Annotated in this window: 112 protein-coding genes (1 of these 112 cut by a window edge); 56 read left to right on the plus strand and 56 right to left on the minus strand. The window is 64.2% G+C overall.

What is annotated here, in order from left to right; all coding sequences use genetic code 11:
- Window positions 1-37 precede the first annotated feature (37 nt).
- A complete protein-coding gene (locus AB7532_RS15740; RefSeq protein ID WP_441235688.1) occupies window positions 38-250 on the minus strand; it encodes a hypothetical protein in 213 nt (70 codons plus the stop codon).
- A gap of 466 nt (window positions 251-716) precedes the next feature.
- On the opposite strand from AB7532_RS15740, the gene AB7532_RS15745 reads away from it, so the two are divergent.
- Window positions 717-881, plus strand: a complete 165-nt coding sequence (locus AB7532_RS15745) for a hypothetical protein (RefSeq protein ID WP_441235689.1) — start codon at window positions 717-719, stop codon at window positions 879-881.
- A gap of 340 nt (window positions 882-1221) precedes the next feature.
- Here the strand turns inward: AB7532_RS15745 and AB7532_RS15750 are convergent, their stop codons facing one another.
- The 9 genes from AB7532_RS15750 to lptF form a co-directional block, all read right to left on the minus strand.
- Window positions 1222-1458, minus strand: coding sequence for a hypothetical protein (locus AB7532_RS15750; RefSeq protein WP_441235690.1), 237 nt, complete (start codon window positions 1456-1458; stop codon window positions 1222-1224).
- A 67-nt stretch (window positions 1459-1525) separates the two neighbouring features.
- Entirely contained in the window at window positions 1526-1687 is a 162-nt protein-coding gene (locus AB7532_RS15755) for a Flp family type IVb pilin (protein ID WP_441235691.1), read from the minus strand.
- 166 nt (window positions 1688-1853) lie between these two features.
- Window positions 1854-2912: an alcohol dehydrogenase gene (locus AB7532_RS15760; protein ID WP_441235692.1), complete on the minus strand. Its 1059-nt coding sequence runs from the start codon at window positions 2910-2912 to the stop codon at window positions 1854-1856.
- Window positions 2913-2934: 22 nt separating this feature from the next.
- A complete protein-coding gene (gene rsmA / locus AB7532_RS15765) occupies window positions 2935-3792 on the minus strand; it encodes a 16S rRNA (adenine(1518)-N(6)/adenine(1519)-N(6))-dimethyltransferase RsmA (RefSeq protein WP_441235693.1) in 858 nt (285 codons plus the stop codon).
- Window positions 3789-4805: a 4-hydroxythreonine-4-phosphate dehydrogenase PdxA gene (gene pdxA, locus AB7532_RS15770; RefSeq protein ID WP_441235694.1), complete on the minus strand. Its 1017-nt coding sequence runs from the start codon at window positions 4803-4805 to the stop codon at window positions 3789-3791. The genes rsmA and pdxA overlap by 4 nt, the downstream gene beginning before the upstream one ends.
- Window positions 4805-5728 carry a peptidylprolyl isomerase gene (locus AB7532_RS15775; RefSeq protein ID WP_441235695.1) on the minus strand — a complete coding sequence of 308 codons (924 nt, stop codon included), beginning with the start codon at window positions 5726-5728 and terminating at the stop codon, window positions 4805-4807. Before AB7532_RS15775 ends, pdxA begins: the two co-directional genes overlap by 1 nt.
- A 66-nt stretch (window positions 5729-5794) precedes the next feature.
- Window positions 5795-8278 (minus strand): LPS-assembly protein LptD, encoded by a 2484-nt coding sequence (locus tag AB7532_RS15780; RefSeq protein WP_441235696.1) that lies wholly within the window; start codon window positions 8276-8278, stop codon window positions 5795-5797.
- Window positions 8278-9375, minus strand: a complete 1098-nt coding sequence (gene lptG / locus AB7532_RS15785; RefSeq protein WP_441235697.1) for an LPS export ABC transporter permease LptG — start codon at window positions 9373-9375, stop codon at window positions 8278-8280. The genes AB7532_RS15780 and lptG overlap by 1 nt, the downstream gene beginning before the upstream one ends.
- Window positions 9372-10541, minus strand: a complete 1170-nt coding sequence (lptF, locus tag AB7532_RS15790; protein ID WP_441235698.1) for an LPS export ABC transporter permease LptF — start codon at window positions 10539-10541, stop codon at window positions 9372-9374. Before lptF ends, lptG begins: the two co-directional genes overlap by 4 nt.
- Before the next feature lie 340 nt (window positions 10542-10881).
- Between lptF and AB7532_RS15795 the strand changes: the two genes are divergently transcribed.
- The 3 genes from AB7532_RS15795 to AB7532_RS15805 all read left to right on the plus strand — a co-directional run bounded on the left by AB7532_RS15795 (window position 10882) and on the right by AB7532_RS15805 (window position 13504).
- Window positions 10882-12381, plus strand: a complete 1500-nt coding sequence (locus AB7532_RS15795) for a leucyl aminopeptidase (protein ID WP_441235699.1) — start codon at window positions 10882-10884, stop codon at window positions 12379-12381.
- 6 nt (window positions 12382-12387) lie between these two features.
- Window positions 12388-12840, plus strand: a complete 453-nt coding sequence (locus tag AB7532_RS15800; protein ID WP_441235700.1) for a DNA polymerase III subunit chi — start codon at window positions 12388-12390, stop codon at window positions 12838-12840.
- A gap of 166 nt (window positions 12841-13006) precedes the next feature.
- Window positions 13007-13504 (plus strand): hypothetical protein, encoded by a 498-nt coding sequence (locus tag AB7532_RS15805; protein ID WP_441235701.1) that lies wholly within the window; start codon window positions 13007-13009, stop codon window positions 13502-13504.
- 82 nt (window positions 13505-13586) lie between these two features.
- Here AB7532_RS15805 and AB7532_RS15810 read toward each other — a convergent pair whose 3' ends face one another.
- Both AB7532_RS15810 and AB7532_RS15815 read right to left on the minus strand, forming a co-directional pair.
- The gene (locus AB7532_RS15810; protein WP_441235702.1) at window positions 13587-14060 is read right to left on the minus strand and encodes a hypothetical protein; all 474 of its coding nucleotides are present in this window, start codon (window positions 14058-14060) and stop codon (window positions 13587-13589) included.
- Window positions 14061-14084: 24 nt separating this feature from the next.
- Window positions 14085-14453, minus strand: a complete 369-nt coding sequence (locus AB7532_RS15815) for an antibiotic biosynthesis monooxygenase family protein (RefSeq protein WP_441235703.1) — start codon at window positions 14451-14453, stop codon at window positions 14085-14087.
- Window positions 14454-14549: 96 nt separating this feature from the next.
- Here AB7532_RS15815 and AB7532_RS15820 point away from each other — a divergent pair, with 96 nt between their 5' ends.
- On the plus strand, window positions 14550-15020 hold the full coding sequence (locus AB7532_RS15820; protein WP_441235704.1) for a MarR family winged helix-turn-helix transcriptional regulator: 471 nt from the start codon (window positions 14550-14552) through the stop codon (window positions 15018-15020).
- 29 nt (window positions 15021-15049) lie between these two features.
- Here the strand turns inward: AB7532_RS15820 and AB7532_RS15825 are convergent, their stop codons facing one another.
- Together AB7532_RS15825 and AB7532_RS15830 are read right to left on the minus strand one after the other, a co-directional pair.
- Window positions 15050-16021 carry a Bug family tripartite tricarboxylate transporter substrate binding protein gene (locus AB7532_RS15825; RefSeq protein ID WP_441235705.1) on the minus strand — a complete coding sequence of 324 codons (972 nt, stop codon included), beginning with the start codon at window positions 16019-16021 and terminating at the stop codon, window positions 15050-15052.
- A gap of 96 nt (window positions 16022-16117) precedes the next feature.
- Entirely contained in the window at window positions 16118-17245 is a 1128-nt protein-coding gene (locus tag AB7532_RS15830; protein WP_441235706.1) for a helix-turn-helix transcriptional regulator, read from the minus strand.
- 175 nt (window positions 17246-17420) lie between these two features.
- Between AB7532_RS15830 and AB7532_RS15835 the strand changes: the two genes are divergently transcribed.
- Entirely contained in the window at window positions 17421-18386 is a 966-nt protein-coding gene (locus AB7532_RS15835; protein ID WP_441235707.1) for a tripartite tricarboxylate transporter substrate-binding protein, read from the plus strand.
- Between the two features lie 96 nt (window positions 18387-18482).
- On the opposite strand, the gene AB7532_RS15840 is transcribed toward AB7532_RS15835, so the two are convergent.
- The 3 genes from AB7532_RS15840 to AB7532_RS15850 all read right to left on the minus strand — a co-directional run bounded on the left by AB7532_RS15840 (window position 18483) and on the right by AB7532_RS15850 (window position 21044).
- Window positions 18483-20345 (minus strand): ABC-F family ATP-binding cassette domain-containing protein, encoded by a 1863-nt coding sequence (locus AB7532_RS15840; RefSeq protein ID WP_441235708.1) that lies wholly within the window; start codon window positions 20343-20345, stop codon window positions 18483-18485.
- 55 nt (window positions 20346-20400) lie between these two features.
- A complete protein-coding gene (locus AB7532_RS15845; RefSeq protein ID WP_441235709.1) occupies window positions 20401-20574 on the minus strand; it encodes a hypothetical protein in 174 nt (57 codons plus the stop codon).
- A 212-nt stretch (window positions 20575-20786) separates the two neighbouring features.
- Entirely contained in the window at window positions 20787-21044 is a 258-nt protein-coding gene (locus AB7532_RS15850; RefSeq protein ID WP_441235710.1) for a sulfur globule protein precursor, read from the minus strand.
- A gap of 310 nt (window positions 21045-21354) precedes the next feature.
- Between AB7532_RS15850 and ndk the strand changes: the two genes are divergently transcribed.
- From ndk to AB7532_RS15870, 4 genes are all read left to right on the plus strand, one after another.
- Window positions 21355-21777, plus strand: a complete 423-nt coding sequence (ndk, locus tag AB7532_RS15855) for a nucleoside-diphosphate kinase (RefSeq protein ID WP_441235711.1) — start codon at window positions 21355-21357, stop codon at window positions 21775-21777.
- A gap of 41 nt (window positions 21778-21818) precedes the next feature.
- A complete protein-coding gene (locus AB7532_RS15860) occupies window positions 21819-22679 on the plus strand; it encodes a TerC family protein (protein WP_441235712.1) in 861 nt (286 codons plus the stop codon).
- Window positions 22680-23255: 576 nt separating this feature from the next.
- Window positions 23256-25301 (plus strand): TonB-dependent receptor, encoded by a 2046-nt coding sequence (locus AB7532_RS15865; protein WP_441235713.1) that lies wholly within the window; start codon window positions 23256-23258, stop codon window positions 25299-25301.
- Window positions 25302-25386: 85 nt separating this feature from the next.
- Window positions 25387-26568: a PepSY-associated TM helix domain-containing protein gene (locus tag AB7532_RS15870; RefSeq protein WP_441235714.1), complete on the plus strand. Its 1182-nt coding sequence runs from the start codon at window positions 25387-25389 to the stop codon at window positions 26566-26568.
- Between the two features lie 5 nt (window positions 26569-26573).
- On the opposite strand, the gene ppx is transcribed toward AB7532_RS15870, so the two are convergent.
- From ppx to AB7532_RS15890, 4 genes are all read right to left on the minus strand, one after another.
- Window positions 26574-28076, minus strand: a complete 1503-nt coding sequence (gene ppx / locus AB7532_RS15875; protein ID WP_441235715.1) for an exopolyphosphatase — start codon at window positions 28074-28076, stop codon at window positions 26574-26576.
- 15 nt (window positions 28077-28091) lie between these two features.
- Window positions 28092-30284, minus strand: a complete 2193-nt coding sequence (locus tag AB7532_RS15880; RefSeq protein WP_441239287.1) for an RNA degradosome polyphosphate kinase — start codon at window positions 30282-30284, stop codon at window positions 28092-28094.
- Between the two features lie 142 nt (window positions 30285-30426).
- A complete protein-coding gene (locus tag AB7532_RS15885; protein ID WP_441235716.1) occupies window positions 30427-31104 on the minus strand; it encodes a chromosomal replication initiator DnaA in 678 nt (225 codons plus the stop codon).
- A gap of 111 nt (window positions 31105-31215) precedes the next feature.
- Complete coding sequence (locus tag AB7532_RS15890) at window positions 31216-31758, minus strand: CDP-alcohol phosphatidyltransferase family protein (protein ID WP_441235717.1); 543 nt, start codon at window positions 31756-31758, stop codon at window positions 31216-31218.
- A 154-nt stretch (window positions 31759-31912) separates the two neighbouring features.
- On the opposite strand from AB7532_RS15890, the gene purM reads away from it, so the two are divergent.
- Complete coding sequence (gene purM / locus AB7532_RS15895; RefSeq protein ID WP_441235718.1) at window positions 31913-32986, plus strand: phosphoribosylformylglycinamidine cyclo-ligase; 1074 nt, start codon at window positions 31913-31915, stop codon at window positions 32984-32986.
- Window positions 32986-33654 (plus strand): phosphoribosylglycinamide formyltransferase, encoded by a 669-nt coding sequence (gene purN / locus AB7532_RS15900; RefSeq protein ID WP_441235719.1) that lies wholly within the window; start codon window positions 32986-32988, stop codon window positions 33652-33654. The genes purM and purN overlap by 1 nt, the downstream gene beginning before the upstream one ends.
- Window positions 33655-33743: 89 nt before the next feature.
- On the opposite strand, the gene AB7532_RS15905 is transcribed toward purN, so the two are convergent.
- Window positions 33744-33950 carry a cold-shock protein gene (locus tag AB7532_RS15905; RefSeq protein WP_007591938.1) on the minus strand — a complete coding sequence of 69 codons (207 nt, stop codon included), beginning with the start codon at window positions 33948-33950 and terminating at the stop codon, window positions 33744-33746.
- A gap of 371 nt (window positions 33951-34321) precedes the next feature.
- Between AB7532_RS15905 and AB7532_RS15910 the strand changes: the two genes are divergently transcribed.
- Window positions 34322-35488, plus strand: a complete 1167-nt coding sequence (locus AB7532_RS15910; protein WP_441235720.1) for an autotransporter outer membrane beta-barrel domain-containing protein — start codon at window positions 34322-34324, stop codon at window positions 35486-35488.
- A gap of 88 nt (window positions 35489-35576) precedes the next feature.
- Here AB7532_RS15910 and AB7532_RS15915 read toward each other — a convergent pair whose 3' ends face one another.
- Entirely contained in the window at window positions 35577-36617 is a 1041-nt protein-coding gene (locus AB7532_RS15915; RefSeq protein WP_441235721.1) for a LysR family transcriptional regulator, read from the minus strand.
- Window positions 36618-36688: 71 nt separating this feature from the next.
- On the opposite strand from AB7532_RS15915, the gene AB7532_RS15920 reads away from it, so the two are divergent.
- The 5 genes from AB7532_RS15920 to AB7532_RS15940 all read left to right on the plus strand — a co-directional run bounded on the left by AB7532_RS15920 (window position 36689) and on the right by AB7532_RS15940 (window position 40262).
- On the plus strand, window positions 36689-37306 hold the full coding sequence (locus tag AB7532_RS15920) for a hypothetical protein (protein ID WP_441235722.1): 618 nt from the start codon (window positions 36689-36691) through the stop codon (window positions 37304-37306).
- Window positions 37293-37913 carry a GNAT family N-acetyltransferase gene (locus AB7532_RS15925; RefSeq protein WP_441235723.1) on the plus strand — a complete coding sequence of 207 codons (621 nt, stop codon included), beginning with the start codon at window positions 37293-37295 and terminating at the stop codon, window positions 37911-37913. The genes AB7532_RS15920 and AB7532_RS15925 overlap by 14 nt, the downstream gene beginning before the upstream one ends.
- Window positions 37914-37938: 25 nt before the next feature.
- Window positions 37939-38502, plus strand: coding sequence for an isochorismatase family protein (locus tag AB7532_RS15930; protein WP_441235724.1), 564 nt, complete (start codon window positions 37939-37941; stop codon window positions 38500-38502).
- A gap of 33 nt (window positions 38503-38535) precedes the next feature.
- A complete protein-coding gene (locus AB7532_RS15935; RefSeq protein ID WP_441235725.1) occupies window positions 38536-38706 on the plus strand; it encodes a hypothetical protein in 171 nt (56 codons plus the stop codon).
- A gap of 173 nt (window positions 38707-38879) precedes the next feature.
- Window positions 38880-40262, plus strand: a complete 1383-nt coding sequence (locus tag AB7532_RS15940) for an aspartate aminotransferase family protein (protein ID WP_441235726.1) — start codon at window positions 38880-38882, stop codon at window positions 40260-40262.
- 139 nt (window positions 40263-40401) lie between these two features.
- On the opposite strand, the gene rnd is transcribed toward AB7532_RS15940, so the two are convergent.
- The 3 genes from rnd to AB7532_RS15955 form a co-directional block, all read right to left on the minus strand.
- The gene (gene rnd, locus AB7532_RS15945; RefSeq protein WP_441235727.1) at window positions 40402-41571 is read right to left on the minus strand and encodes a ribonuclease D; all 1170 of its coding nucleotides are present in this window, start codon (window positions 41569-41571) and stop codon (window positions 40402-40404) included.
- A gap of 356 nt (window positions 41572-41927) precedes the next feature.
- Window positions 41928-42170, minus strand: coding sequence for a hypothetical protein (locus AB7532_RS15950; protein WP_441235728.1), 243 nt, complete (start codon window positions 42168-42170; stop codon window positions 41928-41930).
- 214 nt (window positions 42171-42384) lie between these two features.
- The gene (locus AB7532_RS15955; RefSeq protein WP_441235729.1) at window positions 42385-43284 is read right to left on the minus strand and encodes a LysR family transcriptional regulator; all 900 of its coding nucleotides are present in this window, start codon (window positions 43282-43284) and stop codon (window positions 42385-42387) included.
- A gap of 104 nt (window positions 43285-43388) precedes the next feature.
- Between AB7532_RS15955 and AB7532_RS15960 the strand changes: the two genes are divergently transcribed.
- Entirely contained in the window at window positions 43389-44378 is a 990-nt protein-coding gene (locus AB7532_RS15960; RefSeq protein ID WP_441235730.1) for a zinc-dependent alcohol dehydrogenase family protein, read from the plus strand.
- 126 nt (window positions 44379-44504) lie between these two features.
- Here the strand turns inward: AB7532_RS15960 and AB7532_RS15965 are convergent, their stop codons facing one another.
- From AB7532_RS15965 to AB7532_RS15980, 4 genes are read right to left on the minus strand one after another with little or no spacing between them, the layout of a single operon-like run.
- Window positions 44505-45836 (minus strand): ABC transporter substrate-binding protein, encoded by a 1332-nt coding sequence (locus tag AB7532_RS15965; RefSeq protein ID WP_441235731.1) that lies wholly within the window; start codon window positions 45834-45836, stop codon window positions 44505-44507.
- 11 nt (window positions 45837-45847) lie between these two features.
- Window positions 45848-46717: a carbohydrate ABC transporter permease gene (locus AB7532_RS15970; RefSeq protein WP_441235732.1), complete on the minus strand. Its 870-nt coding sequence runs from the start codon at window positions 46715-46717 to the stop codon at window positions 45848-45850.
- A complete protein-coding gene (locus tag AB7532_RS15975; protein WP_441235733.1) occupies window positions 46714-47664 on the minus strand; it encodes a carbohydrate ABC transporter permease in 951 nt (316 codons plus the stop codon). The genes AB7532_RS15970 and AB7532_RS15975 overlap by 4 nt, the downstream gene beginning before the upstream one ends.
- A gap of 1 nt (window position 47665) precedes the next feature.
- Window positions 47666-48517: a phosphodiesterase gene (locus AB7532_RS15980; RefSeq protein ID WP_441235734.1), complete on the minus strand. Its 852-nt coding sequence runs from the start codon at window positions 48515-48517 to the stop codon at window positions 47666-47668.
- A gap of 261 nt (window positions 48518-48778) precedes the next feature.
- On the opposite strand from AB7532_RS15980, the gene AB7532_RS15985 reads away from it, so the two are divergent.
- Window positions 48779-49789 (plus strand): M23 family metallopeptidase, encoded by a 1011-nt coding sequence (locus AB7532_RS15985; protein ID WP_441235735.1) that lies wholly within the window; start codon window positions 48779-48781, stop codon window positions 49787-49789.
- A 112-nt stretch (window positions 49790-49901) separates the two neighbouring features.
- Here the strand turns inward: AB7532_RS15985 and AB7532_RS15990 are convergent, their stop codons facing one another.
- Window positions 49902-51374, minus strand: a complete 1473-nt coding sequence (locus AB7532_RS15990) for a protein adenylyltransferase SelO (RefSeq protein ID WP_441235736.1) — start codon at window positions 51372-51374, stop codon at window positions 49902-49904.
- 188 nt (window positions 51375-51562) lie between these two features.
- Here AB7532_RS15990 and aspS point away from each other — a divergent pair, with 188 nt between their 5' ends.
- Complete coding sequence (gene aspS / locus AB7532_RS15995; protein WP_441235737.1) at window positions 51563-53335, plus strand: aspartate--tRNA ligase; 1773 nt, start codon at window positions 51563-51565, stop codon at window positions 53333-53335.
- 163 nt (window positions 53336-53498) lie between these two features.
- On the opposite strand, the gene AB7532_RS16000 is transcribed toward aspS, so the two are convergent.
- Window positions 53499-55469 carry a hypothetical protein gene (locus AB7532_RS16000; RefSeq protein WP_441235738.1) on the minus strand — a complete coding sequence of 657 codons (1971 nt, stop codon included), beginning with the start codon at window positions 55467-55469 and terminating at the stop codon, window positions 53499-53501.
- Between the two features lie 247 nt (window positions 55470-55716).
- Between AB7532_RS16000 and AB7532_RS16005 the strand changes: the two genes are divergently transcribed.
- From AB7532_RS16005 to AB7532_RS16015, 3 genes are all read left to right on the plus strand, one after another.
- Window positions 55717-58026: an NADP-dependent malic enzyme gene (locus AB7532_RS16005; protein WP_441235739.1), complete on the plus strand. Its 2310-nt coding sequence runs from the start codon at window positions 55717-55719 to the stop codon at window positions 58024-58026.
- A gap of 289 nt (window positions 58027-58315) precedes the next feature.
- On the plus strand, window positions 58316-58768 hold the full coding sequence (locus AB7532_RS16010) for a DoxX family protein (protein WP_441235740.1): 453 nt from the start codon (window positions 58316-58318) through the stop codon (window positions 58766-58768).
- A 139-nt stretch (window positions 58769-58907) separates the two neighbouring features.
- Window positions 58908-60401, plus strand: a complete 1494-nt coding sequence (locus AB7532_RS16015) for an outer membrane protein (protein ID WP_441235741.1) — start codon at window positions 58908-58910, stop codon at window positions 60399-60401.
- Window positions 60402-60507: 106 nt separating this feature from the next.
- On the opposite strand, the gene AB7532_RS16020 is transcribed toward AB7532_RS16015, so the two are convergent.
- The 4 genes from AB7532_RS16020 to AB7532_RS16035 form a co-directional block, all read right to left on the minus strand.
- Window positions 60508-61071, minus strand: a complete 564-nt coding sequence (locus tag AB7532_RS16020) for a dihydrofolate reductase (RefSeq protein ID WP_441235742.1) — start codon at window positions 61069-61071, stop codon at window positions 60508-60510.
- Window positions 61072-61077: 6 nt separating this feature from the next.
- A complete protein-coding gene (locus AB7532_RS16025; RefSeq protein WP_441235743.1) occupies window positions 61078-62097 on the minus strand; it encodes a polysaccharide deacetylase family protein in 1020 nt (339 codons plus the stop codon).
- 174 nt (window positions 62098-62271) lie between these two features.
- Window positions 62272-62841 (minus strand): glutathione peroxidase, encoded by a 570-nt coding sequence (locus tag AB7532_RS16030; protein WP_441235744.1) that lies wholly within the window; start codon window positions 62839-62841, stop codon window positions 62272-62274.
- A 92-nt stretch (window positions 62842-62933) separates the two neighbouring features.
- Window positions 62934-64595, minus strand: coding sequence for a L,D-transpeptidase family protein (locus AB7532_RS16035; protein WP_441235745.1), 1662 nt, complete (start codon window positions 64593-64595; stop codon window positions 62934-62936).
- 208 nt (window positions 64596-64803) lie between these two features.
- Here AB7532_RS16035 and AB7532_RS16040 point away from each other — a divergent pair, with 208 nt between their 5' ends.
- Window positions 64804-65352: a CreA family protein gene (locus AB7532_RS16040; protein ID WP_441235746.1), complete on the plus strand. Its 549-nt coding sequence runs from the start codon at window positions 64804-64806 to the stop codon at window positions 65350-65352.
- Between the two features lie 10 nt (window positions 65353-65362).
- Here the strand turns inward: AB7532_RS16040 and AB7532_RS16045 are convergent, their stop codons facing one another.
- Window positions 65363-65557, minus strand: coding sequence for a hypothetical protein (locus AB7532_RS16045; protein WP_441235747.1), 195 nt, complete (start codon window positions 65555-65557; stop codon window positions 65363-65365).
- A 417-nt stretch (window positions 65558-65974) separates the two neighbouring features.
- Between AB7532_RS16045 and AB7532_RS16050 the strand changes: the two genes are divergently transcribed.
- Together AB7532_RS16050 and AB7532_RS16055 are read left to right on the plus strand one after the other, a co-directional pair.
- Window positions 65975-66142 carry a hypothetical protein gene (locus tag AB7532_RS16050; protein WP_441235748.1) on the plus strand — a complete coding sequence of 56 codons (168 nt, stop codon included), beginning with the start codon at window positions 65975-65977 and terminating at the stop codon, window positions 66140-66142.
- Window positions 66143-66177: 35 nt separating this feature from the next.
- A complete protein-coding gene (locus tag AB7532_RS16055) occupies window positions 66178-66543 on the plus strand; it encodes a hypothetical protein (protein WP_441235749.1) in 366 nt (121 codons plus the stop codon).
- A 4-nt stretch (window positions 66544-66547) separates the two neighbouring features.
- On the opposite strand, the gene AB7532_RS16060 is transcribed toward AB7532_RS16055, so the two are convergent.
- Together AB7532_RS16060 and pdxR are read right to left on the minus strand one after the other, a co-directional pair.
- Window positions 66548-66793 (minus strand): DUF6719 family protein, encoded by a 246-nt coding sequence (locus AB7532_RS16060; RefSeq protein ID WP_441235750.1) that lies wholly within the window; start codon window positions 66791-66793, stop codon window positions 66548-66550.
- Window positions 66794-66860: 67 nt separating this feature from the next.
- Entirely contained in the window at window positions 66861-68330 is a 1470-nt protein-coding gene (gene pdxR, locus AB7532_RS16065) for a MocR-like pyridoxine biosynthesis transcription factor PdxR (protein WP_441235751.1), read from the minus strand.
- A gap of 76 nt (window positions 68331-68406) precedes the next feature.
- Here pdxR and AB7532_RS16070 point away from each other — a divergent pair, with 76 nt between their 5' ends.
- From AB7532_RS16070 to kynU, 5 genes are all read left to right on the plus strand, one after another.
- Window positions 68407-69132, plus strand: a complete 726-nt coding sequence (locus AB7532_RS16070; protein ID WP_441235752.1) for a pyridoxamine 5'-phosphate oxidase family protein — start codon at window positions 68407-68409, stop codon at window positions 69130-69132.
- Window positions 69133-69186: 54 nt separating this feature from the next.
- Window positions 69187-70464 carry an ArgE/DapE family deacylase gene (locus AB7532_RS16075; RefSeq protein WP_441235753.1) on the plus strand — a complete coding sequence of 426 codons (1278 nt, stop codon included), beginning with the start codon at window positions 69187-69189 and terminating at the stop codon, window positions 70462-70464.
- 283 nt (window positions 70465-70747) lie between these two features.
- Window positions 70748-71557, plus strand: coding sequence for an alpha/beta hydrolase (locus AB7532_RS16080; RefSeq protein ID WP_441235754.1), 810 nt, complete (start codon window positions 70748-70750; stop codon window positions 71555-71557).
- A gap of 35 nt (window positions 71558-71592) precedes the next feature.
- Entirely contained in the window at window positions 71593-72432 is an 840-nt protein-coding gene (kynA, locus tag AB7532_RS16085) for a tryptophan 2,3-dioxygenase (RefSeq protein WP_441235755.1), read from the plus strand.
- Window positions 72433-72440: 8 nt separating this feature from the next.
- Entirely contained in the window at window positions 72441-73643 is a 1203-nt protein-coding gene (gene kynU / locus AB7532_RS16090; protein ID WP_441235756.1) for a kynureninase, read from the plus strand.
- A 153-nt stretch (window positions 73644-73796) separates the two neighbouring features.
- Here kynU and AB7532_RS16095 read toward each other — a convergent pair whose 3' ends face one another.
- The gene (locus AB7532_RS16095) at window positions 73797-74621 is read right to left on the minus strand and encodes an IS5 family transposase (RefSeq protein WP_441233133.1); all 825 of its coding nucleotides are present in this window, start codon (window positions 74619-74621) and stop codon (window positions 73797-73799) included.
- A gap of 128 nt (window positions 74622-74749) precedes the next feature.
- Entirely contained in the window at window positions 74750-75529 is a 780-nt protein-coding gene (locus AB7532_RS16100; RefSeq protein ID WP_441235757.1) for a cobalamin-binding protein, read from the minus strand.
- A gap of 119 nt (window positions 75530-75648) precedes the next feature.
- On the opposite strand from AB7532_RS16100, the gene AB7532_RS16105 reads away from it, so the two are divergent.
- Both AB7532_RS16105 and AB7532_RS16110 read left to right on the plus strand, forming a co-directional pair.
- Window positions 75649-76047, plus strand: a complete 399-nt coding sequence (locus AB7532_RS16105; protein ID WP_441235758.1) for a PaaI family thioesterase — start codon at window positions 75649-75651, stop codon at window positions 76045-76047.
- Window positions 76048-76199: 152 nt separating this feature from the next.
- Window positions 76200-76826 carry an N-acetyltransferase family protein gene (locus AB7532_RS16110; RefSeq protein WP_441235759.1) on the plus strand — a complete coding sequence of 209 codons (627 nt, stop codon included), beginning with the start codon at window positions 76200-76202 and terminating at the stop codon, window positions 76824-76826.
- 79 nt (window positions 76827-76905) lie between these two features.
- Here the strand turns inward: AB7532_RS16110 and AB7532_RS16115 are convergent, their stop codons facing one another.
- The 3 genes from AB7532_RS16115 to AB7532_RS16125 all read right to left on the minus strand — a co-directional run bounded on the left by AB7532_RS16115 (window position 76906) and on the right by AB7532_RS16125 (window position 78309).
- Window positions 76906-77211 carry a hypothetical protein gene (locus tag AB7532_RS16115; RefSeq protein ID WP_008129897.1) on the minus strand — a complete coding sequence of 102 codons (306 nt, stop codon included), beginning with the start codon at window positions 77209-77211 and terminating at the stop codon, window positions 76906-76908.
- 85 nt (window positions 77212-77296) lie between these two features.
- On the minus strand, window positions 77297-77596 hold the full coding sequence (locus AB7532_RS16120; RefSeq protein ID WP_441235760.1) for a putative quinol monooxygenase: 300 nt from the start codon (window positions 77594-77596) through the stop codon (window positions 77297-77299).
- A gap of 26 nt (window positions 77597-77622) precedes the next feature.
- Window positions 77623-78309, minus strand: coding sequence for a DUF2161 domain-containing phosphodiesterase (locus tag AB7532_RS16125; RefSeq protein WP_441235761.1), 687 nt, complete (start codon window positions 78307-78309; stop codon window positions 77623-77625).
- Between the two features lie 125 nt (window positions 78310-78434).
- On the opposite strand from AB7532_RS16125, the gene AB7532_RS16130 reads away from it, so the two are divergent.
- Window positions 78435-78782, plus strand: a complete 348-nt coding sequence (locus tag AB7532_RS16130) for a hypothetical protein (RefSeq protein ID WP_441235762.1) — start codon at window positions 78435-78437, stop codon at window positions 78780-78782.
- Here the strand turns inward: AB7532_RS16130 and AB7532_RS16135 are convergent.
- On the minus strand, window positions 78779-79459 hold the full coding sequence (locus tag AB7532_RS16135; protein WP_441235763.1) for an SDR family oxidoreductase: 681 nt from the start codon (window positions 79457-79459) through the stop codon (window positions 78779-78781). The two genes, AB7532_RS16130 and AB7532_RS16135, sit on opposite strands and share 4 nt — an antisense overlap.
- A 117-nt stretch (window positions 79460-79576) precedes the next feature.
- Here AB7532_RS16135 and AB7532_RS16140 point away from each other — a divergent pair, with 117 nt between their 5' ends.
- Window positions 79577-80287, plus strand: coding sequence for an SGNH/GDSL hydrolase family protein (locus tag AB7532_RS16140; protein ID WP_441235764.1), 711 nt, complete (start codon window positions 79577-79579; stop codon window positions 80285-80287).
- Between the two features lie 31 nt (window positions 80288-80318).
- Here AB7532_RS16140 and AB7532_RS16145 read toward each other — a convergent pair whose 3' ends face one another.
- Window positions 80319-81077: a tyrosine-protein phosphatase gene (locus AB7532_RS16145; protein WP_441235765.1), complete on the minus strand. Its 759-nt coding sequence runs from the start codon at window positions 81075-81077 to the stop codon at window positions 80319-80321.
- Between the two features lie 71 nt (window positions 81078-81148).
- On the opposite strand from AB7532_RS16145, the gene AB7532_RS16150 reads away from it, so the two are divergent.
- A complete protein-coding gene (locus AB7532_RS16150; RefSeq protein ID WP_441235766.1) occupies window positions 81149-81475 on the plus strand; it encodes an MliC family protein in 327 nt (108 codons plus the stop codon).
- 84 nt (window positions 81476-81559) lie between these two features.
- On the plus strand, window positions 81560-82513 hold the full coding sequence (locus AB7532_RS16155; protein WP_441235767.1) for an IS481 family transposase: 954 nt from the start codon (window positions 81560-81562) through the stop codon (window positions 82511-82513).
- A 111-nt stretch (window positions 82514-82624) separates the two neighbouring features.
- Here the strand turns inward: AB7532_RS16155 and AB7532_RS16160 are convergent, their stop codons facing one another.
- Complete coding sequence (locus AB7532_RS16160) at window positions 82625-82828, minus strand: DUF2735 domain-containing protein (protein ID WP_441235768.1); 204 nt, start codon at window positions 82826-82828, stop codon at window positions 82625-82627.
- A gap of 541 nt (window positions 82829-83369) precedes the next feature.
- Here AB7532_RS16160 and AB7532_RS16165 point away from each other — a divergent pair.
- From AB7532_RS16165 to AB7532_RS16180, 4 genes are all read left to right on the plus strand, one after another.
- Window positions 83370-84404: a glutamine synthetase beta-grasp domain-containing protein gene (locus tag AB7532_RS16165; protein WP_441235769.1), complete on the plus strand. Its 1035-nt coding sequence runs from the start codon at window positions 83370-83372 to the stop codon at window positions 84402-84404.
- Between the two features lie 200 nt (window positions 84405-84604).
- Complete coding sequence (locus AB7532_RS16170) at window positions 84605-85306, plus strand: GrlR family regulatory protein (RefSeq protein WP_441239288.1); 702 nt, start codon at window positions 84605-84607, stop codon at window positions 85304-85306.
- 18 nt (window positions 85307-85324) lie between these two features.
- The gene (locus tag AB7532_RS16175; RefSeq protein ID WP_441235770.1) at window positions 85325-86008 is read left to right on the plus strand and encodes a substrate-binding domain-containing protein; all 684 of its coding nucleotides are present in this window, start codon (window positions 85325-85327) and stop codon (window positions 86006-86008) included.
- A 32-nt stretch (window positions 86009-86040) separates the two neighbouring features.
- Window positions 86041-86862 carry a tetratricopeptide repeat protein gene (locus AB7532_RS16180; protein ID WP_441239289.1) on the plus strand — a complete coding sequence of 274 codons (822 nt, stop codon included), beginning with the start codon at window positions 86041-86043 and terminating at the stop codon, window positions 86860-86862.
- A 1-nt stretch (window position 86863) separates the two neighbouring features.
- Here the strand turns inward: AB7532_RS16180 and AB7532_RS16185 are convergent, their stop codons facing one another.
- Window positions 86864-87322 carry a hypothetical protein gene (locus tag AB7532_RS16185; RefSeq protein ID WP_441235771.1) on the minus strand — a complete coding sequence of 153 codons (459 nt, stop codon included), beginning with the start codon at window positions 87320-87322 and terminating at the stop codon, window positions 86864-86866.
- A gap of 316 nt (window positions 87323-87638) precedes the next feature.
- Here AB7532_RS16185 and AB7532_RS16190 point away from each other — a divergent pair, with 316 nt between their 5' ends.
- The 9 genes from AB7532_RS16190 to AB7532_RS16230 all read left to right on the plus strand — a co-directional run bounded on the left by AB7532_RS16190 (window position 87639) and on the right by AB7532_RS16230 (window position 95311).
- The gene (locus tag AB7532_RS16190) at window positions 87639-88346 is read left to right on the plus strand and encodes a GrlR family regulatory protein (protein WP_441235772.1); all 708 of its coding nucleotides are present in this window, start codon (window positions 87639-87641) and stop codon (window positions 88344-88346) included.
- A gap of 277 nt (window positions 88347-88623) precedes the next feature.
- Entirely contained in the window at window positions 88624-89529 is a 906-nt protein-coding gene (locus AB7532_RS16195) for an STAS domain-containing protein (RefSeq protein ID WP_441235773.1), read from the plus strand.
- 2 nt (window positions 89530-89531) lie between these two features.
- Entirely contained in the window at window positions 89532-89921 is a 390-nt protein-coding gene (locus AB7532_RS16200; RefSeq protein ID WP_441235774.1) for an STAS domain-containing protein, read from the plus strand.
- Window positions 89902-90306 carry an anti-sigma regulatory factor gene (locus tag AB7532_RS16205; RefSeq protein WP_441235775.1) on the plus strand — a complete coding sequence of 135 codons (405 nt, stop codon included), beginning with the start codon at window positions 89902-89904 and terminating at the stop codon, window positions 90304-90306. Before AB7532_RS16200 ends, AB7532_RS16205 begins: the two co-directional genes overlap by 20 nt.
- A 2-nt stretch (window positions 90307-90308) precedes the next feature.
- A complete protein-coding gene (locus AB7532_RS16210) occupies window positions 90309-91298 on the plus strand; it encodes a SpoIIE family protein phosphatase (protein ID WP_441235776.1) in 990 nt (329 codons plus the stop codon).
- Window positions 91299-91303: 5 nt separating this feature from the next.
- Entirely contained in the window at window positions 91304-93073 is a 1770-nt protein-coding gene (locus AB7532_RS16215) for an ATP-binding protein (RefSeq protein WP_441235777.1), read from the plus strand.
- On the plus strand, window positions 93070-94701 hold the full coding sequence (locus AB7532_RS16220) for a response regulator (protein WP_441235778.1): 1632 nt from the start codon (window positions 93070-93072) through the stop codon (window positions 94699-94701). Before AB7532_RS16215 ends, AB7532_RS16220 begins: the two co-directional genes overlap by 4 nt.
- Entirely contained in the window at window positions 94698-95057 is a 360-nt protein-coding gene (locus AB7532_RS16225) for a response regulator (RefSeq protein WP_441235779.1), read from the plus strand. Before AB7532_RS16220 ends, AB7532_RS16225 begins: the two co-directional genes overlap by 4 nt.
- Before the next feature lie 32 nt (window positions 95058-95089).
- Window positions 95090-95311, plus strand: a complete 222-nt coding sequence (locus tag AB7532_RS16230) for a hypothetical protein (protein WP_441235780.1) — start codon at window positions 95090-95092, stop codon at window positions 95309-95311.
- 86 nt (window positions 95312-95397) lie between these two features.
- Here AB7532_RS16230 and AB7532_RS16235 read toward each other — a convergent pair whose 3' ends face one another.
- The 5 genes from AB7532_RS16235 to AB7532_RS16255 all read right to left on the minus strand — a co-directional run bounded on the left by AB7532_RS16235 (window position 95398) and on the right by AB7532_RS16255 (window position 103151).
- The gene (locus tag AB7532_RS16235) at window positions 95398-96528 is read right to left on the minus strand and encodes a PepSY-associated TM helix domain-containing protein (protein ID WP_441239290.1); all 1131 of its coding nucleotides are present in this window, start codon (window positions 96526-96528) and stop codon (window positions 95398-95400) included.
- A 91-nt stretch (window positions 96529-96619) separates the two neighbouring features.
- A complete protein-coding gene (locus AB7532_RS16240; protein ID WP_441235781.1) occupies window positions 96620-99025 on the minus strand; it encodes a TonB-dependent siderophore receptor in 2406 nt (801 codons plus the stop codon).
- A 193-nt stretch (window positions 99026-99218) separates the two neighbouring features.
- Window positions 99219-99836: an Isoquinoline 1-oxidoreductase subunit gene (locus AB7532_RS16245; protein ID WP_441235782.1), complete on the minus strand. Its 618-nt coding sequence runs from the start codon at window positions 99834-99836 to the stop codon at window positions 99219-99221.
- 19 nt (window positions 99837-99855) lie between these two features.
- The gene (locus tag AB7532_RS16250) at window positions 99856-100380 is read right to left on the minus strand and encodes a (2Fe-2S)-binding protein (RefSeq protein WP_441235783.1); all 525 of its coding nucleotides are present in this window, start codon (window positions 100378-100380) and stop codon (window positions 99856-99858) included.
- Entirely contained in the window at window positions 100377-103151 is a 2775-nt protein-coding gene (locus AB7532_RS16255; RefSeq protein WP_441235784.1) for a xanthine dehydrogenase family protein molybdopterin-binding subunit, read from the minus strand. Before AB7532_RS16255 ends, AB7532_RS16250 begins: the two co-directional genes overlap by 4 nt.
- A 274-nt stretch (window positions 103152-103425) precedes the next feature.
- Between AB7532_RS16255 and AB7532_RS16260 the strand changes: the two genes are divergently transcribed.
- The 3 genes from AB7532_RS16260 to AB7532_RS16270 all read left to right on the plus strand — a co-directional run bounded on the left by AB7532_RS16260 (window position 103426) and on the right by AB7532_RS16270 (window position 107675).
- Window positions 103426-104985, plus strand: a complete 1560-nt coding sequence (locus AB7532_RS16260; protein ID WP_441235785.1) for a multicopper oxidase family protein — start codon at window positions 103426-103428, stop codon at window positions 104983-104985.
- Between the two features lie 122 nt (window positions 104986-105107).
- The gene (locus tag AB7532_RS16265) at window positions 105108-106730 is read left to right on the plus strand and encodes an ABC-F family ATP-binding cassette domain-containing protein (RefSeq protein WP_441235786.1); all 1623 of its coding nucleotides are present in this window, start codon (window positions 105108-105110) and stop codon (window positions 106728-106730) included.
- Between the two features lie 69 nt (window positions 106731-106799).
- Window positions 106800-107675, plus strand: coding sequence for an MBL fold metallo-hydrolase (locus tag AB7532_RS16270; RefSeq protein ID WP_441235787.1), 876 nt, complete (start codon window positions 106800-106802; stop codon window positions 107673-107675).
- A gap of 184 nt (window positions 107676-107859) precedes the next feature.
- Here AB7532_RS16270 and AB7532_RS16275 read toward each other — a convergent pair whose 3' ends face one another.
- On the minus strand, window positions 107860-108108 hold the full coding sequence (locus AB7532_RS16275; RefSeq protein ID WP_441235788.1) for a hypothetical protein: 249 nt from the start codon (window positions 108106-108108) through the stop codon (window positions 107860-107862).
- 246 nt (window positions 108109-108354) lie between these two features.
- On the opposite strand from AB7532_RS16275, the gene AB7532_RS16280 reads away from it, so the two are divergent.
- Window positions 108355-108813 carry a cupin domain-containing protein gene (locus tag AB7532_RS16280; RefSeq protein ID WP_441235789.1) on the plus strand — a complete coding sequence of 153 codons (459 nt, stop codon included), beginning with the start codon at window positions 108355-108357 and terminating at the stop codon, window positions 108811-108813.
- Between the two features lie 3 nt (window positions 108814-108816).
- On the opposite strand, the gene AB7532_RS16285 is transcribed toward AB7532_RS16280, so the two are convergent.
- On the minus strand, window positions 108817-109779 hold the full coding sequence (locus AB7532_RS16285; RefSeq protein WP_441235790.1) for an alpha/beta hydrolase: 963 nt from the start codon (window positions 109777-109779) through the stop codon (window positions 108817-108819).
- Between the two features lie 123 nt (window positions 109780-109902).
- Between AB7532_RS16285 and AB7532_RS16290 the strand changes: the two genes are divergently transcribed.
- A complete protein-coding gene (locus AB7532_RS16290) occupies window positions 109903-110580 on the plus strand; it encodes a nitroreductase (RefSeq protein ID WP_441235791.1) in 678 nt (225 codons plus the stop codon).
- A gap of 377 nt (window positions 110581-110957) precedes the next feature.
- On the opposite strand, the gene AB7532_RS16295 is transcribed toward AB7532_RS16290, so the two are convergent.
- Window positions 110958-111715 carry the 3' portion of an HD-GYP domain-containing protein gene (locus AB7532_RS16295; RefSeq protein WP_441235792.1) on the minus strand. 364 nt of this gene lie beyond the right edge of the window, so only the last 758 of its 1122 coding nucleotides appear in the window; the start codon falls outside the window, past its right edge; its stop codon occupies window positions 110958-110960.

Below are 111715 nucleotides of genomic sequence, written 5' to 3' on the forward strand. Positions count from 1 at the left end.
GTTCATTGGATGGGTCATCACTTGCCCCTGCACAGCGTCACTGACTGACGGATTTCTTGAGGTCGTCGAGCCGACCGAGTTCGCGCTGGATGTTCGACGCGAGCTGGCGCTTCTGCTCCAGGTCATCGGACTTCGCGTAGTTCTCCGTCATCTCCAGCAGGTTGTGGCAGGCGCGGCCGATGGCGGTCTCCGCGCCGTGCGCCATCGCCAGCTTCTTCAGCATGGATCGGGGTTCGGTGAAGTCGGTCATGGGGTGATCTCCTTATTGAGCCGCTCGTGGCATTTGGTCGGGCAGCATTTGCTACAGACGTCACTCTCGCAAGGGTGATCGCCCTGGGTTGCTTCGCAGCCGCCGTAGAAGCGCTGGATGGCCAGTCCCTCCTTGTCCTTGCCATGTAGCCGCATCCAACGCCCGCATTCGCCGCATTGAAGGCGTGGGTTCTGCGACCCGATGTCGAGCGCGCGGGATGCCATGGCCTCACCTCCCTTTCGGGAGGGGAGGGAGGTTGAGTTCTTTCAGGGTCTCCTCGGAGGGCCGGCACTTGGTGAGGCTGACTGAGATCCCGGAGTAGTTGCCGTCGATGTGGAGGTGGGCCTGGGTCCTTGCGATCTTCCATTCTTTGGTCATTTCGCTCTCCCCGTGTTGACGATGTAAGTGATATCGCTTATTCTGCGGCTCGTCAATAAGCGATATCGCTTTTGTGGGGATTATTTTCATGGGCCGACCTCCGATGCAGGTGCGACCGACGCTGGTCCGGCTGACAGAAGATGCGCTGGATAGGATCGACGCCATCGCGGGGCCGAACAAGCGAGCGGAGTTCATCCGTGAGGCAGTCGAGCGCGAGCTGAAGCGGCGCGAGAAGGGCGCGAACGCCAAGTGAACATGGCTGTGTCAGCGTTGTGTCAGTCGAGGCGCCGGTTCCTGCATCGTTCCGGCGCTGTACTGCCGCTTCTTGCCGTTCCATTTCCGCAGCTCCTTGTTTCATTGAGCTTTTTGTTCTCGTAGCCGTGAACTTTGTTCTGGGCCGGAGAACTACGGAATTTCGAAACGGCTTCGAAATATGCCGCGGGCCTCTGTTCACGAGAGTGAACATAAGACGCGGTTGGATTGGACTAGCGTTGCGGCTGCCGAGCGACGGCCCCGTCCACTCGGCCCGAAGGACCGCCGGCCTTCACCCACACCACGCCGCCAAGGCCGGCGGGTCCGAGGGGCGCAGGTGGTTATCCGAGACGGATCTGGCGGTCGGCCGACAGGCGTCTTTGCGCCGCCAGCTTGCGCCAAGTGTCGATCGCCTTGTTGGCGAGCATCAGCTGCCGGCGCTCACCGGTCCTGAGCTGGGCTTCGATGGCATCGAGCAGGACGTTCGCGGTCTCGTCGGGAGGACCGAGCTCGCCGCTCTTCTCCAGACAGCTCCAGGCGATGAAGAATGCGCTTTCGACGGTGCAGCGAATGGACATGCGCTGGCAACGCGGCGCGACCGACGCCGTTCCGCGCCAGCGATGTGCTTCACGCGGGAGTTCTGCGTTATTTCAGCGAGGAGCTGATCGAGCCGAACTTGCCTTTCAGCGACGAGCCGAGATTGTTGATCACGGCGATGATCGCAAGCGCGATGCCGGCGGCGATCAGGCCGTACTCGATCGCGGTGGCGCCGGATTCGTCGGCCAGAAAGCGGCGGATGGTCTGCATGGTCTCACCAGAATTCCAGAAGAGAATGTTGGTGAGGACTATAGTTCGCGCCTAACCTGTTCCCCTATTTGGAACCGGGGCTTACGTCAACTCCGGGTTAATTGCGCCGGCGAAAGCGAAACGGCGAGACGCATGTCTCGCCGCCAGGCCTTCAGATTTTCTTGCGTCAGTTCTTCAGCACGATGCGGCCGACGACCTTGCCGGCGCGCAGCTCCTCGATCCATTTCTGCACATCGCCCATCGGTTCCTCGCGCATCGGCGTCGGCTTGATCTTGCCGGCGCGGGCCAGCGCCATCAGCTCCTGCGCTTCGGCGAGCGTGCCGACCATGAAGCCTTCGACGGTGAGGCGCTTGTAGACCCACTGCACCATCGGCAGCGTGAACTGGCCGCCCATCAGGCCGGAGACCACGACCTTGCCGCCGCGCGCGGCAACCGCCACCGCGAACGCCATCGATTTCTCGTTGCCGGCGAAATCGACGACCTCGTCGAAGCCGCCTTCGGTCTCCTTCAGGATGCGCTTGATCACATCCGGCTCGGACGGATCGTAGGCGTTGGCTGCACCGTTCTTCAGCGCGGTCTCGCGCGCGGCGCTGCTGAGATCGGCAACCGTGATCGGCTGCTTGAACATGGCTTGTGCGAACGACAGGCCCATCATGCCGACGCCGCCGAGACCGATCAGCAGGATGTTGCGCTGGCGCGGACGGTCGACCAGGCGCTTGAGCGCGCCGTAGGCGGTGACGCCGGAGCACATCAGCGTCGCGGCCTGGTTGACGGGCAGGGGATCGTAGTCGAGCAGATATTTCGCGTCGGGCACCAGCACGTGGGTGGCGAAGCCGCCGTCGATGGAGACGCCGAGGAAGCGCTGCTTGGCGCAGAGGTTCTCGTCGCCATTGGCGCAGTCGCGGCACTGGCCGCAGCCGATCCACGGGAATACCGCCTTCTTCGTGCCGACGAGGCTCGCCGCGACGTCCGCGCCGACTTCGTCGACGACGCCCGCGATCTCATGGCCGAGCGTGAAGGGCAGCGTCATGCCGCGCGTGGTGTCGAGCTTCTTGCCGCCGCCGAGATCGGCATAGCCGTCCTGGATGTGCAGGTCGGAATGGCAGAGGCCGCAACGCTCGATGCGCACCAGCACCTCGCGTCCTTGCGGCTTGGGCGTGTCGACGATGGTCTCGCACAAGGGCGCATCGAACTTGACCAGCGACTGCCGACGCATCAACGCCATATTCCTTCCTCCGAAATTCTCGTTATCCAGCCTTGCTGCGTATATCCGCCAATTCACGCGCCATGGCAACAAAGCCGGAAATCGGGATCGTCTCCGCGCGCCGCGTCGGATCGACGCCGGCGGCTGCCGCAAGCCGCGCGGGATCGACGCCCAGCGATTTCAGGCTCTGCCGCAGCATTTTGCGGCGCTGGCCGAAGGCGGCGGCTGCGACCTGCTCGAGCAGTTTTCGGTCGCAGGCGAGCGGCTCTGCGCGCGGCACGAGGCGCACGACGGAGGAGGTGACTTTCGGGGGCGGCACGAAGGCCGACGGCGCAATGTCGAACAGGATTTTCGTCTCACAGCGCCAGTTGGCGAGCACGCCGAGACGGCCATAGGCCTCCTCGTCCTCGCGTGCGACGATGCGCTCGCCGACCTCGCGCTGAAACATCAGCACCATCATGTCGTACCAGGGCGGCCACGGCTCGGTGGTGAGCCAGCCGACCAGCAAATGGGTCGCGATGTTGTAGGGCAGGTTCGCGACGATCTTCGCGCGCTCGCCCGAGAGCAGCGGCCGCGGGTCGAAGGTCATGGCATCGCCATGCACGATATCGAGACGGCCGGGATAGCGCGCGGAAATATCCTGAAGCGCCGGGATCGCGCGCTCGTCATGCTCGATGGCGATGACGCGCCTGGCGCCGAGCGCGAGCAGCGCGCGCGTCAGCCCGCCCGGGCCGGGGCCGATCTCGACGATGGTGGAGTCCTCGAGCGGCGCGGCGGCCCGCGCGATGCGCGCGGTGAGATTGAGGTCGAGGAGAAAGTTCTGACCGAGCGATTTGCGGGCCGACAGCGCGTGCTGGCGAATGACCTCGCGCAGCGGCGGGAGGTCGTCGATCGCGCTCATTCGCTTTTTGCAGCCGCCATGCGGCTGGCAAGCTTGAGCGCCGCGATCAGGCTCGCCGGATTGGCCTTAGCCGTGCCTGCGATGTCGAAGGCGGTGCCGTGATCCGGCGAGGTGCGGATGAAGGGCAGGCCGAGCGTGACGTTGACGGCGTCGTCGAAGGCGACGGTCTTGATCGGGATCAGCGCCTGGTCGTGATACATGCAGACCGCGCAATCATAGGTGCTGCGCGCGGCCTCGTGGAACATGGTGTCGGCGGGCAACGGGCCTCTGACGTCGATGCCGTCGCTGCGCAATGCCTTGAGAGCCGGCGCGATTACCGTCTGCTCCTCGTGGCCGAGCGAGCCGTCCTCGCCCGCATGCGGGTTGAGGCCGGAGATCGCGATGCGCGGCCTGGCGATGCCGAAGCGGGATTTGAGCTCGCCTGCGACGATGCGCGCGGTCGAGACGATCAGCTCGCTGCTGAGCTGGGCCAGCGCATCGCGCAACGAGACGTGGATCGTCACCGGCACCACGGCGAGCCGCGGCGACCACAGCATCATGACCGGCTGCGGTACGCGGCCGCCGTCTGCGGCGAGCTCGGCGAGAAACTCGGTATGGCCGGGATGGCGGAAGCCTGCACGGTAGAGCACGCTCTTGGCGATCGGATTGGTGACGACGGCGCTGGCTCGGCCCGCGCGGACATCGGCGACCGCCTGCCGGATCGAGGCGAGCGCCGCCGGCGCGCTGGATGTATCAGGCGTGCCGGGCCCGGCCGTCGCGCGCTCGCCGGTCGCAACGACGGGCAGGGCGTCGGTGAAGGCGGCCTCGGCCTCGCCGGCAGTTACGGAAGCGATGCGAATGTCGGCGCCGAGTGCTTTGGCACGGCTCGCGATCGAGGCCTCGTCGCCGAGCAAATAGAAGGCCGGGAGGTTCAGCTCGCGGCGCCGGAGCCAGGCTGCGATCGTGATGTCCGGGCCGATGCCGGCCGGCTCTCCCAGCGTCAGGGCGAGGGGCTTTGTCGCGTCGTTGGCCATCAGCGGTTGCGGTATTCGATCATCGCCGCCTTGCGGAGGTCGTCGAGATAGGCCTTCTGGGTCTTCTCGTACTTCTCCTGATACATCTTCTCGCGGACTTCGCGCTTCTTCGGCGTGTCGATCATGGTCGGCTTGCGCGAGCACAGCACCACCATCTCGATGCCCGACTTGGTCACCTCGGGCGCGGTCAAATGACCGATCGCGGTGTCGTCGAGCACCTTGCGAAGCGCCTCCGGCAGCTCCGCGGTGGTCTTGGTGACGCTCTCGCGGATGGTGGCATTCGGCGTCGAGCGGAACAGCGAATTGGCTTCCTCGCAGCTGCCGACGCGGGCGCGATATTGCTCGGCCTCCTTCATGCGCGTCTCCTGGAAGGCCGGCGACGAGCCACGCGGCACGATCAGCACGATCGGCTGCATCTTGTACTCGGTGCCCTCGATCTGGAGCTTGTCGCCGACGGCCTGGGCGACGTCGCGCTCGCCGACCATCAGCTTCTCCTTGAAGCGGCCGCGCACGAGGCTGGTCCAGACCATCTCGGCCTTCATGCGGCCCTTCAGGGTCTCGGGGCGCACGCCCTTGACCTCGAGCGACTTGGTCAACTGGTCCGGCGTGATGCGCATGCGCTGCGCCATGCCCTCGTAGGACTGGTTGATGTCGGAGACGCCGGGATCGACGCCGTACTTCTTGCCTTCCTTGAGCTTCACCTTGTCTTCGATCAGCTCGTTGATGACCTGTTCCCGGGTCGGGGTCTTCTGCGTCGTCAGCGTGTCCAGCTTGGAGCGCTGCTCGATGTCGAAATCGGTGATCGGATCGCCGTTGACCATGACGACGATGTTCTGCGCGCGCGACGGCGCGGGCAGGCCGGTCAGGATCAGCCCGGCACCGATGGCGAGGAGGAGGCGGAACACAGGCAATTGGGTCGTCATGATTATCGCTCGCATGTCAGCCGAAATGAGCCAGCGATCGGGAACGCGGCCGTCACTTCAGATGGTTCATTGCAGGCCGGAAGTGCTGGACCCCGACGAGGTCGCCAGCGTGCGCAGGCCGATCTGGAACATGAACGCGTGGCTCAGCACGGGCGGTGTCGAGCCCGCAGAATAGCTATACGAAGTTACATAGTTCGCCGCCAGCACGAAGCAATCGTCGACATAGCCGGCGCCCAGCACATACTGGTTGATCTTGTTGGCCTCGAGATCCCAGCGCGCCGAGCCAGTCACCACCCAGTTGGTCGCGACCTTGATCGAGCCCGAGGTCAGGATGCCCGAGCGGCGCGTCAGATAGCCGAGTTCCGGCTGCGGTGCGTAATTGCCGTACATCATGCTGACCGACCAGCGATTGAAGTTGGCGCGGCCTTCCGCCTCGAAGCGCTGCACGTTCCAGGTCTGCTCGTCCATGCGGGAGCGAACGCTGAACGTGTAGGTGCTGTTGGGCGAATAGGCGGCGCTCGCCACGTAATCCGAGCGCGGCTTGTCGAGGCCGGAATCGAGGCCCGTATTGATCGAGTCCTGGACCGCGTAGGAGTTCATGCCGAACAGCTGGTAGGACTGACCGAACAGCACCTTGACGGCGCCGCCCCGGTCGAACTGCGTGGTGGACTGCACGCCGACATTGGCGCGGCCGCCGCCCTCGACGCGGTCGTAGCCGGAGAACTTGTCGACGCTGAACAGGTTCGAGGCGTCGAACACCATGCTCTGGGCATCCTCGTTGGGAAGCTTGCCGGCATAGGTCTCGTTCGGCCGGATGATGATCTGCGCGATCGGCTCGATGGTGGTCGAGCCCCAGGGCTGAATGTTGATGAAGGGATAGCGGTATTCGAGGCCCACGGTCGGCATCAGGCGGAAGGCCTGGGTGTCACCGACGGGCAGGTAGTTCGACACGCCGGGCTGGTTGGAGATCGAGGAATTGATCGCGTCGGCGCGGAGGCTGGCGAACGGCGTCCAGATCTGGCCGAACGGGTCGGTGAAGGATTTGCGCCATTGCGCTTCCGCCGTGAGGCGGGTGTAGGTTCCGGGCATGCCGCGCAGCAGGCACTGCGACGGCGTGCGCGCGAGCGGATCGGCCGATGCCGTCGTGCACAGGCTGTTGGTGTTGGCGAGCGTGGTGATCGGATCGAACACCGCCGCGTCACGCGACAGGTTCAGGAAGTTGGTCTTGTAGCTGAACTCGCCGCCGAACACCGGATAGTTCAGCACGTTCGCGTAGTCGATCACGGGGTAGACGACCGGCACCTGGCTCTGGTTGCCCGAGAAGCTCAGCCAGTACATCGTGCGCGCGTCGAAGAAGCTGCGATTGCCGACGCCGGTCAGATAGAGCTGCGACAGCGCGTCGGTCGGCAGGTTCAGGAACGAGCCGAGCGGGTCGCGGTACTGCGCGAGGCGATAGTCCGACATGAAATAATAGTCGGAGAGCAGGACGCCGTCCCAGCCCCAGACCCATTTGTCGTTCAGCGCGAATTGGCCCTTGGTCTCGACGCCGCCGCGGAACTGGCGGTCGCCGGGGAGCCCAACGAACTGGCTGGGGTCGAGCTGGTCGATGCCGTAGACGCGGATCTGGTAGGCGCCGTCCATCAGGCGCTGGCGGAACTCGGCCTGGAACAGCACGCCCTGCTTGGAGGTGATGCGCGGGCTGAAGGTCGCGTCCATGTCGGGCGCGATCGCCCAGTAGAACGGAACTTCGACGCCGTAGCCGAACGCGGTGTAGGAGGTAAAGCCCGGCATCAGGAAGCCGGTCTTGCGCTTCACGGTCGGATCGGGCGTCGAGAAATAGGGCATGTAGGCGATCGGCACGCCGAAAAACTCGAGCGAGGCCGTCTCGAAATACAGCATCTTCTCCTGCTGGTCGTGGATGATGCGGGCACCCTTGACCTGCCAGAGCGGCGGCTTCTTCGGATCGTCCTTACACGGCGCGCAGGCCGTGTAGACGCCGTTCTCGAACACCGTGTAGTTGCCATTGGAGCGGTCGGCGCGGCTCGCGGCCATGCGGGTCTGGTCGGCGGTGTCGACGCGCAGCGAATCGACGAAACCGTCGCGGTAGTCGTCGGAGAGATCCATGATCTCGGCATAGGTGATCTTGCCGTCGGCATCCGTCATGCGGATGTTGCCTTCGGCATGCAGCCGCTTGGTCTTCTGGTCGTAGATGACCTTGTCGGCCTCGACGCTGGTGCCGTTGTAGAACAGCTGGACGTTACCGACCGCGGAGACGCGGGAGTTGTTGTAGTCGTAATCGACCTCGGTCGCCTGAACCAGCATCTGGTTGTCGTTGGCGACCTTCGGCGGCTTCGGACGCGGCGGCAGCGGATTGTAGGTGAAGCTCTGGGCGGAGGCGGGGGCCACGAGGGCAACGTCCATCAGCCCGCCGAGCGATGCCACCGCGGCAGCAGCCAGCAGGAACCTGCGAACGGACAAGCCGACCCCGTTCGCGCGCATCACCATGCGGCGCGTCAAACGAGACACACGTCCTCGATGGACGGCAGTCACTAACCGTCCTCCTGGTACAACAAGGCCAAAAAGCCGGTGAGGCCGCCCACCACCACGGGCAACCACGCCGCAGCGATCGGATGCATCAACTCAGCCTTGCTCAAGTCTTCAGTCACTTTCGACAAAACGTAGAGCAGAAAGCCTGCGCCCACGCCACTCAAAACCATTCTCTGCACGCCGCCCATCCGGAAGAAACGCAACGACACGGAAGCCGCGAGCATCACCATGGCGGCCAGCAAAAACGGCTGTGCCAGGAGCTTGTGATACTGGAGTCGATAGCCGGCTGTCGCGAAGCCCGAGCTTTCGGAGGAGCGGATGTAGCTCGGTAGTTGCCAAAAGGACACAGTCTCGGGTGTGGAAAAGCTGTTGCGGACCTGGGCCTCGGTCAGCGTCGTCGGAATCTCCAACGTCACCTGGTCGATCGGCGGCGAATCCAGCGAGTAGCGCCGGACGGTCTTGAACAGCCAGTGACCGGCCTCGAGCGTGGCCTCGCGCGCCTCGATCCGCTCCTTGAAATGCCAGTCCGTATCGAATCGGAACAGGGTCAGCCCGGTCAGCCGCACACCCTGCTGCTCGCTGCGCGCCGCGTTGATGATGACCTGGCCGTCATTGGTGACCTGATTGAGCCAGAAGCCGGAGGCGTCCTGGATGCCGCCACCGGGCGCCGAGCCGAACAGCTCCGCTTCCATGCGCTTCGAGAGCTCACGCAAATTCGCCGACATCGGATTGTAGGCGACGGTGGCGATCACCCCGATCAGCAGCGCGCTGCCGAGCGCCGGCGAGATGAACTGCCAGGCCGAGATGCCGGCGGCGCGCGCGACCACGAGCTCGAGCCGGCGGGAGAGGGCGAGATAGCAGGTCATGGCGCCGATCAGCATGCAGAACGGCGTCAGCTTCTCCAGCAGCTGCGGCACCCGGAACAGCGAGGTCTCGGCCACCATGATCGCGGAGGCGGATGCGAGGCCGGAGGTTTTGCGCACCATCTCGATGTAGTCGACCAGCACCAGCAGCAGGAAGATGCTGGCGAACACGCCGAGTGCTGCGACCACGAAGCGGCCGGCGAAATAGCGCCCGAGTGTGTTGGTGAGCATGCTCATGCGGTGGCCGGCCGTCCGAACAGCCGCGCGATGCGCGCGTTCGATTTGTTGATGGCCTCCATGACACGGGCCGGCGGCTCGACCACGATCCCGCCGATGATCATCCACAGCCCGACGCCGATGGCGCCGAACACCATCGCATATTGAAACAGCACCGGGCCGGGCGACTTCACCGACATCACCGAGCAGGCAAAGCCGGCCATGCGCAGGCCGAACACGGCGATCACCGAGCCGCCGATCGAGAAGTTGCGGCTCTGGCGGGTGGTGCGCGGGGCGCCGAGGAAGGCGAAGGTCAGCACGGCGAAGGCGAACGGATAGATCGGCGCCAGCAGGCTGTCATGCAGGGCCGAGCGGAACTGCCCGGGAATCTGCTTGTAGACCGGGTCCTCCTCGGACGGCGCGAACAGCTCCCAGAGATAGCGCTCGCGGATGCCGAGGGTGACGTCACGGCCCTGGTTGCCGAACTTCGACATGTCGAAGCCGTAGCGGCCGAACGCCACCAGCGCGGGATCGCGCTTGCCGGCTTCGAAGCGCTGCAGATTGCCGTCCTTCAGCACCAGGAAAGAGCCGTTCTCGTTCTTCACGACCTCGCCATGCTCGGCCACGATCGAGACGCGCTCGTTCTGGTCGCGGCGGTCGTCGATGAAGATGCCGGCGAGGATGCCGCCGGGCTGGCGCTCGCGAATGCGGATCGTGAGATTTTTGTCGAGCTGGGCAAAGCGGCCCGGCTGGAGGATGTTGGTGAGCACGTCGGCGGTGATCTCCGCGTCCCACTGCTTGATCCGGCGCATGCCGTCGGGGGCGAGATAGGCCGCGACGAAGGCGACCAGCAGCGCCACCACGCAGGTGGCGTAGAAGAACGGATAGAACAGCCGGAACGGCGAGAAGCCGGCGGCATTCATCACGATGATCTCGGAATCGGTCGCGAGCTTGTTCAGCGTGTGCGAGATCGCGATCATCAGCGCGATCGGCGAGATGATCAGGACGAGGGCAGGCACGACGAGGCTGGTGATGCCGAGGAAGGTCAGGATGGTCTGACCCTGGCTCGTCATCAGGTCGATGCCGCGCAACGCCTGCGTAATCCAGATCACGCCGGTGAGGCTGACCAAGACGAGCGCAAACGACGCCAGCGTCGTGCGGAAGATATACCTATCGATTGACCCCATGCGCTACCGCACGAATCCCCACCAACACCCCAAATCCGGCTGGAATTTCGGCTGTCCAACCAATCCCCGCGAGGGGATCCCCAAGGTCGGCCAGCCATCACTTCCGGCGGTTTACTCTCTCACTACCATCCCTTTGATCCGTCAACAAAATGGCCGCCCCGTGGCACCCTCAATATATGGTTGATATTTCCCTCGTTGTGGCCTCCCGGCCACGGGGGTGCTTGGCATCCGCGGGGCGGGTGGCCCATAGTGGGGAAAGTCCAATGAATCGTCGTTCAGCGCCGGCTTGTGGCTGTGATCGCAGGGCGTCGAAAAGACCGCTGTTTTGAAGGAGTTACCCATGTCCGATGCCATCAAGGTCGGCTTTGTCCCGCTGTCTACCGCCGCCCGTGGCATCCTGGTCGTGTTCTGCGACGACGGTTTGAAGCTGGGTCCGGCGACCACGAAGGCGCTCGGCGGTGCCACGGATCTGGTCAAGCGGGCGGCCTCTGCCGCCGGCTTCAAGGGTAAAAGCGGCGCCGCGCTGGACATCCTGGCGCCGGAGGGGGTCAAGGCCACCCGTCTGGTCGTGATCGGGGCCGGCAAGGCGGCCAGCCTGAAAGCCAACGATTTCCTCAAATTCGGCGGCGTGGCCGCGAGCAAGCTTTCCAGCAACGCCGCCGCCATGACCATCGTGGCGGAACTGCCAAGCGGTGCCATGACCAGCGAGCAGGCGGTCGGGGTCGCCTCGGGCCTGCGCCTGCGCGCCTACAAATTCGATCGCTACAAGACCAGGAAGAAGGATGGGGAGGAGGGCGGTTTGCGCGCCGACATCTCGCTTGCGGTCGGCGATGCCGCTGCCGCGAAGAAGGCGTTTGCATCGGCCGGCCATGTCGTCGACGGCGTGATCATCGCGCGCGACCTCGTCAACGAGCCGCCGAACGTGCTCTTCCCCGAGGAATTCGCGCGCCGCGCCAGCCAGCTCCGCAAGCTCGGCGTCAAGGTCGAGGTGCTCGACGTCAAGGCGATGGACAAGCTCGGCATGGGGGCGCTGCTCGGCGTCGGCCAGGGCTCCGTCCGGCCGAGCCGCACCGTGATCATGCGCTGGGACGGCGGCAAGAAGGGCGAGGCCCCGGTCGCCTTCGTCGGCAAGGGCGTCTGCTTCGACACCGGCGGCATCTCGATCAAGCCGGCCGGCAGCATGGAGGACATGAAGGGCGACATGGGCGGCGCTGCCTGCGTCGTCGGCCTGATGCACGCGCTCGCTGCGCGCAAAGCCAAGGCCAATGTCGTCGGCGCCATCGGCCTCGTCGAGAACATGCCCGACGGCAATGCGCAGCGGCCGGGCGACATCGTCACCTCGATGTCGGGCCAGACCATCGAGATCATCAACACCGACGCCGAAGGCCGCCTCGTGCTGGCCGACGTGCTCTGGTACGTCGCCAAGAGGACGAAGCCGAAATTCATGGTGGATCTGGCGACGCTGACCGGCGCGATCATGGTCGCGCTCGGCACCGACCATGCCGGCATGTTCTCCAACAACGACGAGCTTGCCGACCGCCTGCTCGCGGCCGGCATCGAGAGCGGCGAGAAGGTCTGGCGCATGCCGCTCGGCCCCGAATACGACAAGCTGATCGATTCCCAGTTCGCCGACATGAAGAACACCGGCGGCCGCCACGGCGGCTCGATCACCGCGGCGCAGTTTCTCCAGCGCTTCGTCGACGGCACACCCTGGGCGCATCTCGACATCGCCGGCACCGCGATGGGCGCGCCGAAGACCGACATCAACCAGAGCTGGGGAAGCGGTTACGGCGTCCGTCTGCTCGACCGTCTGGTCGCGGATCATTACGAGCGCAAATGACCTGAGATGACCGAAGTCCTTTTCTACCATCTGCAAAACATGACGGTGGAGAGCGTGTTGCCGCCGCTTCTCGAGAAATCCCTCGAGCGCGGCTGGCGTGTCGTCGTGCAGTCGACGTCGGAGGAGCGCGCCGACGCGCTCGACGCGCATCTGTGGACCTATCGCGACGATTCCTTCCTGCCGCACGCGACATGGCGGGTGAACGATGCCGCCGATCAGCCGATCGTGCTGGCGATCGAGGAGGGCAATCCGAACGGCGCCAATGTCCGCTTCCTGGTCGACAGCGCCGCGCTGCCGCCGGATGCGCAGGGCTATGAGCGCATGGTGCTGCTGTTCAACGGCGACGATCCGGACGCGCTGGCGCTGGCCCGCAGCAGCTGGACGGATTGCAAGGCGCGGGGATTTGATGTCACCTATTGGCAGGCCGACGAACGGGGCCGGTGGCAGAAGCGGAATTAGCGCTCGCTTGCAATTAATGATAATTTGCACTTTTCGGGCGGTGTTGGCTTTTGTCACCTTCGTGCCGCAAAGTGATGGTGGGACAATCGCTTAGGGCCGATCCTTCATGCGGGGAATTTAGTTTATCGTGCGACATCAAAAGCTTCCCAGCTCGCTCATAGTTGCGTTGGCTGCCGTAGCACCGCTGCTCGCGGGCTGTTCGGGCGGGACCGATCTCCTGGCGTCCGCCAAGGACGCCCAGTGGTTCAACACGCCGAGCCGCCTGTTCATCAAGAGCATCTCGATCGAATCGCCGCCGTTGACGCCGGACAAGCCGGTGGGCGCCCAGGATCTGGTCAGCGCCGACGGCGGCTGTGCCGGCATGGCGCAGCCCCCCGGGCCGGCTGACGCCAACGCATCGACGACTGCACCGGCGCCCGTCGGCGGCACGGTCGCGCTCGGCCACACCGAATGCGACGTGGTGCGCGGCATCGGTGCGCCCTCGAGCGTGAATCTTTCCGGCGATGCGGCAGGTCGCCGTGTTGCCGTCGTCACCTGGACCACCGGTCCGCGCGCCGGCATCTACACCTTCACCTCCGGCCGCCTGTCCTCGATCGAGGGCAACCCGGAAGCGCCGGTCATGCCGAAGGCGACCAAGCCGAAGCCGAAGAAGAAATCGGCGTAAGCGGGGATCGCCTGCGCCGGGTGGATCGGCTTCTTTCGTCGGAAGGCAATGGTGGCCCCGATCGAAAGCCGGCTTCGCCGTCTCAGAGCATTGGCTCGGTGTTGAGGCGATCGGGTTGGCGAGTGCGGAAACGGCCCTTCATCTTGAAGCCGTCACGCATATTGAGGCCCAAGAGAACGATGTTCGTCGCGCCTGCAAACAATTCGAGGGTCTGCACCGCGTAGAATGCGGTGTCGAACTCCGTAGCCTCCGCCTTGAAGGCAAGAAACAACGCGGCGGGAACGAGAACCAGAATGCCGTTGCCGGCAATGATCGGCATGCGCTTGATCTTCGCGCCGATCAGGCCAGCGCGCCGCTCCTTTGCCAGGAAGAACCCTGAGCCTCCCGTCAACGCCAGCGCAGGCACCAGCAACAGGAAGCCCCAGGGGATGGCCGATTTGACCATCGTCACGCTCCCGTATGACGCAAATAGCTCGGTGAGAGCCGTGGAAAGCCAGAAGCTCACAATCGTTGTCAGTGCGACCGCGCCCGCTACGGGGTGGATGATCTTGGCCATCAGGTCCTGCCGTTTCGAAGCGAGCTACGCGACGCAAATGCCTGACACGGCGACCTTCTCGAACAGGTGCGGAGAGGCGACGGCAGACGAGGGATAGGTCGATATCTTCGATCTGAACTCCGGATGCGTGAACGCAGCCCGGAACTGTGCGGTCGATTCCCAGACGGCATAGTTCAGATACGTCGGGCTATCGCCGATTGCGCGGTGCAGCTGGGTGGAGACAAAGCCTGGCTGCCGCTTCAGGAAACCGGCATCGTCTTGCCAGACCTGGAGGAAACTTTGCTCGTCGGCCTTGTCGAGCGTGAATACGTTCACCAACACCACTGGGCTGGTGTCAATGCCGAGCTGACGTTCGATCGGAAAGTCAGGGTCCATCTGGCGTAGGTGCGCCATGAAAAACTCCGTTCAATTTGGTGTCATGATGCCAATATGGTATTATGTAAGCTAGTGATTTGACATCATGATGTCAATAATAGGTTATGGTGACGGATGCGGAAATCCCAACGAACGCCGGCCGGCGATGCTTTGACGAACCTCATGCTCGACTTGTTCCGGCTGAATAGCCTGCTCTTAACCGCAGGGGACCGCTTGGTGGCCCAGCTTGGACTCACGAGCGCCCGCTGGCAGATTCTCGGAGCCATCGTGCACGCAGAGCGCCCCCAGCCGGTGGCCTGGCTTGCGCGCGATCTGGGTGCCAATCGCCAAAACGTGCAGCGGATCGTCAATGACCTGCACGCGGAGGGCCTTGTTGTTTTCGAGGCCAATCCCCATCACCGCCGCGCGCAGCTTGTGGTTCTGACCCACAAGGGGCGGCAGGCTTTCGATGCTGCCATGGCTTTGCAGGCGCCGTGGATCAATCACCTTTCGGAGGGGCTTCCAGTCAAGGACCTGCAAACCGTTCATCGTGTCGTCGCGGACCTGCGGACGAAGCTTGAGAGCGAGACGGAGGGGCAGGCTTAGCGCGTGGCGAGTGGCACGGTCGTGCTCGGTCACTGGATTGGTGCGATGCCGACCCGCTTGATCAGCTCCGCCCATTTCGGCGTTTCGGCCCGGATCTGGGCGGCAAATTCGTCCGGCGTGAGCGTGATTGCTTCCATGCCGAGCGCCGCGAACTTCTCTCGCGCGGCCGGTGCCGTCACCGCCTTCTGCGCTTCCTCGTGCAGACGTGCGATAACCGAAGCCGGCGTTCCCGTCGGCGCCATCAGGCCGAACCAGGCAACGGCGTCGAAGCCGCGGAAGCCGAGTTCATCCAGCGTCGGCAGATCAGGCACCGCGGGCGAGCGCCGCAGCGATGTGATCGCCAGAGCGCGAACCCTGCCGTCGCGGATCTGGGGCAGCACCGATGCGATGCTGCCGAAGAACATCGTGATGCGGCCGGCCACGAGATCGCTCAACAGCGCCGCGCTGTCCCGGTACGGCACGTGCTGAATCTTGATGCCCGCCATGGTTTGGAATAACTCGCCCGCCAGATGCGTGGAGGTGCCTACGCCCGCCGAGGCAAAGGTGAGGGTGCCCGGGTTGCGCCGCGCCAGATCGACCAGATCCTGAACGCTTGCGGCCGACACCTCCTTGTTCACGACCAGGATGTTCGGCGCGATGGTGATTTGGGTCACCGGGACCAGATCCCGCGCCGGATCATACGGCAGCTTTGCGTAGAGCGAGGGGTTGATGACGATCGCCGCGTTGCCCGCCATCAGCAGCGTGGCGCCATCCGGCGCCGATTTGGCCACGTGGTCCGCTGCGATGTTGCCGCCCGCGCCCAGCATGTTCTCGACCACCACGGGCTTGCTCCACGTCGCCTTGAAGTGTTCGGCCAGGATACGGGCTGCCACATCTGGTGCGCTTCCCGGGCTGAAGCCCAGCACGAGGCGAATGGTTGATTGCGGGTAGGTTGGCTCCGCTTGCAGCGGCTGTGCTAGCCACAGAAGCAAGATCGAAACAAGCGCCGGGCGAAACATCATGGCTCTCCCTTTTGGGACGGCGATTGTCCGCACGGACCGATCGTTCGTCGTCACCCCCTGGGGTGAGGGCCAACGATCGCGGAGTGAGCGCGGATGTTACATGGGCGTATCGAGCGTCTGGGCGAGCTGGGCAATCGACTGCAGCAACTCGGCGTGACCGCGAACTCCGATCTTGGCGTAAATTCGCTTGGTATGCGATTTCAGCGTGTTGGAGCTGATGCCAAGCCTCGCCGCTGCGGTCCTCATGCCGTCGCTGCGGGTCAGCATGGTGACGACCCGCAATTCGGCGGCCGTCAGGCCATGGCGGGCCGCCAGCAGCGCGTTCGCGGCCTCGCCGTGACTTGATATGTCGACGAGCAGCGCGATTGCGGCAGGGCTCGCCGTCCTGTGGTGCGACGGGTGATCGAAGGCGCGACCTCGCACCGATGTCACCGTGATGCCGGTTTTCCCGCCGTTCGGCTGCGGCAGTCGACACGTGCCTCCGGCGCCACCGCGGAGAGCGTTCGCCAGAAGTGCGCGGATGCCGTTCACGACGCCTAGTGGTCCCGACAGCGCGCTGCCGGCATTGACTCGCAGCGATAGTTCTTCGCCCCGGGTCCGGGCCGCGGCGTTTGCAAACAACACCCGCTGCCCGGAATCGAAAGTGATGATTCCGGTTGACAAGGCATCGAGCGCATCACGCTCGACACGGGCCGCCTCGCTGTAATCGAGCATATGCAAGCGCAACTCGCTGGCGCGCCGCAAGTGCGGCAGCAGCGAGCCCAGGATCGCGGTATCCCGTTCGCCGAACGGTCCACGCTTCTCGCTGCGTTCAATATTGAGCGAGACCCGGAATTCCGGACGGCTCACCACATTGACGATCAGGCCATGCGCCAGATTCTGCGGCCGGAGCACGTCGTCGTAGAACGCTGTTCGTTTGAGCTGTGAAAGCTCGATGAGGTCGTCGGAATGCACCATTTGACCCGCGGGATAACGGCTCGACCGCATCCAGGGATTCATCACGTGATAGAGTTCGTGGCGACGCTTGCACTCCGGATCGATCCGGCCGAGGTCGTGAAATGTATAAAGCTCTCGATCGACGCGATAGCCGTGGATCAGCGCGGCAGAGCTATGGGTGATATCGGCTATGCCTTCCAGGGCCGCGCTCCAGAGCGAGCCGTCGAGCACGGCGTCATAGATCAAGCCGACCAGCGCATCTCGCCTCGGCTCAAGGTCGGTCGGCATCCGTGATCCCTCCGCGAGGTCCTAGCCTCGCCGATGCCGTCACCATCCGCAAGCCGCTTGGCTTTGCAGGGAACCGTTGGACCGTGACGACCCGACGCTGCTGATGAGGAGCTTTCATGGTGGCGCGCAGCCAGGAATGCGCTCATATGGCACGCATAAGAATTTGGAGGAAAGCATGCGTTTCATTACGGCCGTATCGGCTCTGCTCTTGTCGCTCGGCGCGGCGGTTGCCCAGGACTATCCGACGAGGCCTATCACCGTGCTGGTGCCATACGCCGCCGGCGGACCGACCGACACCATCGCGCGCCTGACCGCGGCGGGTATGGGAAAATCCCTCGGCCAGCAGATCGTCGTCGAGAACGCGACCGGCGCCGGCGGCACGATCGGCACGACCCGCGCCGCGCGCGCCCAGCCGGACGGCTACACGCTGCTGGTCCACCATGTCGGCATTTCGACCGCGGCCACGCTGTATCGCAACCTCAGCTATGACACGAAGACGGCCTTTGCGCCGATCGGGCTCGTGACCAACGCGCCGATGACGATCATCGCGCGACCGGATTTTCCTGCCGACACGCTCAAGGAACTCGTCGCCTACGCCCAGCAGCAGGGCGACAAGCTGACTTACGCCAATGCCGGGATCGGCGCGGCATCGCATCTGTGTGGCATGCTGTTCATGACTGCGATCGAGAAGCAGCTCACCACGGTGCCCTACAAGGGCAACGGCCCGATCATGAACGATCTGCTCGGCAAGCAGATCGATCTCACCTGCGATCAGGCGACGAACACCACCGGTCCGATCACGGCCAAACAGGTCAAGGCCTATGCCGTCACCACCAAGGAGCGGCTGAAGAGCCTGCCTGATCTGCCGACCGCCGACGAGGCCGGCCTCAAGGGCTTCGAGCTCGGCGTCTGGCACGGCATCTATGCCCCCAAGGGCACGCCGCCCGCGGTCGTTCAGAAGCTGACGGCGGCGCTTCAGGCGGCCCTTAGGGATCCCACGCTGATTGCGCGCTTCAATGACATCAACACCGAGCCGGTCCCTCAGGACAAGGCGACGCCCGAGGCGCTCGGCGCGATGCTGACGAGTGAGGTCGATCGTTGGGCGCCGATCATCAAGGCGGCGGGGCAGTTCGCGGACTGAGTCGGCTGGCTCGTAAAGAGCATGCTGTTCAGCGGCTTGTGGTCGGGTAATTTATTACCCGTACTGTGCATGGGGTTGTTTTCGAGCTTTTTGAATCTACCCCGTCACCTCGTCGAACTGCGTGCTCGCCTCGAGCCATTGCTCCTCCGCACGCGCCAGTGCATCGGCTGCATTGGCGCGCGCCTTTGACAGCTGCGCGGCCTGCTTGGGATCGCGTGAGAAGATGTCGGGCAGGGCGAGGGCGGTGTCGATCTTGGCGATGATGTCGGTGACGCGGGCGATCTCGCTCTCGGCTTCCGCGATGCGCTTCTTCAGCGAGCCGCGATTGTCCGATTTCGGACGCTGTGGCTTTTCACTTGCCGTGCTGCGCTCGCGCGGGGCGGGTTCGCCGTTGCGCGACGACAGCACCAGGCGGCGGTACTCGTCGAGATCGCCCTCGTAATTGGTCACGGTGCGGTCGGCGACGATCCAGAGCTGGTCGGCGCAGGCCTCGATCAGATAGCGATCGTGCGAGACCATAATGACGGCGCCGGGGAATTCGTTGATCGCCTCGGCGAGCGCTGCGCGGCTGTCGATGTCGAGATGGTTGGTCGGCTCGTCCAGGATGATCATGTTGGGGCCGAAGAAGGTCGCAAGCCCCAGCAGCAGCCGCGCCTTTTCGCCGCCCGACAGTTTTCCGACCTTGGTATCGCCCGCCTTGCCGGAGAAGCCGATCGCGCCGGTGCGTCCGCGCACTTTGGTTTCGGGCGCATCGCCCATCAGCTTGCGGACGTGGTCGTAGGCGGAGGCATCCTCGTTCAGCTCGTCGAGCTGATGCTGCGCGAAATAGGCGATCGAGAGCTTGTCCGCGCGCGTCACTTTGCCGGAGAAGGGCGCGAGCCTTCCGGCGAGCAGCTTGACCAGCGTCGACTTGCCGTTGCCGTTGGAGCCGAGCAGCGCGATGCGGTCGTCATTGTCGATGCGGAGTGTCACGCGGCCGAGCACGGGTGTGGCCGGATCGTAGCCGACCGAAACATTGTCCACCGCGATGATCGGCGGCGACAGGATTTTCTCCGGCGCGGGAAAGCTGATCTCGCGGACGTCCTCGGTCACCAGCGCCGTGATCGGCTTCAACCGCTCCAGCATTTTGACGCGGGACTGTGCCTGGCGCGCTTTCGAGGCCTTGGCCTTGAAGCGATCGACGAAGGCTTGCAGGCGGGCGCGCTCGGCTTCCTGGCGCTTGACCGCCTTGGCGTCGAGCAGCTCGCGCGCGGCGCGCTGTTCCTCGAACGAGGAATAGGTGCCCTTGTAGAGCGTGAGCTTGCCGCGCTCCAGATGCAGGATCTGGTCGACGGAGCTTTCGAGCAGGTCGCGGTCGTGGCTGATCACGATCACCGTGCGCGGATAATGCGCGAGGTGATCCTCCAGCCACAGCGTGCCCTCGAGGTCGAGATAGTTGGTGGGCTCGTCGAGCAGCAGCAGGTCAGGGGCGGCGAACAGCGTGGCGGCAAGGGCGACGCGCATCCGCCAGCCGCCGGAGAATTCGGCGCAGGGACGCAGCTGGTCGGTCGCGGAAAAGCCGAGGCCGGAGAGGATCGCGGCGGCGCGGCTCGGCGCCGAATGCGCGTCGATGTCGACGAGCCGGGTCTGGATCTCGGCGATCCGGTGCGGATCGGTCGCGCTCTCGGCCTCATGCAGCAACGCGTCGCGTTCGAGGTCGGCCTTGAGCACGACCGAGATCAGGCTTTCGGGGCCGTTCGGCGCTTCCTGCGCGAGGCTGCCCACGCGCCAGCGCGGCGGCAGGGTGACGGTGCCGTGCTCGGCCGACAGCTCACCGCGGATCACCTTGAACAGGGTCGATTTGCCGGTGCCGTTGCGTCCGACCATGCCGACGCGCGATCCCGGTGTGATCTGCACGGAACTCTGGTCAATCAGAAGGCGTCCGGCGAGTCGGATGGAAATGTCGGTGATGGACAGCATGCGGCCTTGTCACCGCAAGGCGTCGCGAACGCAACCCGTTTTTCAGCGTCTCGCTTCAGTACGAATCGCGGTCTCGCTTCTTCAACTCGTCGAGAAGCTGCTCGAGATGCGTCGGGAGCCGGGGTTCGGGGCGCAGGCTCTGCTGGAGCCGCTCGCCCACGGCATCGCAGATCGAGCGGCTGGTGCGCCGGTCGATCTGCTCGCTGTCATCGGCAAAAAGGCCAGCCATGGCGGGGTTCCGTGTTTCAAATTAACGACACCCTATCAAGTCGTTGACCCCCAGAATTGTTTCGCCACTCGCGCGGAATGCCCGGCATTCTAGTAAAAATTGCATGAATCCGCCGTATCCGCCCCAAGACAAAGCCCCGGCGCAGGGGAACGCCGGGGCCTCGCTTGAAAGGTACCCAGGGGGGAGGTACCTGAGGAAAGGTGCTGTCGGGCTCAGTAGCAGCGGTTGACCATCCGCCAGCGGGGTCCCCAGGGGGTCGGGACCAGCCGGCGCGCGTAGCAGCCGCCATAACCGTAGGAGACGACGGGGCCGCGGGCATAAAAGCGCGGTCCGCCCCAGCCGTGATGGCCCCAGCCGCCACCACCGCCATGCCAGCCGCCGCCATGCCAGTGCGCGGAGGCGGAGGTCGGCGCCAGCGCGGCACCCAGCGCAACCGCGGCGACAGCGGCCAGCGAAAGTTTCCTCAACATGGTGATCTCCTCAAAACTGCCGGCGCGGGGCTATCGCGTCGATGGAAAGGCCGCCGAAACGGTTCGCCTCATGATCAGGCTTCGGTTTCGATGGGCCTGACCTTAGGCCTGCGAAGCTGAACCGAACCCTGACGGGGCTTTCAGATTGGGTTCATCTGGGTGAAATTGTTGTAATCCATGCTCGAATCCCGCATCCGGGCCCTGCGGCGAAGCGCCTGTGAGGCGGTTCGGGCGGTCGCTTGCCGTCCGGCAAAGGCGCCGATATAAGCCCCGCAACTCCGAACCACCGTTTTTGCTCAAGGACATGACCATGGCCATCGAACGCACCTTCTCGATCATCAAGCCCGACGCGACCGCGCGTAACCTCACCGGTGCGGTCAACGCCGTGATCGAGAAAGCCGGCCTGCGCATCGTCGCGCAGAAGCGTATCCGCATGACCAAGGAACAGGCCGAGACCTTCTATGCCGTTCACAAGGCCCGCCCGTTCTTCGGCGAGCTGGTCGAGTTCATGACCTCGGGCCCGGTCGTGGTCCAGGTGCTGGAAGCCGAGGGCGCCATCGCCAAGTACCGCGACGCCATGGGCGCGACCGACCCGTCCAAGGCGGCCGACGGCACCATCCGCAAGCTCTACGCAAAGTCGATCGGCGAGAATTCCGCTCACGGCTCGGATGCGCCGGAGACCGCCGCGATCGAGATCGCGCAGTTCTTCGCGGGCAACGAGATCGTCGGCTGATCAAGCCACCAGGTTAATACGACGGCGCGAAAGGACTCACTGTGAACTGGCTTTGGCAGATCTTCGATCCCGCTACGATCGGGGCATTTTTCACCCAGTTCCGCGCCGAGATGGCTGAGCCGACCTTCTGGATCGCGGTCGGCAAGATCATCTGGATCAACATCCTTCTCTCCGGCGACAACGCGCTGGTGATCGCGCTGGCCTGCCGCGGCCTGAAGCCGCGGCACCGGCTGTGGGGCATGATCTTCGGCGCCGGCGCGGCCGTGCTGCTGCGGATCATCTTCACCGGCATCGTCGCGAGCCTGATGGAGCTGCCGTACCTCAAACTCGTCGGCGGTCTTGCGCTGATCGTGATCGCGGCCAAGCTCCTGGTGCCGGAGAAGGAGGACGAGGAGGGCGTCGAGTCCGCCTCCCATCTGTGGCAGGCGATCCAGATCGTCGTGGTCGCCGACATCGTCATGAGCCTCGACAACGTCATCGCGGTCGCTGCCGCCGCCAATGGCAGCGTGCCGCTGCTGATCCTCGGCCTCGCCATCAGCGTGCCGCTGATCGTCGCGGGTGCGGCGCTGATCATGGCGCTGCTGACGAAGCTGCCGGTCCTGGTGTGGGCCGGTGCGGCGCTGCTCGGTTGGATCTCAGGTGAGGTGATCGCGACCGATCCCGCCGTCGCGCCGAAGCTGCACACGCTGTTCGAGGGTCCGTTCGGTGCTTCGCTGGACAGCATGCTCGGTGCACTCCGCATCCCGCCGCAATTCGCCCATGGCGGCGCCGGTGGCGAATATTTCTGCGCAGCGCTCGGCGTGGTCGTCGTGCTGGTCGTCGGTACCATCTGGCGCCGGCGCAGCCTCAGCGCGGCCGCGCTGGAATCCTCCGAGCGCCACGCCAAGGCCTCGGCGGAGTAACTTCCCCGGTACGATCAGTTTTGCGCCGCTCGCCCGACGATCAGAGGCGAGCGCCTCACTGATATCTTCGACATCGTATCTTGCCAGAGCTGTCCTGCTGAGCGATGGCGCGCAGAGGAGTCAGGCGCCGCGTGCGGTGACGTTGCCGTCGCAACCCTCGCGCGATTTAGACTTTGTCTCATTATAAACTACTGAAAACAATGGGTGTTTTCGTTGACTCGGTAACGCCTCCCGCGGCACGTCGCTCCGATGTTCATTTTGATCAAATCGGAAGCGGGTACGATGCCGTCGAGAGTCCTTCGCCGTCCTTTTGCTGTTTTTGCCGCAAGCGTCAGAGCCCATCTGACGTGCTCCAGCCCGACGGCCTTCGCGGCTTCTGTGGTCTCCATCGCCTTGTTCAGCGACGGCTTCCTGCACGGCACGCGTGCTCAAAGCGCTGCGCCGGAGACGGGTCGTGCGACGGCCTTGCCGGCGGTGACCGTCATTGCCGACGTGCCGAAGCAGCGTGCGCGCCCACGCATCAATCCAGGTCGCCGGACGAGCCGCCAAACTGCGCCCGCGAGTGAGCGGGCCAGGATGCAGGCGGAAACGACCCCTGCTGCTGCGAGGCCGGGCGCACTTCCGCCCTCCTACTCGGGCGGGCAGTTGGCCCGCGGAGGCCAGGTCGGCTTGCTGGGCAACAAGGATTTCATGGACACGCCGTTCAACGTCACGAGCTACACGGCGAAAAAGATTGAAGACCAGCAAGCCACCACGGTCGCCGACGTCGTCAGCAACGATCCTTCGGTCCGGTTCACAGGTCAGCCCGGTGGTATTCTCGACTCATTCTTTATCCGAGGATTTCCGATCGGCGAGGGGAATGTCGGAGAGATCGCCTTCAACGGCGTCTTTGGCGTTGCGCCGAACTATCGTGTGTTCACCGACTACGTCGAACGAATTGAAATCATCAAGGGGCCGACTGCGCTGCTTTACGGCATGGCGCCGAACAGCAGCGTCGGCGGCACCATCAACATCGTTCCGAAGCGTGCTGGGGATGTCGATCTGACACGGGTTACGACCGACTACGCGACGAGCTCCCAGTTCGGCACTCATCTCGACGTCAGCCGCCGGTTCGGCGAGAATCGCGAATTCGGAATTCGCGTCAATGGCAGCTATCACAATGGCGATACGCCGCTGGACAACCAGAGCCGGGAAGCGCATGTCGGCGCGGCGGCGTTTGACTATCGCGGCGAGAGGTTCAGAGCTTCGCTCGACTTCATCGATCAGGAAGAAAAATTCGACGCGCCCACGAGGCCGTTCCTGGTCGCAACGGGCGTCGCAGTCCCCACCGCGCCAGTCGGGCGCCGCAATGTCACGCAGTCCTGGGAATGGGCCAAGGTTCACGACAACTCGCTGCTGGCGCGCGGCGAGTTCGATGTGACGGACTCCGTGACGGTGTTCGCCAGTGGCGGTGGCGGCAGGACCCAGGTCGATCGTCTGTTTGGTACGCCGACCATCCTGAACGCAGCCGGCAACACCACGACGACACCCGGACATTTCAAGTTCGACATCGACCGCAACGTCGCCGACGCCGGCGTGCGCGCCCGGTTTGAAACCGCGGCGATCAGCCACGCCGTGACCTTCCAGGGCAGCTACTACACGGATCAGGTCGGGCGCGGGTCTGTGAACGGAACGCCGGTTCTGTCCAACATCTATGTGCCGATCGCCCGTCCGGAGCAGCTGGTTGCGGCTCCTGCGACCGTTCCGAGACTATCGGACAGCGAGCTGACCGGCCTTGCGCTGGCCGACACCATGTCGGTCTTTCAGGAACGTCTGCAACTGACCGTCGGCGTGCGACAGCAGGGCGTCAAGTCGAACAACTACAACACAACGACGGGCGCCGTGACGTCCGCCTACGACCAGACGGCGTACACGCCGATGGTCGGCCTCGTCGTCAAGCCGTGGACCAACGTTTCGCTGTACGCCAACTACATCGAAGGGCTCAGCAAGGGCGACGTCGCACCGACGACGGCGATCAATCAGGGAGAAGTCCTGGCGCCGTATTTCAGCAAGCAGAAGGAAGCAGGCGCCAAGGTCGATTTCGGCATGCTGGCAACCACGATCAGCCTGTTCGAGATCACCAAGCCGTCGGGACAGACGGGAGCCGACAACGTCTTCCGGGCCGACCAGGAGCAGCGAAATCGCGGCGTGGAATTCACCGTGTTCGGAGAGGTGCAGCCGGGCATTCGCGTGCTTGGCGGCGTGACGCTGATCGATGCGGAGCTGACGAAGACGAACACGGTAGCCAATCTCGGCAAGACGCCGATCGGCGTACCTCAGGTGCAAGCCAATCTATCTGCCGAATGGGACACCTCGTTCGCGCCTGGACTGACACTGGTCGCAAACACCATCTATACCGGGCACCAATATCTGAATGGGGCAAACACACAGGTTGTTCCGGCCTGGACGAGGCTCGATCTGGGAGCCCGCTACAACACGCGGATCAACAACCGCCCGGTCACGATCCGGGCCCTGGTCCAGAACGTGTTCGATACCAATTACTGGGCAGGCGTGGCGAGCTTCTCAGCCTTGTCGCAGGGGGCTCCGCGAACCCTGCTTTTGTCGATGTCCACGGACTTCTGAGCCCGGGTTGGGTTTGACGCAGGCGATGACATCGTTGCGCGAGCCGAACGTCAGCGGGACCAAACGCAGACTACGGGTGCTCTGAATGGACGAAACGATCGGGGCGCGGCGACGGGCAGGCTCCGTGCCTGCCCGTTCCGGAGCGCGGCCGGGACGGACGCGGCGCGCGATCCTCTGGGCTCATCGATGGCTCGGATTGATCGGCGGGGCCGTCGTGGTGCTGATCGGTCTCACCGGAAGCTTCATCGTCTTCTACCGGGAAATCGATGTCGCGTTGAACCCAGCACTTTATGCGCCCGCCAGCCCGGACCAGAGAGTGACCGTGACCGAGGTGATGCGCGCGGCGGCGGCTGCGGATACGGCGCCGATCTCCACCATCCTGGCGCCGGATCGGACCTGGCCGGTCTGGATCGTGATTCACGCGCATGAAACCGAAAAAGGTCGCTACCCCAACCGCTGGACGACCATGGTCGATCCGTCGAACGGGACGGTGCTGGGGCGGCGTGACTACGTCAACGCGTTCGCCCTCAAGGTCTATCGTTTGCACTTCACGCTGTTGCTCTACGAGTGGTGGGGCAAGGAGCTGGTAGGTGTGGTCGGGGTCATGCTGCTCGGCTTGTCGCTGTCTGGCCTGTTCCTGTGGTGGCCGAGGCCTGGGCGATTCTGGCGGTCGGTTACAGTCCGCAAGGACGTTTCGCTTCTTCGCCTTGTTTTCGACCTCCATGGCGCAACTGGCTTTTGGGCGCTTTTTGCACTCACGGTGATCTCGATCACGGGCGTCGGGATCATCTTTCCCGACGTGGTGCGCCCCATCGTTGGTCTGGTGTCGCAACCCACACCTGAACCCTCGTCTCGGATCGAAATGCCGCCTCCCGCAGGAACGCCGCGGCTCTCACCTGATGCGATCATAAGGAGCGCGGAAGCGGCCAAGCCGGGCAGGGTGGTCGCGATGCTGAGCCCACCAACCGAAACGCGCAATATTTGGCGAGTGCAGTTTCGCGCCGACGGCGCAGATCCCGCCGTGCGCTCGCGCGGGGCAATCTGGCTCGATCCATGGAGCGGCGCAACAGTGCACGATCGCACGTCAGATGCCATGTCGATGGGCGACCGCTATCTGGCCGAACAGCTCTGGCTGCACAACGGCGCGACGCTCGGATTCGCGGGACGGCTGTTCGTGTTCGCGGCCGGTTTCGCGCCCCTTGCCCTCTTCATCAGCGGCGCGATCATCTGGCTCAAGAAACGCCCGGGGAGAATGAGGGCCAGCTAGCTCGTCTATCGCCGCACGATCGAGCCGGCGCGGCCGATCAGGCGGGCGAGCTGCTTGAAGCGGCTGCCGACGCGGTCGGCGACGAGGTCGCCGAGCCGATGCTCGAACACCAGCATCAGATTGCGGGCCTGGCTACGGAAATGCGTGGCCGGGAGCACGCCCGGGCGTGCCGCAGAGATCAGATGGGCGACGCGGAACGCCGCGCCCAGCATGCGGGCGCGTTCGAGCTGGGCCGGCGTCAGCAACTCCTGCATCGTGACCGGCGGCTGGTTCTCTTCGCTCAGGCCCGCATAGCGATAGAACACCGACAGTCCGACGAAGGCGCGTTCGGTGTGGGTGATCGCGCCGAAATTGCCGTTGACGACGAGGCTCAGCGTCTGCTCGCCGCGGTGATCAGGATGCACGCGCCAGCCGATGTCGGAGAGCAGGCATGCGGCGTGACGCAGCCGACGGTCCTCTTCGGTCTCGCGCAGCTTCACCACGCGCACCAGGCGATCGGTCCAGGCGATCAGCTCGCGGGCGTGCTTGGCCGAGCGCGACAGGAGCTGGTTCAGCTCCTCGGCGGCGCAGATCAAACCGTCCTTGTTACGTTCGGACTCCGGCAGCTTCTCGTGCAGAAGGCCTTCGCGAACGCCGAAGGTCGAGAACACGATGGTCTTCGGCTTCGCGACCCGGATAATGTGCTCCAGCACCAGTGCCGCATAGGTGAGAAGCGGACGGCGTGCGTCGGCGACGCTCTCGATGTCGGCGAGCATGCCGGTGGCCGCAAGACGACGCAGACGCCGCGAGAAGTCGAGCGCTTCGGCGGCCGAAATCGAATAGCCGTGCATCACCTGGAGCGGATAACCACTCTGGATGATGTGGATGCGCGCCAGCGCGCGCCAGGTGCCACCAACAGCGTAGAAGGTGCGGCCACGGCCCGCGGTGAGCAACTGGACCTCGTCGATCTCCTCGCGCACGATCCGGTCGGCGCGCTTGAGCGATTTGTGCGCAAGGTCCTGGAGCGCGAGGCCGCCGAGCGGCAGCGTCACGCCGCTGCGAACGGCGTTCTTGCGCACGTCGATCAGCTCGAGCGAGCCGCCGCCGAGATCACCGACGATGCCGTCGGGATGATGGATGCCGGAGATGACGCCGAGCGCCGACAGCCGCGCCTCGCGCGGGCCCGACAGGATCTCGATCTTCACGGCGCAGATGCGCTCGGCCTTTGCAATGAAGTCCGGGCCGTTGGAGGCATCGCGGCAGGCTGCGGTCGCAATTGCGAACACGCGTCCGACCTGCATCACCCGGCACAGTGCGCGGAAGCGCTTGAGCGACGTCAGCGCCTTGTCGACGGCGTCAGGCGCGAGCAATCCCGTGCTCTGCACCTCGCGCCCGAGGCCGCACAGTGTCTTCTCGTTGAAGATCGGAATCAGGCCCCGCGTCAGTCCCTCGTAGACGACGAGGCGGACCGAGTTGGAGCCGATATCGATGACCGCGACGCTCGAGCCGCGCTTGCGCGGCCGCGTCACGTCAGCGATCCCGGATCAGGATTGATGACGTTCATTACGGCGCGTGAGACGACGCGGAGAGGATTCCTTGAGCGACTTTCCACGGCCAGACAGACTCGGATTTGTCATGAAGTAGTTGTGGACGTTGAAAGGCTCCTCGCCCTTCGCGGTCTTCATACGCGTTGAGGACCCGTCCGGCAACAATTGCCAGCTCTGCTCATTGTCCTTCAGGTTCGCGACCATGATCTGCTCGAGAACCTGCTGATGCACCGTGGGATTTTGCAGCGGACACAGCACTTCGACGCGGCGGTCGAGGTTGCGCGGCATCATATCGGCCGACGAGATATACACAGCCGCTTTGGCACTCGGCAGGCCCTGGCCCATGCCGAAGCAGTAGATTCGGCCGTGTTCCAGGAAGCGTCCGATGATCGATTTGACGCGGATGTTCTCCGACAGGCCAGGGATGCCGGGCCTGAGGCAGCAGATTCCTCGCACCACGAGTTCGACCTGCACGCCGGCCTGCGAGGCCTCGTAGAGCGCGTCGATGATGTCGGGGTCGACCAGCGCATTCATCTTCATCCAGACCGCGCCGGAACGGCCGTGGCGCGCATGCGCGGTCTCGCCCTGGATGTGCTCGATGATGCGCTTGCGCAAGGTCAGCGGCGACACCGCCATCTTTTCGAGATCGCTCGGCGCGGCATAGCCGGTGATGAAGTTGAACACGCGCGCGGCGTCGCGCCCGATGGTCGGTTCCGAGGTGAAGTAGGAGAGGTCGGTGTAGATGCGCGCGGTGACCGGGTGATAATTGCCGGTGCCGGTGTGGACGTAAGTCGTGAGGCTGCCGCCCTCGCGGCGCACCACCATCGACAGCTTTGCGTGCGTCTTCAGTTCGAGGAAGCCGTAGACGACCTGCACGCCGGCGCGTTCGAGGTCGCGCGCCCAGCGGATGTTGGCCTCCTCGTCGAAGCGCGCCTTCAACTCGATCAGCGCGGTGACGGATTTGCCGGCCTCGGCGGCTTCCGCGAGCGCACGCACGATCGGCGAATTGTTGGAGGTGCGGTAGAGCGTCTGCTTGATCGCGACGACGTCGGGGTCGCGCGTGGCCTGCTGGAGGAACTGCACCACCACGTCGAAGGATTCATAGGGGTGATGGACGACGAGATCCTTCTGGCGGATCGCGGCAAAGATGTCGCCGCCATGCTCGCGCACCCGCTCGGGGTGGCGCGGCACGTAGGGGGTGAATTCGAGGTCGGGCCGGTCGAGGCGGGTGAGCTGCGAGAGCTCGTTCATCGCCAGCACACCGTCGACCAGGAACACCTCGTCGTCGGCGGCCGAGAGCGCATGCTGCACGAAGCTGCGCAGCTGCTCCGGCATCTTGGCATCGATCTCGAGCCGGATCACCGAGCCGCGGCGGCGACGCTTCAGCGCGGTTTCGAACAGGCGAACGAGGTCTTCGGCCTCTTCCTCGATTTCGAGCTCGGAGTCGCGGAGGACACGGAAAGAGCCGTGTCCGTGCAGATTGTAGCCGGGGAACAGGCGGTTGATGAACAGCGCGGTCGCCTGTTCCAGCGAGATCAGGCGCACCACCTTGCCCTCGGTCGGCAGCCGGATGAAGCGGTCGATCTTGCCGGGCATGCGGATCAGCGCGTTCATCTGCTTGCCGTCGACGGCGCGCGTGAGCTGGAGCGCGATGGTAAAGCCGAGGCTCGGGATGAACGGGAAGGGGTGGGCGGGGTCGATCGCCAGCGGCGTCAGCAGCGGAAACACGTTGTGGAGGAAGTAGTCCTCGATCCAGCTCCGTTCCGCCTTGGTGACGTCCTTGCCCTCGACCAGTGCGATGCCGACGTCGGCGAGCGTGCCGCGCAAATCGGCCCAGATCGCCTGCTGGTCGCTGGCCAGCTCCGAGACGGTGCGGTTGATCAGCGCGAGCTGCTCGGACGGCGTCAGGCCGTCGGGGCTGCGCTCGGCGATCCCCTCGCGCACCTGGGCCTTGATGCCGGCGACGCGGACCATGAAGAACTCGTCGAGGTTATTCGCCGAAATCGACAGGAATCGCACCCGCTCCAGCACGGGATGGCTGAGATTGACCGATTCCTCCAGGACGCGGCGGTTGAAATGCAGCCAGGACAGCTCGCGATTGATGAATCGCTCGGGGCTCGAGGCGATTGCGGGCAGACCCTCGGTCTCCGTGGCTTTTTCTTTCGTTTCAACAGCTTGCGCGGAGTCCATGAGAAGTCGGTCCATCCAGTTCGTCCCAATTTGCGACCTACGCGCAAAATCGGCGGGAGCATGTGTTAGTCCGATGACGTTTCGATGACATTGATGTTCCGCTGCTTCGCCACGTCAAGCGGCCTTGAGGCCGACGGACGGGTCACACGTCCCGGAGCAGCTCTGCGGCCAATGCCCTGGTGACGGGGCGGCCGAGGCGCAGGGCCTCGCTGTCGAGCAGTTCCACGGCCTGCCGGGCGGCGGCCGAAGACCGCTCCAGGCGGGTGGCGAGGTAGCTGACGACGCTCTCATCCACGGCAAGCTGGCGGTCGGCGCAGAATTTGACGATCAGGCCGCGGAAGAGCTGGTCGTCGGGCGGCAGCAGCGAGATGACAGGCACGGTGCGCAGGCGCGAGCGCAGGTCCCGCAGCTCGATCTCCAGTGCCGCCGGCACTTCGCGGCCGGCGAAGAGGACGTAGGCGCCATCCTCGCGGGCGAGGTTCATCAAGTGGAACAGGGCGCGCTCGTCGAATTCCCCGGCCCTGAGGTCTTCGACCACCAGCGCGCCGGTGGCGAGCGCGCCCGGGACGGCTTCGGTGGTCAGGCCATTGGCCGCGGCCGAGCGTGCGCCGGCATCTTCGGCCCAGATCGCGGCGAGATGGCTCTTGCCGCTGCCTTCCGGGCCGGCCAGCCACATGATCCTGTTCGGCCATTCCGGCCAGGCGTCGATGAGGGCAAGACCGGCCTCGTTGGCGGGGCCTTCGAGGAAATTGTCCCGGCTGAGGCTCTCCGCATGCGGAAGCGAGAACGCCAATTGTCGGGGATGAACGCGGCCTGCCACGCTTGCTTTGCTCCGTGCCGGCGCACCGGCCTGGTTTGAAGAAATTCGACTTGATCGAGCCGGAGTTGGCCTTTTACGGGGCCGCTTCCGGGCTCATTTGGCTCGATCGCGCTACTTGGCCTCGATCGTACTCATGTGCCGCAGCCACTCGACGAGGTACAGCGACACCGAGGAGAGCGTGAAGACCGTGACGAGGCCCATCAGGATCATATCATAAGGGCTCGGCCTGAAACCGAAGGCGAGAGAAGCCAGCACCAGTGCGGCATAGGACACCTGGGCCGCGGTGTTGAGCTTGGACACTTTCGACGGCTTCATCTCGACCGGCTTGTCGAACAGCCAGGACACGATCACAGCCGTGACGATCATGATGTCGCGCGACACCACCAGGATCACGATCCAGCGCGGGATGTCGCCCCAGATGCCGAGGGCGAGGTAGATCGACACCAGCAGCGCCTTGTCGGCGAGCGGGTCGAGCAGGGCGCCGAGCTCGCTCGTCATGTTGAAGCGCTTGGCCAGAAAGCCGTCGACGGCATCGCTGATGCCGGCAATCAGGAAGACGGCGAACGCCACCTCCATTTGGCTCGACACGATGGCCCAGACGATGATCGGGACCAGCAGGATGCGGCCCAGGGTAATGATATTCGGAATACTCACGCGGCGCTTCCCGGCACCCAACTTGACCTCAAATCCGGCCCCGTTGGAGGCTGAACCGGTTGATATCTACATACTATAGGGTGCGGCGCGACGCTTGCCATTGCGTGTCCCCGGAATTCGACGTAACCAGCCGCAAACCCACTGGAAATCGGGCATGACCGACCGCAAAAACGGCCTTACCTACGCCGATTCAGGCGTCGATATCGACGCGGGCAACCGCCTGGTCGATATGATCAAGCCGATGGTGCGCGCCACTGCACGGCCCGGCGCCGACGCCGAGATCGGCGGATTCGGTGGCCTGTTCGACCTCAAGGCAGCCGGATTCAGGGACCCCATCCTGGTCGCGGCCACCGACGGCGTCGGTACCAAGGTCAAGATCGCGATCGAAACCGGCCTGCATGGCGGGATCGGCATCGACCTCGTCGCCATGAGCGTCAACGACCTCGTGGTGCAAGGCGCCGAGCCGCTGTTCTTTCTGGACTATTTCGCCTGCGGCAAGCTCGACCCGGAGGCGACTGCCTCGATCGTCGCGGGCGTTGCCGAGGGCTGCCGCGAATCCGGCTGCGCCCTGATCGGCGGCGAGACCGCCGAGATGCCCGGCCTTTACAAGGACGGCGACTACGACCTCGGCGGTTTTGCCGTCGGGGCGGCGGAGCGGGGCACGCTGCTGCCGCGCAAGGACATCGCCGCGGGCGATGCCGTGATCGGCCTGGCCTCGTCGGGCGTGCACTCCAACGGCTTCTCGCTGGTGCGCAAGATCGTGGAACAATCCGGTCTCGGCTTCGAGGCGCCTGCGCCTTTTTCTCCCGTGATGACCCTTGGCGGCGCGCTGCTGACGCCGACGCGCCTCTACGTCAAATCTTGCCTGCGTGCGATCCGCGAGACCGGCGCGGTAAAGGGGCTCGCCCACATCACAGGCGGCGGTTTCACCGACAACATTCCGCGCGTGCTGCCGAGCCATCTCGGTGTCGGCATTGACCTTGCGCGCCTGCCGGTGCTGCCGGTGTTCAAATGGCTGGCCGCACAAGCCGGCATTGCCGAGCTGGAAATGCTGCGCACCTTCAACTGCGGCATCGGCATGATCGCGATCGTCGAGCCCGACAAGGTCGATCAGGTCGTGCAGGTCTTCACCGAAGCCGGCGAGACCGTGGCGCAGCTCGGCACCGTGATTCCGGCCGAGGGCGAGCACCGCGTCGTCTATAACGGCCATCTCGACATGGCTCTGTGATGACTGGCGCTGCGTTGAAGCGCCGCGTCGCCATCCTGATTTCCGGCCGCGGCTCCAACATGTCCGCGCTGATCAGGGCCGCTGCGGTTGCGGATTTCCCGGCGGAGATCTCGCTCGTCATCTCGAACAAGGCCGATGCGGTGGGGCTCGAACGGGCCGTGGCGAGCGGCGTGAAGACGCTGGTGATCGAGAGCAAGCCGTTCGGCAAGGATCGCGCCGGTTTCGAGAAGGTGCTGCAGGCTGCGCTGGATGAGCACGGCATCGAGCTGATCTGCCTCGGCGGCTTCATGCGCCTGTTCACGGCCGAGTTCACCAAGACGTGGTACGGGCGGATGCTCAACATCCATCCGTCGCTGCTCCCGTCGTTCCCCGGCCTCGACCCGCACGGCCAGGCCCTGCGCGCCGGCGTCAAACTGTCTGGCGCGACAGTGCACTTCGTGATCCCCGAGACCGACGCCGGCCCGATCGTGATGCAGGGGGCGGTGCCCGTCAGCGACCACGACACCGGCGCGACGCTGTCGGAGCGCATTCTCGAAGTCGAGCACCGCATCTATCCCGAAGCGCTTCGGCTGCTCGCGACCGGCAAGGTCCGGATCGAGGGGGACGTATGCAGGACGGCAGGCAGCGCGGCGTCGGAGAATTTCCTGATCGCGCCCGTGGTGAGTTGAAGCGCCGCCGCGTTTCGACGTCCCAAACAAAATCCCCCGGCAGAGCCGGGGGCATCGTCACGATCTCTCGCGCGAAGCTTTGAGAGAAATCAGGAGACCTTGAGGTTTTCCGCGGAGGCTTTGCCGCGGTTCTCCACGAGGTCGTATTCAACCACCTGGTTTTCATTGAGGGTCGAGAGTCCGGCGCGCTCGACGGCGGAGATGTGGACGAACACGTCCTTATCGCTGCCGTTCGGCTTGATGAACCCATAGCCCTTGGTCGGGTTGAACCATTTGACGGTGCCCTTTTGCGGCATCGGTCATCTCCTCCACTAGATACGAAAAAGACGCGGCCGCCTTTTCGCGTGCCACGCCACAAACGGGCTTCCGGAAGTCTGTTCGAGTCTCAATGTCGCGAAACGCACAGCCGAGCGGCCAATTCCGATTGTGTCCAATATTGCAACATGAAAATGGCGCGTTAGCAAGTCGCGCGCGAATTTCAAGACCGGGCCAGATGTCGCCCTCGGCAATTTGCGACCTGTGGCAAGGGAACCACAATCGAGGCAATAGCCGCCTTGTCGCGTGCCAACAGGTTGACCCTTCGTGGCAGTTCGGCACAAATCGCCGCAGCGCTTGCTGTTCGTGTTGCATTTTTGCGCGCCGCCACTTTGCTTCGGGATTCATCGTCATGTGCTGCACCCCGCAGCTCTCCGGGACACGGCAGACGAGCGGGCTGGACCGGGTCCGCCGGACCGCGGCGGCGCGTGTCGTGACGCTTGTCCTGGCGTTTGTGCTCGTCGTGACGATGTCGATGACATCAGCCTTCGCCCAAAGCCCGACGCCGACCCCCACGCCGACCCCGACCCCTACGGCATCTCCGACCCCGGTGCCGAGCGCGACCAATTACGACCAGTCGGCCGGCAACAGCGCGCTCAATCTCGGCTCCAATTTCCTGGAGCGGTTGGGCAACCAGGCCTCGGGCGGGGTCAACCGGGCGTTCCGCACCAACCCCGGCGGCGGCGGGGCGTCGGCGAGCACGGAAGATCCACGCTATCGGACCTGGTTCGAAGGCTACGGCATTTCGGTTCGGACCGATGCGCAAGGCGATTTCGTCGGCGACAAGCGCAAGACGTTCGGCGGCGTCGCCGGGATCGGCGCGCGGGTCGCGCCGGGCGTCAATCTCGGCTTCTCGGTCGATCAGAGCCACACCGACATCGATGTGCCGCTGGCGCTCCAGTCGGCGACGCTCGACCTGACGCAAATCGGCATCAACGGTTCGGTCGACAAGGGCCCATGGACCTGGGCCTTCGCGGTGGTGCACGGTTTCGGAAAAGTTCGTTCCAGCCGGGACACCGGCTTTGGTCTTGCGACCGCGGGCTATCGCGCCGCGGTCGACGGCGCGCTGACCGAGATCAGCTATTACTGGACCAAGGACCAGATGCGCATCGTGCCCAAGGGCGCGATCGAATATGTGCGCGCCACCAGCGCCGCATTCCAGGAGGCCGGCGGACTTGATCCGCTCAACGTCGGCTCGACGGCGCTGTCGCGCGCGCGCGTCATGATCGGCGCGGAGGTCGGGCGCTACTTCATCCTCGACCAGAAGATTCTGGACCTGTCGGCCTACGGCAAGTTCGTCGACAATTTCTACCAGAACCTCGGATCGGTGCAGGTCAGCCTCGGAACCCAGAACATCGTCGTGCCCGGGATCGGCGAGAGCCGTTACGGCATGGATGCCGGCGCCTCGGCCTCGCTCAGCCTGACGAACACTGCGCGTCTCTACATCAATTACGACGGCAAGTTTCGCAACGAGTTGACGTCGCACCAGGGCACGGTCGGCTTCGAATATCGCTGGTGAGCTTGATCCGGAAAAGTGCGTAGCGGTTTTCCCTCGCGACAAACGCGGAATGGGTTTGCGCGGAGATCATGCTCACGACAAAAAGCACTTACCCCGGCGTCACCGCGACATAACCCGTGAGCCCGAACCCCTCGCGCGCGGCCGTCATCATCGGCACCAGCGCGTTCGGATGGATGAACTCGTCGCGGAAGCAGGGATGGGTCTTCGGATCGAAGATCTTCTTCAGCCAGTCGACCACGACCTTGTGGCGCTCGGACTCGCGGAATTCCTTGTGATAGGTGAGCCAGAGATCGGCGTGATGGCTGACGCCGAGGTCGACGGCAATGAGCGGTGCGCCGAGCGCGATCGACACGGTCGGCAGGAAGCCGATGCCGGCGCCGCGCTCGACCGCGTAGAGCACGCCGACCGAGGAGTTGGTCTTGATCCCGACGATGCCCTCGAGCGATTTCAATCCGAGCACGCGGGCATAGGCGCCGTCGTCGACCTGCGGCGCGCTCTGCTTGATGATGCGGTGGTTCTTCAGTTCTGCGAGCGTTGCCGGCAGGCCGTAGAGATTCTCGTATTCCTTCGAAACGAAGGGATAGATGTGCAGTCGTCCGAGCTTGGCGACGATCAGGTCGGGATTGGTCGGCGGTTCGAGCTGGATCGCGATATCGGATTCGAGCCGCGCGACGTCGGCCTGCTCCATCGCGCAGCGCAGATCGACGGTGATCTTGCGATAGGTCTTCTGGAAATCGATCAGCCGCGGAAGGATCCAGAAATTGCCGGGGCCTTCCGTCACCGCGACACGGACGGTGCCCGCAGTGTCGTTCGACGAACGCGAGGCGCGGCGGAAGACGTTGAAGGCATGGCGCTCCATATGCGCGACGTCGGCGATCATCGCGGCGCCTTCGTCGCTGAGCGTCAGCCCGCTCTGGTCGCGCAGGAACAGCTTGCAGCCGATGCTCTCTTCGAGCCGGTCGATCCGGCGCATCAGCGTGGTGGAGGTGAGTCCGAGTTCTTCGGCCGCGTTGCGGAAACTTTTATATTTTGCGCAAGCTAAAAAGAGTTTCAAATCATCCCAGGACGCGTCCAGGGCTTCTTCACGGTGCTGCATCATCGCAGCACCCCGGTGCAATAACTGCTGCATACTCCTGATCCCCAGCCGCTAAGCTCATCGTCATAGCGGGGCACTAAAGCCTCGAACGATAGAGGCGCGACATGGGTATGGAAAGGGGCTCGTTTGCCGCAAGGCATGATTTCGATGCCTTGCCGCTGAGTCCGGACGTCGAAGTCCGTTGCGCGCAATTTTCCGAAATTGCCGCGCTTTCCGAAATGGCTCACCGGCTGGTGCCGGGCGTGCAGATCGGGACCGACGAGCTCGCGCGATACTTCACGTTCGATCCCCAGAGCATCCTGACCTTCAGCCGCAAGGGCGATCTGCTCGGCGGCATGGCCTTCCTGTTCCTCAACGATCGCGGGCACGACGCGCTGCTGCTCGACGAGATCTGTCTCGCCGCGCCCGAGACGCGCCATCTCGCGTCGGCCGACGAGGAGGTCTCCGCAATCTACATCTGGGCGATCGCGGCGACAGGGCGCGGGATCGCCGGTCTCGGCAAAGCCTCGGCGCATCTGCGTCAAATAAGGTTTCGGAACGCGGATTGCTATGCGCAGCCGTCAACGGTGGCCGGCCGCGACATCATGAAGGCGACGGGCTTCGAGCCCGTCGCGAGCTTCCAGCCCGATCTCTGGTGTTACGAGCGGCCCTGGAATCGGCGGCCGATGCGCATGCCGGGCGCGATCATCCAAGCAAGGAGTTTTGCAGATGCACGGTACTAGGATTCCTCTCGCAGAGCCCGACTCCCGCGCCATCACCATCCGCCTCGCGCGCGATCCCGGCGATCTCATGCTGGTCACCGCCATTCGCTCCGCGGTCTACCTCGCCGAGCAGGATTGTCCATTCGAGGAGGAGTTCGACGGCAACGATATGGTCGCGGCGCATTTCATCGGCTACGTCGGCAACGAGCCCGCGGGCTGTCTGCGGGTGCGCTTCTTCGGCGATTTCGCCAAGGTGGAGCGGCTCGCAGTGCGTCACCAATACCGGCGCTCGCGCGTCTCGTTCAAGCTGGTGCAGGCGAGCGTCGATTACGTGAAGCGCAAGGGCTTTCGCAAGATCTACGGCCAGGCCCAGGACCGACTGGTCGATTTCTGGGCGCATTTCGGCGCCAAGCCGCTCGGCCACAATCGCAAGGTCACTTTCTCGGATTTCTCCTACACGGAAATGTTGCTGGAGATCGAGCCGGGGCCGGACGCCATCACGCTGGACAGCGACCCCTATGTGATCATCCGCCCCGAGGGCGATTGGGACCGGCCCGGCGTGCTCGACGCATCGGCGGGGCGGGCGGTGACCTCACCGCTGCGGGACCTCGCAATCGCCGACCGCTGAAACTGGTGCAGCTCCGCGCAAGACAATGCTGGCTTCCATTGAAGATGATCCGCCGATCCTGGTCTGTGCGGATCTCCAGGTCGAATATCTGACGCCCGGGCGTCGCCACGTCATTCTTGACGGCGAGGGCGCCACTGTGCACTGCCTGGAGTTGCTGACGCTGTGGCGCGGCAATCTCTGGCCGGTGATGCATCTGAAGCGCATCGCCCAGGCGGCCTGGTTCAATCCGGCATCGAAGCTGACCGATTGGATCGCGGAGGCGAAGCCGCGGCCCGGCGAAATGACGTTCGAGCACCCGCTGCCGTCGGCCTACAGTTCCGCGCGGTTCGTGGATTTCATGTCCAATATCCGCAATGTGCGCTGCATCCTGATCGGCTTTTCCCTCGACGAGACCATCCTGGCCACTGCCGTCGACGGGTTTCACCGCAGTCATCGCTATCAGGTGGTCGGTGACGCCGTGGCCTGCCGGGCACCGGGCGCGGGCGACGCTGCCGCCTACAAGCATGCGATGATGAATGTCGTCGGGAATTTTGCTACGGTCCAGTCCAGCACCGAACTGATCAGAACCAGCGGTGCCGTCGCGGTCTAGACGCTGCGACCGGCGGATGGACGGGGTGGGACATTGTCACGGGGAGAGCAGCTCAGGGAGCTGGCGCGCGATCTGTCGCGTGCCGTGGAGACGGCACGCCGCGTCGGTTTGCCTACGACGGTCTATCTGCTGTCGATGGCGCTGGTGGAGGTGAGGGACGCCGCGGCCACCGCCGACGATGGTGACGACGACGGCGCGGCTTGAGAGCCTGCGTGTTTACAAGCCAGCCGTGTGCGGCTTTCTGCATCGCAGCTGAGCGCTTGCTGCCGACGAATTGGCGTTGCAAGTTCTGTCCCGTCGCAATAGCCAGATAACTCGATGATCAAGTGATCACGCTAGCCGCGCCGGCGACGTGACGACTTAAGGGATCCCTGCAAATGTCCATGCTGCCCAATTCGCAAGAAGCCCGCGATGTGGCCTACCAGCTCCACGCCTACACCAACGCGCGTGCCCATCAGCAGGCAGGCCCGCTGGTGATCGAGCGCGGCGAGGGTCCTTACGTGTTCGACGCATCGGGCAAACGCTATTTCGAGGCGATGGCGGGTCTGTGGAGCGTCGGGCTCGGCTTCAACGAAAAGCGGCTGGTCGAGGCCGCGCACAAGCAGATGCAGGCGCTGCCGTTCTATCACACCTTCTCCGCCAAATCGCACGGGCCTTCGATCGACCTCGCCGAGAAGCTGGTCGCGCTCGCGCCTGTCAAGATGAGCAAGGTGTTCTTCACCAATTCCGGCTCGGAGGCGAACGACACCGTCCTCAAGCTGATCGCCTATCGCTCCAATGCGCTCGGCCAGCCCCAGCGCAAGAAGATCATCAGCCGCATGCGCGCCTATCACGGCGTCACGATCGCCTCGGCCAGCCTCACGGGCCTGCCGAACAACCACCGCTCGTTCGATTTGCCGCTGCCCAACATCCTGCACACGGGCTCGCCGCATTTCTACAAGGACGGCGCGCCTGGCGAGACCGAGGAAGCGTTCGCGACGCGGCGCGCGGAGGAGCTCGATGCGCTGATCCAGAAGGAAGGGCCTGACACGATCGCGGCCTTCTTCGGCGAGCCGGTGATGGGTGCGGGCGGCGTCGTCGTGCCGCCGGCGACCTATTGGGACAAGATCCAGGCGGTGCTGACGAAGTACGACATCCTGCTGGTCGCCGACGAGGTGATCTGTGGCTTCGGCCGCACCGGCAAGATGTTCGGCTGCGAGACCTACGGCATCAAGCCGGATGCGATGGTGGTCTCCAAGCAGATCACCTCGAGCTATTTCCCGCTGTCGGCGATCATCATGAACCACAAGATGTTCGAGCCGATCGCGGACGAGAGCAACAAGATCGGCGTGCTCGGCCACGGCTTTACCGCGGGCGGCCATCCGGTCGGCTCGGCGATCGCGCTGGAAAACCTCAAGATCATCGAGGAGCGTGGCCTGGTCGCGCATGCCGCCGAACTCGGCGGCTACATGCAGGGCAAGCTGCGCGAGCTCACCAGCCATCCGCTGGTCGGTGAAGTTCGCGGCGTCGGCATGATCGCGGCCATCGAGCTCGTCCTCGACAAGGGCCGCAAGACGGCAGCGGCGACACCCGGTGCGGTCGGCGGCATGGCCAGCCGTATGCTGCAGGAGCGCGGCATCATCTCGCGCAACATGCTGGACGCCATCGCCATCTGCCCTCCGCTGATCGTCACCAAGGCCCAGATCGACGAGCTGATTGCGGCGATCTCGGGCGTCTTGAATGACATGAAGGGCGAAGTGGCGAAGCTGCCGGCGGCGTAAGCGCACTTCGTCTGGCGATCCGTCCAACACCGTCACCCTGAGGTGGCCGCGAAGCGGCCCTCGAAGGGCGACGGCCCGATTGGCTCGCAGCGGGGCCGCTCATCCTTCGAGGCTCGCCACGCTACGCGTAGCTCGCACCTCAGGATGACGGGTTACCCGCTTCCGCCCGCTGAACCCCGATCACGCGGCCCTTCTCGACCGCAAGCGCGAGTTCGCCGCGTTTCAGCTTCAGCGCGGCATCGCCGAACAGCTCGCGGCGCCAGCCGCGCAGCGCCGGCACGTCGGCTTCGTCACTGGCTGCGATCTCTTCGAGATCGTCGACGGTGGCGATGACTTTGCTGGCAACCGCATGGCGCTCGGCGGTCATGCGCAGCAGCACCTTCAATAGCTCGACGATGGCCGCGCCGTTATTGTTGTTGCGCGGCTTCTCCAGCTTCGGCAGCGTCGACAAATCCCGCGCCAGCCCGCGCTGGACCGCGGCGACGATGTCCGCGCCCCATTTGGATTTCTCGAACCCTTTCGGGACCGAGCGCAGGTTGGCGAGCTTTTCCAGCGTGTTTGGCGCATGTGTTGCGATGTCGCTGATGGCTTCATCGCGCAGCACGCGGCCGCGCGGCACGTCGCGGCTTTGCGCTTCCTGCTCGCGCCAGGCGGCGACCTCCATCAGGACGGCGAGATCCTTCGGCTTGCGGACCCGGGTCTTGAGCCGTTCCCAGGCGCGCTCGGGGTGGAAATCGTAAGTGCGGGGCGAGGTCAGGACCTCCATCTCGATGGAGACCCATTCGCTGCGGCGGCGCTTCTTCAGGTCGGCGTCGAGCGCGGCGAAGACATCGCGCAAATGCGTGACGTCGGACACCGCGTAGTGCATCTGCTCCTTGGTCAGCGGCCGGCGCGACCAGTCGGTGAAGCGGTGAGTTTTGTCCGGGCGGTGGCCGGCGACCTTCTCGACCAGCGCGTCATAGGCGATGCTGTCGCCATAGCCGAGCACCATGGCCGCGACCTGGGTGTCGAACACCGGGTGCGGGATGATGTTGGCCTGATGCCAGATGATCTCGATGTCCTGGCGGGCGGCGTGAAACACCTTCAGCACGCCCTCGTTGCCCATCAGCTCGAAGAACGGCTTGAGGTCGATCCCCTCGGCCAGGGTGTCGATGACGATCGCTTCCTCGGGGCTGGCCATCTGCACCACGCACAACAGCGGGTAATAGGTGGTTTCGCGCAGGAACTCGGTATCGACGGTAATGACGGGGTGCTTGGCCATCCGGCTGCAGGCAGCCGCGAGGTCAGCGGTGGTGGTAATCAAATCCATGAATGGCCCATGACAAGACCATCAGCCGTTCTGCCGAAAGCGCTGTGATGTCAAGGGGGTTGGAGCGAATTCGACCCTTGCATTTGGGCCGGAATCGGCTGGAGCGGCCAAATTCCTATTCGTAACGGACCCGCTGCGAGGATTTCCGGGCGCAGGGCAGCGCCACCACGAGCACGCACATGGCGACCAGAGCCAGTCCCAAAAACTCGAAAACCAACAGATCCACGGCAAAATCCCTCAGAACATTGCTAAACTTGTCTGGGGTGCATTGAGGGTCTGTTAATTCCAATGGTTACCGTGGGCCGGGCGGGCCGGATGGTGGACGCGGGGTTAACGGTCGCGGCAGCCAGGACGGACTAGTCGGCAGGAAGGGCATTGGGCTCCGTCGGGGCATCGACCCATTGAACCTTCTCGGCTTTGAACCGGGCCCATTTGCTGAAGCCGTGTTGGGGATCAACCTTGAGGCGGTCGCCGATCAGGGTCGCGAGCTCGTCGTGGCGTTGGCGTTCCTCAGGCAGGGCGGGGTGGGTTTTGTCGAGGGTCTTTCTTTTTTTGTGTGCCGTTTCCCACCGCAGCCAGATATCCCAATCCTCCAGCACCAGCGAAAGCAGGCCGGATCGATGGAGCTCAGCAGGAAGCGCGACGAGTAGTCGTCTCTCCCGCCATCGAACTGTCTTTCGTAGACGTGCGGCTTTCCCAGATAGTCGGCAACGCCGAGTTCTGGCCCGTCGTAGTATTTGTTGACGGTGTAAATCCGGTCCCAGATGCCTGTGTCCATCACGCCAGCATCGCAGGATCAATCGCACATTTCCATTATTTCATCAGCTTGGGCAATGCGGCAGCGAGCGTGTCCACCGCGGCGCGGAGCTTTGGCGGCATGCGGGGTGAACGCGGCCACAACGCGTGGCAGTCGTAGAGGAATTCGCCCTGGCCCGCGAGAAGACCGACCAGCGCGCCGGAGTTGAGGCGTTCGCGGACCAGCCAGTAGGGTAGCCAGGCGAGCCCCATGCCCTGCGCGGCGGCATCGGCGATCGCCTCCATATCGTCGAGTCGCAGCCTGCCTGATGGAACGATCTCGCGCGGAGGCTGGCTGTCCTGCGGAAACAGCCACGGCCGGACACGGCCCGAGCGACGATAGATGATGGCCTGGTGCGCGGTGAGCTCGTCGAGCGATTTCGGCTTGCCGTTGGCGCGCAGATACGAGCGCGCGCCGCACACCACCATGCGCTGGCCAGCGATGCGCCGCGTGATCAGGCCGGACTGGTCGTCGAGATCGCCGGTCCGGATCGCAAGATCGTAGCCGGCCTCGATGATGTCGGCGATGGGATCGCCGAAGGAGAGGTCCAGCTCGAGATGCGGATATTTGCGCGCGAGCTTCATCAGGAGGGGCGCGATGCAGTGCCGCCCAAGCAGGGCGGGCATGGTCACGCGCAGCCTGCCACGCGGTTCGGACAGCTCGTCCGCGACGACGGCGTCTGCAGCATCGGCCTCAGCCAGCACCACACGGCAGCGCGCGTAATAGGCCTGACCAGCCTCGGTCACGCTCTGGCGGCGCGTGGTGCGGTTGAGGAGGCGGACGCCGAGGCGCTCTTCGAGGAAGCGCACATGCTTGCCGACCATCGGCCCTGACATCTCGAACGCATCGGCCGCGGCCGCGAACGAGCCGAGATCGACGGCCCTGACGAACACGGCCATGCTGGTCAGGCGGTCCATGATTAAAAACTCCTGGTTTTGACTGCTCGCTTGATGACGCGATTTATCCGCTTCCGCGGACGCGGCATAGCTCCATTTGGTTCAACTGTTTTGGAGTGGATTCAATGGTCCGCGTCGTTCGCTTTCACCAGTATGGCGATCCCGAAGTGCTGCGCATCGAGACGGTCGATGTCGCGCCGCCGGCGAGGGGCGACGTGCAGATCCGTGTCAAGGCGCTCGGCCTCAATCGCGCGGAAGCCCTTCTGCGGAGAGGGACCTATATCGAGACCGCGACATTTCCGTCCGGCCTTGGTCTGGAGGCGGCAGGGCTCGTCGAGGCCGTCGGAGAAGGCGTCGCCGACTTTGTGGCAGGCGATCCCGTGAGCATCGTGCCGCCGCTGTCGATGGTGCGATGGCCGGCCTATGCCGAACTCGCGACGTTCCCGGCCAACCTCGTCGTGAAGCATCCGCCGGCGCTTGGCTTCGAAGTCGCGGCCGCGGTGTGGATGCAGTATCTGACGGCCTACGGTGCGCTGGTCGACATTGCCGGACTCGAGCGAGGGGATGTCGTTGCAGTCACCGCTGCGTCGAGCAGCGTTGGACTTGCCGCCATCCAGATCGCGAACCGGATCGGCGCTGTTCCGGTAGCCCTGACGCGGACCTCGGCCAAGCGGCAGGCCTTGCTCGACGCCGGCGCTGCCCATGTCGTCGCCTCTGATGAAGAAGACATCAGCGCGCGGCTGGAGCAGATCGCCGGTTCAAACGGCGTCCGCGTGGTGCTCGATGCGGTCGGCGGTCCGGCGTTCGAGCCGCTGACCGTGGCGATGGCACCGGGCGGCATCCTGATCGAGTATGGAGGCTTGAGCCCCGCGCCGACGCCGTTTCCGCTGGGCAACGTGCTCAGCAAGAGCCTGACGCTGCGCGGCTACCTCGTGCACGAAATCATCCGCGATCCCGCGCGGCTGGCGCGGGCGAAAGCGTACATCCTCGATGGGTTGGCGGAGGGATCGTTGAAGCCGATCATCGCACGAACGTTTGAGTTCGAGGACATCGTCGAGGCGCATCGCTTCCTGGAGTCGAATGATCAATTCGGCAAGATCGTGGTCACGATCTGAGGCCGTAGGGTAGATTAGCCGAAGGCGTAATCCACCACTGTTCGTATCCGCGGACGGAGAAGCGGTGGATCACGCCCGCGACTGCGCTTCGCGCAGCCGCGAGCCAATCCACCCTACAAGACTGCCTCACGGCAGCTTCAGCGACGTCTCCGCATTGTACGGCTTGAGCGTCTCGTCGGCGGCTTTCTGGGCGGCGACGAGGGCCTCCTTCGGCTGCTTCTTGCCGTTGAGGACCAGCATCACCTCGTCCTCGAGGTTCTTGCGGACGGGGACCGTCTTGTAGGTCGCGAACCAGGGCTTTGCGACGTCGAGCTGCTCGACGGCGGTCTTGGCGTCCGGGTTCTTGTTGAGGAAATCCACCATGTCAGGCGTCTTGTACGCGGCCATGTTGGGCGCGAAATAGCCGGTGGCGCGGCTCCACCAGGCGCTCTTCTCGGGTGAGGTCATCCACTTGATCAGCGTCCAGGCCGCCTTCTGCTTGTCGGCTTCGAGACCGGCCGGAACGATCAGCGAGGCGCCGCCGATCGGCACGGCGTTGCGGACGTTGCGCGGGATGAACGCGACCTTGTAGTTGAACTTGGCGTTGTCGCGGACATAGGTCAGCGATCCCGTCGAGAGCATCATCATCGCGGCGTTGCCGGAGATGAAGGAGGTGCTGACGGCAGGGCCTGGTGTGGCGCCGGGGGCGTGAACCTTGTGCTTGGTGACGAGGTCGTTCCACCAGGTCAGTGCGCCCAGCATCGAGGGCGTGTCGTAATAGACCTCACCGCCGAACTCCTCGTTGTAGTAGCGCCCGCCATTGGTCATGGTGAGCGTTTCCATCATCCAGCCGCAATAGTCATAGGCGCAGGGGATCGCGATGCCCCATTGGGTCACCTTGTCGCCCTCGCGCTTGGTGAGCTTCTTGGCCCAGTCGGTCAATTCAGCCCAGGTCTGCGGCGGCTTGCTCGGATCGAGGCCGGCTTCCTTGGCCTTGTCGGCGTTGATGTAGAGCAGGGGCGTCGAATTGTGGAACGGCACGCCGTAGACCGAGCGGTCGATCACCGCATTGCCCTGGAGCGCCGGGAAGAACTGGCCCAGGAATTTCTCTTTGGTGGTGCCGTCGGCGGCGATCAGGCTGTCGAGATTGGTGAGCTCGTTCTCGATCTGCATGTCGAGCAGGAAGTTCGCCGACATGATCACGGCGGACGGCGGCTTGCCGGCTTTGATCGCGGCGCGCGTCTTGATCAGCGTGTCGTCATAGGAACCGGTGTAGACGGCGGTGGCCTTGATCGCCGGATGAGTCTCGTTGAACTCCTTGATCAACGTGCCCATGTCGCGGGCGAGCTTGCCGTCGACGGGGACGGGGAAGAATAAATCGATCTCGGTCGGACCTTCGGCCAGTGCCGGGACGGCGAGGGCGCCAACCATAGAACCTGCCATGGCGAGGCCAAGCATGAGCCTGCGGGTAAACAGCATCGAAAAATCTCCTATTTGATGCCTGAGGTGACGAACGAACTGATGAAGCGTTTCTGAAAAATCAGGAACGTGATGAGCAGGGGCGCGATCACCATCAGCGTGCCGGCTGCGATGGTGCCCCAGGCCTGCGTGCCTTCGGCCGTGGCGGTGAAGACCGAGAGCCCGACCGTGAGCGGCCGCTTGTCCGGCGAATTGATCACCATCAGCGGCCACAGGAAGTCGTTCCAATGGCTGGTGACCGAGATGATCGCGAAGGCGGAGAAGCTCGGCAGCGACAGCGGGATGTAGATGTGGCGGATGCGCTGGAGCAGACCGGCGCCGTCGATCAGGGCGGCGTCTTCCAGCTCGGTCGGGATGGCCTCGAAAGCCTGGCGCATCAGGAAGGTGCCGAAGGCGGACGCGAAAAACGGCATCATGACGCCGGCCAGCGTATCGTAGAGGCCAAACTGTGCGATGATGCGCAGATTGGGAACGATCAGCAGCACCGGCACGAGCATCAGCTGCATCAGGAACAGATAGAAGATCGGCGTCTTGCCGGCGAAGTCGAGCCGCGCAAAGGCAAAGCCCGCCAGGGTGATCGTGACGAACTGCACCAGCAGGATCCCTGTGCAGATGATGGTGGTGTTGAGGAAGTAGCGCGGGAAGTCGCCGATCTCCCAGGCATCCCTGATGTTGTCGAGCGTCGGCTTCAGGCTCGGCATCAGCTCGGCCATCAAATTGATGCCGTCGGAGGCCGGGCGCAGCGTCGCCACGCCCATCCACAGGAACGGGATCAGCCAGACGAGCGCGAGCAGGATCGTCAGCACGAAGCCGAGTTTTGGCGTGATCTCGCGGCGGGTCGCGAGCGGGGCGTCCTTGAGCAACCAGTCGATCAGCCTCATCGCCCGCCCTCGCGATTGGCCATCGTGCGGAACGAGAGCGCGGTGAGGCCCATCAGTGCGGCGAGCGTCACCAGCGTTGCCGCCGAGGCCTTGCCGATGTCGTAATGCTCGACCGCCTGCTGGTAGATGTAGAACAGCACGAGATTGGTCGAATTCGACGGCCCGCCCTTGGTCATGACGAAGACGTGGTCGACCTGCGTCACCGCGTTGAGCGTGGCGATCACGATGACGAACAGGAAGGTGGGCTTGAGTTCCGGCAGGATGATGTGGCGAAAGCGCATGAACGGCCCGGCGCCGTCGAGATGCGCGGCCTCCATGACGTCCTCGGGCACCGCCTGGAGGCCGGCCAGGAAGAACAGCATGTAATAGCCGGCGTTCTTCCAGATGGTGATGATCATGATCGCCCACAGCGCGATGTCGGGATCGCCGAGCCAGTTCGGCAGCACCGGAAGGAAGCGGCCGATGTAATAGTCGAGCAGGCCGACATTGGGCAGGAAGATGAACAGAAACAGCGCGGATGCCGCGACCATCGGGATCAGCACCGGCAGGAACAGCGCGGCGCGCAATGCACTGTTCACGGCGCTGGTGCGGGCGAGAGCCAGCGCGAACAGCAGCGCAAGTCCGATGCTCGGGATCGCGGTGCCGACGGCATAGATGAGATTGTTGACGACCGCACCGGCGAAATAAGGGTCGGCAAGCACTGCGCCGATGTTGTCGAGGCCGACGAAACGAAGCGGCGCCTTCGGCGTGGCGCGCTGATAGAGCGCGTCGATGAAGACGCGCCCCATCGCGCCATAGGTGAACAGCGCGAGGAAGACCAGCGAGGGCAGCAGCAGGAGATAGGCAGGCAGCGAGGTTCTGAAACGGCTCGAGAACCGCTTCAGGATATGCAGACGCGGTGCCACTGATGCCGCGACCGGGAGAGCCGCGGGTTCAGCGAGGCTCATCTCACCGCGCCGGGAAGTTGAGCGCATAGTCGCGGCCGTCCATTCCCGCGGGCGGCTCGAACGGGAAGCGCAGACTGGTGTCGAGAAAGTCGTGGCTGTGCACGACCAGGTTCTGATCGTCGATCAGTGCCACGCCATAGGCCGGCGGCTCGTGGCTCGCCAGATGATCGGTGACGGCGGCGTCGAGCTCGAACCAGACCTGGTGGTTGGTGCCGCGCAGGGTCGAGAACGGGATCTTGCCATAGCTGCCGAAGATCGGCCGGTGCACATGGCCGAAGAAGAGGTGGCGGATGCGCGAACGATACGGCGCGATGACCTCGGCGAATTCAGCGCTCTGCGCCAGGGCGATCTCGTCCATTGCGTGGACGCCGACCGGAAAGGGCGGATGATGCATAAACACGACGAAGGGTTGGTCGGCAGGCGCGGCGGCGAGCGTGCTCGCAAGCCAGCCAAGGCGTTTGGCGCACATTTCGCCGGCGTGGCTCGTCTCGTCCAGCGTGTCGAGGAAGACGAACAGGCCGTGCTCGGTGGTGCGCGTGCCCTGCACGAAACCGTTGGGATCGCGCGGGGCGGCCTTCAGGCCGTCGAGGCAGGCCACGCGCTTGTCGTGATTGCCGACCATGGCGATGTACGGAATTTTCAGCGCCGCCATGGCGTCGGCGAAATTAGCGTAGGATTCAGGCTCGCCCCAATGGGTGAGGTCGCCGGTCACGACCGCGAAGGCTGCATCGGACTGATGCTTGTTGATATCGGCGATCGCAGCGTCCAGCCGGGCGCGCGGATCGAGGCCATAGAGTTTCAGCCCGGGGTTCGCAAGATGCGTATCGGTGATGTGGATGAACTTGAAGGGCATGGCGCTTGTCAGGATCGTTGGAGGGTGGGCGCCTCCGGCAAGACGGCCCTGACAGGCCGTTAGAGCGCGAGTGTTTCAGTTTGATGACAGCGGTTCCCGCGGCGTGTGGAAGCTGGGGACATGCTTTGGACGACCGGGCGGGCGCGCTCTGAGGCCGATGACCTTTCACGATTGCGGTGCAAGATGCGATCTACCTTGCCGCGAAGATGTGGCCATGGTTTGCTCGTGCTGCTCACCGAATTTGCATCACGAGACCTCCGAATGTTGCCGCCGTGTGTCTTCCGCAAGCCGGGTTTGCTTGCTGCCTCCCTGCTGCTTGTCGTCCTCTGCGCCCTCCCTGTTGCGGTGCGCGCCGAATTCAACTTCGCGCGCTACAAGGAGACCGATCTCGACGAATTCCTCGCACGGCGTCGCCCCGCCAGCGGCATGGACGTCTATCCGATGGCGCCGCTGAAGCTCGACGTGACGCTGGCGTCTCACGGCGGCCCATGCACAAGCGGCGCGCTGAAGCGATCGCTGATCATGAGCGGCATGCCCAAGGCGGACGCCGACGGCTTGCAGGTGACCAATTGCATCACGGTGCGATCCGCCAAGGGGCGCGAGCTCAAGGTCTTCATCCAGGATGTGGTCTACGGCTTCCTGCCGGGTGAGGTGCCGGTCGGCGACAAGCTGTCGCTCTATGCAATTCATGGCTTCACCTCGCGCGAAGGGCCGGGACTGCTGGTCAATGAATTCCTGACCCCGCGCAGTGTGCCGCGCGCCGATAAGCCGGCGGACAAGACCATGACCTCCTGCGGATGCTGGACCCAGGACGAGCATCCCGGTGTCGACTTCACCGCGGACAGGGCGGGCGGCCCGGCGGCGGCGATGGCGGACGGAATCGTCGTCAAGATCGAGACCAGCGAGCAGGCGCCGTCCGACCTGCCGATCATCGGCGGCTGCGGCCGCTACGTCGTGCTCAAGCACACCTATCCCAATGGTGGCATCGTCTACACCCGCTATGTCCAGCTCGGCCGCATCGTTGGGCCAAAGGGCCAGGCGCTCGCGGTGGGCGCGAGCATCAAGGCCGGAGATCCGATCGGCGAGATTGGCCCGAACAAGGTGCTGCATTTCGAGATCCGTCCCGTCGCGCCCGGCAACACGACGACGGACAAGGCGTGGATCGAGCGCTACGCCAGCGTGCCCGACATGGAATGGTCACGCTATGTCCCCGTCGATCCCCAGAAGTTCGACGCGGCTTCGTTTGGCGGGGTAAGGAAGGCGACGAAATAGCGAGTGCGTAGGGTGGATTAGCCAAAGGCGTAATCCACCACGTCTCCCAACCAGAGGAAAGTAAAGAGGTGGATTACGCTTCGCTAATCCACCCTACGCACCTAGCTTGTCGCTACGTCCCGCAAAATGTCTGCAACACACGCTGATCCGGCAATGGCGGATCGGCGTAGGCGGCGTAGTCCGGCTGGTCCTCGAACGGCTTGGCCAGCACCTTCACCAATTCCTCGAACGGCGCGTAGTCGTCGTTGTTCACCGCGGCCTGGATCACGGCCTCGACGCGGTGGTTGCGCGGGATGAAGATCGGATTGACGGCTTGCATGGCGGCTTGCCGCTCGGCTGGCGTCTGCGGCTCCAGCGACGTGCGCGCGCGCCAGCGTCCGGCCCACTCGTCGAAGGCTGCAGGCTCCATGAACTGCGCCCGCACCTCAGTGCCGTCATCGGCTGCGGCATCACCCAGCTTGCGGAACGTCAGCGTGAAGTCCGCCTGGTTCTTCGCCATCGCGTCGAGCAGGTCCTGGATCAGCGCCTCATCGCCATCGCGCATCGTGAACAGGCCGACCTTCTTGCGCAGGCCCGCCTGATAAGCTTCGCTGAAAATCTCGCCGAACGCGCCGAGGATGTCCTGGGCCTCCGCGACCGCCTTCTCCTGCTCGTCGGAGAACAGCGGCAGCAGGCATTCGGCGAGCCGCGTCAGATTCCACAGTGCGATGCGCGGCTGGTTGGCATAGGCGTAGCGGCCCATCTCGTCGATTGAGGAAAACACCTGCGACGGGTTGTAGGCATCCATGAAGGCGCAGGGGCCGTAGTCGATGGTCTCGCCGGAGATGGAGCTGTTGTCGGTGTTCATCACGCCATGGATGAAGCCGACCAGCAGCCAGCGCGCCACGAGGTTTGCCTGGCGCGCCACGACAGCGGCGAGCAGATCGTGATAGGGGCGCTCCGCAGTCAAAAGCTCCGGATAATGGCGCGTGATGACATGGTCGGCGAGACGGCGGACCGCATCGGTGTCGCGGCGCACGGCGAAGAACTGGAAGGTGCCGACGCGGATATGGCTCGAGGCGACGCGCGTCAGCACGGCGCCCGGCAGTGCCGTCTCGCGCAGCACATGCTCGCCGGTGACGACCGCGGCGAGCGAACGCGTCGTTGGAATGCCCAGCACGTACATCGCTTCGCTGACGATGTATTCGCGCAGCACGGGGCCCAGCGCGGCGCGGCCGTCGCCGCGGCGGGAGAACGGGGTGGGACCACTGCCCTTGAGCTGGATGTCGCGGCGTTGGCCGTCCCGGTCGATGACCTCGCCGAGCAGGATGGCGCGGCCGTCGCCGAGCTGGGGCACGAAATTCCCGAACTGGTGGCCGGCATAGGCCATGGCGATCGGATCGGCGCCTGATGGAACCGTCTTGCCCGCAAGGATCTCGGCGCCCTCCGGGGTCTCCAGCAGGTCAGGATCGAGCCCGAGCTGGACCGCGAGCGGCCGGTTCAGCTTGATCAGCCGGGGGGCGGCGACAGGGGTCGGCGCGACGCGGGCAAAGAAGCTGTCTGGCAGCGCCGAATACGAGTTCTGGAAGGGGAAATGGACCGTCATGTCCCCAAGATAGGGCTGGAACGGCTGATGGCAAAGGCTTGGAGCCTGAAAATGGGCTCATCCAGCCCAAAACAGGCCGTTCCATTGGTTGCCGCCTTGGGGCTCGTCGGGTAAACCCTGCCGCAACGTCGGGCCGGCCGTTTCAGGCCGTCCGATTCGACCCCTCCGACATTGAATTTGGGACGGCCATGCATCGCTACCGGTCACATAAATGCGGCGATCTCCGCGAGAGCAACATCGGCGAGACCATCCGCCTCTCGGGCTGGGTCCATCGCGTGCGCGACCATGGCGGCGTGCTGTTCATCGATTTGCGCGACCATTACGGCCTGACCCAGTGCGTGGTCGACCCGGACTCGCCGGCGTTTTCGCAGGCCGAGAAGCTGCGCTCGGAATTCGTGGTCAAGATGGACGGCAAGGTCCGCCGCCGCCCTGAAGGCACCGACAATGACGATCTGCCGACCGGCAAGATCGAGATCTATGTCAGCGAGATCGAGGTGCTGGGACCTGCCGGCGACCTCCCGCTGCCGGTGTTCGGCGACCAGGAATATCCTGAGGACATCCGCCTGAAGTACCGCTTCCTGGACCTGCGTCGCGAGAAGCTGCACCAGAACATCATGACGCGCGTCGACATCATCAAGTCGATGCGCAGGCGCATGGAGGGGCAGGGCTTCTTCGAGTTCAACACGCCGATCCTGACCGCGTCCTCGCCGGAAGGCGCGCGCGACTTCCTGGTGCCTTCGCGCATCCACCCTGGAAAATTCTACGCGCTGCCGCAGGCGCCGCAGCAGTACAAGCAGCTGCTGATGATGTCGGGCTTCGACCGCTATTTCCAGATCGCGCCCTGCTTCCGCGACGAGGACCCGCGCGCCGACCGTCTGCCGGGCGAGTTCTATCAGCTCGACGTCGAGATGAGCTTTGTCACGCAGGAAGACGTCTTCGCGGCGATGGAGCCCGTCATCACCGGCGTGTTCGAGGAGTTCGCCAAGGGCAAGCCGGTGAGCAAGAACTGGCGCCGCATTCCGTTCGCCGAAGCGCTGCGCAAATACGGTAGCGACAAGCCGGACCTGCGCAACCCGATCGAGATGCAGGACGTCTCCGAGCACTTCCGCGGCTCCGGCTTCAAGGTGTTCGCGCGCATGCTCGAAGATCCCAAGAACCAGGTCTGGGCGATCCCGGCAACCGGCGGCGGCAGCCGCGCGTTCTGCGACCGCATGAACTCGTGGGCGCAGGGCGAGGGCCAGCCGGGCCTTGGCTACATCATGTGGCGCGAGGGCGGCGAGGGCGCTGGTCCGCTTGCGAACAACATCGGGCCTGAGCGCACCGCTGCGATCCGCGCGCAGATCGGCACCAAGGAAGGCGATGCCGCCTTCTTCGTCGCCGGCGATCCCGACAAGTTCTGGAAGTTCTCAGGGTTGGCCCGCAACAAGGTCGGCGAGGAGTTGAACCTCACCGACAAGGAGCGGTTCGAGCTTGCCTGGATCGTCGACTTCCCGATGTACGAGTACAACGACGAGGACAAGAAGGTCGACTTCTCGCACAACCCGTTCTCGATGCCTCAGGGCGGCCTCGACGCGCTGAAGGGCCAGGACCCTCTGACCATCAAGGCGTTCCAGTACGACATCACCTGCAACGGCTTTGAGATCGCCTCGGGCGGCATCCGCAACCACGTGCCGGAAGCGATGGTGAAGGCATTCGAGATTGCAGGCTACGGCGAGCAGGAAGTGGTCGACCGCTTCGGCGGCATGTACCGCGCCTTCCAGTACGGCGCGCCGCCGCATGGTGGTATGGCCGCGGGTGTGGACCGCATCGTGATGCTCCTGTGCGGCACCAACAATCTGCGCGAGATCTCGCTGTTCCCGATGAACCAGCAGGCCATGGACCTGCTGATGGGCGCACCGTCGGACGCCACGACCAAGCAGCTCCGCGAGCTGCATGTGAAGGTGAACCTGCCGCAGAAGTAACGGTCGCCGCGGTTTCAGTCTCGTGCCCCGGACGCAGCGCAGCACGGAGTGATGCGCTGCTGAGCCGGGGCCCACGATTCAGCGAACAGCGGCCTTTCTGGGTCCCGGCTCTGCGCAGCGTCACTGCGTGCCGCAGCGCGTCCGGGACACGAGAGAGCCTGCTCTACAGCCCCGTCGATGCCTCGATCCTGAACTGCGCCAGCGCGCTCTCCGGGTCGGTCTGGGTCAGCTGCATCAATTGCATCAGCGGCACCTTGGCGCGGGGCGTCAGCTTGATGCTCAGCGTTTGTCCAGGTGTCGCGACGAAGCCGGCAAGCGCGTCCACCGCCACCCTGGCATCGACATTGGCAGCCGCGATCCTCTCGCCCTGCGCCCGGATCATCTCGACGATGGCGCTGCGCGCGGCATCGCGGCTGACACTCTGGATGCGCGAGAATTGCGCCACGACGAGATCGACGACGCCGCTGTCACGCAGGGACAGCTCGATCGCGCCGGTCTCGACCTGCGCCGCCTGGGCCATGGCCTGCACCGGGTTGGTCGTGAACAGGCCGCGCGGCACGTTGGCGAGCGCGAAGCGCGCCTGTGCCTTGGCGAGATTGCCGAGATCGATCGTGGCCGGCGCCAGTGCGAACGCGCCTGACGATTCCGTCCAGGCCGCACCGAGATCGAGGTTGATCGCCAGCTTGTCGATGCCGGCCATCGTCAGCGGCCGCTGCGCCGGATTGGCGGGATCTGTCGGCGCCACCATCTTCACGACCAGGCTGGCCTTGCTCGGGATCGATCCGACCAACTGGCCCCAGTTCAGGCTGATCGTATCGATGGTGACGAGCTGCCGCGTGTTCTTGTAGGGCGAGACCACGCCCTTGATCTCGGCGCCTTCGAGCACCCGGAACAGACCCAGCGTCTGATCGGGTGAGGGGGCTTGCCCGGGCGTCGCGAGGCTGGCTGCCCAGCGGATCAAATTCGCCGCGCTGAAGGATTTCAGCGCGAAGCGCTCCATCTTGAACTGCCCCTGCGGGGCCGGCGTATCGACGCCCTCGATCGCGAACTCGTTCTCGCGGTACCTGATGGCGTTGACCTTGCCGGTTCCTTGCGGCGTGCCGATCGAAATCTTGCTGACCTCGGCTCGGCCGATGCGAAGACCCTCGTACACTCCGGCAAGCTTCTCCATCATGCCGCGCGCCTGTGCCGGCGTCGGAACGGCTGATTGATCCTGCGGCAACGCGGCAAAGATCTCGCCCAGCCGGAATTTCGATGGCTGTACGCCGATGTCCTCCATCACGAAGCCATCGATGTCGACGCGTATCCCCTGGGCTGATTTGAGCGCGTAGGGGCCCGCCGAGACTTGCCGGTAAACGCGGTGATAGGTCTCGTCCTTGCTCGTCTGCGGATCGAGCGTGGCGATGATCGCGGTCGCATCGAAATCGTTCACGATGATGTTCGACAGCTCACCGGTCAGCTTGTCCGGCTTGCCTGGCTGTCTCACGTCGACCGAGATGACGGCGCGATCCGCCTTCATCGCATCGATCTTGCCGTGCTTGAGGTTCTGGATCGTCAAGCCGGAATAAGTGACCTCGCCGCTGCCGCCAGGACCGCTGCCGGAATCAAAGTTCATCGTCAGCGCCGGCGCCGTGAGCGAGGTTGCCGTGACGCTCGCATATTGACCGAGCGCATAGCGATAGAGATCGATCAGGGAGCCGTTCGCCGGCGCCGGCCCGCTATGAACGGGTCCGGCGTAGTCACGCATCGTCAGTTGCGGAATCTTGTAGGACGCTTTCACCTTGGTCGGGCCGACCTGGTCGAGTGCGGCTTCGAAGCCGGTGATGTCGATGCTGTCGGCCGAAAACCTGGTGTCGTCGATCAGGCGAACGCCGGTGCCCTTGATGCCGGCGATCCTGACCTGTGCTTGCGGCTGGTTGCCGGGCGTGACTGCAATGTCCTCGATGGTCAGCGTCCGCGTCATCAGATCGAACTCGACCTTGCCGTGGGTCGCCTTGCCGCCACTGGCGCGGATCTGCTCGAATGCCGCCTCGACCTCGGCGGTGGCGCGATGCTGGACGTAGAGGTTGAAGCCGAACCATCCGCCCGCGGCGAGCACGGCTGCCACGATCAGGCCGATCAGGATGCGCTTCATTCCCAGCTCCAGTTGCTCGTTTTGCACTGCGCAACCTGCCATATTCGGGAAACGCCGCGCGGTCCAGGGAAAGCTAGCGCTATCAGATATTTGACCGGCCGCCCTGTTGATGGGGGCGCAATCGGATATTGCCACCGGGCCTTCGGCCGTGCTTCATCCCGTTTCCACGACCCGGAAATAACCGTCGGCTTGGACGGCGGCTCCGGATGAGGCACTTTGAGGCCGGTAACGCGAGGCAAGAGACCGCATGTCGTCCTATTCCGATGATCTCCACCAGGCGGCGCTCGCCTACCATCGTCTGCCGCGCCCCGGAAAGCTCGAGATCCAGGCGAGCAAGCCGCTTGCCAACCAGCGCGACCTCGCGCTTGCCTATTCGCCGGGCGTTGCCGCCGCTTGCATGGAGATCGCCAAGAATCCGGCGGAAGCCGCCACGTTGACGATCCGCTCCAATCTGGTCGCCGTGGTCTCCAACGGCACCGCCGTGCTCGGCCTCGGCAATATCGGCCCGCTCGCCTCCAAGCCGGTGATGGAGGGCAAGGCCGTCCTGTTCAAGAAGTTCGCCGGCATCGACGTGTTCGACATCGAGATCGCCGCCGACACCATCGAGCGCGTGGTCGAGACCGTGGCCGCGCTCGAGCCGACCTTCGGCGGCATCAATCTGGAAGACATCCGCGGACCGGAGTGCTTCGAGATCGAGGCGCAGCTGAAGGAGCGCATGAAGATCCCGGTCTTCCATGACGATCAGCACGGCACCGCCATCATCGTCGCCGCCGCCATCACCAACGGTCTCAGGCTGAACGGCAAGAAACTGTCCGACGTCAAGATCGTGGCGTCGGGGGCTGGCGCTGCCGCGATCGCGACGCTCAATCTCCTGGTGTCGATGGGCGCGCAGCGCAAGAACATCTGGGTCTGCGATATCGACGGCCTCGTGCACGAGGGCCGCAACACCACGATGGACCGCTGGAAGGCAGTCTATGCCCAGAAGACCGACAAGCGCACGCTTGGCGACGTCATCGGCGGCGCCGACATCTTCATCGGGCTCTCGGCACCAGGCGTGCTCAAGCCGGAGATGGCGAAAGCGATGGGCGACAAGCCGCTGATCATGGCGCTCGCCAATCCGACGCCCGAGATCATGCCGGAAGAAGCGCGAAAAGTGCGCCCCGACGCCATGATCTGCACCGGCCGCTCCGACTATCCGAACCAGGTCAACAACGTCCTCTGCTTCCCCTTCATCTTTCGCGGCGCGCTCGATGTCGGTGCCAGCGCCATCAACGAGGAGATGAAGCACGCGGCCGTCGAGGCCATCGCGCAGCTCGCGCGCGAGGCGCCGTCGGATGCGGTTGCGCAGGGTTTTGATACCGGCGAGACGCAGGGGTTTGGCCCGGGCTCGCTGATCCCGAGTCCGTTTGATCCGCGCCTGATCCTCCGCATCGCGCCGGCAGTGGCGAAGGCGGCGATGGAATCGGGCGTGGCGACGCGGCCCATCACCAATTTCGACGAATACACCGCGCTGCTCGAGCGTTTCGCCTTCCGCTCCGGCCTCGTCATGAAGCCGATGTTCGCCAAGGCCAAGACCCAGCCGGTGCGCGTGATCTTCGCCGAAGGCGAGGACGAGCGCGTGCTGCGCGCCACGCAAGTGGTGCTGGAGGAGAAGCTGGCGACGCCGATCCTGGTGGGACGTCCGTCGGTGGTCGAAGCACGGATCAAGCGCTTCGGCCTGTCGATCAAGGCCGGCAAGGATTTCGACCTCGTCAATCCCGAGGACGATCCGCGCTACCGCTCCTACGTGCAGTCCTATGTCGAGGTCGCCGGCCGCCGCGGCGTGACGCCGGATGCGGCGCGCACGGTGGTGCGCACCAACAACACGGTGATCGCCGCGCTCGCGGTGACGCGCGGGGAGGCGGATGCCATGCTCTGCGGCGTCGAGGGCCGCTACATGCACCATCTGCGTCATGTCCGCGAGATCATCGGCTTCTCGCCTGGGATCAGCGACTATGCCGCGCTGGCGCTGCTGATCACCAGCAAGGGCGCCTTCTTCATCGCCGACACGCAGGTGCGACCCAATCCGAGTGCGGAAGAGCTCGCCGAGATCGCCTCGCTCGCGGCGGTCCACGTTCAGCGCTTCAACATCAAGCCGAAGATTGCCTTCGTCTCGCATTCGGATTTCGGCAGCTATGACACGGATTCCTCGCGCAAGATGCGCCGGGCGACCCAGCTGTTGAAGGACAAGCATCCGGAGATCGAGGCCGACGGCGAGATGCAGGGCGATACCGCGCTCTCCGCGGCTGCGCGAAAAATGGTGCTGCCGCACTCCAAGCTCGAGGGCGAGGCCAACATCCTGATCATGCCGACGCTGGACACCGCCAACGTCGCCTATCAGATGATCAAGTCGCTGGCGGACGCGCTGCCCGTCGGCCCGATCCTGATCGGCCCGGCGCGCACCGCGCACATCCTCACGCCATCGGTGACGGCGCGTGGCATCCTGAACATGACGGCCGTCGCAGTCGTGGAAGCGCAAGAGCGCGCGGCGCGGCAGCAGCCGACGTTGTTCACGTAAGGGGCGACGTTCCACGAACTCGTCATGCCCGGGCTTGTCCCGGGCATCCACGTTCTCCGTGCGGCGAGGTAAGTCGTGGATGGCCGGGTCAAGCCCGGCCATGACGCCGAGAGCGTTGTGGTCGCCGCTCCCGGTTCGATTCCGCTAAGGTGCACCGTGCGCTCATTCCCTTTTGAATTACTCGCAGGTTCCCATTTCCCCGTTTGTAAACCGGCGAATGACTCTCCATAATCCCTCGGTACTTTCGTCGAAATTCCGCTTTCAAAAAGCCTGAGCTAAGAGGCCGATCATGCCAGCGTTCGTGACTTTCGGGCGGATCCTGTTCGCCGTGCTGTTCATCTACACGGGCGCCACCAAGCTCTTTGCCATGCAGGCCACGGCGGATTTCATCGCCACCAAGGTCGTGGTGCCTGAGGCAATCGCGCCTTACGCCAAGCAGATCGAGACGGCGACGGCCATGACCACGCCGCAACTGCTGGCGATCGCGCTCGGCGGGCTCGAGATCATTGCGGGGTTGATGATCGCGCTGAATTTCGGCGCGCGCTTCTTCGCGTTGCTGATGATCGTCTACGTCGCGGTTTCGACCGTGCTGTTTTACGACTTCTGGAACCAGGTGCCGCCCGACAACGCCAAGGTGCTGGTCGATGCGCTCAAGAACCTCTCGATCATCGGCGCGCTGTTCATGATCATGGGCTATGGCCGCGCCACGCGCTCGGCGGAGACGGCCTACGGGGACGTGTAGTCGACGCATCGGATGTTGGTGTCGGCGCCGATGCAAATCGGCGCCGCTCTCGTGAACCCTCATTCATAGATTATGGCTTCGAGATCACAGCGGTTCCCTAAAATGGCGGCCGCGGTGAAGCACGTGCGCCTGTCCGCTTGTGGAACTGCGCCGACGCAGAATATCACCGGCCGTCTGGTTGTGTGGAACAACCTGCAGCGGGCGATGGGGGCGGCACTTGGTTCATTCGAAGCGACGAGCGGCGCATGCTGTGGCCATTCTAGGGGCGGCCCACGTCGCGGCCTTTGCTGCAACGGCGGCGAGTGCGGCTGATCTGCCCGTGAAAGCGCGGCCGCTCGCGGCGCCCATGGCCAACTGGACCCAGTTCTATGTCGGTGGCGGCCTCGGCTTCGATTTCATGACAGGCCGGTCGCGCCTGACGCCGGCCGGTGGCGGCGCAGATCTGTTCGCGCTCGACGGCTTGCAGGGTGCCGATCTCGGCCTGTCGGCTTTCGCCGGATTCGATATCCAGGTTGCGCCGCGTGTCGTGGTCGGCGGCTTCGTTGATTACGACTGGTCACGTCAGCGCACGACGGTCAGTGCGTCGAGCACGTTCTTCGGGCAGAGCCTGAGCGCGGCGCTGCCGTCGCTCGATCAGGGCTGGACGATCGGCGGCCGTGCCGGATTTCTGGCGACGCCCGATATCCTGCTCTACGGCCTTGCCGGCTACAGCGAGATGCGGATCAACAACTGGAATCTGAACTACGCGGTCCTCGGAGGAGGTCCTTCGTTCACGGCGCAGGAGCCTGCACTCACGTCGCACGGCTACACGGTCGGCGCCGGCGCGGAATATCGCCTTGCCAGCAACGTCTCGCTGCGCGGCGAATACCGCTATGTCGCGCTTGGCCAGCATACGACGGTTGATCCGCTCGGCGCGGTCTGGACCACGGACCTGTCCCAGCATGTGGTCCGGATCGGAGCAGCCTATCGCTTCGGGCAGTTCGGCGGACCTGCGCCCACGTCGGCGGCGCCGGCGTTGAAACCGGTCTGGACCGGCGTCTATGTCGGTGCCGGCATTGGCGGCGACGTCATCACGCCCCATATCGCGGGCTCGTTCGCTGGCGTATTCGACTTCAACGCCTCCGGCCTCGGCGGCGCCGATGTCGGCGGCACGTTCACGATCGGCTACGATCGACAGGTCGCGCCGAAATGGGTCCTCGGTGCATTCGGCCTGATCGATGCCGGGACCAACGGTGGCGCCAAGGTCAAGGCATCCGGCGGCGGTTTCGAGGTCTCTTCGGACCTTGCCGCGGTGAAGTGGGGATGGACCGTCGGCGGACGCGTCGGCTATCTCGTGTCACCGGAGACGATGGTCTACCTGCTCGGTGGCTATAGCGGAACGACGGCGCAGTCGATCTCGTACAATTTCATCGGATTGCCCGGCACCGCGCCCACACGGGAATATCACGGCGCAACCTTCGGCGGCGGTTTCGAACGCTTCCTCACGGACAGCATCTCGGCTCGCGCGGAATATCGCCTCACGCATCTCGGGGCGAGAGACGATCTGGCGTCTGATTTCATGACGAGCCTGAGCGCCGGCGGCACGGTGCACACGCTGCGCGGCGTGCTGGCCTATCACCTTCCGGCGCCGTAGCATGCTCTCAGGTGGGCAAATCCTTCGCTCGTTATATGCAGCGAATGAAGCCGTTAGTTGCCGGTAACAAAACACCGGTACTGTGCATGGGGTTGTTTCGCGAGTTTTATGTCGAGCCTCTCGCCGGCCGCCACGGCGTGACAGTCACATTATGCGCCGCGTCGAGCAGATATGGCTGACCCGGCTTCATCCCATGTGAGGCCAGCACCTCATGCGGCGTCCGCTCCGGCACGCCGACAAAGCAGCCTTCGCCGCCGGGCAGGCGCACATGCGGGGCTTCCGACAGCCAGAAGGTGTCGTAGCGGTCCATGAACATGTCGAACACGACGGGGCCGCCGATGATCGCGACGGTGCCGGAGGCGACGTCGGCGAAAGCGCAGGCTTCCTCGAAGCTCGCATGATCTGGATTCCACAGCGTCGCGTTCGGCATCTCCGGATCGACGGTGAGCGCCTTGATCTTGCGGGTCAGGACCAGCCGCTTGCGCTGCGGCGAGTTCGCCTGGTCCTCATGCGAGCGGCGGCCATGAACGACCAGCGCGGCGCGATCGAGCGCCTGCTCGAAGAACAGCTTGTCGCCTTCGAATTTCAGGCTGGGCGGCATGATATGCGCGGGGTCCGCGAGCATGCCGTCCGCGGAGATGATGACGTAGCCTTCGAGATGTAGAGACAAGGTCAGCTATTCGGAAACGGTCGTCACCACGGAATTGACCGGCCGGGTGCTCACGGTCGGCAGCTTGACGTCCTTGAGCAGCTCTTGGTCGTATTCCGGCAGCGTCGAGGCCGGGAATTTGGCGCGCATCGCCACCACCTTGTAGCCGCCGGCCTTCAGCCGCTTGAGCAGCTCGGGCAGGGCTTCCGCAGTGTGCTTCTGGAAATCGTGCATCAGGATGATGCCCTTGCCCTTGGTGTCGAGCTTCTTCATCACGGTGTCGACCACCTTCTCGGATTTGGAGGCCTTGAAGTCGAAGGAGTCGATGTCGCAGGAGAAGATCGCGACGTTGCGGTTGCCGAGATAGGTGACCATCTCCGGCGGATGCTGGAGCGCAGGGAAGCGGAAGAACGGCGAGGGCGAGATGCCGCCGAGGGCCCACTTCACCGCCGAAAAGCCTTTCTCGATCTCTTCCTTGCGCTGCGCTTCCGTGAGCTTCTTGTTGTTGAGGTTGGCGTGCGACCAGGTGTGCGCGCCCACGGTGTGGCCGGCCGCATAGACCTGCTTGAGAATCTCCGGCTCGTAGGTCGCGTGCTTGCCGATCGAGAAGAAGATGCCGGTGGTGCATTCGTCGGCGAGCGCCTTCAGCACCGCGGGCGTGTTCTTGGGCCAGGGGCCGTCGTCGAAGGTCAGCACCACCTCCTTGTCGCGGAGGAAGTCGAGCTCCTTGAAGTGCTCGAAGCCGAAGCCCGGACCGCCGGTGGTGTCGATCTCGACGGTGCGGGCGACACCGAGCGCGCCCGGCGTATTGCAGGCCGCGCGTGCGGGCTGGGGCGCCTGCTTGGGAGGAGGCGGGAAGGCGGGCTGCGCTGGCGCTGCGGCGGCGGCCGCCGGAGCAGGTGCTGCTGCGGGCGGCGCAGCGGCCGGGGCCGCGGCCGGTGCGGCTTGGGTGGCGGCGGGTCTTGCGGCCGGGGTCTGCGACCACGCTGCGCTTGTCAGCGCCACCGACATTGCGGTTGCCAAAATCAGTCCTGCCGCCACACGCATGGTGATGTCCTCGAGATTAATCCCGTTGTTCCGCCGTGGCTTTTCGCCTCCGGCAAAACCCGTCCTGCCCCAAAATATCTTAGCGCTGATCCTAGCCTAGATGGTGGGCCCTCGCCATTGCAACGGCTGTTTGGCACCCCGCCGCAATTGTGCCCAACCGGATTGGGCGGCGTGTCAGCTATCGGCCAGCGCCTTGGCAATGGCGGTCTTGATCCGCGTGTCGGCCGGGTCAACCGCCGACGGAAAGACCTCGACGATATAGCCGTCACGGCCGATCAGGTATTTGTGGAAGTTCCATTTCGGGACCTCCCTGGGCCGGACCTCTGCCGCCCATTTGTAAAACGGATGCGCCGTCGCACCGACCACCGCAGCCTTGGCCGCGATCGGGAAGGTAACGCCGTATTGGTGGTGTGCGGTTTCCGTGATCTCGCTGCTGCCGCCAGGCTCCTGTCCGCCGAAATCATTGGACGGCACACCGATCACGGTGAGTCCACGCGCGCGAAACTCGGTCCAGATTTCTTGCAGGCCGGCATATTGCGGCGTGTAACCGCAGAGCGAAGCGGTGTTGACGATCAGGAGCGGCTTGCCGGTGAAGGCGGCAAGGCGGATATCGTCGCCGGACAGTGCGGGGAAAGAGAAGGCGTAGGCCGGGATGCGACTCATGCCTCCATCCGCGAACACGCGCGTTGCCGGCGCTATTGCGCCTGCAAGCGTTGCGACGAGCACGGTCCTGCGATTCATCAAGACGGCGTCCCCCGAAATGATCCGGGGCGGAGCTTACTCCGCTGGCGCGGCCGGTCCGCTCAACACCGCGTTATCGGGCGCAGTGACGCTTGTCAGTACAGGCGGACGATGAAGTCGGTGCCTTCGCCCGTCTCGCCCTGGTTGATGCCCTGGTCGGAGATGATGATCGAGCCGCCAGTAGTCAGCATCTCGTTGATCCTGGCCATGGTGTCAGCGGGAATCGAGATGCGGTCGAGCGCCTCGGCCGGGCTGTCCGGCGTGACCACGGGCTTGGTTGTAACGGGCTTGGCGGCGACGGGGATCACGGCGGCGCCACGCTGGCGTGTCACGCGGCTGTCGTCATCGCGTACGGCGGAGCGCGCCGTGACGGGCAGCGACACCACCGACCAGCGCAGTGCATTGGTGTCGGTCTTGTCGACCTCGGCGGTGAAGACATGCGTGCCCAGCGGACGATCGCTGGTGGCGATCGTGACGGGCACCTCGAACAGCGGCGCGAAGTTCTGCCGCACGTAGAGCTTGGAATCCTTGCGGCTGATGAAGACCGCGATCTGGCCGGCGCGCTTCGGCGCGTCCGGCTTCGCTGCCGGAGCAGGATCGGCGACGCGGGTTTCGTCCTTCTTCGCGTCGGGTGAGGCGGCGAGCGCCGGTGTGGCGGCCGGAGCATCGGGCTTCTTGGCGGCGTCCGCAGCTTCAGTCTTCGCGGGCTCGGCCCTGGGAGCCGCGACTTTGTCGACAGGCTTGTCGTCGGTGGCCTTGGGCGCTTCCGCTCCTTCGGCGGGCTTGGCATCGACGCTCGCGGGCTTGGCAGCCTCGCCGGTCTGCGGCTTGGCGGCCTCAGATGCCTCGGCGATCTTTGTCTCAGACTTTGCCTCGGCCTTCTCAGTTGAAGCTGCGGCGTCCTCTCGTGGCGGCGCATTGCCGGTCGTCACATCCGACATCACGGTGTGGCCGACCGAGGAGCGCAGCTCGAGCACGCTGTCCGCGCTGGCGGTCCTTGTTTCGGCAGGTTTGGCTTCAGCGACCTTCGGTCCCGCAGCGCCTTTGTCAGCCTTGTCGTCAGCATTGGTCTGCGGCGCGAGGCTCACCGTCGGCTGCGGCGGCACGCGCACCGACGCCAGCAGCGGATGCTGGAAGCTGTGCGGCGTCATCTCGCCGGGCGAGACGATGACGCGCGCGCCCATCTTGGTCCAGTTCCACATCTTTGTCGCGAACGACATCGGCATGCGGATGCAGCCGTGCGAAGCGGGATAGCCCGGCAACACGCCGGCATGCATGGCGACGCCGGACCAGGTGATCCGCTGCATGTACGGCATCGGCGCGCCGCTATAGATGTTGGAATGGTGGAACTTGTGCTTCTGGATGATGCTGAACACACCCATCGGCGTCGAATGGCCCTTCATGCCGGTCGACACGGGCGATTCCGCGAACACGCCGTTGGTGTCGTAGACCGTGACCTTCTGCCGTTCGATCGAGACGACGATGACGAGCGGACCTTGCGGCTTGGTGCCGGCTTCCTTCTCGGCGACAACGTCCTTCTTGCCCGCGGCGCCGCGCTTCGCTTGCGGCTTCTGGCGTGAGATGTCGGGATGTCGGTCCTGCCGGGAGGCATAGGATCCGTCGGAATAATCCGTCCAGTAATAAAATGCTGCGTCCGCCTGGCTGGCCGTACCGATCGCACCTGCCACCGTCAAAATGGCGACCTGCCACAGCCGGGCCGGCGTGGCAGAAAAACGGCACTCGTTCACGCTATTCATTCCTCGAATCCACAATCCAAATCAGAGGTTAGTCTCGCAGAGGGGATACGCGTTCACCAGCATGGCGGTTCTGCCATCAGCGACTTTTGTCCTCAACGTAGCAAAAAAGCCTCACGGAGCGGTAAACGGCGGCCGCGATCGGGGCCGCTCATCTTCCTGAGCGGCTGTCGCGTTCCTACATCGTGGGGACTTGTTACCGGAGAACTTCATGTCATCTCGTTTCCCCGGTCTTTCCGGCATCCGCTTGAAAGGCCTTGCTTTATTCCTTCTGGCTCTGGCCATGCCTGCAACCTCCGCCGCGGCTGCCGATGAGCCCGATCTGATCTTCCGCCGCTCCACCGTGTTCAAATGGATGAGCCCGAACGACAAGCTCGCGACCTATGGTCTCGACGACCCCGAAGTGGAGGGCGTGGCCTGTCATTTCACGGTGCCGGAGAAGGGCGGTTTCAAGGGCTGGCTCGGCCTTGCCGAGGAGGTCTCGGACATCTCGCTGGCCTGCCGCCAGATTGGCCCGATCAAGTTCAAGAGCAAGATGGAGCAGGGCGACGACATGTTCCGCCAGCGCCGCTCGCTGTTCTTCAAGAAGATGCAGATCGTGCGTGGCTGTGACGCCAAGCGCAATGTGCTGGTCTACATGGTCTATTCGGACAGGATAATCGAGGGATCACCGAAGAACTCGACCTCCAGCGTGCCTGTCATGCCGTGGGGGCCGAATGACGCGAACGTCCAGAAATGCGGCGAGTTCTTCACGAACTGACGCGCTCCCGTCACTCAGTGACGAGCGTGCGGCTGGCGCGCGGCTTTGCGAGATGCGAGCCGGTCAGTCGCACGAATGCCTGCGGCGCGGCCTCGTAGCCGCGGCCCGACTGCTGCGACATCGCGCCGACTGAGGCGACGCGGTCGCGAATGGTTTGTTGGTCCGTGTTCGCGTCGCGCGCCGTTGCGCGATCGTGCGCCGTCATGATGGCCATCCCTCAACTGAACGCGCCCGGTGGTTCCGGGCTTCTCGGTTTCGATGGCTTGGGTCGCCGCCAAAGCGCCCTTGGTTCGAAAGGACCCAGCCTTCGTTCGGGGCTCTCTTCAGCAGAAAAGCGTAAAATGCATGTGAAGCGTGGAAGGCGCACACATGACAGCGCGCCGTGCGCCGTATGATTTCAAGTGCGAATTGAGCTTGTCAGACTACTTTGAGCCGGGCTGTGACCCATCTGAAAAGATTGGGATTTTCTGCCGAATGTGTCGTCGCCCCGGCCGCGACGAAACAATTATCACGAAGACGAAACCATTTTGCCCTTTTGGCGCATCACGCGCGAAACCGCCCATGGTTATCAGGTTCACAACGACGACGGCGCACCGCCGGCCACGGAATGGGACACACGATCATGCGCGCGCTCAGCTTCATCATTGCCTTCGGTTTCGTGCTCGCCGGCTCCTCGTTCGCGGGTTCTCCGGATGGCAATCTGCCCGGTGTCGGCACCTTCCAGTACAGCGGCTCGCCGGTGACCACCCCGGCGCCGCAGCAGCCGATCGTGGTCGCCGCGCGCTTCTGATCGCCAGCAATAAAAATCAGCCGACAAAGGCCGTCATGATTGTTCGCTTCTGCGCCGCCGCGTTCGTATCCGTTATGACGATCAGTGCCGCCCAGGCACAGGTGCGCGCTCCCACGAGATTACCGGACCCCCGCAGCGAGTTCGTGCGCCAGTGCGCCCCCCGGATGCTCGGGCGCTGGGAGCATCCGGAAGCGGTCTGCGGCTGCCTGCATGACCACGCCGCCGCGGTCGTCGAGGACCGTGATCTGCGCGAGGCGTTGCTGCGTGGCATCAGCGAGACCGGCGTGCCGACCATCGAGACCGACTGGGTGCCGGCGTCCAAGCAAGGCGAGATCGGTCCGACCTTCACCAAGATCGCCAAGCCGACCCTTCAGTGCATGTTCGATCCGGCGAAGTCCTGAGACGTCACCGCGCCTTCGGACCGTAGCGCGGCACGCAGGCGGCGGTTCGCGCCACGCCCTTTTCGGTCATCTTCGCGCCACGCACTTCCTTGACCTGTCCCGCCGGGCAGGTTCCGTCGTCCACCTGCACGCGCTGGCCGAGCTTGAGGTCGGCGATGTCCTGCTCACGTCCGACAGTGACGGCATGCGCCGTCGTCGCGAGCACGAGGGAGATCAGGAGCGAGAGGCAGGCCGTACGGCGGAGAAGCATGGCGAAAGGTCCCGACAGCGATGCCGCAATGTAGGGACCGGCCGGCGATTCTGATAGTGAACCTTCGTCACGCGCGCCGGGCCGGCTTGTTCCTCGCGCGCAAGGCCGCGCGTGAGTCACGCGCCAACCGTTCCGCGGATGCCACGAGCTTCGGAACCGCGTGCCCCGAAAACCCCAGCACGAACCCGGGCAGGGGACGCGCACGCGAATAGGTGTCGGCGAGCAGCCAGCCTTCCGCGCCTGCGGTTTGCCTGGCCGCCGCAGCTACCGATAGATCGACTGATGGATCAAACCGGGCGACGAGGTGAAGCCCTTGCGACGGCACAGGCACCGACAGCACGCCGTCGGAGGCAGCTTCGAGCGTCTCGGCCAGCGCATCGCGCGCCTCGCGATAGAGTTTTCGTACCCGCTTGAGGTTCGCCGCGAACGCGCCGGAATTGAGCATGTCGGCAACCGCGCCTTCCATCAGCGTTCCGGGAAAGCGGTCGAGCGCGGCGCGCGCGGCGGCGACACCCGCGATCAGGCGCTCGGGCAGGGCGCAATAGCCGATGCGCAGGCCGGGAAACAGCGTCTTGGCGAACGTGCCCATGTAGATCACACGCTGGAGGTGATCGATGCCGGCAAGCGACATCAGCGGCGCGCCGTCATAGCGGAACTCGCTGTCGTAATCGTCCTCCAGCACGAAGGCGTCGGCCTGCCTCGCCCAGTCCAGGAGCTCGAGGCGCCGCGGCATCGACATCTGCACGCCCAGTGGAAACTGGTGCGACGGCGTCACATAGGCCGCGCGTGCGTTCGGCGCCGCCGTGCGCCCCCTGGCAGCACGCATGCCGTGCTCGTCGACGGCAACGGGCACAGCGCGATAGCCACAATGCGCGATGGTGTTGCGCGCGGCGGGGTAGCCTGGGTCTTCGCACCAGACCTGATCGTTGGGCTTGAGGATTGCACTTAGCACGATGCGCAGCGCATGCAGCGTGCCTGATGTCAGCATGATCTGATCGGGATCGCAGCGCAGGCCGCGCGCCGACAACAGATGATCGGCGATCGCCGCCCGCAGCTCGCGGCTGCCGCGGGGATCGCCGTAATGCAGATGCTCGGATCCGAACGCGCGCATGCGTCGGCCGACGAAGGCGCGAAAGCGCTGCACCGCGCGCTCGTCGATATGGGTGCACCCCAGCGAGAACGCGCCTTGCCTGGGCGCTTCGACCACGATCTTCGGCCTCTTCGCATCGGCTGCGCGTGCGGGGATGCGCGCCGCAACGAACGTGCCGGAGCCGACCGTGGCGTCGGCAAAACCGTCGGCGATCAGGCGCTCATAGGCAGTGACGACGGCGTTTCGTCGAAAGCCCGTTTGCTTCGCGAGCGTGCGCGACGGCGGCAGCGGCTCGCCGGGCTTCACAAGGCCCGCGACGATCATCTCGCACAGCGCCTGGTAGAGCCGGTGGGCGGCGGACGCGCCGGCCGTGATGTGCGCGCCGGTGAGGTCGAGCGGCAGCTCGGCCTTCGTGGATGCGGAGGAATTGGTCGGAATTTTTTGCATGGAATTGGCACTATCGCAGACCAAATGGGGAGCTACAACTGGTCTGGAATTGTTCCAAGCCTGAACAGGAGCGGCCGTGAGCCAGACCGAGAGCTTAAATTCCTACCCGACGTCAGCGCGCAACCAGGTCAAGCGCCGTCACGACCGTGGCTTCTACGATCACGAGACCGTTCACCGCATCCTGGATTCCTCGATGATGTGCCATGTCTCCTACGTAATCGACGGCCAGCCCTACTGCACGCCGACCTTTTTCTGGCGCGAGGGCACCAAGCTGTATTGGCATGGATCGAGCGCCAGCCGCATGCTGCGCAACCAGACCAAAGGCGAGCGCGTCTGCCTGACGGTCGCCCATCTTGACAGCCTCGTGCTGGCGCGTTGCGGCTTCAACCACTCCGCCGACTATCGCGCCGTGATGGCGTTCGGCACCGCCTATCTGGTCACCGATGCCGAAGAGAAGGAGCGCGCGGTGATCGCGATGGTCGACCGTTTCTTCCCGGATCGCACCGCGAGCCTGCGGGCGAGCAACACGCAGGAGATCAAGGCGACCTCCTTCATCGCGATGGAGATCGAGGAAGCGTCCGCAAAAGTCCGCGCCAAGGGTGTCGCGGATGACGACGAAGACTACGAATTGCCGATCTATGCCGAGCGCATTCCGGTCCGCACCGTGCTCGGCGCGCCGGAACCGTGCCCGCGCCTGCTCGACGGCGTGAGCCGGCCTGCGACATTGAGTGGCTATTCGGAAGGCCGGCTGCTCGAAGATGCATTGCGGGATGCTTATTTTGTGGAGTACCCGAACGGCTGAAATCGGCTAGCTTGCGGGCGCTCTTCGATTTGTTTGAACGCCTGGAGTTGCCTGATGAATGCCGAAATGCAGCAGAGGATTCTTGACGCCGTCGACGCCGGCTTCGAAGCCCAGCTTGCGACCACCCGAGACTTCGTCGCGATCCCCTCGACCCGCGGGGCGGAGGGGCCGTGCCAGGACATGATCGGCGACCTCCTGCGCGAACGCGGCTACGAGATCGACGACTGGCACATCGATGTCGATGATCTCAAGGATCTGCGCGGCTTCGGTCCCATCGAGCACGATTTCTCGAAGGCGCGCTCGGTGGTCGGCACCTACCGCCCGCAGACCAACGGCGGCAAATCGCTGATTCTGCAGGGGCACTGCGACGTCGTACCCGCGGGCCCGCTGGAATTGTGGGACACGCCGCCGTTCTCGCCCGTCATCAAGGACGGCAAGATGTTCGGCCGCGGCGCCTGCGACATGAAGTCGGGCACCATCGGCGCGCTCTACGCGCTGGATGCGATCAAGGCGGCGGGCCTCAAGCCGACCGCGCGGATTCACTTCCAATCAGTGATCGAAGAGGAGAGCACCGGCGTCGGGGCGCTCTCGACGCTGCAGCGTGGGTACCGTGCGGATGCCTGTTTCATTCCAGAGCCGACCGGCGGCAAGATGGTACGCTCGCAGGTCGGCGTGATCTGGTTTCGCCTGCGCGTGAAGGGCCACCCGACCCATGTCGCCTTTGCCGGCTCCGGCGCCAACGCCATCATGGCGGCCTATCATCTGATCCAGGCGGTCCAGAAGCTCGAGATCGAATGGAACGAGCGCGCTAAGGCCGACCGCCACTTCAAGACGCTCAACCATCCCATCAACTTCAACCCCGGCATCATCAAGGGCGGCGACTGGGCTTCCAGCGTGCCGGCCTGGTGCGACGTCGACTGCCGCATCGCCATCCTGCCGGGCTGGTCGGTCGCCGACCACCAGAAGGAAATTGCGGCCTGCGTTGCCGCCGCCGCACGCAACCACCGCTTCCTCGCCAACAATCCGCCGGAGATCGAATGGTCTGGCTTCCTGTCGGAAGGTTATGAGCTAACCGACGCCGCAGCGCCTGAAGCCTCCTTCGCCACGGCGTTCGACAAGGTCTATGGCGGCGCCGTGGAGGATCTCGTGTTCACCGCGCTCACAGACACGCGCTTCTATGGCCTCAACTACGGCATCCCCAGCCTGTGCTTCGGCGCGAGCGGCGGCGAGATGCACGGCTTCAACGAATTCGTCGATCTGGAGTCGCTGAAGAAGTCGACCAAGGCGATGGCGCTGTTCATCGCGGATTGGTGTGGGGTGGAGAAGGCGTAGCGGCGGGCTGGGTTCTCTCGGCCGTCATTGCGAGCGCAGCGAAGCAATCCAGTATCCCTCCGCGGGAGCAGGTCTGGATTGCTTCGTCGCTACGCTCCTCGCAATGACGGGGAAATATATTGCGGGGCGGTTGCCCAATCCTCCGGCTCTCCAAATCCTTTAAGCTTAAAAGAAAGACTAGGATGCCGCCCTGACCGGTGGCAGACTGGCGCCCGGCATGTCCGCCGTAGCGCGAAGAGCGAAGGCGGATTCGCAGGGACTGGGATTGCCGAGGGACGTACCGATGCGCGATTGGGATGATGCTTACGCCAATTCGGCCCATATCCCGGGTTCGGACAAGATGCCTGCGCAATGGGCGGAGAAGGCTACGGCCTATCGTGCCGGGCTGAAGAATTTTCGTCCCGACACCGCCTATGGCGCGGGTGAGCGCCAGCGTCTCGACCTGATCCTGCCCGACGGCGACAGCAAGGGCCTCGTCGTGTTCGTCCACGGCGGCTACTGGATGCGCTTCGACAAGTCGACCTGGACGGATCTCGCCGAAGGCGCGCGGCACCACGGCTGGGCCGTGGCGCTGCCGAGCTACACGCTGACACCGGCTGCGCGCATCTCCGACATTACCGCGGAAATCGCCGCCGCAATCGCCAAGGCGGCTTCGCTCGTCGCCGGGCCGATCCGGCTTGCCGGCCATTCCGCCGGCGGTCATCTCGTCACGCGCATGCTGTGCGATGACAGCCGGCTCGAGCTTGACGTCTACAACCGCATCGCCGGCACGCTCTCGATCAGCGGTCTGCACGATTTGCGTCCGCTGCTGAAAACGAAGATGAACGAGACCCTGCGCATGACCGCGGAGGAGGCGACGCTCGAAAGCGCGGCGCTGCACCGGCCGCGCGGACATTCGCCCGTCACCGCCTGGGTCGGCGGCAGCGAGCGGCCGGAATTCATCCGCCAGTCCGACCTGTTGGCGAATGTCTGGACCGGCTTCGACGTGCCGACGCGCCTCGTCGTCGATCCCGGGCTGAACCATTTCACCGTGATCGACGGATTGAAGGATCCGTCGTCGGCGATTACCGCGCGCCTGATCGGCCTCGACTGAACAAGGCCCGGGATGATCGATCGAAAGGGCATGTCATGACGTCCAGCGATTACGATCCGACCAAGGAAGGTGCCGAGACCGATTTCGCCCGGCGAATGTCTTACGGCGACTATCTGGCGCTGGATGCGATCCTCGGTGCGCAGCATCCGCTCTCCGAGGCGCATGACGAGATGCTGTTCATCATCCAGCATCAGACCACCGAACTCTGGATGCGGCTTGCCATCCACGAGCTGGCCGCCGCGCGCCGCGCGATCGCCAAGGATGAGGTGCAGCCTGCGATGAAGATGCTGGCGCGGATGTCGCGCATCTTTGAGCAGCTCAACAACGCCTGGGACGTGTTGCGGACGATGACGCCGAGTGAATACACCCGCTTCCGCTCGCAGCTTGGCCAGTCCTCGGGCTTCCAGTCGCGCCAGTACCGGTTGATCGAATTCCTGCTCGGTAACCGCAACCACGCCATGCTCAAGCCGCACGCTCACGATGCGGAAACGACGAGGCTGCTGGAAGCCGAGCTGGCGACGCCGAGTCTTTATGACGAGGTGCTGCGGCTCGCCGATCGCAACGGATTGAAGATGCCTGCGGCCGTGCTGGCGCGCGACGTTCGTGAAACCCATGGCTTCAACGAAGGCGTTCTTCAGGCCTGGCGCGTTGTTTACGAAGCGCCGGAGACGCACTGGATGCTCTACGAGCTCGCCGAAAAGCTGGTCGACTTCGAGGATTACTTTCGCCGCTGGCGCTTCAACCACGTGACGACGGTCGAGCGCGTCATCGGCTTCAAGCGCGGTACCGGCGGCACCGGCGGCGTCAGCTACCTCAAGCGCATGCTGGAGGTCGAGCTCTTCCCCGAACTCTGGCGCGTCCGCACCATTCTCTAGAGATTCCCATGACGAAGCTGCGCGTTTATGACGACACAAGATCGCTGTTTCACCTGCCTGACGGTGTGATCTATCTCGACGGCAACTCGCTTGGCGCGCTGCCGCTCGGCGTTGCCGAGCGCGTCAGCCGTGTCATCACGACCGAGTGGGGCAACGAGCTGATCCGCGCCTGGAATAGCGCAGGCTGGTATGCCCAGCCGCGCCAAATCGGCGATCGCATCGCGCGGCTGGTCGGCGCGGAAGCCGGCTCCGTGATGGTCGGAGACACACTGTCGCTCAAGGTCTATCAGGCGCTTGCAGCCGCGCTCGATATGAACGCATCGCGCAAGGTGGTGCTATCGGACACCGGCAATTTCCCGACCGACCTCTACATGGCCGAAGGCCTGATCGCGACGCTCGGGCGGGGCCATCAATTGCGCCTGGTTGCGCCGGAGGAGATCGAGGCCGCGTTGTCCGAGGAGGTCGCCGTCCTCTACATCACCGAAGTCGACTATCGCACCGGCCGCCGCCACGACATGGCGACGCTGACGGCGAAGGCGCATGCGCTCGGCATCGTCACGGTGTGGGATCTCGCGCATTCGGCCGGCGCATTGCCGGTCGATCTCGCCGGCTGCGGCGCCGATTTCGCTGCGGGGTGCACCTACAAATACATCAATGCAGGGCCCGGCGCGCCGGCCTTCCTCTACGTCGCGCCGCGTCACGCCGACAACGTGCGTGCCGCGCTGTCGGGGTGGATGGGCCACGCAAAGCCGTTTGCGTTCGAACTGGCCTATGCGGCCGCCGGCGGTGTCGAGCGCATGCGCGTCGGCACGCCGCCGGTGCTGGCAATGGCGGCGCTGGAAGCGTCGCTCGATATCTGGGACCGCGTCGATATCGCGGAGGTCCGCGGTCGCTCGCTGGCGCTTGGCGACTTGCTGATCGGTGAAGTCGAGCGCCGCTGCCCGTCCCTGAAGCTGGTCACGCCGCGCGCGCATGAGCGGCGCGGCTCACAAATCTCCTTCGCCTTCGCGGGCGGCTACGCCGCGATGCAGGCTCTGATCGCGCGCGGCCTCATTGGCGATTTCCGTGCGCCCGACATCATGCGGTTCGGGATCACGCCGCTGTACATTGGCGAGGGCGAGATCGTGCGTGCAGCCGAAATCATCGAAGAGGTGATCGCGGGTGAGGTGTGGCGGCGGCCGGAATACCAGGTCGTTAACGCGGTGACGTGAACCGTCACCCTGAGGCGGCCGCTTCTTCAGCGGCCCTCGAAGGGCGACGGCCCGGCTCTATCGGGGCCGTGCATCCTTCGAGGCTCCTCATGGTACGCGTTGCGTCCCATGCCTCGCACCTCAGAGCCTGACTCAAAATAAGTCATTGAGATATCAAGCTCTGGCCAGTCGACGAGAGAGCAGACGGATGCTTGCGATGAGGACCCATGCCTCCGCGCTGGCGATGGTTGCCTCGAAGTCCTTGGCAAGCCGTCGATTGCGACCGAACCAGGCGAACGTACGCTCAACGACCCATCGTCGGGGTTCGGCTTTGAACGTTCCAACGCTTTGCGAGCGGGTGACGATTTCAATGGTCCATTTGCCCAGGTCAGCGATGGCATCGAGCAGCTTTGGACCACGATAGACGCGATCGGCGAAGATGTGGCGCAGGCCGGGGAACAGGCGGCCGATGATTCGCAGCAGCGGAACTGCGCCGTGATTGTCTTGAAGATTGGCGGGATGCACCTGCACAGCTAGCAAGGAGCCCTCGGTATCGGTGACGATATGACGCTTGCGTCCTTTGACGCGCTTGGCCATGTCAAACCCGCTTGGACCGCCACTTTCCGTGGTCTTCACACTCTGGCTGTCGATAATCCCAGCCGTTGGCGTAGGTTCGCGTCCTTGCCGTTGCCGAACGCGTTGGACCAGCGTGTCATTGATCGTGCGCCACAAGCCAGACCCGCGCCACTTGTAAAAATAATACTGAACCGTCGAGCACGCCGGGAAGTCCTTGGGCAGTGCTCGCCACTGGCAGCCGCTAGCGCCAATGTAGAGAATTGCATTCATGATCACGCGGAGACTGATCTTTCGCGGACGGCCGAGCCGACAGCAGACAGGCATCAACGGCTCAAGCAAACTCCACTCCGCATCCGTCATGTCACTTGCGTAACGAAGTCCATCGCGCCGATATTGTTCGCGGGTGATTTCGGTCCAACACATGTTGTGCTCCCTCGAGTCTTCGCAAACACGAGAGAATCACAACGGGCTGAAATCACTCAATTTTCTTTTCCGGTCAGGCTCTCAGGATGACGGAGTTAGAGTGGTCGCGGCGTCAGATTCATCCGCGCTCATCCCCACAACGCCGTCACGATCGCATCGAGCCCGTCGGTCAAAGCCGCCGGCCCCGGCTGCAAGATGATCGGCGATTTGATCTCGACGATGCGATTGTCGCGCACGGCCGGAATGTCGCTCCAGCCGTCGCGCTGCTTGATGCGGGCAGGTACGACCTTCTTGCCGCACCATGACGCGAGGATCATTTCGGGCGCGGCCTCGCGCACCGCCTCGGCCGAGACGATGCGATCCTTCGCGGCCTGTTGATGTCGCAGGCCCGGAAACACATCCTGACCTCCGGCGATCTCGATCAGCTCCGACACCCAGCCGATGCCCGAGATCAGCGGTTCGTCCCATTCCTCGAAATAGACTTTTGGTCGGGGTGAGGGACGCTGCGTTGCCGCGATCGTCGCGAGGCGCCGCTCATAGCCTTGGGCGAGTTCCTCGGCGCGCTCACCCGCACCGACCAGCGCGCCCAGTGTACGGATCATCGCAAGAATCCCAGCGACGTCGCGCTGGTTGAAGACATGGACAGCGACGCCGGCGCGAACGAGATCGGCGACGATGCCGGCCTGGAGATCGGAGAAGGCGAGCACGAGGTCCGGTTCCAGCGCGAGGATCTTGGGGATGTCCGCCGACACAAAAGCCGACACTCGCGGTTTCTCGCGCCGTACCTGGGGCGGACGGACGGCATAGCCGGAGACGCCGACGATTCGATCCTGCTCTCCGAGGAGATAGAGCGTTTCGACCGTCTCTTCGGTCAGGCAGACAATGCGGCGGGGCGGGAAGTGGCGCATGGGGGAAGCATATGCGCAAATGCGGACGCCGATGTCAGCACGGCGATTACCTCCGACGTCATTGCTTTGCCGCGCGAAGCAATTCACGCTGAGGCAACAATGAATTGGGAGGAGATCCGATGACGCCGCTCGAGAAACTTAAAGCGATGAAGATGCCGTTCGCCGAGCTCAAGGGCGTCGAGTTCGTCGAGGCCGACAAGGACCGCGTGGTGGCGCGGATGACGGTCCGCCCCGATCTCTGCACGCTTCATCACACCATTCACGGCGGCGCCGTCATGGCGTTCGCCGATTCCGTCGGCGCCGCCGCGACCGTGATCAACCTGCCGGAGGACGCCAGGGGCACGACCACGCTGGAGAGCAAAACCAACTTCATCGGCGGCGCCAAGGAGGGGACCACGGTGATCGCCACCGCCACGCCGGTCCATCGAGGACGGCGAACCCAGGTCTGGACGACCCGGCTGGAGACCGAAGATGGCAAGCTGGTCGCCTTGGTGACCCAGACGCAACTGGTCCTGTAAGACTACGGGGCCTTGATTTTGTTAACGAATTAGTCGCTTCCGCTGCCTCAAACTTGAGCAGGTTCCCGTCTTGATAAATTTGCTGCGACGCACAATATTGGAAGCCTAGGGATTCGAACGCCTCCTCGAGGGACACCATGAGGAGTTCAGACTTGTCACTCGAAGATTCAGTACTTGAAGACACCACCCGCGCGCCGTCCGTTCCAGGCTATGTGCGGACCCTGAGCCAGCAGGAAGAATTGCCGCTTCTGCGCGATCACCTGCTGAGGCTCGATGCCGCAAGCCGGCACGACCGTTTCAACGGTTTTCTCGACGACAGCTTCATCGAGCGTTACGCCGCGCGTTGTGCCGAGGATGGCACCGTGATCGTCGCCTACATTGTCGACGGCATGGTCCGCGGGGCCGCCGAGCTGCATCCGCCGGAGGGCGATTCGCTGCCCGAGGTGGCCTTCAGCGTGGAAGCGTCCGCGCGGCGCCAGAACGTCGGCACGATCTTGTTCAGCCGGCTGATTGCGGAAGCGCGCTGGAAGGGCTTCAAGCGCCTGCGCATCACCACGGGCGCCGAGAATCACGCCATGCGGGCGCTCGCCAGGAAGTTCGGGGCGAATCTGCAATTCCGCCACGGCGAATCGACCGGCACGATCGACCTCGCCAAGACGCCGGAGGCCGAACTCGCCGATCTTGCGGCCTCGCCCTTTACGGCCAGCCGCGCGCTTCTCAGCTTCAACAGCACGTGCTGGAAGATCATTTCCAGCATGTACGGCAATCGCGCCGCCTGAACATCAGCAGGGACTGGAATCAAAAAGCGGACCGGCAAAACCGGTCCGCTTTTTTAATGGGAATCTCGGATTTAGGCGCTCAGGTGCCGGTGCGCTTGTCGTTGCCGAAGCGGCGCACGACGCGGCGTTCGACCACCACGGAGCGCTGTGCGCCCTGTTCGCCGGCGATCACGCGCGTGGCGGTGATGCGGCTGTTGGTGCGGGCCTGCTTCTTCACTTCCGCCTGAACGACATCGAGCGGCATGCCCATCAGCGCTGCCGCGATCTCGGCCTGCTGCTCCTGGTCATCAGTGATGCCGACGGCGGCGAAGATCGCCTCGTCCAGGGTGGGCGGGTCGTGGCGCACGCGCCGCGTGCCATATTTGGTATTCCAATCTGCGTTCATAACGGCCTCGTTTCGATGCCGGGATACCTAGTGCCGCCGATGTTGCATTGCAATATGAATTTGCTGTGGCATCTCAGCTATGCACTCACAGCTTTTCGAGCTTGCTGGCGTCATAAAGCTCCAGCGTGGTGGGCCCCATGGCCAGCGAGCGCAGGCTACGCACGAATTCACCGGACGCAGGTACCGCAAAATGGGTGGCCAAGGCGGCGCGGTCGGCCCATTGTTCGAAGAACACCAGCCTGAGCGGGTTCTCGCAGTCGACATGCACAGCGTGCGAGATGCAGCCGGGCTCTTCTCTCGACCGATGAACGTGCGCGAGGCTCAGGCGGCGGACCTCGTCGAACGTCTCGGGCCGGGCCGTTACGCTGCCAGTCACAACGATCATGCGACGTCTCCTGATATGAATTCCGCTTAAGGCGGGGATGCCTCGCGGGCGGTGTCGTTCGCCGGCGCCTGCGGCCAGCGCTTGAGCGCCGCGCGTCCGGCCTCGGTCAGCCCGTAGATTCCCCGCTCGGTGCGTTCGAACCAAGAATACACATTGTTAAGCATGATCTTGCCGGCATCGGGACAGCGTTGGCGCAATTCGCTCACGCGCCGCGGACCTGCCGCAAGCTCCGAAGCGCAGGCGAGCGCCTGCTGGCGATACGCCGTCATGATCGGCGCGCGCGTGCTGCCGCCGAGCGCGGGATCGCCCTGGCGGCGCTGATGCTCGGCGACGAGGCGGGAGCGGACCTTCGGTTCACGCCGCGGTGCCGCTGTCGGCGGCTTCACGAGCACCTCGACCTGGCCACGGTCGGTGACCCCGAGCATACCGAAGCCGAGGCGGCGGCAGAGATTGCGATAGCGCGCATCGCTCTCGCGCCCCTTGCCGCGCGCTGACATCTTGGCGGCGATCCAGACCTCGTCGCCGGCCGGCGCGCGATCCACGGCCTGGAGGATCAGCTCGAGATTGAAGGCGAGCTTGAGCTCGCCGATCACCACGACCGGCGGATCGCCGGCGCTGAGGCCGACGAGATCGCAGCCGCCGATCTCGCCCTTCACGGTAAAGCCGAGCTCCTCGAGGAAGCGTTTGACAGGGAGATAGAGCGCGGTTTCCACAGGCGTCGATCCAAGAATCACTTGCGGTCAGTCTAGCCCGGATCGGACTCGCAACTCCGGGCCATTTGATTGGGAACCGATGCTGCGGTTATTCTGCGGCTGGGACAGCCGGGCGGCTTGCAACGATGACAATCAAGAACGGGCTCTATCACATCCGCATCGAGATGCTGGATGCCGTCCAGGGCGGCAACCAGGGCGTCATGGTGCTGCGCGACGGCACCATGCGGGGCGGCGATTCATTCTTCTTCGCCTATGGCAGCTACATGTCGGCCGACGGCAAGTGGAAGGGCGAATTGACCAACGAGGAGCACTCGCCCTCGTTCGACGAGCGCCCGGTCTGGGGCCGCAAGGTCGTGACCATCGGCTTCAGCGGCACCTACAATGACGAGACCGCATACGGCGAGGGCATCGCGCTCGCCGGCAAGCAGAGCATCCGTTTCAAGGGCAGTTTGCGGCTGTTGATGCCGGATTAAACCCGCCCGCCGACCGGGATCAGCGCTCCGGTAATTCCGCTTGCGGCATCGCTGGCGAGGAACAGGATCACTTCCGCGAGCTCCTGCGGTGTCACCCATTTGGCGAAGTCCGCTTTCGGCATGTCGGCGCGGTTGGCCTTGGTGTCGATGATCGAGGGCAGCACCGCGTTCACGGTGACCTTGCCCTTCCACTCGCTCGCCAGCGCCTCGGTGAGGCGATGCACGCCGGCTTTCGACGCCGCATAGGGGCCCATGCCGGAGCCGGCCTGGAGCGCGCCCATGGCGCCGATATTGACGATGCGGCCGGCCTTGGAGGCGGCCAGATGCGGCAGCGCCGCGTGCGAGGTGTTGAGCGCTGTCAGCACGTTGAGCGCGTGCATGCGCTGCCAGGTCTTGACGTTGCCGTCGCCGACGGTCTCGAAGGCAAAGCCGCCGGCGATGTTGATCAACGCATCGAGCTTCCCGAAGTGCTTTGCGGCGGTCTCGATTGCCGTCTTGGCCTGCGGTGCGTCGGAGAGATCAATGCCGCCGATCTCGATGCGCTCAGGCGTTGCCGGGAGTTGCGAGGGCGCATGATCGATGCCGGCGATGCGCGCGCCGCGCGACTGCGCAATCTCGGCGACCACCTTGCCAAGCGCGCCGAGCGCACCGGTCACAACGATGACTTTTCCCTGCACGAGGCTCTCCGTGGCTTCAGCTTGCGCGGACTATTGCTCCAGCCGAATTGCACTTGCAATGGCGGCGGCTTCAAGGCTGAATGATTTCAGCAACCCAGGATAGCGGGAGGGGGTGATATGTCCGAGAGTCTGCCGGTCGTCGACATACCCCAAGGCATCATCAAGCTCAAACATCAGCTGCGCAATTTCTCCGGCGCCTTGCGTGGAAAGGGGCCCGTTCGAATCATTGCGATGGGATCGTCCTCGACGGCCGGACGGGAGGACGTGGTGCCTTACCCTTCTCGTCTCGAGATGTATCTGCGGCAACATTACGCCGGACTGCTCCCGAAAGTTTGGATCGACGTATTGAACCGGGGCAAGGGGGGAGAGGAAGCGCCAAAAGAGTTGGACCGCTTCGATATCGATGTCTTCGGCGACAAGCTGCCGGCGATGGTGCTTTGGCAGGTCGGGACCAATGCCGTCTTTCGCAAGGATGAATTCGATTTCTGTGACGTCATCGGAAAGATCGCCGAAGGCGTGCGTCGGTTGGGTAAGTGTCCGATCGATGTGGTGTTGATCGACCCGCAGTATGTGACGGCCATGCTGCGCGATGACAAGGCAGAGCTTTCGGAGAGGATGGTGTCTGAAATCCGGAGGATCGCAGACGATGCTGGCGTGAATGTATTTCAGCGCTGGGCGCTGATGCGGCACTGGCATGTGGAGAACGGGGTGTCGTTCGACGAATTGCTCGATCCGACGGATCGTCCCGCCATGCTCCATCAGAGCAACTGGAGCACGCTCCAGGTCTCCAAAGCCCTATGCCAGGCGATCACCGATGCGACCCCGTAGGGAAGCCGGTTGACCGGCACGACGCCCCTGATCACGTTTGCAGATACCGCTCCTTCAATGCGGTCCGCTCCGCCGCGCCAATCTTGAGCCCGTCGCGCAGATAGGTTTCGAGATCGCCGTAGTCCTTGCTGACGGCTTCAAAAGCAGCAGCGAGATAGGAGGCTTCGACGTTGCCGATGGCATTGCGAACGTCCTCGGGCAGGTCAATGGCCGCCGTCGCATCGCGCTTGTAGTGCCGGTTGGTCAGAAGGTAATCCTCCGCAATCGCGTCATCGGCGACGCCAAGCGCATGCAGGATCAGCGCGCTGGCAAAACCGGTGCGGTCCTTGCCGGCGGTACAATGGATCACGAGCGGCGCGCGGTCTTCCAGCAGATGACCGAACAGCATGCGAAAACTGGGCGTGTTGTTGCGGACATAGTTGCGGTAGGACTCGCGCATGAGTTCGAGCGCGACCGGCGCGGTGAGCGCGTCCCTGGCGAGTTCGGCGCGTAGCGCGGCCACCACCGTCGGCTCGATCGGCAGCGAATGCACGGCGATCTCGTTCATGACGCAGACGCCGGCTGCGCGCTCCTCGACGCCGCGAAAGTCGAATGCGCTTTTGACGCCCAGCGCGCGGACGATCTCGATGTCGGCAGCGGTGAGTTGGCCGAGATGGTTGGAACGGAAGATGTGCCGCCAGCGCGTGGTGCGGCCGTCGCGTGTGACGTAGCCTCCGAGGTCGCGAAAATTGCTGGCGCCTTGCAGGGCGAGGTGGCGGGCAGGGGAATCAGTCGGAGAGGAGTCTTGCATGGGCTCAGCTTGGGTTATGGTTCCATCGGACGCACGGCTGGCGTCCTTGAGGGATATTACAGGGGGCGATCATGGGCCGGCACAAGGCCATTCTTTGGGGGATCACCATGTTGGCGGCCGGAATGGCCAGTGTGGGGTACGCTGAGGCTCAAACGTTCAAGGCCTATCGCTGCGCCGATGGTACGCAGTTCATCGTCGGGTTTTATGACGGCGACAAGCGCGCCTTCCTTCAGATCGATGGCGCACCTGTGACGCTCGCCAAGCGGCTGACGGTCTCGGGCGCGCGCTATTCGGCAGCGGGGATCACGTTGAGGATTCCCAGGAGCGGGGCCACCACGGTCAAGCATCTCAAGCGGCCGGTGACGGCGTGCGCGGTGGTCGAAAAGCCTGGGCTCTAGCTTTGGTCTCTCAGGAGGTTGTCCATCTGGTCTGAACCGAGGAAGCTGAGGTTGCGAAGCTTCAGTATTCCAAGGAAAGACCAGATGAACGTCCACAAGAATGCGCCTTTGACGCCCAAAGGTCGAGAGGCGATGGTGCGCAGCGTCGTCGAGGGCGGGCTGAGCCCAGCCGACGCGGCCCACCAGTTCAACACGACAGCGAAGACCGTTGCCAAATGGGTCAAGCGGTTCCGCGCGGAGGGTGTCGAAGGGTTGCGGGATCGCTCCTCGAGGCCTCTTTCATCGCCAAGCCAAACCCCGCCAGCCACGCGCGCCGCCGTCGAGACGTTGCGCCGGCAGCGCCACACCGGCAAGCAGATCGCAGCCGAGGTTAAGGTGTCGCCGGCCACTGTCAGCCGCATCCTTCGTCACTTGGGATTAAGCCGGATACGCGATCTGGAGCCCGCCGAACCGGTGCGCAGGTACGAACGCGAGCAGCCCGGCGAACTCATCCATATCGACATCAAGAAGCTCGGCAGGTTCGTCAGACCAGGCCACCGCATCACACACGATCGCCAGATGGGCGAAAGCCGTGGCGCCGGCCACGAGTTCGTCCACGTTGCCATCGACGATGCATCGCGCCTGGCCTTCTCCCAGATCCGGCAAGATCAAAAAAAGGAGAGCGCCATCGCCTTCCTCAAGGAGGCCGTCACCTACTACCGCAGCCTCGGCATGAAGGTCACCGGCATCATGACCGACAACGGCTCCTGCTACCGCGCCAAGGCCTTTGCCAGAGCGTGCAGCAAGCTCGGCCTCAAGCACATCTTCACCAGGCCCTACAGACCGCAAACAAACGGCAAGGCCGAGCGCTTCATCCAGACAGTGCTCCGTGAGTGGGCTTATGCTCGGGCCTACGACACCTCAGATCAGCGCGCCAAAAACCTGCCAATCTGGCTTCATCACTACAACTGGCATCGCCCGCACGGCAGTCTGCAAGCCAAACCACCCATCAGCCGCCTCGGCCTACCGATGGACGACCTCCTGAGATTCCACATCTAGCCGGCAGGCCGACAAGAATCAAAAAGGGCCGAAACTTCGTTGTTTCGACCCTTTTTCAAACTTCCGTCGATCGCTCGCGAGAGCGGGGCGGTATCAGACCAGACATAGGCATCAGCGTTCCCATTTGGGCTTTGCTTCGTCGACCGCATCCTGGTGGTACCAGCTGTCGCTGCAGATCGAGACGTTCGCGGGAAGCGACGCGTGATCGGCGGGAAAGCGGGTCTCGCCATAGCGGCGTCCGGCGAGAGCCGCGCGGCCCCCGACAGGGAATTGGTAGATCGTTGCAGATCCGTGAGTCAGACCATTGTTCATCATTGCGATTTGCTCCTCAGTCGAAGCGCCTTGGCCTCCATGGTGCGCCCGACTCGTTCGATTGTGGTTACTGGAGTCCCCATATCGGCCGCGCATCCCGACTTGGAAAGTGCTGAAAAGGAAATCAGTTTCAGCCCAATTTGTAGGCAGGGGTCCGACTGCATCCCCTAAGGCACCGTGTTGGTGACCAACGCCTGGGCCATTCCAAAGGTTGCTAGGCAGGGGTGGGAGACTTTGCGAAAATTGCTGGACGTTGATGCGCGTTTCATCGGCAACCTCCGGCACTCCGGCACTTGCTCCAGAATCAGGCGTTTTCCGCGGGATTTTTGCAGTGCAGCTTCACGCGAAGGTGCGCGCCTATGACGCACGCCGCTGGGGACGGTTTGCCGCCCCAAGGTCGATCTGGCCACCGGTGGAAAACCTCCCGCAGTGCGGCCTTTTGGCACGTTAAATGCTTGTGAAGGGTCGGCCGATGGTGGCCGGGTAAACAATCGTGCGGGGGCCCCCGGGCCCCCACCTTTCGCATCATCTACAGAGAGGCTCAATGACCAAGTATAAGCTCGAGTACATCTGGCTCGACGGATATACGCCGACTCCGAACTTGCGCGGCAAAACCCAGATCAAGGAATTCGCGTCGTTCCCGACGCTCGAGCAGCTTCCGCTCTGGGGCTTCGATGGCTCCTCCACCCAGCAGGCCGAAGGCCACAGCTCCGATTGCGTGCTGAAGCCGGTCGCCGTCTTCCCGGACGCCGCGCGCACCAACGGCGTGCTCGTGATGTGCGAAGTCATGATGCCCGATGGCAAGACCCCGCACGCCTCCAACAAGCGCGCCACCATCCTCGACGATTCCGGCGCCTGGTTCGGTTTCGAGCAGGAATACTTCTTCTACAAGGACGGCCGTCCGCTCGGTTTCCCGGCTTCGGGTTATCCGGCGCCGCAGGGTCCGTACTACACCGGCGTCGGCTTCTCGAACGTCGGCGACGTCGCCCGCAAGATCGTCGAGGAGCATCTCGACCTCTGCCTCGCGGCCGGCATCAACCATGAAGGCATCAACGCGGAAGTCGCGAAGGGCCAGTGGGAATTCCAGATCTTCGGCAAGGGCTCCAAGAAGGCCGCTGACGAAATGTGGATGGCTCGCTACCTGATGCTGCGCCTGACCGAGAAGTACGGCATCGACATCGAGTTCCACTGCAAGCCGCTCGGCGACACCGACTGGAACGGCTCGGGCATGCACGCCAACTTCTCCACCGAGTACATGCGTACGGTCGGCGGCAAGGAGTATTTCGAGGCGCTGATGGCGGCCTTCGACAAGAACCTGATGGACCACATCGCCGTCTACGGCCCGGACAACGACAAGCGTCTGACCGGCAAGCACGAGACCGCGCCGTGGAACAAGTTCAGCTACGGCATTGCCGATCGCGGCGCTTCGATTCGCGTTCCGCACTCCTTCGCCAACAACGGCTACAAGGGTTATCTGGAAGACCGCCGTCCGAACTCGCAAGGCGACCCATACCAGATCGCTTCGCAGATCCTGAAGACGATCGCGTCCGTCCCGGCTGACAAGAAGGCCGCGGCTTAAAGATCCTCCCGGCCCGGGCTGGGGGGCTGGCCCGGGTTGGACTTCAATCCGCTGGAGCTGCAAAGCTCCGGCGGATTTTTGCATTCTGATGACAGCCCTTGTTGTGGGTCTGGCCGCCATGCCGGCTTGAAGCTTGTCCACCGCCAGCGAAACCGGGATAGAGTGTGCCCCGGATGCGTGCGGGGCCGGGGACACGGCTGGTGTTTGAAGGCTTCTACAAGACGAGATTTCAGCTCGGCGGCGCCGTCGGCCGGAGCGTGATGCATGCTGCCAATGGCAAGCTGCTCGGCGGCAATTCGGCCTTCGCCCATATCGGCACCTATGAGCCGACCGAAGCCGGCGTCGACATCGTCATCAACACCGTCCGCCACAACCCCGACCCGAACTATCGCGCCATGGCCGGCACCGACGATGCGACGCTGATCGCGAAGGGCTGGGCCGAGGGCGATCTCTATCACCTCAAGGGCGAACTCAAGGAGCTGCCCGGCGTGCCCTTCCAGTCGCTGATGACGCCGATCACCGAAGACGAGGTGCCGATCGCCGGCGGCGTCGGCGAGGCCGGCATCGCCGACGGTCTCTACTCGATCCATCTGCGCATGCTTGACGGCGTCGACGGCGGCCTCACCGGCGTGATGCTGCTCAACCAGGGTCGCATCCTCGGCGGCGATGCCGCGTTCTACTACCTCGGCAGCTACACCGCCGCCAGCGGGCGCTGGAAGGGTCAGATCCTCAACCAGGAGCACACGCCGGCCAAGGACGATCCGATCTTCGGCGGCCACGAGGTCGGCATCGGCTTCTCCGGCACCTATGACGGCGAGGAGGCGGTGCTGGAGGCGACCGCGCTGGCGGGCAAGCGCTCCTTGCGCCTCACCGCCGCGCTCAAGCTGATGCACCGCGCCTGATCGCGGCAGGAATGGACCATGGAAAACATTCGCATGCTCTCGACGCTCGGCCTAATGGGCGCGATGCGCAGCCTGTCCTCCGCCTTCGAGGCCGCCAGCGGCATCCATGTCGATTCTGATTTTGCGCCGACGCTGGCACTGCTCAAGCGCCTGCGCGATGGCGAAGCTGCGGACCTCGTGATCCTTACGCGTGAAGGCCTCGACGAAATGATCGGCGAGGGACGTGTGGTCGCCGATAGCGCGGCTGATCTCGCGCGGTCCTATGTCGGCCTCGCCGTGCGGGCAGGGCAGCCGCATCCTGACATCGCCACCGAGGCGGCGCTGCGTGCGACGCTGCTCGCGGCGCGCTCGGTTGCCTATTCACGGCTCGGTGCCAGCGGGGTCTATTTTGCGCAGTTGATCCAGCAATGGGGCATTGCGGCCGAGATCAACGCCAGGGCCACCATCGTCGAGCAGGGATTCACGGCGGAGCGGCTCGTCAGTGGCGAGGCGGATCTGGCCGTGCAGCAGATCAGCGAGCTGAAGCAGGTCGAGGGCATCGAAATTGTCGGTCCCGTCCCGCACGAATTGCAGACACCCGCCGTGTTCTCGGCCGGCCGCATGGCGAACGCGAAATCGGCCGAGGCCGCGGACCGGCTGTTGCGCTATCTGGCCTCGCCCGAGGTCGTGCCCGTGTTGCGCCAATCGGGACTCGAGCCTTGAATTTGCCGGAGCGGAGACGCAACGTGATGGCCATGCGGACATACCTCCTTGCCATTCTCTTCGTGCTTGCCGCGCCGCTCACGGCGCATGCGCAATCGGCCGACCTCGTCCTGTGCGACCGGGTCGCTGCCGATCCCAGCGACCCCGACAAGCCGGCTGACGTGAGAGGCGTGACAGAGATTGCTGCCTCTGACGTCGCGACCGCGATCAAGTTCTGCAAGCAGGCGGCACCATCGTCGCGGCGGGCGATGTTCGCGCTCGGCCGCGCCTATGCCGCCAACCGGCAGACAGGCGAGGCGATCGCCGCCTGGCGCAAGGCGGCCGACAAGGGATCGACTGCCGCGATGGTCGAGCTCGGCGTCGCCTACGGCACCGGCGCCGGCATTGCCAAGGACGAAGCGCAGGCGCGAAAACTGTTCGAGAAGGCGGCGCAATCGGGCAACCCCCGCGGCGTCAGCAATCTCGCAGCACTCGGCGGCACCGGCGGCGGCGCGCCAACCGATCCCGCGCAAGCGCGCGTGCTGCTCGGCCGGGCCGCCGAGACCAACGCGGAGGCGCAGTACCAGCTCGGCCTGTTGCTCTCCAACGGCAATGGCGGCGAGAAGGACGACGTCGCCGCGCGCGCGATGTTCGAGAAGGCAGCCGCGCAAAATCATCCCGGCGCACTGGAGCGGATGGGTGAGTTCGCGGCCGACGGCCGCGGCGGTCCAAAGGACAAGGACGCCGCAAAGGCCTATTACGAGCGCGCCGCTGCGCTCGGCGACGAGGACGCCAAGAAGGCGCTCGAGCGCATCCGCTGCCCCTACGCGATCAAGGACAAGGCGGGCAAGCTCGTCACCACGCTGTGCTTCTAGCTCACTTCATGTAATAGGCGAGATTGTTGCGCGCGTCGCGATAGGTCGTCTCGAGGAAATCGGGATACTGCGCGGCGGCCTGCGCAACGGCGCGCACGACGCAGTCCCAGAAATCGCCGTTCCAGTTGAAATGTTTTTCGGCCGCGCCCTCGAACTTGACTGATGTGATGATGGCTTGCCGGATCGCGTTGTCATCGGCGCGCGGATGGGCGCGCTTCAGATAACCGAACATCGGTCCTTCATGGGCGTGGTCACGCTCGTATCGGTAGCGGGCGCTGAACTCCTCCGGAGTGAGCATGCGATAGAACCGGACCTCCTCGTCGGTCGGACGGCCCTCGATCGTGTCCATCCGGAAGCGCCGGCACCAGAGCGCGAAAGCCGCGTCGAGCAGCGGCTGTTTGGCCGCGCTGGCGATGAAGGCTGCGATCTCTTCGTCGGCTGATGGCGCAATCCGGTCCATGCCGCTTTGTCGCATGCTTGCGTGCGAGGGTTCGAGGGCCGTCCGTGACCCGCGCAAACAAAAAAATCGAAAACAACCCATGCACAGTAGCCAAGTCCTTGAAATCACTTGGCCGCTGAAACCGCTCCCGGCGCGAAGCCGTCCACTGCGGATTTGGCGAAATCATCTTGCTCCGTCGGGCAAAACAGGAGCATGATGGCATCATGCGGCGAGCGGCTCCGCGAGCGGCCCCTGCGCGCAAAAGCCGGGTGGCCTTGATGCGGCGAGGGTGCTAGGTAGCCCCCGATTCATTCTGATTTTTTGCAGGTCATGTGCGTTGCTGGACGGGCTCTACAAGGTTGAATACGGCATCCACGATGCCTTCGGGCGCAGCATCATGTGCCTGCATGACGGCAAGATGCTGGGCGGCAATTCGGCCTTCGCGCATCTTGGCACCTATTTTGAACGCGACGGCGAGATCGTCGCCGAAGTCATCACCGAACGGCACAACGAGGATCCCCATTACAAGCCGCTGATGGGCGCCGACGTCGCCGCGATCGGCGCACGCGGCCGGCTGGTCGGCAACCAGATCCGTCTCGAAGGCAGCGCCGACACCATGCCGGGCGGACATTTCTGGGCCAATCTCACCCGGCTCGACGACGATGGGGCGCTGCCGCCGCGCGGCACGATCGGAGAGGGCGGCATTGCCAACGGCCTCTATGGCGTGAGCCTGCGCGCGCTCGATGGTGTCGATGCCGGGCTGTCCGGCGTCATGCTGCTGATGGACGGCCGCATCCTCGGCGGCGATGCGTTCTTCTACTATCTCGGCTCCTACTCGTCGGCGAATGGCCGCTGGAAGGGCGAGATGCTCAACCAGGAGCACACGCCGGCGAAGGGCGAAAACCCCGTGTTCGGCGGCTATGAGGTCGGGATCGGCTTTTCGGGGACCTGCACCGAGGACAGCGGCGAGTTCGAAGGTATCGCGCTCGCGGGCAAGCGAAGTTTGCGGTTGGCGGCTTCGCTCAGGCTGATGCGAAGGGCGTAGAGCGGAAGCGGCCAAATTACCACGCGTGGTGCACGATACTCTTGCCGCGTCGAAATCATCCCACTCTTCAAGCGGAGTTTCTTTGTTTGGCGGAAATTGGGAACCAATTGTTCCCTCGTGCGTTGATCCAGTTATAATCGGGGCATTCGTAGGCGTTTCCTGGTCGCTGCATCACCGATAATGTAACTATATCAGCGAGATACGGTCAGCTACATTGCCATTGAGGGCCGCCCGCGCTAGACGCGGGCGTCGTCGCGTGTGGTTTAAGGAGAAGGCAATGGCTGGGCAGACTGGAAGCGACATCGGATCATTGGTGTCGCGCAACGAGGCAACAATTCTCCCCGAATGGCTGGAATTGCAGAAAAATGCGGGGACGCTTCACACGGGACGCATCACCGAAGGTGAGTTGCAGGCGCAGTCCAGGAATTTCCTCCACCTCCTCCGCGATGCGCTGGCGCAGGGCGGCAGCAACGCCGGCCATGCGGCCTACGAGCCCGCCAAGGCGATGCTCGCTGAACTCTCGCGCTCGCGCGCCCAGCAGGGTTTTTCGCCGAGCGAGACCGCGACCTTCATCTTCTCGCTGAAGCAGCCGCTGTTCAATGCGTTGAACCGCGACGGGGCGTTCTCGCCGGAGCAGATTGCGTCGACTGTCGGGACGTCGACCCTGCTGCTCGACGAACTCGGCCTGTACACGCTGGAAATCTTCCAGAAGAGCCGCGAGGAAGTCATCGTCCGGCAGCAGCGCGAGATTTCCGAGCTGTCGACGCCGGTCGTGAAACTCTGGGATGGCATCGTGGCGCTGCCGCTGATCGGCACGCTCGACAGCCATCGGACCCAGGTCGTGATGGAAAACCTGCTGCAGACCATCGTCGACGACGAGGCGGAGATCGCCATCATCGACATCACCGGCGTGCCCATGGTGGATACGCTCACGGCGCAGCACCTCCTGAAGACGGTCGCGGCGGCGCGCTTGATGGGCGCCGACTGCCTGATCAGCGGGATCAGGCCGCAGATCGCACAGACCATGGTTCATCTCGGCGTCGAGCTGAACGTGATCTCGAAGGCGACGCTGGCCGATGCGTTCGCCGTTGCCTTGCGGCAAACCGGCCGGGCTGTCGTCAAGTCCAGGCGGGTCGAGGGGACCGGCTTCGCCGACAAGAAGATCGGCGGACGGGAAGCCTGACGATGGACCGGATTCCTATCCTCAAATTCGGGAACGCGCTTCTCGTCACGATCCAGGTCGACATGCATGATCGCCTCGCGACCACGCTGGAGGAGGATCTGACAAGCAAGATCGTCTCGCACAATGCGCGGGGCGTACTGATCGACATTTCGGCACTGGAGATCGTCGACAGCTTCATCGGCCGGATGCTGGACAACATCGCCGCGGTCTCGCGCATCCTCGACGCCGACACGGTCGTCGTTGGCATGCGACCGGCTGTCGCCATCACCCTGGTCGAGCTTGGCCTGTCGCTGACGGGGGTCAAGACCGCGCTGAATGTCGAGCGCGGGATGGCCCTGATTCAAAGCCGGCTCTCCGCGGCGGAGGCCGACGATGCCGACGACGAAGACTGAACGTCTTGCAATCAAGCAGTCGGAGGACGTGGTTCGGGTCAGGCAAGTGACGCGAAGCTACGCGCTCGAAGTCGGTTTGAGCCTGGTCGACCAGACCAAAGTCATCACGGCATCGAGCGAGCTCGCACGCAACACGCTGGACTATGGCGGCGGCGGGGAAGTTACGGTGGAGCTTGTCGAACAAGTGGGACGCCGCGGCGTGCGGCTCACCTTCGACGACAAGGGCCCCGGTATCGCCGACATCGAGCAGGCGCTGAAGGACGGCTTCACGTCCGGCAAGGGCATGGGCCTCGGCCTCGGCGGCGCCAAGCGGCTTTGCAACGAATTTTCGATTGCATCGAAACCCGGCGAAGGCACCAAAGTCATGATTGCGCGTTGGAAATGACCATGAAATCCGTTGGCGTCAACGATCAGAGCGGCGTCGCGGAGGCAAGGCGATCAGCAACCGATCTGGCACAGAGGTCAGGGTTCACAGACACGGACAAGGGCAAGCTCGCGCTGATCGCGACCGAACTCTCGACCAACCTCGTCAAGCACGGCTCGGGCGGGGAGATTCTGGTCGGTACCTACGAGGACAACGAAAGCCAGGGCATCGAGATCATTGCGCTGGACAAGGGCGCTGGCATGAGCAACGTCGCGGCGTGCCTCGAAGACGGTTATTCGACCGCGGGCACCGCAGGCCATGGTCTTGGCTCGGTGATCAGGCAGTCGCATTTCGTCGATATCGGCTCATGGCCGGGGATCGGCACCGCCGTGCTTGCCCGCGTTGCGCCTGGAAAGCCGGCGGCTGTGAAGCCGCCATCGTCCCCAACCTGGGGAGGCGTGTCCATCCCCAAGGCAGGGGAGGAAGTTTGCGGAGACGCCTGGAGTGTATCCAGTAGCGGGGATGTCAGGACTTTGCTCGTGGCCGACGGGCTCGGCCACGGACCCGAAGCTGCCGAAGCCTCGGTGGAAGCCGTGAGGCTGTTTCATCGCTACGGCGGCCATACCGTCACCAACCTCATCGACTATGTTCACGGCGGGCTCCGCGCAACGCGCGGGGCGGCGGTTTCGATTGCGCGCTTCGATCCCTCGATCAAGAAGATTGTCTTTTCGGGCGTGGGCAACGTTGCGGGGATGACCATCGTCGCGGGCGAAACCAAGCGAATGGTCTCGATGCCGGGCACGGCCGGCTTCAACGCACGCAAGATCCAGGCCTTCGACTATCCATTCGAGCGCGGCCTCCTCGTTCTCTATTCCGACGGGCTGGCTTCGAGCTGGACGACAGATCGGTATTCCAATCTGGCCGCGCTTCATCCTTCGTTGATTGCGGCGATCCTCTACCGCGACTTCACCCGGAATCGCGACGACGCGACCGTGCTCGTGGCAAAGTGGTGAATGCCATGATGTCGTCCTCCAAATCCTGGCCCATCATGGCGGTGCCGATCGAGACTGAGGGGGATGTCGTCGCAGTCCGCCAGCGTGCGCACCGTGTTGCCGAACTGCTGGGCTTCGAGCGGCAGGATCAGACCCGGATTGCCACCGCGGTTTCCGAGCTTGCGCGCAACGCCTATGGTTACGCCGGCAACGGCCGCGCCGAATTCGTTCTTGATGCCAGCATCGTCCCGCAGCGATTTGTCATTCGTATCTGCGACAAAGGGCCGGGCATCACCAATTTGCAGATCATCCTCGATGGCCAGTATCGTTCGCAAAGCGGCATGGGGCTCGGCCTGATCGGCGCACGCCGGCTGATGGACACCTTCAACATCGTCTCGGAGCCCGGCAAAGGGACCACGGTGGAGGTGGGCCACAAATTGCCGCTGCGAGTCGGGCCGTGGCCGCGCGCCAAGCTCACCGAGATCGTCTCCAGCCTGAAGAAGGAGGTCTCGTCGGATCCGCTCGCTGCGCTGCGCGAGCAAAACCGCGAGCTGATGCAGAGCCTGGAGGAACTGCGGCGGCGCGAAGAAGAAAGCCAGCAGCTCAATCAGGAACTCGGCGATACCAATCGCGGCGTCGTGGCGCTCTATGCCGAGCTCGACGGCCGAGCCGAGCAGTTGCGACAAGCGAGTGAGCTCAAGACACGCTTCCTCTCGAACATGAGCCACGAATTCAGGACGCCGCTGAACTCGGTGCTGGCCTTGTCCCGCCTTCTGCTCGATCGCATCGACGGCGACCTCAGCGCCGAACAGGAACGCCAGGTCGGTTATATCAGGCGATCGGCGGAGAGCCTGCTCGAACTCGTCAACGACATGCTCGATCTTGCGAAGGTCGAGGCCGGCAAGGCCGAAATCAAGCCGGTGCGTTTTTCCGTCGGCAGTCTGTTCGGCGCGTTGCGCGGCGCGCTCAAACCACTCCTGACCAATGCCACCGTGGAACTGCTGTTCGAGCCGTCGCAGGATCTGCCGGCGCTCTACACCGACGAAGCCAAGGTCGCGCAGATCCTGCGCAATCTGATTTCGAACGCCCTGAAGTTCACGGAGGAGGGCGAAGTTCGCGTCACGGCGCGTCCTTGCGACAATGGGACGAGCGTCACCTTCGCCGTGGGTGACACCGGCATCGGAATTGCGCCCGAGGATCACGAACGCATCTTCGAGGAATTCTCGCAGGTCGACACCAAATTACAGCGGAAGGTCAAGGGCACCGGCCTCGGACTGCCGCTATCGCGGTCGCTGGCGCGTCTGCTCGGCGGCGATCTCAGGGTCGAGAGCATCCCGGGACAAGGCTCTGTCTTCTCGCTGTCGATTCCAGCGTCGATGGGCAGCCCGGACCGTGAACTGCTGAGCGCCCCCGGCGGCGGCAGCAAATCCGTGCTGCTGATCGATGACGACGAGACCTTCCGCTACGTCATGCGGCAGATCGTCGGCAATGAGTCCCGCTACGAATTCCTGGAGGCGGACGGCGGCGAGGAAGGCCTGAAGCTCGCACGAGAGAGGCAGCCCGACGTCATCGTTCTCGATCTCCAGATGCCCGCAGTCGACGGGTTCACGGTGCTTCAGCAGTTGGCCGCCGACACGCGCACCAAGGTCATTCCCGTCGTGGTCTCGACCTCGATGACGATCGACGATGCGCTCAGGTCGCGCCTGCCCGAGCACGTGCGGCTGATTTCCAAGAACGCGATCTCCCGGGAGAGCGTTTCGTCGTTCCTGCGCGACGCCGTTCAGGGGGCGTCATGACCAAGGGCGAGAAAATCACCGTTTTGAATGTCGACGATCTTGAATCGCAGCGCTACGTCAAAACGCGCGATCTTCACGCCGGCGGATTTGAGGTGATCGAAGCCCGGACCGGCGCGGAGGCGCTGCGCCTGGTCGAGCAGCACAAGCCGCCGGTCGTGCTTCTCGACGTTCAATTGCCTGACATCAGCGGCTTCGAGGTCTGCGCCTTCATCAAGAAGAAGTGGCCGGAAGTCATGGTGCTTCAGACCTCGGCGACGTTCACGACGGCGGACGACCGCGTTGTCGGGCTCAATGCGGGCGCCGATTCCTATCTGGTGCAGCCGGCCGAACCGCTCGAACTCGCCGCCGCGATCAACGCCTTGCTGCGGGTCCGGAATTCCGAGGATGCTCTGCGCGCGCTCAACGCCACGCTCGACGAGCAGGTTCGGGTACGCACATCGGAACTCGAGGAAGCCAACCGCCAATTGCGTCAGGAGGTCGCCCAGCGCAAGCTGGCCGAGACCGCGCTGCTTCAGGCCCAGAAGATGGAAGCGGTTGGGCAGTTGACCGGCGGGCTCGCCCACGATTTCAACAATCTGCTGACCGCGGTGGTCGGCAATCTCGACATGATCCGCTCGCGCGCGACGGAGCCTCGCATCGCCCGGCTCGCGGACAACGCTTTCAGGGCGGCCGAGCGCGGCTCGAAACTGACGGCGCAGCTTTTGGCGTTCTCGCGCACGCAGAAGCTCGCGACGGAGGCCGTCGATATCAATCGGCTGATCGAGGGGACCTATGAGCTGCTCAATCAGTCGCTCGGCGCCAACGTCACCATCAAGACCAATCTCGATCCGTCCGCGCCTTCCGTGATTGCCGACGGCAACCAGCTCGAGGTCAGCATTCTCAATCTGGCCATCAATGCCAGAGACGCGATGCCTGACGGCGGGACACTGACGATCACGACGGCCTGCGATGAGCAGGATGACCGCAGGGTCGTGCTGTCCGTCACGGACACCGGGACCGGCATGCCGCCCGACGTGATCGCGCGGGCCTTCGATCCCTTCTTCACGACCAAGCCTCCCGGCAAGGGGACTGGCTTGGGGTTGTCGCAGGTCTACGGGCTGGTGCGCCAGATGGGCGGAGATGTCGAGATCAACAGCGAGGTCGGCCGGGGTACTTCGGTTCGCCTGCTGCTTCGCCGCACGGCTCCGGCGCAGGACGTCGAGGCGGCGTCGTCAGGCACGACCGAGAGCGGACATGCCGAACGCATCCTGGTCGTCGACGACGATCACGACGTCCGGGGTCTGATGACCAGCTTCCTGTCCGAGATCGGATATGCCGTGCACGAGGCCGATCATGGCGCGGCAGCGCTTGCCATCCAGAAATCGGTGAATCCACAACTGATGATCATCGATTTCTCGATGCCGGGCACCAATGGCGCGGAGGTCGTCAAGGCGGCTCGGATCATACAGCCGTCTTTGCCGGTGCTGTTCGTCAGCGGATATGCCGACTCGGCTGCACTGGAATCCGCGATGGGCTCTGCCCCGTTCCTGCGCAAGCCCTTCCGGCCGGCCGAGCTGGCTCTTGCCGTCAGGACCGCGCTGGAGCAGGTCGAATCTCAGGTAACGGTACCCGAGGGATCAACGAAATGACCCTTTCGATCCTTCTCGTTGAAGACGAAGCGATGATCCGCATGATGGTCGCCGACATGGTGGAGACGCTGGGGCACGAAATCGCTGCCGAAGCAGGACATATCGATCAGGCGATGGAGCTGGCGCGATCTGCTGCCTACGATTTTGCCATCCTCGACATGAACCTGAACGGTGCCATGAGTTTTCCCGTCGCCGACACGATCGCGGCACGGCAGATTCCTTTCATCTTCGCGTCGGGTTACGACTCCGCCAGGAACGCCAATCAGCATCAGCAGCAATTGGTGCTTCAAAAGCCGTTCACGATTGATGGCCTGGAGTCGGCGATAGAGCGCGCGCTGCATACAGAGCCACGTTGAACTCTGAGCACGCCGGCGAAGGGGGAAACCCCGTGTTCGGCGATCATGAGGTTGGCATCGGCTTCTCCGGGTTCCGCACCGAGGACAGCAGCGAGATCGAAGGCATCGCGCTCGCGGGGAAGCGCAGCTTGCGGTTGGCGGCCTCGCCATCAGCTCGGGTTTCGTCGCCGGATGAAGACAAAATAAAGCAAGGCCGGAATAGCCAGCGCGGTCCACGACATCGCATCCCACCAACCATCGCCGACAAGCGCTGAGACGAGTCCTACGCCGCTGAGGACCGCGACCAGGAGGGGTACAGCAAAAATCTGCGTCAAACTGCGGCGCGAGACCCTGGGGGAGTTCATGACGGTTTCAACGCGGCGTTTTCGACGGCCGAGGCGTTCGCGATGCTTCGTTCCACGGACACACCGGATTTGCGGCGGCGGAGCCAGAGATAGAGGCCGGTCCACAGAATGACAATGGTGAGCACGTCCAGAACGGCCCAGATGATCTTGAGTGGCGTGCCGCCATAGTCGCCGAAATGCAGCGGCTGCGAGATGAAGAGCGTCGAGACATACCAGGGCATGTCGCGGCTGTCCGTCAACTTGCCAGTTTCCGCGTCGATCAGCGCAGGCTTGAGCAGGCGTGACGTCAGTGGCGTTTCACCCTTCAGGAATACCGCGTAGTGGCTTTTGCTGCTGAAGAGCGTGCCGGGGAATGCGACGAAGCTCGCCGTCATGCCGGGAATGGCCTTCGCTGCTACGTCCACAGCCGCGTTGAGCGAGGTCAGCTTTTCGGGGACCTGCCGGTCACGGTACTGCGAGGTCATCTCGGCGAGTTGACCGAATTGCCACATCTTCAGAACGAGGTCGGCCCAGGTGTTGATGACGCCAGTAAAGCCGACAACGAGTGTCCATGCCACCAGCAGGATGCCGGCGAGATTGTGAATGTCGAGCCAGCGCACGACGCGGGTTCGCCGTGCGCGATAGGTGCCAAACCTCAGCTTTCGCATCGACGGGGCATAGACCACGATCCCGGAGACGATCGCGACGCAGAACAGGATACCCATCAGGCCGAGAAAGAGCTTGCCCGGCAGGCCGGCGAACATGTCCGTGTGCAGCTTCAGCATGATGTAGGTGAAGCGTGCCGTGACGTCAGGCGCATCAAGGAACGCGCCCGTGTGTAGATCCATCCGGAGCAGGTTGTTCTTTGAAGGATCCGACGTAATCGTCGGTCCGACGCTGACGAACATGGCGTTGGGATCGTCGCGATCCCAGATCACGAAGTGGGGGACCTTGCCGGCGGCATTCGCCAGCGCATTGGCGAGCAGAGCGTCGAGATCGGCCGGGGGCGTGCCCGGCGGCACCTCTGCGGCCTTGACACTGCTGTGCAGGACATCGTCGATCTCCTCATGGAAGATCAGCGGCAGGCCCGTGATGCAAAGCAGCAACATGAATACGGTGCAGATGAGGCTCGTCCATTTATGGACAATGCCCCATCGCCGAAGAGATCGCGTCGCTGCCGTCAATGAACTCTTCCTTCCGTCCGACACGGCGTCGGGGCGCACCGACCGCCCGAGTTCGCTACTTCGTCACAAGCACGGGTGGCTTTGGCGTTTCTCCCCAGCGATAGCTCAGTGTCGCGAGGACGGTGCGGGGCTGACCCAGCGCGCAGTAGGCAAGGCCGGTGAAGCAGTTCGTCACGTGATAGGTGTCGAAGATGTTGTTGACATTGACCCGCAGGTTGAGACCGCTCCAATCACGGTTGAGATAGCTGAAGTCGTAGGTCAGCACGGCATCGGCCAGGGTATAGCCGGGAACTCTGATCAGGTTGGCATCGTCGCCCCAAACGCCGCCGGTGTAGCGGACGCCTCCACCCAGACCCAGGCCAGCGACCGGCCCCCCCGTGAACTTGTAAAAGCCCCACAGGAACGCACTGTCGCGGTTCACGCTCGCGACATCCTTGCCGACGATGGCCGGATTTACGTGCTCCTCGACGACCGGGATCAGATGGGAGCCGCCGGCGATGATGTCGAAATTGTCGTTGATGCTCGCGCGGAAATCGGCCTCTACACCCTTGACCCGGATCGCGCCAACCTGGAAAGGCACGAATGTCGGCGTGTTCACCACAACATTCTGCTGGGTCATGTCGAACACGGCGGCGGTGAACAGCATTCTCGTTCCGGGCGGGGCGTATTTGATGCCGGCTTCGACACCTTCTCCCGTCGTGGGCTTGAAAGGCTGCCCCGTTGCGGATGTCAGCGACAGTCCTGCGACCGGCTCGAACGACGTCGAATAGCTGACGTAGGGAGCCAAGCCGAAGTCGAACACGTAGTTGAGGCCAACTCTTCCGGTGAACGCGGAATCGTCCTGAGGGACGCTCACGCCGGCCAGCCTGTTAGCCGTCTCGGCGGTCGCACGATCATGGCGTCCCGTGAGCACCAGATTCCAGCGATCCAGCTTGATCTGGTCCTGAAGGTAGACGCCGAGTTGGTCCTTGTTCGTCGAGGTGTTGATGAACGGTATCATCGTGGCCTTTGTCGGCAGCGGCGTCGCGCCATAGACCGGATTGTAGGTGTCGATCGGGAAGCCCGGGAAGGTCCCGCGATAGTCGGTATCGACCGTGGTCTTCTGGTAGTCCAGCCCGGCCAAAACCTTGTGACGCAACCAGCCGGTGTTGAAATCGGCCTGCAGCTGGTTGTCGATCGCGAAGTTCTTCGTGCTGCCGCCAATGAAATTCGCATCGCGCAGAGTAATGCGCTGCGCAGGATCAACCGGAGGCACGACACCCGGGAGATAGCAGGCGACATGGCCGCCCGCTATCGGGCAGAGGGTCCCGGCATTGCGCATCGAATACATGTCGATGTCGACTGACGCCACGCGCAGGTTCTGGCGGAATTCGACGGCATCGTTGAAGCGATGCCTGAATTCGTAGCCGATCATGGCCTGATCGTAACCGACTTTGTCGAACCCTGGTTCGCCGGTGTAGGTGCCGACCGGAATGCGGCCGTTCGGATTCGGGAAGAGCGTACCGTAAGCAGGCAAATATTGGTGGACCTGGCCATCAAGGCGGTCGCGCTGTGCGCTGGCGAGCACTGTCAGGCTCGTGTCGGTGGTCGGCTGCCAGGTGAAACTTGGCGCCAGGAAATAGCGCTGCTCCTTGTTCCTGTCGACGAACGTATCACTGTCGCGTGCCAGGCCGACGACGCGATAGAGAAACTCGCGGTTCTTGTCGATTGGGCCGGAGACATCGAAGGCGCCCTGAATGCGGTCGAAGCTGCCTGTCTGCACCTCGACCTCTCCGCGCTGCTCGGTGGTCGGCCGCTTGCTCACCATGTTGAGAATGCCGCCGGGTGAAGCCTGGCCGTAGATCCCCGACGACGGTCCCTTGAGGATTTCGATCCGCTCGAGCCCATACGGCTCGGTTCGCGGTTGAGCGAATTGAATCGTCGTGTCGTAAGGCAATCGCAAGCCATCGAGATAACGTGGCGCGATGAAGCCGCGGACCCTGACTTCCGTGTCGAACACCGACGCCGCGCCGTATAATTGACCCTGCGTGCCCGACGTGTAGCGAATGGCCTCGCCGATCGACTGCGCACCCTGTTGCTCAATCTGCTGTCGGGGCACGACTGCGATGGATTGCGGCGTTTCGAGGATCGGCGTGTCGGTCTTGGTTCCGGTCGCGCTCTGCCGTGCGACGATCCCGTTGACCGGGCCGTTGGCGCGTTCGATGCCGGCGCCACCAGGCGCCGACTCTGGCGTTGCGACTTGCCGCTGGACCTGGGATCGGCGTGTTGTCGCCGCGGTGCGTGCGGCACGACGAGCGGGTTGCGCGGGACGAGCGGACGGCTTTGGCGCGTCAACAGTTACGGGAGGCAGCGTTTGTTGTTGCGCGAATGCCTTCGTAGGAATCTCGGCGAGAAGGATGATCGAACCCGTAGCGCTCGCCAAAACGGCGGCGCGAGATACCTTCGTCTTGAATAAACACATTCTGCAACCCCCGGAAACACAGCCTTTGCTGCCTTATCCGAGTGACCGAAGGTGCGCACTGCGTTGGCATCTAGAATAGGTTTAAGAAGACGCCGACGATCGAGGCCTGTGATATTTTCAGCACGACAGATGCGTCAGACTGTCGCTGCTTTCGTGAGAAGAGTTCTAATGTGGTCAAGTTCCGCGGGCGCCCTCACGGTGCGGGGCACGCCGCTCCGGTCTTCACCCACGCCTCGACCAGCGCGCCGGCCTGCTCCTGCGTACCCGGCACGGGCGAGCGGCCGAAGCCGGGCTTCCAGGCCCAGCCGACGAGGGTGTCCTTGCCGATGTGGTCGATCAGATCCTCCACCTTGTGCCCGCCATTGCGGGCGGGATCCCTGATCTGCTCGCAGATCTCGCCGACGGTCTTGCCTTCCCAGGCCATCTCGCGCGGGGCCAGATGCCAGTCAGGATGGCCGGGCATGCGGCCAGGCTCGTAATTGGCCTTCTGGTGGCAGCTGTTGCAGCGCATCGCCTCAAGGCCATGGCCGTCGGGTCCACGCGTGACCGGCGGCTGATGCAGGCGGGCATTGTCGCCCTGGTGCGGCCTGTCGCCGGCGGGATGACAATTGGTGCAACGCGGATGCGTCAGGACTTTTCCGAGCTCGGCGAAAATCGCCGCCGAGCGCTTTTCGGTGTCGGAAATGTTGGCAAAGCCGTCGGGCGAGGCAAGCCCGTGGCTTGCTCCTTCCGACGCTGCGTAGCCCGCACCGAGACTGCCGGCGAACGCCGCGATCACGACAATCATCCTGAACCGCGCGTCGGATCTCATGGCTGGTGTCCTTGCGCGCTCACTTGGTGGCGATGAGATAGCGGTTTGAATCGGCGAGGATCACATCGCGCACCGCCTCGTGATATTTGATGTAGCCGGTGCAGCGGCAGAGATGGCCGTCGAGCGCATCCGCAATGGTCTGCTCCAGCGCCTCGCGGGCGACAGGGGCGCGCGCGAGACGTTCGAGCAGCACTTGGCCCTCGCCAAGGAAGCCGGCGGTGCAATAGCCGCATTGAAAAGCGAAGTGATCGATGAAGGCCTGTTGCAAGGCCGAGAGATTGCCGCCCTGAGCGTGGCCCTCGACGGTGCGGATCGACTTGCCGTCAAAGCTCACGGCTGGCGCAACGCAGGTTGGGCTGGTGGTGCTGGTGCCGTCGGGCGCGTCGACGATGATGGCGCAGCTCAGGCATTGCGCGGCGCCGCAGCCGAACTTAGTGCCGGTCATGCCGAGCATCTCGCGCAGGAAATCGTTCATCGAGAGGTCGTCGCGGACGTCCATCGGACCGTGCTTCTGGCCGTTGATGGTGAGGCTGAGGGTCGTCACGCGAGCACTCCCTTCAATAGGCTTGCAGTGACCGGCAGCGCGCGGAAGCGATGGCCGGTGGCGTCATGGATGGCGTTGATGAGCGCCGGCGCGATCGGGATCATCACGACCTCCGCCATGCCCTTCGGCGCTTCGTCCGGCGTCTGCGGCTTCAGCATCTCGATCTCGAGATCGCGCAGCGGCAGATCCGAGCCGCGGGCGACCAGATAGCGGCCGAGATTCCATTCGCCGTTGCCGGGACCGCCCTCGAACGGCGGCAGCGTCTCCAGCAGCGCATAGCCGACGCCCATGGCGAAACCGCCCTGGGACTGGCCCATCACCACCTCGGGCACCAGCGCGGTGCCGCATTCGAACACGCTGTAGGCCTTGGCGATGCGCAAGGCACCCGTCGCGCGCTCGATTTCGACGCGGACGACCGTGCCGCACATCGAGGTGTAGGCGGTGCCGATGCGGTTGTTGTCGGTCGGCGGAAACTTGACGCTGACACGGTTGATCCGTTCGAACTTGCCGTTGCTCCTGCGGATCGCCAGCGCGTCGATGTCGGCGCGGTATTGCTCGCCGAACAGCGGAAAGCGTGCCCGCGACCACGCCCAGCGCGAGAAGCTGTGCGCAACCGCAGCGGTGACGAAGCCGCGCGCATGCGCTGTCGCGGCCAGTGCCGGCAGCGCCAGCGGTTCGAGACCGGGCATCATGAGTTGGCCGCTCTGCCAGGTCGCGCTCGCCCATTGCCTGGCGCGCGGATCTGTCTTCGGGATGTGCCACAGCTCCAGTGCCGCAGGCCACAGGCCGAAGCGGAAAATGACGCGGGCGGCTTCCCCGGCGGAATGGGTGCCGACATGCGCGCCGATCGAGGAGCTTGTCGGCGAGCTGATCGCGGGCACCCAGCGCGGATTTTTCTCCGCGGCATCCTGGGTCTTCTGGTCCATGGTGGCGGGATCGCCTGATGTGACCAGCCCGAGCACGTCAAAGCTGTCGACGCGGGCGACCGAGACTTCGTCGGCGATGACGCCGAGATGGCTTGCGACCCGGTTGGCCAGCGCCGTCCCGATGCCGTTGCCCATCTCGACATGATCGCAATAGATGGCGATCTTGCCGTCGGGGCCAAGCTCCACGCGGCCGAGCGAGCCGTCTGCGCCGGAGCCATAGTCTTTCGTCACGCAGGCGACGCCGGTGCCGACCAGCCGATCCGACGACGATGTCTGTTTGAACTGTGCCCGCTGCTGCCAGATCGGGTGCTTCTCGAGCTTGTCGAGGATTTCGGGCGTGCGCACCGAGACGATGTAGGGATTGCCGGTCATGGTCCGGCCGTTCTGGGGCAGCGCATTGCGCCGCCGGAAGTCGATCGGATCGGCCTTGAGCTCGGACGCCGCCTCGTCGATCAGGACCTCCAGCGCCGTCATGGCCTGCAGGATGCCGTAACCGCGCATCGAGCCCGCGGTCACGCCGCGCGAATGCACCGCGACGGTCCGCACGTCGACCTTTGGAATGTCGTAGATGCCGATCGCGCCCGTGCCCGCGACGACGGCGACGCTGGCCGAGAAATGGGCGATCCCGCCGCCGTCGAGCACGTGATCGGCGGCGAACGCCTTGATCTTGCCGGTCGCGCGATCGATGCCGATGCGCGAGCGCATCTTGATCGCATGGCGCTTGATGCCGGCCTGAAACTGCTGGTAGCGGTCATGCGCCAGCCGCACCGGCTTGCCGGGAAAGCAGACCGCCGCGAGCGCGACATAGAGAATGAAAGGCGTGTGATCGCGGCCACCAAAGCCGCCGCCGACATGGGCGAACTGCGCATTGATGTGCGCCGGCTTGTAGGGCGCGCGGGCCTTGCCGAACAGATGCGCGATCGAGTCCGCCGCCTCGTAGGGCGATTGCACGCCAAGCAGCAGTTCGAGATTGCCGCCTTTGCCATTGTACCAGGCGAGCCCGCATTCCGGCTCCAGGAACATCGGGTCGACCGATTGGGTCTCGAACTCGCGGTCGAGCACCAGCAGCGAGGCGTCGTCCGCGGCGAGCTCGGCGCGGATCTGCTCGCCGTATTTCGCCGCCTTGGCGTAGTCCGCCGGCGTGTCCTTCGCGAGAGCCGACCACACCGGCAGCGCCGCGCTCTGCACCGTCTTGGGCGAGACCCAGCCGGCCTGGATCGGCGAATAGACATCCGGCTTGTCAGGCGAGGGGCCTGCCACGCGGGTGAAGCGGAAGGCGCCGTAATCGGGCACGACGACAGGCCCGGTCTCCTCGCCGAACTGGACGAACGTGCCGTCGCGCAGCGCGAGACGCGCCCGGTCGAAGGCGTCGAACTTTTCGAAGATCAGAAGCGCGACCGGTTGGCCGAGATAGAGCGGCGTTTTGCCGACCGGACAGAACAGGTCGCCCGCATAGAATTCCGGCACCTGCGTCCCGATCCGGTCGAGATCGCTGGCCGTCACCACCACCGATGGCTTGAGCGCGCCGCCGAGGCGGGCGAGGTCCATGCCGGTATAGACATGCGTGGCGTCGTTGGCGCGGACCAGGATGGCGTGAGAGGTGGCCTGCGGCCAGCCAGGAAGATCGTTGGCCCGGAAATCGGAGGCGTAGAGCTTCGCGCCGGTGACCTTGGCGACGCCGTCGACACGGCCGGCGCCCTTTGTCGCGGGATTGAACTTGCCGCGTCCGGGCAGCGTCTCGTGGGCCGCGAAGGGAGCTCCCGTTGCCGAAGCAAGATGTGACAGGCTGACCGAGATGCCTCCCGCCGATAACCACTTCACGAACTCACGTCGCGAAGGCCCCATGATCAGATCCTTGTACAAGGTTTCGGGGACATCATGATGCTGGCGGCATCGATGCCCGGAGAGTACGCCAATGCTAGCTCAAATCCGGCGTGATTCGTCATGCGACGATAGAAAGGGGCAGGGCGTTTACAACCAGTGAATGTCCTGTGCTTCCCGAACGGGATCGTCGTTTCGCGCTTGCTTTGGAATCGATTCGAACTGAAGACGGATCGGCAACGGGGGCGAAACTCAAATGCAACATGATCCGAACGATGTCTCTCCAGTGACGGCGGATATGACAAAGCTTTCGCGGCGCCAGTTGCTCGATTACGGTCTCAAGGCCGGTGCGCTGTCGCTGGTCGCGGGCAGCGCCAAGGCCCAGCATGCCGCGCACGACCATGCGGGCATGTCCCACACCGCGGACATGTCGCCGACGATGGGGATGGTGCCGGAAACGCCGGTTCCCGCCATGGATCAGTCGCTGGTCGAGCCCGAGGTGCGGCGGTCAGTCAACGGCGTGCTGAGCACGACCTTGCGCGTCGGCTATGCCTATCGCCAGATCGGCGGCGTCAGGCTCTATGTCAGATCCTATGAAGGCGGCAGCCCCGGACCGACCTTGCGCATGAAGCCCGGCGACACCCTGCGCATCAAGATGATCAACGATTTGCCGCCGAACCGCGATGGAATGCCGGCCGACATCAGCCATCCACACCAGTTCAACAACACCAATTTCCATTTCCACGGCGCGCATGCCAGCCCGAGCGGGATCGCCGACAATGTCATGCGCTCGATGGCCCCGGGCCGCAGCTACAACATCGAAATCACCCTGCCGGCCGATCACACCAGGGGCACCTACTGGTATCACCCGCACCACCACGGCAGCGCCGACATCCAGATGTCCAGCGGCATGGTCGGTGCGATCGTCATCGAGGGCGATTTCGCCGACATTCCCGAGATCGCCACAGCGCGCGAGCGCCTGATGGTGCTGACCCAGGTGGTCTATGACGCCAAGGGCATGGTCGAGAATTTCGAGACGCTGTTTCCGGAGACGGCGACGCGCTTCCTCGCCATCAACGGCCAGCGCCGGCCGGTGATCGAGATGCGTCCGGGCGAGGTGCAGCGCTGGCGCATCCTCAATGCCGCCTATCAGGACGACATGCTGCTCGACCTGGAAAAGCATGATCTGCAAGCGATCGCCTATGACGGTATCCAGCTCGGCGCCGTGCAACAGATGAAGCAGCTTCTGATCGCGCCGGGCCAGCGCGCCGACATTCTGGTGAAGGCGGGCAGCCCCGGCACCTACGCCTTCAACGCGGCGCCCTACGATCAGGGGCACCCGTCGCCGGTGGGACCGCTGGCGCGGGTCGTGGTCTCGGGCGCGCCGATGGAGATGAAGCTGCCGAGCGCCCTGCCGCCGGCGCCGCTCGCCAGCATCAAGGAGACGGAGATCACCAACCGCCGCAAGGTGGTGCTGTCGGCGACCGCACCGGAGGCCGATGCCGCCGGCCATTGGCAGGAATTCGAGTTCTTCGTCGACGGCAAGAAGTTCGACCCCGGACGGATCGACCAGCGGGTCAAGCTCGGGGCGGTCGAGGAGTGGACCATCGTCAACACCCATGAGCACGACGACCATGTGTTCCACATCCACACCAATCCGTTCCAGGTGGTCTCGGTCAACGGCAAGGCGCTGGCGGTGCCGGAATGGCGGGATTCCGTGATCGTGGAGCGCAAGGGCGGCGTGGTCGTGTTCCGCTCCCGTTTCCTCGATTTCACCGGTGTCTACATGCTCCACTGCCACATGATGAACCATGAGGAGATGGGCATGATGCAGACGGTCGAGGTCTATAAGCCGTAAGCTTCTGGGGGAATTGCAGGAATTTGGCGATTGGCCGGGGCCGACCCGTACCTCGCCGGGCTTCCCCTTGGAGCCCGCATGGCCTATGACGCTGCAACGCAAAAATCCCCCGAAAAGACCTCATGATCCGCCTCGACAACGTCAGCAAGCAAGCCGGCCACCAGATCCTGTTCATCGAAGCCTCCGCCGCCCTCAACAAGGGCGAGAAGATCGGCCTCGTCGGGCCGAATGGCGCCGGGAAGACCACCCTGTTCCGGATGATCGCCGGTGAGGAACTGCCCGACGAAGGGCAGGTCTCGACCGATCGCGGCATCACCATCGGCTATTTCAACCAGGACGTCGGCGAGATGTCCGGCCGCAGCGCCGTGGCCGAAGTGATGGATGGTGCGGGTCCGGTCAGCGAGGTCGCGGCCGAGCTGCATCAGCTCGAGGTCGCGATGGCCGACCCCGACAAGGCCGACCAGATGGACGAGATCATCGCGCGCTATGGCGAGGTGCAGCACGCGTTCGAAGAGCTCGACGGCTACGCGCTCGACGGCCGGGCGCGCGAGGCGCTGTCCGGCCTCGGCTTCAGCCAGGAGATGATGGACGGCGACGTCGGCAAGCTCTCCGGCGGCTGGAAGATGCGCGTGGCGCTGGCTCGCATTCTCCTGATGCGGCCCGACGTCATGCTGCTCGACGAGCCGAGCAACCATCTCGATCTCGAAAGCCTGATCTGGCTGGAGAAGTTTTTGCACGATTACGAAGGCACGCTGCTGATGACCTCGCATGACCGCGAGTTCATCAACCGCGTGATCTCGAAAGTGGTCGAGATCGATTCCGGCTCGCTCACCACCTACGCCGGCGATTATGAATTCTATGAGCAGCAGCGCGCGCTGAACGAGAAGCAGCAGCAGGCGCAGTTCGAGCGCCAGCAGGCCATGCTCGCCAAGGAGATCAAGTTCATCGAGCGCTTCAAGGCGCGTGCCTCGCATGCAGCGCAAGTGCAGAGCCGGGTGAAGAAGCTCGACAAGATCGAGCGGGTCGAGCCGCCGCGCCGCCGCCAGACGGTGGCGTTCGACTTCCTGCCGGCGCCGCGCTCCGGCGAAGACGTCGTCGCCTTGAAGAACGTCCACAAGGGTTACGGCAGCAAGCGCATCTATGACGGCCTCGATTTCATGATCCGTCGCCGGGAGCGCTGGTGCGTGATGGGCGTCAACGGCGCCGGCAAGTCGACGCTGCTCAAGCTCATCGCGGGCGCGAGCGAGCCGGACCAGGGCACGGTCGCCGTCGGCGGCAGCGTCAAGATGGGCTATTTCGCCCAGCACGCGATGGACCTGCTCGACGGCGAGCAGACGGTGTTTCAGTCGCTCGAATACTCGTTTCCGACCGCGGGGCAGGGCTCGCTGCGCGCGCTCGCCGGCTGCTTCGGCTTCTCCGGCGACGACGTCGAGAAGCGCTGCCGCGTGCTCTCGGGCGGCGAGAAGGCGCGCCTGGTGATGGCCAAAATGCTGTTCGACCCGCCGAACTTCCTGGTGCTGGACGAGCCGACCAACCATCTCGATCTCGCCACCAAGGAAATGCTGATCAACGCGCTTTCGGATTTCGAGGGCACCATGCTGTTCGTCTCGCATGACCGCCACTTCCTGGCGACGCTGTCGAACCGCGTGCTGGAGCTGACGCCGGAAGGCATTCACCAGTTCGGCGGCGGCTACACGGAATATGTCGCGCGCACCGGGCAGGAAGCGCCGGGGTTGCGGAGCTAGCATTCCGCTACGCGCCTTGACGCGCTGACGGCCGTTGCTACGCTCCCTCAAAAAGGGAGCGAAACAATCATGAAGCAACTGCGGATCGGCGACATCACCATCGATGCGGTGATCGAGCGGGAAGGGCCGTGGCGGCGGCCGCAGGATTTCTTCCCGGCCTATGACGAGGCGGTCTTCAAGCGCCATCTGCCGACGATGGAGCCGGAGGTGTTCGATGCCGCGCGCGGCATGATGGTGATCACCTACCAGACCTTTGTGGTGCGCACGCCGCGCTACACCATCCTGGTCGACACCTGCACCGGCGAGGACAAGGGCCATCCGCCGCCGTTCGATTTTCCGGGCAAGGAGCGCTGGCGCAACGAGCTGTTCGCGCTCGGCATCGGCTTCGAGCAGATCGACTACGTGTTCTGCACGCATCTGCACATCGATCACACCGGCTGGAATACGACCTTGCGCGACGGCCGCTGGGTGCCGACGTTCCCGAACGCGAAATACGTCTTCCACAAGGGCGAGTACGCGGCCTGGGAGGCCGAGAACGCCAAAGGCAACAATCCGCCCGGCACCGTGTTTCGCGACAATTGCCGGCCGATCGTCGAGGCAGGCCAGGCGCTGCTGGTGGATGACGATTACGCGCTTGATGACACCGTCACGCTGACGCCGACGCCGGGGCATTCGCCCTGTCATTGCTGCGTAAATATCTTTTCGAAGGGCCAGCGCGCGGTGGTCGCGGGCGACCTCATGCATCACCAGATCCAGTGCCGCGAGCCGGACTGGTCGGCGAAGCCGGATTGGGACGCGAAGCTATCGGCGGTGTCGCGGCGGAAATTCTTTGCGTCCGTGGCCGACACCGACACGCTGATCCTGCCGATTCATTTCCCGGCGCCGACGGCCGGGCTGATCAAGCCGCTGGATGGGGCGTTCGATTATCGGTTCAAGCGGGGGTGAAGGCAATCCAAGGGACGATGTCTCGTGTCCCGGACGCGGTGCGGCGCGAAGTGCCGCTCCGCTGAGCCGGGACCCATCTTTGGGATTGCATGTGGAGGCATGGGCCCCGGCTCTGCAGCGCACCGCTGAAGTAGCGCTGCGCTGCGTCCGGGGCACGAGAGTTTCCTGAAACAGCCGCCGGGCCCTACGCGCTGACTTCGCACTTCTTCAGGAAGCTGTTCTTGGCGGCGCCGGCCAGCGGCTTGCCGTCGGCGCTGACGGCCTTGGGGGTGCAGGCGTCCGCCTTGCACTTCTTCAGGAACGACGTCTTGGCGGCGCCGGCGAGCGCCTTGCCGTCCTTGCCGACGGCCTTGCTCTCGCAGGTGTCGTCCGCGAAGGCCGAGCCCGCTGCAAAGGTGGCAACGATCGCTGCGAGGAAAATTCGCTTCATCATGGGTGTCTCCCTAAACCAGAAATGGCGCGCGGATTGGAGCCGGGAATCGTGGCGCAATCAAGCGGGATCCACTGGTGCCGGGCGCGGGCGTTGATATTTTCCGGCGTGCGATGAATGCATTTGCCTTGACGCGCGGCGCCGGGGGCCGGATTTCGGATTCGCGCCCGCCGCTTGCTGCACTGCGCGCAGACCTGAAGGCGCGAACCTGTTAGGCTCGTCCCATTCCAGCAGGACCGGAGCGTTGCCATGGACGCCGTGACGAGCCCGCAGACCGCGGACCAGCATTCTCATCTGGTCCGACCTTCGACAATGGAATGGCAGACAACGCGCTTTCCCGGCTGCGAGGCCAAGACCTTGCTGTTCGACCGCGGCACAGGCCTGATGACGGCGCTGATGCGCTTCGCGCCGGGATCGGTGCTGCCCGATCACGAGCATGTCGGCATCGAGCAGAGCTACGTCATCGAAGGCGCTCTCGTCGACAAGGAGGGGCCGGCCAGCGGCATCGCCTGCAAGGCCGGCGAATTCATCTGGCGCGAAGCGGGCAGCCGGCACGCCGCGTGGTGTCCGGAGGGCGCGCTGATCCTTGCGATCTTCCAGGTGCCGAACAAGTTCTTCGAGGCCGATGGTCGCGTGGTCGATGCATCCGGCCAGGACTGGGATGAGGCCTGGGGGCATACCGGCGCGCAGCGGCCGCGTCAGAGCTAGCCGTCATACCCCGCGCGTCAGCAACGCCTTGAAGTCGGCCCGCGCACGCTGTGCTTCCGCGCGCGCGACCTCGGAGGCATCGCCGAGACCGAAATAGCCGTGAATGAGGCCGGGGCCGTCATGGGATTTGACCCGCACGCCGGCGGCCTCCAGCGCCTTCGCATAGGCCGCGCCTTCGTCGCGCAGGGGATCGTACCAGGCGGTGGTCACGATGGCCGGTGCGACGCCCGCAAGCGACGGGGCGCGCAACGGCGAGACCCGCCAGTCAGCCGCGTGCTTGGGATCGGCGAGATAGTGGCCGCAAAACCATTCCATCGTCGCACGCGTGAGGAAGTAGCCCTCGGCATTCTCGGTGCGTGACGGAAAGCGCGCATTCTCGCGCGCATCGGCATAGAGGCCGGCGACGTCGGTGACGGGATAGACCAGCAGTTGCGCGGCGAGCTTGACGCCGGCGTCGCGACAGGCGATCGCGGTCGTGGCGGCGAGATTGCCGCCCGCGCTGTCGCCGGCGACGCCGAGGCGTTTTGCATCGCCGCCAAATTCCGCGACGCGGTTGAAGATGTCGCTCGTCGCGGCAAAGGCGTCCTCGAAGGCGCCGGGAAAGCGTGTCTCCGGCGGGCGGCGATAATCGACGGAGACGACCACCGCGCCGGTCTCGATCGCGAGGTTGCGTGCCTGCCGGTCGTGGGTTTCGAGATCGCCCGCGACCCAGCCGCCGCCGTGGAAGAAGACCACGGTCGGGGCGGGACTGCTGCCGACGCGGTAAACACGGGCGTCGAGCGGGCCGGCGCCGCCTTTCACCTTGATATCCTGCACATGATCGACCGGCGGTGGCGGCACGGCGGCACGCGAGGCAGCCAGTGCGCGCAAGGCATCGCGGGCGCTCTGTGGCGTCATCGAGGTGGGATCGCGCAACGGCAGCAGCGGAATGATCTGGGCGATGACGGGATCGAGCGGTGCAGCCATGTCAAGTCCTCTCGGGTTCTTGGTCTTGCTTGCGGGTTAGCATAGATTTTGCGCGCGGCATCGGCAACCGGTGACGTGTTGCAGCCGTAGCGCAGACGAATGAACGGGCAGGGAGGCCTTGAGGTGGAATTCGAAACGCTGGTCCAGTCGCGCCGCAGCGTGCGCGGTTTCAAGAACGAGCAAGTATCCCGTGCGGTGGTCGAGGCGATCATCGAGAGCGCCAAGCGTGCGCCGTCGTCGATGAACACCCAGCCCTGGCATGTCCACGTGCTCACGGGCAGTCCGCTGGAAGAGCTACGCCGCCGCAACATGGAGGAGATGGTTGGCGGCGGCAAGGTCAAGCGCGACATCATCAGCCATGGCGAATACCAGGGTGTGCATCGCACCCGGCAGGTCGATATCGCCAAGCAATTGTTCAGCGCGATGGGGATCGCGCGCGACGACAAGCCGATGCGGCAGGACTGGGTGCTGCGCGGCTTCCGCCAGTTCGACGCGCCCGTGTCGCTGGTGCTGACCTATGACCGCGTGCTCGATCCCGGTGCGGTCTGCCATTTCGATCTCGGCGCGCTCTGCTACGGCATCGTGCTGGCGGCCTGGGACCGCGGTCTCGGCTCCGTGATCAACGGCCAGGGCATCATGCGCTCCGACATCGTGCGCGAGGTCGCAAATATTCCGGAGGACGAGGTCATCATGACCTGCGTCGCGATGGGCTATCCCGACGACGACTTTGCAGCAAACGCCGTACGCTCCAATCGCGAGGGCAACGACGATTTCGTGCGCTATGTCGGCTTTGCCGATTAGCGCCGCCGACTCTCGCGACGCGGAGGAGATTATTCTCTCACCGATATTTTTGGTGTGGAGTCCGCGAGGCCTCTTGCAATCTCGATCGCGCGGGAGGAACAATATGCGGATTGAAAGGTTTGTTGCTGGCGCGAGGGAATTGACATGCGGCGGCTGGCTAGCCTGGTTCGACGGTTGTTCGGTCCGCGACTGCGGTACCCGATCGACGATGATCCCACTCTTCCCTTCACCCCTGACGAGCTAAGCAGGTTGATCCGCAGCGGCCGACGCGAGGACATGAAGCTGCTTGCGGATGGACTGGCGCGCCGGTCGATTCCGCGCCGCGCCAGATATCGCGCGACGCACTAGCTCGGGGGCAAGGCGAGCGGCGCTCGCGCTCAGCGCGTGAGTGCGACTTGCTTGAACGAGGCGACCAGCGCCTTCTCCAGCTTGCCGTTCATTCCGCAGAGAATGTCATAGGCTTCGGTGCGCGGCATCGTCGGCTTGTAGTGCCGGTGCTCGATCAGCGCGGCGAAGATGTCCGAGATCGTGAGGATGCGCACGATGTCGCCGATGCTCTCGGCGCACAGCGCGTCGGGATAGCCGCTGCCGTCGAGATATTCATGATGATGACGCACGGCGTCGAGGATCTCCGGCGAAATCCCGTCGTGACCTTTCAGGAAATCGTAGCCCGCGGCCGGATGCGTCTCGATCATCGCGCGCTCCTCGGGATCGAGGCGACCGGGCTTGTCGAGGATGGCAAGCGGGATCCGGGCCTTGCCGATGTCGTGGAACATGGCCGCCGTGTAGAGCCGCTCCAGATCGGCACGCCCGACGCCGAGGCTCAAGCCGAAGTCGATGGCGACGCCCGTGACCAGCAGGCAGTGCTGATAGGTGCCCTCGTGATGACGCCGCACCGTCGTGAGCCACTCCGACAGGCCGTGCTGGGTGATGCGATCGGCGATCTGGCGGCCGGCTTCCCTGGTGCCGTCGACGTCGAGCGGCTGGCCGAGGGTGACGGCGGTGAACATCGACGCGATCGCGGTTGCCGCGGTCTCGACGGCGTTGTCCGGCTGCGTGGTGCCGCCTGACGGTGCAGAGGAATCGTCAGCCGGATCGCTCAGCGCCGCCAGCAATTTGATCCGGTTGACGATTC

This window comes from Bradyrhizobium sp. 930_D9_N1_4, from assembly GCF_052076015.1.
GTDB lineage: Bacteria > Pseudomonadota > Alphaproteobacteria > Rhizobiales > Xanthobacteraceae > Bradyrhizobium.

Bases quoted from the DNA above. Each gene is read 5' to 3' on its own strand.
- AB7532_RS16260 (WP_441235785.1), top strand. From the start codon at position 103,426: ATGACAAAGCTTTCGCGGCGCCAGTTGCTCGATTACGGTCTCAAGGCC.
- pdxA (WP_441235694.1), bottom strand. From the start codon at position 4,805: ATGGCCAACGACGCGACAAAGCCCCTCGCCCTGACGCTGGGAGAGCCG.
- AB7532_RS16105 (WP_441235758.1), top strand. From the start codon at position 75,649: ATGACGCCGCTCGAGAAACTTAAAGCGATGAAGATGCCGTTCGCCGAG.
- AB7532_RS15845 (WP_441235709.1), bottom strand. From the start codon at position 20,574: ATGGCTGGCCTTTTTGCCGATGACAGCGAGCAGATCGACCGGCGCACC.
- AB7532_RS16255 (WP_441235784.1), bottom strand. From the start codon at position 103,151: ATGGGGCCTTCGCGACGTGAGTTCGTGAAGTGGTTATCGGCGGGAGGC.
- AB7532_RS16205 (WP_441235775.1), top strand. From the start codon at position 89,902: ATGCCGACGACGAAGACTGAACGTCTTGCAATCAAGCAGTCGGAGGAC.
- purN (WP_441235719.1), top strand. From the start codon at position 32,986: ATGACTGGCGCTGCGTTGAAGCGCCGCGTCGCCATCCTGATTTCCGGC.
- AB7532_RS15880 (WP_441239287.1), bottom strand. From the start codon at position 30,284: ATGGACTCCGCGCAAGCTGTTGAAACGAAAGAAAAAGCCACGGAGACC.
- AB7532_RS15850 (WP_441235710.1), bottom strand. From the start codon at position 21,044: ATGTTGAGGAAACTTTCGCTGGCCGCTGTCGCCGCGGTTGCGCTGGGT.
- AB7532_RS15755 (WP_441235691.1), bottom strand. From the start codon at position 1,687: ATGCAGACCATCCGCCGCTTTCTGGCCGACGAATCCGGCGCCACCGCG.
- AB7532_RS16075 (WP_441235753.1), top strand. From the start codon at position 69,187: ATGAATGCCGAAATGCAGCAGAGGATTCTTGACGCCGTCGACGCCGGC.
- AB7532_RS15990 (WP_441235736.1), bottom strand. From the start codon at position 51,374: ATGACGGTCCATTTCCCCTTCCAGAACTCGTATTCGGCGCTGCCAGAC.
- AB7532_RS16265 (WP_441235786.1), top strand. From the start codon at position 105,108: ATGATCCGCCTCGACAACGTCAGCAAGCAAGCCGGCCACCAGATCCTG.
- AB7532_RS16035 (WP_441235745.1), bottom strand. From the start codon at position 64,595: ATGAATAGCGTGAACGAGTGCCGTTTTTCTGCCACGCCGGCCCGGCTG.
- AB7532_RS16115 (WP_008129897.1), bottom strand. From the start codon at position 77,211: ATGAACGCAGATTGGAATACCAAATATGGCACGCGGCGCGTGCGCCAC.
- AB7532_RS15985 (WP_441235735.1), top strand. From the start codon at position 48,779: ATGTTGCCGCCGTGTGTCTTCCGCAAGCCGGGTTTGCTTGCTGCCTCC.
- AB7532_RS15835 (WP_441235707.1), top strand. From the start codon at position 17,421: ATGCGTTTCATTACGGCCGTATCGGCTCTGCTCTTGTCGCTCGGCGCG.
- AB7532_RS16080 (WP_441235754.1), top strand. From the start codon at position 70,748: ATGCGCGATTGGGATGATGCTTACGCCAATTCGGCCCATATCCCGGGT.
- AB7532_RS16280 (WP_441235789.1), top strand. From the start codon at position 108,355: ATGGACGCCGTGACGAGCCCGCAGACCGCGGACCAGCATTCTCATCTG.
- AB7532_RS15750 (WP_441235690.1), bottom strand. From the start codon at position 1,458: ATGTCCATTCGCTGCACCGTCGAAAGCGCATTCTTCATCGCCTGGAGC.
- AB7532_RS16210 (WP_441235776.1), top strand. From the start codon at position 90,309: ATGAAATCCGTTGGCGTCAACGATCAGAGCGGCGTCGCGGAGGCAAGG.
- AB7532_RS16245 (WP_441235782.1), bottom strand. From the start codon at position 99,836: ATGAGATCCGACGCGCGGTTCAGGATGATTGTCGTGATCGCGGCGTTC.
- AB7532_RS15915 (WP_441235721.1), bottom strand. From the start codon at position 36,617: ATGCAGCAGTTATTGCACCGGGGTGCTGCGATGATGCAGCACCGTGAA.
- AB7532_RS15740 (WP_441235688.1), bottom strand. From the start codon at position 250: ATGACCGACTTCACCGAACCCCGATCCATGCTGAAGAAGCTGGCGATG.
- AB7532_RS15865 (WP_441235713.1), top strand. From the start codon at position 23,256: ATGCAGGCGGAAACGACCCCTGCTGCTGCGAGGCCGGGCGCACTTCCG.
- AB7532_RS16225 (WP_441235779.1), top strand. From the start codon at position 94,698: ATGACCCTTTCGATCCTTCTCGTTGAAGACGAAGCGATGATCCGCATG.
- rsmA (WP_441235693.1), bottom strand. From the start codon at position 3,792: ATGAGCGCGATCGACGACCTCCCGCCGCTGCGCGAGGTCATTCGCCAG.
- AB7532_RS16120 (WP_441235760.1), bottom strand. From the start codon at position 77,596: ATGATCGTTGTGACTGGCAGCGTAACGGCCCGGCCCGAGACGTTCGAC.
- AB7532_RS16150 (WP_441235766.1), top strand. From the start codon at position 81,149: ATGGGCCGGCACAAGGCCATTCTTTGGGGGATCACCATGTTGGCGGCC.
- AB7532_RS15930 (WP_441235724.1), top strand. From the start codon at position 37,939: ATGCTGGCTTCCATTGAAGATGATCCGCCGATCCTGGTCTGTGCGGAT.
- AB7532_RS16130 (WP_441235762.1), top strand. From the start codon at position 78,435: ATGACAATCAAGAACGGGCTCTATCACATCCGCATCGAGATGCTGGAT.
- AB7532_RS16185 (WP_441235771.1), bottom strand. From the start codon at position 87,322: ATGGACCGGATTGCGCCATCAGCCGACGAAGAGATCGCAGCCTTCATC.
- AB7532_RS16220 (WP_441235778.1), top strand. From the start codon at position 93,070: ATGACCAAGGGCGAGAAAATCACCGTTTTGAATGTCGACGATCTTGAA.
- AB7532_RS15820 (WP_441235704.1), top strand. From the start codon at position 14,550: ATGCGGAAATCCCAACGAACGCCGGCCGGCGATGCTTTGACGAACCTC.
- AB7532_RS16145 (WP_441235765.1), bottom strand. From the start codon at position 81,077: ATGCAAGACTCCTCTCCGACTGATTCCCCTGCCCGCCACCTCGCCCTG.
- lptG (WP_441235697.1), bottom strand. From the start codon at position 9,375: ATGAGCATGCTCACCAACACACTCGGGCGCTATTTCGCCGGCCGCTTC.
- AB7532_RS16270 (WP_441235787.1), top strand. From the start codon at position 106,800: ATGAAGCAACTGCGGATCGGCGACATCACCATCGATGCGGTGATCGAG.
- AB7532_RS16055 (WP_441235749.1), top strand. From the start codon at position 66,178: ATGATTGTTCGCTTCTGCGCCGCCGCGTTCGTATCCGTTATGACGATC.
- AB7532_RS16050 (WP_441235748.1), top strand. From the start codon at position 65,975: ATGCGCGCGCTCAGCTTCATCATTGCCTTCGGTTTCGTGCTCGCCGGC.
- pdxR (WP_441235751.1), bottom strand. From the start codon at position 68,330: ATGCAAAAAATTCCGACCAATTCCTCCGCATCCACGAAGGCCGAGCTG.
- AB7532_RS15925 (WP_441235723.1), top strand. From the start codon at position 37,293: ATGCACGGTACTAGGATTCCTCTCGCAGAGCCCGACTCCCGCGCCATC.
- AB7532_RS15965 (WP_441235731.1), bottom strand. From the start codon at position 45,836: ATGCTGTTTACCCGCAGGCTCATGCTTGGCCTCGCCATGGCAGGTTCT.
- AB7532_RS16195 (WP_441235773.1), top strand. From the start codon at position 88,624: ATGGCTGGGCAGACTGGAAGCGACATCGGATCATTGGTGTCGCGCAAC.
- AB7532_RS15800 (WP_441235700.1), top strand. From the start codon at position 12,388: ATGACCGAAGTCCTTTTCTACCATCTGCAAAACATGACGGTGGAGAGC.
- kynU (WP_441235756.1), top strand. From the start codon at position 72,441: ATGACGAAGCTGCGCGTTTATGACGACACAAGATCGCTGTTTCACCTG.
- AB7532_RS16215 (WP_441235777.1), top strand. From the start codon at position 91,304: ATGATGTCGTCCTCCAAATCCTGGCCCATCATGGCGGTGCCGATCGAG.
- AB7532_RS16180 (WP_441239289.1), top strand. From the start codon at position 86,041: ATGCGGACATACCTCCTTGCCATTCTCTTCGTGCTTGCCGCGCCGCTC.
- AB7532_RS15795 (WP_441235699.1), top strand. From the start codon at position 10,882: ATGTCCGATGCCATCAAGGTCGGCTTTGTCCCGCTGTCTACCGCCGCC.
- AB7532_RS16005 (WP_441235739.1), top strand. From the start codon at position 55,717: ATGTCGTCCTATTCCGATGATCTCCACCAGGCGGCGCTCGCCTACCAT.
- AB7532_RS15960 (WP_441235730.1), top strand. From the start codon at position 43,389: ATGGTCCGCGTCGTTCGCTTTCACCAGTATGGCGATCCCGAAGTGCTG.
- AB7532_RS15775 (WP_441235695.1), bottom strand. From the start codon at position 5,728: ATGACGACCCAATTGCCTGTGTTCCGCCTCCTCCTCGCCATCGGTGCC.
- AB7532_RS15825 (WP_441235705.1), bottom strand. From the start codon at position 16,021: ATGATGTTTCGCCCGGCGCTTGTTTCGATCTTGCTTCTGTGGCTAGCA.
- AB7532_RS16060 (WP_441235750.1), bottom strand. From the start codon at position 66,793: ATGCTTCTCCGCCGTACGGCCTGCCTCTCGCTCCTGATCTCCCTCGTG.
- AB7532_RS15955 (WP_441235729.1), bottom strand. From the start codon at position 43,284: ATGGACCGCCTGACCAGCATGGCCGTGTTCGTCAGGGCCGTCGATCTC.
- AB7532_RS15810 (WP_441235702.1), bottom strand. From the start codon at position 14,060: ATGGCCAAGATCATCCACCCCGTAGCGGGCGCGGTCGCACTGACAACG.
- ndk (WP_441235711.1), top strand. From the start codon at position 21,355: ATGGCCATCGAACGCACCTTCTCGATCATCAAGCCCGACGCGACCGCG.
- AB7532_RS16010 (WP_441235740.1), top strand. From the start codon at position 58,316: ATGCCAGCGTTCGTGACTTTCGGGCGGATCCTGTTCGCCGTGCTGTTC.
- AB7532_RS15870 (WP_441235714.1), top strand. From the start codon at position 25,387: ATGGACGAAACGATCGGGGCGCGGCGACGGGCAGGCTCCGTGCCTGCC.
- lptF (WP_441235698.1), bottom strand. From the start codon at position 10,541: ATGGGGTCAATCGATAGGTATATCTTCCGCACGACGCTGGCGTCGTTT.
- AB7532_RS15940 (WP_441235726.1), top strand. From the start codon at position 38,880: ATGTCCATGCTGCCCAATTCGCAAGAAGCCCGCGATGTGGCCTACCAG.
- aspS (WP_441235737.1), top strand. From the start codon at position 51,563: ATGCATCGCTACCGGTCACATAAATGCGGCGATCTCCGCGAGAGCAAC.
- rnd (WP_441235727.1), bottom strand. From the start codon at position 41,571: ATGGATTTGATTACCACCACCGCTGACCTCGCGGCTGCCTGCAGCCGG.
- AB7532_RS15830 (WP_441235706.1), bottom strand. From the start codon at position 17,245: ATGCCGACCGACCTTGAGCCGAGGCGAGATGCGCTGGTCGGCTTGATC.
- AB7532_RS16285 (WP_441235790.1), bottom strand. From the start codon at position 109,779: ATGGCTGCACCGCTCGATCCCGTCATCGCCCAGATCATTCCGCTGCTG.
- AB7532_RS16045 (WP_441235747.1), bottom strand. From the start codon at position 65,557: ATGACGGCGCACGATCGCGCAACGGCGCGCGACGCGAACACGGACCAA.
- purM (WP_441235718.1), top strand. From the start codon at position 31,913: ATGACCGACCGCAAAAACGGCCTTACCTACGCCGATTCAGGCGTCGAT.
- AB7532_RS15980 (WP_441235734.1), bottom strand. From the start codon at position 48,517: ATGCCCTTCAAGTTCATCCACATCACCGATACGCATCTTGCGAACCCC.
- kynA (WP_441235755.1), top strand. From the start codon at position 71,593: ATGACGTCCAGCGATTACGATCCGACCAAGGAAGGTGCCGAGACCGAT.
- AB7532_RS16240 (WP_441235781.1), bottom strand. From the start codon at position 99,025: ATGTGTTTATTCAAGACGAAGGTATCTCGCGCCGCCGTTTTGGCGAGC.
- AB7532_RS15815 (WP_441235703.1), bottom strand. From the start codon at position 14,453: ATGGCGCACCTACGCCAGATGGACCCTGACTTTCCGATCGAACGTCAG.
- AB7532_RS15975 (WP_441235733.1), bottom strand. From the start codon at position 47,664: ATGAGCCTCGCTGAACCCGCGGCTCTCCCGGTCGCGGCATCAGTGGCA.
- AB7532_RS15840 (WP_441235708.1), bottom strand. From the start codon at position 20,345: ATGCTGTCCATCACCGACATTTCCATCCGACTCGCCGGACGCCTTCTG.
- AB7532_RS16175 (WP_441235770.1), top strand. From the start codon at position 85,325: ATGGAAAACATTCGCATGCTCTCGACGCTCGGCCTAATGGGCGCGATG.
- AB7532_RS16165 (WP_441235769.1), top strand. From the start codon at position 83,370: ATGACCAAGTATAAGCTCGAGTACATCTGGCTCGACGGATATACGCCG.
- AB7532_RS16155 (WP_441235767.1), top strand. From the start codon at position 81,560: ATGAACGTCCACAAGAATGCGCCTTTGACGCCCAAAGGTCGAGAGGCG.
- AB7532_RS16275 (WP_441235788.1), bottom strand. From the start codon at position 108,108: ATGATGAAGCGAATTTTCCTCGCAGCGATCGTTGCCACCTTTGCAGCG.
- AB7532_RS16200 (WP_441235774.1), top strand. From the start codon at position 89,532: ATGGACCGGATTCCTATCCTCAAATTCGGGAACGCGCTTCTCGTCACG.
- AB7532_RS16095 (WP_441233133.1), bottom strand. From the start codon at position 74,621: ATGTGTTGGACCGAAATCACCCGCGAACAATATCGGCGCGATGGACTT.
- AB7532_RS15910 (WP_441235720.1), top strand. From the start codon at position 34,322: ATGTGCTGCACCCCGCAGCTCTCCGGGACACGGCAGACGAGCGGGCTG.
- AB7532_RS16000 (WP_441235738.1), bottom strand. From the start codon at position 55,469: ATGAAGCGCATCCTGATCGGCCTGATCGTGGCAGCCGTGCTCGCCGCG.
- AB7532_RS15745 (WP_441235689.1), top strand. From the start codon at position 717: ATGGGCCGACCTCCGATGCAGGTGCGACCGACGCTGGTCCGGCTGACA.
- AB7532_RS15970 (WP_441235732.1), bottom strand. From the start codon at position 46,717: ATGAGGCTGATCGACTGGTTGCTCAAGGACGCCCCGCTCGCGACCCGC.
- AB7532_RS16160 (WP_441235768.1), bottom strand. From the start codon at position 82,828: ATGATGAACAATGGTCTGACTCACGGATCTGCAACGATCTACCAATTC.
- AB7532_RS16025 (WP_441235743.1), bottom strand. From the start codon at position 62,097: ATGCGTGTGGCGGCAGGACTGATTTTGGCAACCGCAATGTCGGTGGCG.
- AB7532_RS15905 (WP_007591938.1), bottom strand. From the start codon at position 33,950: ATGCCGCAAAAGGGCACCGTCAAATGGTTCAACCCGACCAAGGGCTAT.
- AB7532_RS16100 (WP_441235757.1), bottom strand. From the start codon at position 75,529: ATGCGCCACTTCCCGCCCCGCCGCATTGTCTGCCTGACCGAAGAGACG.
- AB7532_RS16140 (WP_441235764.1), top strand. From the start codon at position 79,577: ATGTCCGAGAGTCTGCCGGTCGTCGACATACCCCAAGGCATCATCAAG.
- AB7532_RS15760 (WP_441235692.1), bottom strand. From the start codon at position 2,912: ATGGCGTTGATGCGTCGGCAGTCGCTGGTCAAGTTCGATGCGCCCTTG.
- AB7532_RS15920 (WP_441235722.1), top strand. From the start codon at position 36,689: ATGGGTATGGAAAGGGGCTCGTTTGCCGCAAGGCATGATTTCGATGCC.
- AB7532_RS16040 (WP_441235746.1), top strand. From the start codon at position 64,804: ATGTCATCTCGTTTCCCCGGTCTTTCCGGCATCCGCTTGAAAGGCCTT.